Origin of the sequence: Paenibacillus qinlingensis (genome assembly GCF_013204845.1) — a bacterium.
GTDB lineage: Bacteria > Bacillota > Bacilli > Paenibacillales > NBRC-103111 > Paenibacillus_E > Paenibacillus_E qinlingensis.
Map to the genome: position 1 here is coordinate 230,687 of NZ_JABMKY010000004.1, position 115,343 is coordinate 346,029.

Sequence of the window (115,343 nt, forward strand, 5' to 3'; positions counted from 1 at the left end):
TTGAAAATCGGGATTTTAACGGAAATTGGCAATTGAACAGGGAGATTATTGACGATATATTGAGTCCAGAAAAAGATGAAAACGCTAACAAGAATAAACCGAAGGGGGAAGCCGAGGCATGCAGATGACATTTAGGAAATACATGTCGCACAAATATTTTTTCATTATGTTATTGCCAGTGTTACTTTATTATCTTATTTTTCACTATGCTCCTATTTATGGTGTGCTGATTGCTTTCCAGGATTTCAAAATTTTAAAAGGCATAACAGGAAGCAAATGGATAGGCTTTGATAACTTCAAAGACCTATTTACCTCTATGTACTTTCTACCCGTGCTAAGAAACACGCTGATTATTAATTTCTATAAGCTGATTTTTGGTTTTCCCGCCCCCATCATACTCGCACTGATGATTAATGAAGTGAGGTTTACCATTTTCAAAAGAGTCGTTCAAACGGTTAGTTATTTGCCATATTTCCTCTCGTGGGTCGTATTAGCTGGTATTATTATCGAATTTCTATCACCAAGTCGAGGCCCAATCAATGTTGCCTTATCGATGTTGGATTATAAGCCAATTTTCTTTATTGCCAGTGTGGATTGGTTCCGCTCTGTTCTGGTGAGCACTGAAATTTGGAAAACCATTGGATTTAATGCCATCATCTATCTAGCCGCCATGTCGGGAATTAATCCGGAGATGTATGAAGCTGCGGAAGTGGACGGTATTAACCGGATTCAAAAGATATGGTGGATTACACTACCTTCGATTGCACCTGTCGTGGTCATTCTGCTCATCCTTACCTCAGGTCAGATCATTAGCGATGACTTCGATCAAGTGTATAACCTGCTTAACGCCAAGGTCATGAGTGTCGGGGATGTGATCGGAACGTACACCTACAATGAAGGGATCTCCAAGATGAATTACAGCTATGCTGCTGCAGTAGGGTTATTCAAGAATGTGATCGCGTTAGCGGTAGTCTTGTTTACGAATACCTTAGCGAAGCGTTTCAGTGATGAAACGATTTTCTAGAAAGACAATGCACACAGAAAGGAGTCGCCTATGACTCGTACATCATTCCGATTATCAGATGCCATTTTCATGACCATCGTTTATGTGTCACTCATTCTGTTGACCATAATCACTTTACTTCCCTTTATGCAGGTCGTGACGTTATCCATGAGTCCAGCGCAAGTCATCAACAGCTATGGCTTTCATTTTATCCCTACCCAATTCGATTTCTCGGGCTACAAGCAAGTGATGAACAATTCCTTAATCTGGACGGCCTACGGGAACACAATCATGCGGACGATTTTGGCCACCGTGTTGACAGTGAGTTTGACGTTTCTGGGGGCGTATCCCTTATCCAAAAAAACACTGCCACACCGCACCTTCTGGACAGGATTTGTCGTGCTTACGATGTTTTTCTCAGGCGGTTTGATCCCCTCGTATATTCTAGTGAAAAATCTAGGACTCATGAACAGTATGTGGGCCTTAATTTTACCTGGAGCGGTGAGTACGTTTCTGCTGCTCATTGTGAGGAATTTCGTTCATGAGATTCCTGAAGCTCTGGAAGAGTCCGCTAAGATGGATGGCGCTAATGATGTGACGATTTTGATCAAAATCATATTGCCACTCTCGCTTCCTGTGCTCGCCACGGTTTCCTTATACACGGCGGTTTATCATTGGAACGCCTGGTTTGATAGCATGCTCTATATTCAAACGGAGAAGAAGCAAGTCCTCCAGTTAATCCTGAGGAAAATTATTCTTGATGGCGAACTTAGCGCCGCTGGAACAGAGTCAAGTCAGATGGTGGTCAATACGCAGACAATGAAGATGGCTACCTTGGTTGTTTCTATTCTCCCGATTCTTTGTGTGTATCCTTTCGTGCAGAAATATTTTGTGAGAGGGACGTTAATCGGCTCCATTAAAGGGTAGTGTCCGCTTGGTTATATCCCGCAGTTTGCGGGTTTAACGTATAATTACAATAGGGAGGGTTTATATGTCGAAGCAAATGCGTACAAGATTTTCTGTTATTCTGGCTACAACCGTACTGGTTGGCGTCATCGCAGGGTGTTCCAAAGAGACAACAACAGCAGTGGACACCAAACAACCAGAAGCGACAGCGAGTGCATCCAAAGAACCGGTTGTCATGGAATGGCTTGCGTACAACTCATTCTCCGAACCAGATCCGGATTCAAAGGTTGTGCAGATGGTTTCCGAGAAATTTAATGCCAAATTCAAGTTCTGGTTCGTCGATTCACAGAAATGGAATGATAATTTGAATGTGAAGCTGGCGGCCGGAGAAATGCCGGATGTCATGCAGGTTAGAAGCCCTGTGGGTACCTATGTGTCCAATGGTGTGCTTGCTCCGATTCCAGATGAAACCATTCGTAAATTTGCACCGAACTATGCCAAACTAATTGATAAATATAACTTATGGAATACGGTTAAGTACGAGGGTGAAATTTATGGTTTACCGAGTCTGAATGTCAATGGCGACTATCCGACTGTCTTGGTCTGGCGACAAGATTGGCTTACCAAGGTCGGTATTACCAAAACACCTGAAACGATACAAGAATTCGAAGATGCGCTAGTCAAAATTCGTAATAATGATCCTGATGGCAATGGGAAAAAGGATACGTACGGATTTTCAGATTTCGCCCTTCCTGCCATCCTTGGAGCATTTGGCTCTCCTGGTCTCACAGAGGTGAAAAGCGCGGCTGTTCAGAACAAAGAGAATCTGATCTACATGGAGAAAGACGGCAAGATCACCTTCGCTGCGATTCAACCGGAAATGAAGGAAGCGTTAACCCTATTAAGCAAATGGTACAAAATGGATCTGATTGATCCGGAGATGATCACATCGGAGAACACAGGGGGTTACGGCTTTGACTCCCAAGCCTTCTATAACAATCGCATTGGGCTCACAGGGAAAGGGATGTTCTATCACTGGCGAAATGTGATCGATCCTGCCAATCCGGAGGACAAGGGCGGCGGACAATATGTCAATCTTAAAAAGTCGCAGCCTAACGCAGAAATTGTTCTCGGTAAGGCGCCTGTTGGGCCTAAAGGGGCATCAGGAACACCGCAATGGGGTGTCAACTCAACGACACTAGGCATAACTGTAAAAGGAGCAAAGGACCCACGTAAAGTGGAAACGTTCTTGAAAATGATTGAAGCAAGCGCAACGGATATCGAATATTACAAAACTGTTTTCAGAGGCTGGAAAGGGGAAGCATGGAAGGAAGAGAACGGAAGGTTCATCAACTTAAGTGCTTCTGTACCGGCGGCTGAATTTATGAAAAAAGGCGGGCAAGTGTTTAATATTATCAACGTGCCGGAATTCGATAAAAGCATGGATAAATTTAATTATGATTTCGGGGATAAAGTTAAACCCAAAGGCTATTTGAATATGGCCGTTCCTTCGGTTGAATCGCATGTTAAATATGCGACCAATTTAACAAAGCTGACTGTTCAAACTTATTTCAAAATCATTTTAGGCGAAGCAAGCCCAGACATCTTCGATGACTACGTGAAAACGTTTAAAGCGAATGGCGGCGATGCGATTGAGAAAGAAGTGAACGAAGCTTATAAGAAAATGCTAGGTAAATAGAAAAGATTTATGCCACAGGAAGAGGCTGACAGATTAGGCAGCCTCTTCAATCCATAACCATTTCTTGCTATACTGAACTGAAAAACGGATAGAAGAAGTGTGGAGGGGCAATGAAACAAACTCTACTGATTCAGAAGAAGGTTTTCACCCGGTTATATTGGTCTAATATACTTACCGTTATACTGATTACGGTTGTGCCAGTCAGCATTTATTATCAATATTTTGCAAAGGCTTACACGGATGAATTAGAGAAATTTAACCAACAGACGGTTGTTCAGTTTCGGCAATCTATCGATCAACAATTTGTGAAGGAAAGTATCTCTACGTTAAATCGGAGCGCCGTTGATGGTGGACAAGACTCTATTTTGCTGTACCCCATGAGTCATACGATTCGGAATGATTCCTCTTCGATTATCGGCATCGTTTCCCAATTGGATTTTATTCAGAGAGATTTGAATTTTGTAAAATCCATTGATGTCTATTACAAAACGGACAATGTTTTATTTTATGATAGTAAATTTTGCTTTCTGAGTTCAAGTATGTGTGACATCGGCTCAAGGAGAGAGTGGTTGGATTGGTTTCAGCAGAATGATGTGCAAATTTCTTGGATGCCTCCTCGTCCCATACAAGGACAGGGCTCTGAGAGAGTGATTACGCATGTTCGCAGTGTTCCTTATTTTGCTGCCTTCGGGAATCGAAAAGCCATTGTGGCTATTAACATTTATGAGAGTGCGCTCAAAAAATCCTTACAGTCTGTTATGAACGCTTCGGATGGCGTGCTAATTATTATTGATGACCAAGGCAACTTCATAGCGGATAACCAAGAAACGAATGGGATCGAGGATATCCAGAAAGATCATGGTGGTTGGCTTCAGAAAGTGCTGGCTTCGGACCAAAGCAGCATGTTTATCAATCAAATCGCTGGCAAATCCATGATGGTTTCATCGGTTCACTCCGATTATAACAGTTGGCGCTATGTGGCTTTAGCTAATACAGATGTTTTTTACAAAAAGGCGAATGAATTAAGGAATTGGACACTTTCAATCGGTATCTTATTTCTGCTCGGGAGTATTTCATTCACGATTCTGCTTAGTCGCCGCGCGCATAGACCGATACGCAGTGTTTTAAGTGATTTACATCAGAAAGTAGAGAATAATAAGCCAATTATTAGACACAACCTCATTATGAGCCTGCTGCATGACGATCTCCCGATGAATCGTGAAGAGCTTGCAGATATGCTGGATACACAGCCTGGTTGGGAGCAGGTTTTCTGTTTTGTTGTAAAAGTACCTCAGAAGGAAGATTTTGAGAATGAACAGCTGCTCTCTTATCATCTCATTGATTTATTGCAGTTGGAACAGGATCTTGGCTTTCAAATCTGGGCGATTAAAGATTATGGTCGACGTATTATCGGTATAGTGAATTGCACGATGAATGAGAAGCACGCAGCGATAGATTATGTAGAAGAGAAAGTTCAAGCCGTGTATGAAAGTGATTTCGTGATCGCCTATGGCAATGAACATAGCAGAGATGCTCGTCCTGTTTCCGTTTCTTACCGGGAAGCTCTTGAGGCACTTTCCTATACCTTTATACTTCCGGAAGAGAAGATTATATCGTACGCCAAACTGGATATTACTGGTCGAAAGCGTACAGGGAGCTCGGTTGTCATTTTGGATGAAATAGAAGATTGCATTCGCGCATGTGATGGTAAAAAAGCCTATCAGCTGCTTAGCATGATGTCCGAAGATATCAGAAATGACCACTATTCGATCACTTATTGCAAAAACTTGCTATCCGATATCGTAACGACGATTCGTAAAGTTGTGAAGTCGATGGGGTTTAGTTCAACGCAACTATTCGGTTATGACATTCGAGAAAAGCTGGAGGAAGTTCCACATATTCATGAATTTACAGAATGGGCGAATGAATTAATTCAAACGGCTATAGCAACCATTGAAGATAGGAAGATGAGCATCGACCATAATCTTGAAATTAGGGTGAAAAGCTATATCGAAGAGCACTTGTTCGAAGATATAAGCTTGGAGATGGTTGCTGATCACATGAAAGTAAGTGCAAATTACTTAGGGAAGCTTTTTAAGAAAATTACAGGGGTTAAATTTACGGAATATATGACAGAGCGGAAGCTTACGGAAGCCGTTAAATTGTTAAGAGATAAGCAGCTTTCTGTGAATGAGATTGCAGGCAAGTTAGGCTATAGCTCCGCGAACCATTTTATTCGCATTTTTAAGGAGAAATACGGAGAAACACCGAAGCAATATCAGAAGTGGCTGTAAGTACAGGGATAGGTAAGAGCCATGCTCATAAGGAGAGATAAGTATGCCAAATACCGATTATTATCAAGTCGTTTTACAGAGCGGACTCCTTACTCGTATCCTTGATTTGTCAGAGACGGGGGTTGTTACTTCCCGTTTACTTGTAGATAGAACCGAGTGGCTGGACGCAGGGAAAGAGTTTAAGCTATCTCTCCGCTACCGGACATCGGATAAGCCACCAGCGGGGATGCAAGGCAGTGAGGATAGCATCATAGAAACGACAGCTACATTTGGTAAGACAGATGAATTGGCTGTATCCGATACAGGAGAATGGAAAGCGGATGATACGAATTGGAGTGATGCACTCCTTATCGATGGCAGCGCGGAGAGTCAACTATATCCTCGTTCTAAGAAGGTTACAACGGAGATTCAGGAGAATGGCATTGAACGTTGGAACGTGGAATTGACCGATTGGGAGGATCCTACGTTTAGTCAAGTTCGAATCATCCTTCGCTATGAATTGTTTCCACATCATTCCGCCATCCGCAAGAAGTTGATTGTGCACAATGAAAGTGCCAACTGGGTTAAGATAGATGAATTCATGATTGATCATCTACTTTTGGTCAATTGCCATCCTGCAACCGAATATACACCATCTGGCAGAGGTGCACAGTCCAGTATATTGGCTCTTGAGAACACGGACCATACGCAAGGTATCATTCTAGGTAGTGAGATTCCTTCGGCGCTTCGTTATGTAGATGGCACTGGGGCGATGGGCTATAATTCAGACTACTTTGAGTGGGTTCTTGGGCCAGGAGAACAATTTGAAAGCGAAGGAACGTTCTATTATGGATGTGCTGGAGAGACATGGGATACGGGAGCGGGATTGTCCAAGCCAGTTGATCGAGCCATAGAAAGAGAGTTTCAATCCTTCCTGCGGCATGAACTGCACTTGGCACGTGCTCCCATCGAACGAATCGCACCACTTTGGTGTACATGGTCAAATTTCGGGCCCAATATTGACCAGCCCATCATCTTGGAGTTAGCCGATTTGGCAGTCCAAGCAGGATTTCAAACCATGCAAATTGATGATGGTTGGCAGCGTGGGCGTCTAGGTACTGAACCTGACCTGGCGTTGTTTCCTGATTTTAAAGGCATGTGTGCGTCAATAAAGGCTTCTGGTCTAGAGCTGGGACTGTGGGTGTCCACATTCCGGGATGAACAATCGAAGGATTTAAGAGATATTCCTGACGGACTCAGCGTCCCGTGGCTCAAACGATTAGGTGGTTATGGGATGAGCTTTACAAGCCCGTGGCGAGACTATTATGCGGATGATCTTGTGAGTCTTTCCCAAGAATATGGCGTATCGTACTTCAAACAAGACTTCACCAACATTAAATTCGGCGATATCGGACAAGGCCATGAGAGCCGAACGCGGAAGGAATCCTTGCTTCGCGGACTTCGTGGCCTTCTAGCTGCGCAAGATCGCATTCGAGCAGGAAGCCCGGGTATTACGTTAGAAATAACCCATGAAATCTATTGGGGAACACCAGGTGTTCCTTGTGATCTTGCGGCACTTCAACATGCGGATACGTATCACATCCCTCCTAACGATTATTCCGGTGTAGGTCATTGGAAGGAACGCTATCGTGAGGATTGGGATTATGATCCGGAGCAGCTGAGCCAGCAATTGATTGCTGGTTGTTACCAGGCACGCGTTCAGTTGTATGCTCACCGCGGATTACCGCTGCAATGTATAGAATATTATGGTGCAGCAACCGTGAATGTGCGAGGCAGCTTGACTACGCAAATTCAAGATAGACAAATCTGCAGCTGGTTGATGGGAGCGCCGCAGCTATTCGCAGGGGATTTGGCCTCTCTGACTGAGGAGAATCTTAACCATTATAAACAGCGGTTTGACCTGTTAAGAAGGCTGCAAATGGAGTATGATATTTACCGCAACTTCCAGTGGAGCGGAGTTCCGGAGCCGACTGACAAGGATTGGCATTGGTGGGGGAAAATCAATGCCAATGGCGAAGGCGTCGTCGTTGCACTGCGGGGAGATGTGGAATCTGAATCGTGTGCTATTTATATCCCTTGGGTGAACCCTGAGTTCACCTATCAAGTGACACTGTTGTTCACCGACGGTGAAGTAGGAAGATTAACAGGACGTGAATTGCAAGCGGGGGCTTGTGTCTTATCGCTGCCGATCTATGGTCAGGAAATCATTGAACTTAAAATTTGTTAAGGGTTTTGAAAGATATATTTGAATAGATCCCTGTGTAACTCGTCATTGGTAACTTTTGCTGATGGCGGGTTTTTGCGTGTCGGGAATCGGTATGCCGTGCTATACTGATTGTAATGAATTCATATCTTCACAGGAATGGGAGCTATTATTAATGTCACAAAATTCATCTGAAACTGTGCTGCTCGTAGACGGCATGGCCTTATTATTTCGCGGTTATTATGCAACATCATCAAGCGGTTATATCATGAGAACGGATCATGGTGTGCCGATTAACGGTGTCTACGGATTTCTGAAATATTTGCTTGATGCAATCGGCACGTTCAAACCGACTCACGTCGTCTGTTGTTGGGATATGGGAAGCAAGACTTTCCGCACGGAGAAATTTGAAGCTTACAAAGCGAATCGTGGACCTGCTCCCGAAGAGTTAATCCCACAATTTGACCTAGTCAAAGAAGTGACAGCCAGCTTCAGTATTCCGAATGTCGGCGTACCTGGTTATGAAGCAGATGATTGCATCGGCACCTTGGCTCGTTTCTACAGCCCCCACACGAAAGTCCAGATTTTAACCGGGGATCATGATATGCTCCAGCTGGTGGATGAGAATACCGAAGTTATCATTATGAAAAAAGGGCAATCCAACTACATGGTGTACACGCTAGAAACGCTCATGGAGGAGAAAAGCCTAACCCCAGCTCAAATCATTGATCTGAAGGGGTTAACGGGGGATACCGCAGATAATTATCCAGGGGTCAAAGGGATTGGGGAGAAGACGGCAACCAAGTTGCTCAATGAATATGTGAACATTGCCGGTATTCTCGAGAACTTAGCTGCACTTCCAAAGGGTGTGCGTGCGAAGATCGAAGCGGAGCTGGATATGCTGCATCTTTCGCTGGATCTGGCAACGATTCGCTTGGATGCGCCGGTTGCTTGTGCGCTAGAAGATTGCGCGTGGGCGATGGATCGGGAGAAGGTCATTAGCAAATTCGATGAAATTGCGTATAAGGGATTAGCGAGATTAATCGGATAAGTGATCAAGTAAGGGACAGTGCCTGTAATCGGGTACTGTCTTTTTTTCTAGAAAAGCCAAGCCATGCCCCTTATTGAATAAGGTGTGATTTGTGGCATGCTGGTAGCGGGTTAGGTAGGAGTAGATAGAAGTAGATAGAAGTAGTGTGGTCAGTTGAATAGCTAGATTTCAAATTAATGTAAAAAATACAGTTAATTTTGCTGATTATTATTATTTCTAGTGAATAAATGGAAATTATACAGCTAATTTGAGAAGAATTGCTCGTTTGGTGGGTTTTAGCGGAAATTAGCTGTATGAAATCCATCTATTGCTCCGAAATGGCGCTAACCAGCAATAATAACCACATAAAATCCATTTATTTTGTTTGATGCGGTGGAGGAAGGTTTGGCTGTAGAAGTAGAATTTGAAGTAGAAGTAGAAGTAGAAGTAGAAGTAAAAGTAGAAGTAGAAGTAGAAGTAGAAGTAGAAGTAGAAGTAGAAGTAGAAGTAGAAGTAGAATTTGAATTTGAAGTTGAGATAAGGGCCGCTGGAATAAGGTTACTGAGTTCACACGTAGCGTAAACGGAAAATTGAACAAAGAAGACGGTTTTTTTAATTACCGAATGTTAATTTTTAGCAGATAATAGAAATGTAAGCGATTACGGTTTCCGAAATGTACGTACAAAGGGGAGAAAAACCATGAAAAAGGCAGTAGTTACATTCATGTCATTATCCATGATTTTCACAGCAACCGCTTGTTCTTCGGGTACTTCTAGTAACCAAAGTGGAGGAGCTACAACAGCGCCAACAACAACAACGACTCCTAGTGCAACTGTCAGTACAAGTAAGGATCCAGTAAAGCTCCGCATGGCCTGGTGGGGCGGTCAAGCGCGCCACGATTATACGCTGAAAGTTATCGAAATGTATGAGAAAGCACATCCGAATGTGAAAATTGAAGCTGAATATGCGGCTTTCGATGATTATTGGAAGAAACTAGCGCCTCAAGCAGCTGCGAATCAACTGCCAGATATTATACAAATGGACATCTCTTATTTGACACAATACGGTGGAAGAAACCAATTAGCGGATTTGACACCTTTTACGAAGAGTAAAATTCTTAACGTGGACGATGTAAGTCCAAATGCAGTTTCAGGCGGTCAAGTAGGCGGGAAGCTCGTTGCTATGAACTTAGGGGTTAATGCTTTAACCAGCATGATGGACTTCGAGATGTTGAAAAAGGCAGGTATTACGCCTCCTGAGAAGAACTGGACATGGAATGATTTGGATGAGATTACGGCTAAAGCCAAAGCAGCGGGCAAAATCACGGGCGGCTTCCGAGATGATGTATTCTTCCCCTATTACCTGCGTACACTTGGTCAAAAAATGTATAACGCAGAAGGGACTGCCCTTGGTTATACCGACGATAAGCTGTTTGTTGATTATTTCAATCGCTCTCAGAAATATTATGACGCTGGTAGCGTGCTGGCGCTTGATAAAGCTGCGCAAAAGAAAGGCACACCCGAAGATGACGAGTTGACATTGGGTAATTCCATTTCATCCAACGGGTGGTCTAATCAGTTCATTGGTCTAGCTACGGCATCTAAACGTGAGCTTGTCCTGCAGCCAATGCCAGGCCCGGATGCAAACAAAGGGTTATTCTTGAAACCAAGTATGTACTGGTCCATCTCAAGTAGTTCCAAAGCACAAGAAGAAGCCGCTAAATTTATTGATTTCTGGATTAATGATATTGAAGCAAATAAAATCATTAAAGGCGAGCGCGGAGTACCAGTAGCATCCAAAGTAAAAGAAGCTTTGAAACCGCTGTTAAGCCCAAATGAAATAAAAGTTTTTGACTACGTGGCGTGGGCTGAGAAAAACAGCGCGCCGATGGATCCTCCGAACCCAGTCGGTTCCATTGAGATCGAGAAGCTGCTTAAAGATACCGCTGAGAAAATCATGTACAAGAAAATAACGGTTCAAGAAGCGGCAACATCTTTCCGTAAAGAAGCTACTACGATTTTGGACAAAAATAAAAAGTAACTTGAGGTTTTAATAACAGGTACCCAGCGTCTAAACACGTACAAGAAGTGTTTAGACGCTGGGTACCTGTTTAACGTTTTTCATTACCAAAAATTTGAACATCAAGAATACAAAAAGTTGAATTGTAAGAAGCGGGATAGATGTTACAATGTGGTATAATCGATGGAATTTTATTTGGAGCAAAAGGGGAAGTTGGGATGGCATGATCAGATGGCTATTTATTAATCGGAGCATACGTACCAAAATTGTTTGGAGCAGTGTCCTGATTTCCTTGATCCCTATGCTGGTACTCTCCATGATTTTTTATAAATCAAGCACGCAGTCTTTGGAAAATTCGATGTTCCGAAGCTCAGACCAGAATGCGGAGTATTTATCGGGGTATCTAGATCAATATTTTAGCAATATATCTTCTTCTGCTCTGCAAATATATGGTTTTGAACGCATTCTAAATCTCATGGAGCATGGGGCTAATTATAATGATGCCGACATCATATTGCTCAGAGAATCCATTAAAAATTATAATTTGCTCATTCAAAATAAAAATAAAGACATTATTAAGATTATGATTTTTGGCAAAGAAAACAAGTTAGAAGATTCTTGGTCAAGAGCAGCTAGCTACGAGTCTGTCAAAATAGATCAGAGCATTCCTCATTACAAGGAGATGCTCGATTTGCCATTTCAGCAAGCGCTCATGTTTACGTATAAAGACGCAACCTTACAACAGGATTTCTTCGTGTATTCAATTCCAATTTATGATCCATTCTACCGAACGAAGTTCGGTACGCTCATTTTCTATATCCAGAGCAAGGAATTAGGCAAAATGATTGAAGCGAACAATCATTCACCGAATGTCATCGTATTGCAGAATGCCAGCGGCGAGCCCTTTTATCAGACCAATGGCCAATATGCTGAGATCGTACCGAAATACGAAAAACCGGAGTTCAACTCGCAAAATAATCCTAAGGACATCCAGTTTATGAAGAAGAAAGATTTACTTGTCGGTACATCCCACCTCAATTATGGCAATATTGCGCTTTCGATCATATATCCGAACCCTGAACTGGAACAGAACCGCAGGAACATTCTGCTTACGACTGTTGTGGCGTTTATTTTCGTAATGCTGAGTATTTCACTGCTTTCAATTCTCGCGCAGCATTTCATTACCCGACCCATCAAGCTGCTGGGAAAAGCGATGAAAGCTGTTCGCAAAGGCAATTTTCATGTCAGTCTTCAGCAGAATACCAATTATCGCGATGATATCTCGGAGCTAACGAGTAATTTTAACTTCATGACGGATAAAATCCGCGAGCTAATTGAATCCAAATACGAAATGCAGCTACGCAATAAAGAAGCGCAGATTCTTGCATTGCAAATGCAGATTAATCCGCATTTTTTATACAACACGCTTCAGACGATTGGTGGGAAGGCTGTACTGATAGACGAATATGAAATTCACGAAATGTGCCGTGCTTTAGGCGATATGTTCCGTTATAGCTTCTATGAAGGCAATGTTGCATCGACGATAGGTCAAGAGCTTGCGCACGTGAATAACTACTTGTACATCCAACAGCTTCGCTTTGAGGAGACGCTGCAGATTGAGTTCGACGTTGCGGCTGATCTGATGGACTGTGCCATTATTCGATTCGTCATGCAGCCAATTATAGAGAATGTCATTGTACACGCGTTTAGCAAGCGGGAGGAGGAGCAGTCTCTTCGGATTGGCTTGAGCGTGCGGCGGGAAGCGGATTCCGTTGTACTGACGGTCCAAGATAACGGACCTGGTATTGATACCGAAAAGCTGCTTGCGCTGCGGTCATCGTTTGAGAATAAATCGTCTGACGTCTTCTACGGTGTATCGATCGGGCTCAAGAACGTTCATGAACGAATAAGACTGGTTTATGGAGCACCTTTTGGCCTAGACATCGAGAGTGAGATGGGCATCGGGACGACGATTCGTATCCGAATTCCTTACAATCATAATGGAGGTGACAGCTTTGTACAAAGTAATGGTCGTGGATGATGAATCGTTGGGAAGGAAATCTGTTTGTAAAATGATTAGTGAGCTTGTTCTGGATGTGGAGGTTATTGCAGAAGCGCGGCATGGCGAAGAAGCGTTGGAGCTTATTCGGATTAGCAAGCCTCACATTATTGTAACGGATATGAACATGCCAGTCATGAACGGTCAACAGTTTCTCGAAGCTTTGTACACGAACTATGCTGAGATTAAGGTGATCGTCATTAGCGGCTATTCCCAATATGAATATATGAAAGCTGCAGTCACTTATCAGGCTTGCGAATATGTGCTGAAGCCGGTCTCCTTGTCGGATTTGAAGGGGGCTTTAGTGAAGGCCATGGAGGCCAGTCACAACCATTTGACACTGCAGCAGCAAAAGAAATTCACGCAAGACATGTGGCAACTCCGCAGAGAGGTGTTCCTGGGGCATGTGACCAGCCGGCGTATCACGAATGTGGCTGATATTCAGTCCCAAGCGGAAGAACTTTCACTTTCCTGCGTTAGAGGCAGTTTTAGATTAGTAGTCTGTATGTTTCGGAAATTCCATGACATTTCCACAATGAAATTTCATGGCAATGCAGATTTGTTAATGTACAGCATCGAAAATATCTTGCCCGAAGTCCTCACCTCAACCGGTCAGGACGTTGCTCCGTACATCTACAAATCAGACGACAGAATGAGTCTTTGTTTGTATGTACCTGATTCTGCCTACGATGAGTCACAGATCCAAGATTTGCTCACTTCCTTTCATAACGCGATAAATCAGATGCTGCAGCTAGATGTGGTCGCTGGTTTAAGCGGTCTGTTCAGTACGTTGGAGCGTTTGCCGGATGCTTTTGACACAGCCAATGAGCAACTGAGAAACAATGTGCTTCATGCGACCTGTTTCTCGCTGAGCTCTCCAGAACAAGCAACATCATCGACACCTGCTGGGTCGGAGTTGTTAACGGTATTTGAGCTGAAGACCCTGCAGCAAGCGCTTGCAGCAGGGAATGGGGGCGAGTGTCGCGAACTGCTGCGGAATTTTCTGCACAAAGCGGAAAAACGGAGTGGACTGACCATACGTGAGGGGCAGCGGACACTTAAAAAGCTAACAGAGATAGCCGCTGCTGAAATGACAGAAATGGCTCTTGCGTATCCGCAGCTTTTTGATGCTCGATCGGTTACTAGTGTCGTGGATGACAGTCAGTTCAACCACTTTCTGGCACAGTTCACGGATGCTATGGAGGAATATCATGCGAGCAAGGGTACGGCCCCGTCTGTTCATTCCATACACGAGATTGCTGCTTATTTGGATACGTATTATTTTGAAGACATCAGTCTGATCGACATTGCCACACGCTTTCATCTGGATCCAAGTTACCTGAGTAAGCAATTTAAATCCGTGACCTCTGAGAATTTTATCGAGTATGTGACGCGTAAGCGGATGGAAAAATCTTGTGAGCTGCTCCATGCGTCCGAATATAAAATTAACGAAATTTCCGAGCTTGTGGGTTATGAGAATCAACGTTACTTTAGTCAAGTATTCAAAAAGTTCACGGGACAAACGCCTTCGGAATACCGAGAGAAGTATACGGCGAAGACGTAATACCAAAATTTTGAACATCAGAACGACAATTTATTTTATTACGATTCCTTCTTTCTACGGGTAAGATAGGATTCAGAACGAGAGCTCACAGTTCTAAACCGAAAACGAGGAAGAGGGGTAAAGATATGAAAAAGATGGCAAGTGCAGGTGTTTCGGCAACGATGGTGGCCCTTTTATTATCAGCTTGCGGCAGCGACGGCACTGCGACAAGTACGGCAACGCCAGCTGCAAGCAGCGAGAATAAACCTGCTGCTACGGCAACGGCAAAAGTAGAGAAGCCTGTAACAATTTCCTTTATGCATTTCAAAAGTGATGTCACGGACGGTGTAGCCAAAATCGTCGAGCAGTTCGAAAAGCAAAACCCTAACATTAAGGTCGAGGTTCAGCCTGTTAAATATGATGATTACTACACGTTACTCAAAACGAAAATAGCTAGCGGCGACATCGTAGACGTATTTACGTTAAATGCAGGAAGCAATACAAAGCTGCTGCATGACGGCGGGTATCTCGAAGATTTGACGGGGAAAGATTTCATGTCCAACTTCGATCCGAGCATACTGAAAGCGCAAGCGACCGACGGCAAAAACTATATTATGCCAGTTAACGCTACACCGATTGCCGTATTTTATAACAAGAAAATATTCAGTGATCTCGGGCTCCAAGTTCCTAGAACGTACGATGCGATGATTGCTGCAGCCAAAAAAATAAAGGAAGCGGGCAAAACTCCTTTCGCCCTTGGCTGGAAGGACAACTGGACGTTAGCCATGTGGTTGAGCCGAGATCTGCCGAGTAACACGGTCTTGGTCGAGAAACAAGCGGACTTCTTCACCAAAGTGGAAAAGGGCACAGCGAAATTCGCTGACAACCCTGCGTCCAAAACGGTTATCGCACATGCACAAGAGTTGTTTGACCTTGGTAACAAGGATCAGCTTGGTGTCGATTATAACGGTGTTGTTGACCTCTTCTCCAAAGGCGACGTTGGTATGATGTACATGGGTACATGGCCATTAGCGGATATTCAGAAGAAAAATCCGGAATTGTATAAAACAGGCATTGGCTACTTCCCGTATCCGTTCAGCAATGATGAAAGCTTGAATAAGCTTGAATTCAACCCTGATGCCTCTCTTGCCGTGAACAGCAAATCAGCGAATAAAGAAGCAGCGTTGAAATTCCTTTCATTCATGGCCAGCAAAGAAGGCGGAGATGCCTGGGTGAAAAATATTAACTCGCTTAGCTTTGTCAAAGGCGCGTCAACAGACATCGCGCCAGCGGTTAATGATCTTAAGCCGTATTTTGATAAAGGATTAACCTATGATTCTCAATCCTTTATTACCTCGACAATTGATTGGAACTCACAATTTACACAATATGTTCAAAAGGTGTTTTTCAAGAAAGCAACGCCTGAACAAATCATTAAGGATCTCGATGACTGGGTTGCCAAAAACCACAAATAACGAAAGCGTTATAAAGGCATAGGCTTCTGCCTATGCCTTTATTCATGAGAAAGGGAATAACTTATGGGAAATATGAAACGAATGATCCGTGGTGAGTTCTGGTATGTTCTGTTCCTTATTCCGGGTATTCTGTTATTTACGTTAGCAGTTCTCATTCCATTTGTGATAGGCACGCGGTATTCCTTCACAAGTTGGGACGGTGTTTCACGTAAGCTGACGTATATTGGCTGGGAAAATTACGTGCATGCTTTTCAAGACTCGGATGTATGGGCCGCGCTTGGAAATACGTTTAAATATGCATTTATTTTAATGGTACTGGTGAATGTGCTATCTCTTCTACTGGCATTGCTTCTGGATTCTTATTTGAAGTTTAAGAACGTGTTTCGGACGATTTTCTTCCTGCCGAGCATTCTCTCTGTTGTATTATCTGCATTTATTTGGAAATACAATTTCAGCACAGGTTTTCCCAAATTGCTGGCCATATTCGGATTAGATGTGACCAGTCCACTTGGTAATCCGGATCATGCTTTGTTCGGATTGATTCTTGTAGCCCTGTGGCAGGGCGTGGGAGCACCTATGATTATCTATATCGCTGGTTTACAGGGAATTCCGAGCGAGCTTGTAGAGAGTGCGAAAATGGACGGGGCTGGAGTAGGCCGAGCATTCTGGCATGTGACATTACCGCTGCTTGCGCCCTCGATTACGATCAATCTGCTGCTCGTGTTGACGGGTTCACTCAAAGTGTTTGATCTCGTTTGGGTAACCACGCAGGGAGGGCCGGGCTTTGCTACGGAGGTCATTACAACGTTTGTCTATAAAACAGCGTTTAACTCCTTTAAAGCAGGTTATGGCATGGCGTTATCGATGATTTTCTTCGTCATTTTGGTCATCGTCACGATTGTGCAATTATCCATTTTCAGAAGACGGGAAGTGGAAATGTAATGAAAATAACGCGATACAGCACGTTCGCTGCGATTGCAATTCTAGCTATTCTGTTTGTGTTTCCGATGTATGTCGCATTACTGATGTCGCTCAAAACAGCGAAGCAAACCTTCGATTCCTTTTATTCGCTTCCGACAAGCTTGAATTTTGCGAATTACACGCATGCGTGGAGTACATCCAAGTATCCCGCAGCACTGTTAAACAGCTTAGCTGTAACGGCCATCTCCGTTACGCTGATTATCTTCGCTTCAGCACTGGCTGGGTATGCCATAGCGCGTAGAAATAAGCCGTTTTATAGCTTTATCTTTATTTTGTTCCTCTCGGGTATGATGGTCCCTTTTCAAGTCATTATGCTGCCATTGTATCAAATTGGAAAATCATTTCATCTTGTAAATTCACATTGGGGGCTAGCGCTGATCTACGGCGGTTTCGGTGTGCAGATGGGCGTACTGTTTTACACAGGTTTCGTGAAAGGAATTTCGCGTGAAATTGAGGAAGCCGCTAGGATAGATGGCTGTTCGACACCAGGTATTTTTATCCGCGTTGTGATGCCATTGCTCAAACCGGTTACAGCTACGGTTCTCGTACTTAATGTGTTGTACATTTGGAACGATTTCTTACTTCCACTACTCTACCTACAAGATAAAAATTACCGCACGATTCCACTGCAGCAGTACTTTTTCTTTGGTCAATACAGCAGTGACTTAAATCTGGCTTTTGCTTACGCGGTTATGGGAATGATTCCGATTATCATTTTTTTCTTGTTCATGCAGAGATTCATCATTAAAGGGATTGCCGCTGGCGCGATCAAAGGATAGTACAAGGAGGCAATTGAGGTGCCTATAACCTATTTGGAAAAAGAAAACATCTTCGAAATTCGCACCGCTCAATCATCGTATGTGTTTGGGATCAATGAGAAAGGTACGATTCAGCATTTGTATTGGGGAGACCATATTGAGGCTTCGGAGTGCGGATATCTACTGGTGGGCAGGTTACACAGCTCCTTCGACGCGGAAATCGATCGGGAGACGGAGGAGTATGGAGGATGGGGCGGATGCAATTATGCGGAGCCAGCGTTGAAAGTTTCGTTTGCAGACGGTGTACGGGACTTGAGGTTGGGGTATAAAAGTTACCGAATTGTAAGCGAAAATGAAATTGTAATTCGCATGGCAGATGCCTACTATCCGTTATTTGTAGATGTTCATTACAAGGTCTTGCCCGCTTATGATCTCATTGAGCGATATGTGCAAGTGCATAATGGGCTGAACGAGTCCGTTCGCATAGAGCAGATCATGGCGGCTGTTTGGACGGTACAGGCTCTGCCTGATTACCGCATGACGCATGTGACAGGTCGCTGGGCAGGTGAATATCAATTAAGATCGACAGTCTTATCCGAAGGGAAAAAGGTGCTGGAATCACGCAGAGGCTTCACGGGCCCACACGCTAATCCATGGTTCGCCATTGATAATGGACAAGCGGACGAAACATCGGGGCGCGTTTGGTTCGGAGCTCTTGGTTGGAGCGGAAACTGGAAAATCGTTGCCGAGAAAACGACATTCGGGCATGTGCGAATTGTTGGAGGCGTGAACGATTTTGACAGCTCCTTTGTGCTCGCACCGGGGGAAGTATATGCTTCTCCTGTATTTGTCGGCGGATTCACATCTGGTGGATTCGGTCAGATGAGCCGTAATCTGCACCAGTATCAGAATGATTATGTGCTGCCCACAAGTAAGCTGCGCAAAGTGCTGTACAATTCGTGGGAGGCGACGGAATTCGCTGTAACTGTGGAAGGGCAAAAGGAGCTGGCCCAGCAGGCAGCTCGTTTAGGTGTGGAGCGTTTTGTTGTCGACGACGGCTGGTTCGGCGAGCGCCATAGCGACCGAGCGGGCTTAGGCGACTGGTATGTCAATGCAGAGAAATTCCCCAACGGTCTTGAGGAGTTAATCGACCACGTAAAGGGACTAGGCATGGAATTCGGGTTATGGGTCGAGCCGGAGTCTGTCAATCCGGATAGCGACTTGTTCCGAGCACATCCGGAATGGGTGTATCAATTCCCGACACGCGAAGGTACGCAGCTGCGCAATCAATTATTGTTGAACTTGGGGCTGCCAGAAGTAAAACAATTTGTCCTCCATTTCATGACGACCTTACTTACAAAGTATGATATCCGGTTTATCAAATGGGATATGAACCGAACCGTGACAGAGCCAGGCACGATGGCCTCATGTCAGGATGCTGATGGCTCTATGTGGATCAAACATGTCCATCACTTGTATGACATTTGGTCTGAACTCAGGGGACGCTTCCCCCATGTGGAATTTGAGACTTGCGCGGGCGGCGGTGCGAGAATTGATCTAGGCATTCTCCGCTATGCCGATCAAGCATGGATTAGTGATAACACGGATGCCCGCGACCGTTTATCCATTCAGGAGGGGTTCTCCTACGCCTACAGTCCTTCTGTCATGATGTGTTGGGTGACGGAATCACCACATGGCTTTAACGGCAGGAGTCTTCCCCTATCCTATCGATTCCATAGCGCAATGATGGGCGGTTTAGGCATTGGGGCGAACATCAGCAAATGGTCGACGGAAGAATTGGATGAAGCGAAGAGATATGTGGAGCTATATAAGGAGATTAGGCCTGTTATTCTCAATGGTGATTTGTATCGGCTGTCATCATTGCGAGATTCAAATGTAGCGGCTTATCAGTATAACAGTACGGAACGGAATGAGAGCATTGTTTTTACATTCTTGCAATCGCAGCATTTTGGCTCTGAAGTGCGGCATTTGCTTCTACAGGACCTTGTGTCTCATGCCGCCTACGCGGTGACTATAGATGAAGGTGAACCCTTTGTCCGTCATGGCTCAACACTCATGAATCTCGGCCTTGCTGTAAGCTTGCGTGGTGATTATAAAAGTTTAATGATCCGTATTAAACGATTAGATTAGTTAGAAGAGAAGCCCGCATGATGCGGGCTTTTTTATGTTCTGCCTAGCTATGTCAAAACAGCTGACTGCCGATATCGCAGCGGGGTCATTTTTGTCATTTGACGGAACACACGTCCGAATTGCACGAGGGAACCGAAACCGACTTGCTCTGCGATCACGATGACTTTGAGCCTCGTCGTAGCCAGCAGCCTCTGAGCTTCTTGTACACGAACGAGATTCACATATTCAACCAATGAAAATCCTGTGATTTCCTTAAACATCCGGCTCAAATAAGCAGAGCTGATTTCGAATCGTTCTGCAAGCTCCTCAAGTCGCATCGGTTCAGCGAAATGGTCGTTTATAAACCGTACAATCGTGGATATTTTCCGGTGAAGGGGAGATACGTGCTCGGGTGAAGTGACGGGATGTATGCGAACGAAACGTGCCGTGAATAACAACAACTCGATTAAAAAGTGCGTTATGGCAAAAGTTTGCCCCATCGCAGGCTCCTTGGCCTCATGAATTAACTTGCCTAGCATCTCTTCAACAAGTCGCCGAGTAGGCAGATCGAGCCGCAATACAGGCGTATCATGCGTGAAAGCATCCAGTAAGAAAGGTGCTGCTTCTTTCGTGTTTTCCAATAGGCTGTCGCTAAAATTAATGACGACTCTCGCATGACCGAGTTTATCTGAATCGGAAGTGGCATGAAGTTCACGTCGATTGATGAGAACCAAATCTCCTGGAAGAATGAGATAGGAACGATCGCGTATGAAATACATGCGTTCTCCCTCGTATAAATAATAGAGTTCATACATATCATGCATGTGCTGAGTTCTCTCGAAAGGGCCAGTGCGATGAATATGCTGGATGTAGAAAGGGCCTTCATCTTCATTGCCGAAGGTGACGGTACGTGACATAGGCGCTGCTCCTTGTTTGGAAATGAGGTAACTGAAGTATATCATAAATACCAGTAAAAAATATGAATAGTTTTTGCGGAAAATAGGAATAGATGAAGAGAAAACGCTCCTAACTTGCGATAAAATGAAGGTATAGATGGAATCGCAAACGCTTGCACAAATAGGAGGAAATTGAACATGAACGCACTTATAGAAGCAGTACGCGCAGGAAAAGTAAATGAGTTCTCATCCGAAGTTATTAAAGTGTATGCGTCTTCCCTAACGCAAGTGGGAGATACAACATTGCTGATGGTACGCACAACAGAGGGGAAACGACTAATCATCGTGGGTTCTGGCGAATTGTTTGACCAGCTGCAAGGTGAAATCGTAGACGGCGAGAAAGTAGCTCCACTCACACATGAAAATCGCTTGATTATCAATCAATTTTTACCATACACAGCGCCACAAGCGTTCGGAACACAAGTAGCGACAATGGGTTTAGGCGATCGACTTGGTATCGCAAGTCCTGGTCATATCCAAACGATCCGCGGTAAAGATATTCGTCCTGTTTTGGCGCAACAAAGTATTCGTGAGCTTGCGTTGACAGGCCGTACCTATGAGGATGTATTGGATGCAGCGGCTTATGCGGTTCTGCAAGAAGGATACACCGACGGATACGGTGCTGACGGCGACCACTTGAAGAAAGAAGAGGACATCGAGTACGCGTTGCGTCTTGGTTTTACGATGTTGACACTAGATTGCTCCGAGAATATCGACAATACGATTGAATCCTTGAGCGAAGCAGAAATCGCAGCGAAATACGAGCAACTGCCAGCTAGCTTGCGCAGCCGCTATGAAGAGCGCTACCTGCAAACAGCAGCGAATGTACCGGGAGCTACTCTTGCCTATACAGCAGAAGCTTTGAAGAAAGATGTATTAATTTATGATGCAGCCATTAATTTCATGGAAGCGATCTATCGCAAGTATATCGTTACACTTGATCGTGCGGTTGATTTCGAAATTTCCATTGATGAAACAGCGACACCAACTTCCCCTGAGGCACATTACTTGGTAGCCAATGAATTGCGTGATCGTGGTGTTACAATCTTCAGCATGGCGCCACGTTTCTGTGGGGAGTTCCAAAAAGGGATCGACTACATCGGAGATATCGCGCAATTTGAGCGTGAGCTAGCTAGTCATGCAGCGATTGCTGTTCATTTTGAATATAAGCTAAGTATCCATTCCGGCAGTGATAAATTCAGTGTATTCCCATTGATTGGACAATACACGAATGGCCTATTCCACATCAAAACAGCCGGTACAAATTGGCTTGAAGCGGTACGTGTTGTAGCAAAAGTGAATCCTACGCTCTATCGCCGTATGCACCAATATGCCCTTGACCACTTCGTCGAGGCAACAGCGTACTACCACGTAACGACAGATATCAGCGCAATTGCTCCACTTAACGAAGTAACTGATGCGGGGCTGCCAGATTACATGGAAGAAAACAATGCGCGTCAATTGCTGCATATCACGTATGGACTGCTTCTTCAAGCGAAAAATGAAGAAGGAAGCCGCACATTTGCGGACGAATTCTTCCAAACATTGGCTGATCAAGAAGATACCTTCGCAGAAGGATTACGTCATCATATCGGCAGACACTTGGAACTGCTTGGTAAATAACGAAGTGAACAAAAAACGCCACGAACACCCGTCAAAGGGGTGTTCGTGGCGTTTCTCGTTTAGGACAAGCCCTCAGTAGACTCTCCGATTGCATCATCTGCTCCAGGATAGTCCCTTGTAATACCTTCGTGCAGCTCACGATTCTCATAAGCAAAACGGTTGGTAGGGCGTTGATCCTCTCGCCAAGGGGTGCTTTTTCCCAAGGATTCTGACATCATACTTGTGCCGTACGGCCCTTCGGGGAACTCCTCGGGGATCATATCGTTCCGTTGGGATTCTACGGTCTTGAGGTCTGTGTACGCGGCGAGGCGGTCCTCTGAGAGGAAGCCTAATCCTTCTACATGGTTACGCTGTGATGACTTTTTGGGCATGGATAAGCCTCCTTTTCAGGTTATGCTTTTTCCAGTGTCCCCCGCCAATCCCTTAAATATCCGTGAAATGTATGGAACCGATAATTTGGGATAAAAATTCGGTAAGCTCTTGAGCTTGTTCTTCGTTGATCTTAAAGACATGCTCGAGGTAGCCTTCTTCGTTCAAATCGTCCGGCCCAATCACAGCGCTGCGGCCCGATTGCAAATCGATGACCAGCTTCTTGCCATAATAACGGGTAGTGGTCATGATAGCGAGGTCAAAACGGTGTAAAGCATTGCCAACGAAACAGACAAAACGCGTTGTTGTTTCTTCTTGATGATCATATAAAAAGTCATAATCAGACATGAGGGCCCTCCATTCTCTTTCTAGTATGGGTCTATTATAACCGATAAGGGTCTGGTGGCAAAACGGTTCTTGCGCCTAACTGACAAACATGGTATGATTTGGATATTGGAAATGGGAAGCACCTTTTCTGCCTAACGGGCGGAAGAGGTGCTTTTTCGTTTTTCTCACACACATTTCATAAAAACGTCTGGAGGCATGGAAAGAGATGAACATTGTATTTTTGAACACGTTAGAGAAGAATTCGGGGGATGGGCAAGTGATTTCCGCACAGGTTTCTATTGTCGAGGAACAAGGAATTTGGAGCGTGTATTGGAGTGAACCTGACTTGGTTGGTAAGCTTGCGCAAGATGAATGGTTCCAAGGTATTAGCTGGGATGAGATGCTATTTGCGTTCCGGCAGGGCTTACGCGAGAAAATTCGAAGCGGCTTCCGGCCATTAGTTCACACGGAATTAGATCTTACGCAAGGTCTATCAGGTAAAGCGAAAATGACACAAATGCTAACGTATTACTGTGAGGAGAATCCGAATGAAGAGGTGTTTGAATCACTGCGTGCATGGCGCCGTGAGCAGGCTGCTCGGGAGAAGAAGGCACCATATATCCTCGCAACGAACCGTGTCCTACGGATGATTTCCGTGTTCTTGCCGCAATCGAAGGAAGAGCTTCAGCAAATTCCCGGGTTTGGTGAGCAGAAAACGGCGCAGTACGCTGATCAATTGCTGAGCCGGATTGGCGAATGCTCGTCCACGAACGGTTTTCCCTTGGATTGGGTTACCAACTATGTGGATACGGTGAAGTTTGAGGGTTGGCTACTCGCACAGAAGGAGCAGAAGCTGCGTATTGAGCTTGATCGTGAAGTCAGTAAACGCAAGCTGTTAGAAATCGTTGCTGGAGGCGGGAGCTTGGCCGATCTTCAGGCCAATCTGACGATGCCGCGCAGAGAATTACTGTTGTGGGTAGAAGATTTGGATCGTGAGGGCTACGATATGGATCCCCTCGTGGAAGCTGAACTTACTTCCATTCCTGAGGAAGAGCAGATTAAAGCGTGGAATGCGTATGAATCCGAAGGTGATCGCTATTTAAAACCTGTTCTCAAGAGTCTTATCGGAACGGAAGAACTGAAGGGGAAAGAGCTAGACCGTGCCTATGAGTGGCTGCGTCTGCTTCGCTTACGTTTTCGCAGAGAGAAGGAAAGAAATGCGATCCAAGCCGCTAGTTAATGTGCATTGACAAAGACCTGTGGGATATGATTAAATGGTCAATAATCTAATATCCGTCAAAGCGATGACGAACATGGGCGAAGCCCGAAGTAGGAGAAATGCCGCTGCTGCAGAGAGTCGGTGGAAGGTGCAAACCGATGCAAGCATATTGTCCGAATTACAGTTCTGAGTTGGTGGAGGGAACGTGCTCTTCCGAGCATTAGTAGCTTGCACCCGGCAAATAATTTGTCGTTAATTTTCTAAGTGAAAGAGAAGTGGCATGCCAGTAGGGCGTGCAACCAATCTCTTTAATTAGGGTGGTACCGCGAGACAACCTTCTCGTCCCTTTGTGGACGTTGAGGTTGTCTTTTTGTTTTCTTTTTAACCAATTGAATGGAGGGATCGTATGTTGTCATGGGATAAGCTTACTTCAGAACAGCAGCAACAAGTTGAGCATCAATTGCGTATTCTCAAACGCGGGGCAGCGGAAATCGTGCCGGAAGAAGCGCTGAAGATGAAGATTATGAAGGCGGTTGTGACAGGAACACCACTCAAAGTAAAGCTAGGACTAGACCCCTCTGCACCAGATATCCACATCGGACATACGGTCGTCCTGCACAAGCTTCGTCAGTTCCAAGATTTGGGGCATGAGGTGCAGCTTATTATCGGTGATTTCACGGGGCGCATAGGCGATCCGACAGGGAAATCGGAGACACGTAAACAGCTTTCAGAGGAAGATGTGAAGCATAACGCGCAGACGTACCAGACGCAGCTAGCCAAGGTATTGGATCTAAACAAAACATCCTTCTACTATAACTCGACTTGGTTAGGTGAACTGCGCTTTGATGATGTGCTAAGACTAGCTGGTAAAGTGACGGTTGCTCGCATGCTGGAACGAGATGACTTTGCCAAGCGGTATGCGGCGAATCAGCCGATACATGTGCACGAATTTTTCTACCCGCTTATGCAAGGCTACGACTCAGTTTCTTTAGAAAGCGATATTGAGCTGGGGGGAACCGATCAGACTTTTAATATTTTGATGGGGCGTACACTTCAAGGAGCCTATGAGCTCAAAGAAGGTCAGGTAGCGATCTTAATGCCGTTGCTCGAAGGGTTGGATGGCGTTCAGAAGATGAGTAAAAGCCTGCGCAACTACATCGGTATCGATGAGCATCCGAATGACATTTTCGGTAAAACCATGTCCATTCCCGATACCCTCATGCTCAAATATTTCGAGTTAACGACAGCCTTATCGAATGCGGAAATCGAAGAGCTGGAGCAAGGACTTGAAGCGGGTACGCTCCATCCTAGAGATGCTAAGCTACGGCTGGCGAAATTGTATGTGGAGATGTACCATGGTGTGGAAGCGGCCGAGGAGGCGGAGCAGCATTTTATTACTGTTTTTCAGAAACGCGCTTTGCCAGATGACATTGAGGAAGTAGAGCTAGACAGCAGCCATCTGGAAGCAGGAAGCTTGTCCATTATCAAGCTGTTAGTCAGCTTATCCTTGCAAGCATCGAATGGGGAAGCCAGACGGAGTGTGGAGCAAGGAGCTGTGAAACTTAACGAACAGAAGTTGACTGATATTCATGCGCAAATCGCACCGGTAGATGGCGATATCCTGCAAGTCGGTAAGCGGAAATTTGTCAAAATCAAGCTTACGTGAGCAAGATGCAAAAAAGGTGACCTCTCAGCATTTTGCTTGAAGTCACCCTGTATTTAATAACTCGAATGATCGCTTTATAGCCATTCTTTTTTACGGAAGAGGATATACATGGCAATGCCGAGTACACCCATGAAGGCAAGGACAATTTCATCCCCATGATTGGTTAAATGTAAGCCAAGAATATTATCGAAATTCATCCCGAAAACACCGGTGATGAAGGTCAATGGCATGAAGATCGTTGTCAACGCGGTAAACACGCGCATGATATCATTGGCGCGGTTCGCGAGGCTGGATTGATACGCTTCTCGTAAGTTCCCCATCAGATCGCGCAGCGTATCGAATGTATCGACGATTTTGACGGCATTCTCATAAATGTCGCCGAAATACTTCTGGAGCTGATGATCGATCAATCTGAGCTCTTTTTTACCGAGCGTCCCAATGACGTCACGTTGCGGCACGAGTACTTTTTTCAACCATAAAATTTCAGAACGAAGACCGATAATCTCATTCAAATGTGACTTCTTCGTCGCCATCAGAATATCTTCTTCCAGCTTCTCAATCTTGGCTTCAATTCGGTCACCGACCGCCACATAGTTATCGACGACGAGATCGACCAAATGATATAAGAAACGATCGGCACTGTTTACTTCTTCCTCCCAGAGGAAGGGCTTAAGTGCGCGGAGCTCATTAATTTTTTGCCGTGTTACAGTAATGATGACATGTTTGCTAAGAAATAAATTAAGTGCACGTAAGAAAATTTCTTCATCATCGAAACGAATACTATTAATAACAATAAAATAATGGGAATCATAAAATTCAATCTTAGGACGCTGTTCTTCCTCACTTAGACAATCTTCTACGGCCAAATCATGCAAATGGAATAGAGGTTGAAGTAATTCCAAATCCTCGATCCCCGCATCAATCCAGTAAAAGCCTTGGCTAGGCGGTGTCAGTGCAGCAGTAACATCATCAACTAACGTAAAAATACCATTTTGAACCAACCGTGTTTTCATCTGCCCACCCCTTTGAATGGAATCAGCCGGTTAGTACATCTAGAAGAGCAATGCTCTGGATGATGGATTAACCGACTTCATTCCTACACTTTGAAATTGATTATTCGCCTTGCAGGTACTACTCCTCGGTTCTCCGTCCAAGCGTATGCCCTCCTTTTTCGTCCGTGTCGAATACTTGTCTAGTATACCCGTTCATATATCCTGTTTCAAGCCAAAAAGTTTGATGAAATAAGGGGAATTGTCGTTAAGTTAGCTTATGGAGAATAGGCGAAGTCTGTGCCAAAAAAATAAACCGCCAAAACTTACTTGGCGGCATTTAAAATCTTATTTTTGACGTCGGTATACATTTGAATAATCTCAGGTCCACCGCGCTTCATCAGATCATCTTCGCTCTCAGCTCCATAAACGAGGTGAAGCTGTGAGACAGCGATTTGGGCTTGCTCTAGTGTAGGTTTGTCGGTTTCAATTAAGGCGAAATAACGATGTAAGGAGGCGAATGCAGAGAAATTATCCGATGTTTGGGTTGACATAGTAGCCCTCATTTCTTCAAAAATTCTTATTCGATTAGAAACATCTGCTATGAAAAGCTAATCCTTAGTAATAACCTTGCGTACCTAAACTTAAACAGCTTGCCACAATACAAATTGTATCATTTTTAAGGCGGGTTGGCTACATTTACTAATTTCTTACGATCATTGAAATCGTACAAGTTAACCATCTTGACATTCGTTTAATTTATAGTATGATAATGCTAATCGCATACGTTTTATTTTCTTATCAAGAGTAGGTGGAGGGACTAGCCCTATGACACCCGGCAACCGACAAACCTTTGCAAAAAGGGGAGCACGGTGCTAATTCTTGCGGAAACGCTATTTATAGCGAATCTGGGAGATAAGAGAAGGACATTGACTTTGATTTTTCATGGCCTTTCTCTGATTCCAGAGAGGGTCATTTTTGCATTTCTCATAGATTTTCGAAGAACTTAACCTAAATTAAAGAAGAGGAGTGAACAGGATGCCGATCAAGATTCCTGACAACCTGCCTGCCAAAGAAATTTTAAACCAAGAGAACATCTTCACCATGGACGAATCTGTCGCGTATCACCAGGATATACGTCCACTTCGCATTGCCCTGCTTAACTTAATGCCGACCAAAGAAACGACAGAGACGCAGCTGTTGCGCTTGATCGGGAACACGCCGCTGCAAGTGGAGTTCGTGTTGCTACATCCGAAAACGCACACTTCAAAAAATACGTCCCTCGAACATTTAGATATGTTTTACAAAACGTTTGATGATATTAAAGACGATAAGCTTGATGGTATGATTATTACCGGTGCGCCCGTGGAACAAATGGATTTCGAAGATGTGAATTACTGGGAAGAGCTAACGCAGATTCTTGAATGGAGCAAGCGCAATGTGACTTCCACCCTGCATATTTGCTGGGCCGCTCAAGCAGGCTTATACCATCATTTCGGCGTAAGAAAATATGCGCTTGAGAAGAAGACATTTGGTGTATTCCCACATACAGTGAGTGTTCCCAACACGAAGCTGTTGCGCGGCTTTGATGAAGTATTCAACGTACCGCAATCACGTCACACCGATATTAATCGTGAAGATATCGAGCGATGTCCGGATTTAGAAATTTTATCAGAATCCGATGAGTCAGGTGTATATATCGTCGCAACGCGCGATGGCAAGCATATTTTTGTAACAGGACATTCGGAATATGATGCTTGTTCCTTGAAATGGGAGTATGACCGCGATGTAGCCAAAGGGCTGCCGATCGATATCCCGAACAATTATTACCCGAATAACGATCCGAGCAGACTGCCTTACAACACTTGGAGAGCACATGCGAATTTGCTGTTCTCAAACTGGCTGAACTATTATGTATATCAAGAAACACCTTTTGAATTGACAGTCAACATTAATGAAAGCTGGGCAAGTTCGCAATTGTAAAAATAATCGCACCCACATCCTGAGGAGGAATTCCCTTGTTGAAAATCGAAAGTCGTCTCGCTCAAATTGGCTCTATTGAAGAACCTGTTACAGGTGCTGTTAGCTTTCCTATATATCAATCAACTGCGTTTCGCCACCCTAAGCTTGGGCAGAGCACTGGATTTGATTATGCGCGTACCAAAAGTCCAACGCGTAAAGTACTAGAAGACGCTATTGCTCAGCTAGAGTCCGGAGATGCAGGCTTTGCATGTTCCTCAGGCATGGCGGCATTGCAAACGATTTTCGCCTATTTCAGCCAAGGGGATCACTTGATTGTTTCCTTAGATTTATATGGGGGTACGTATCGTTTGCTTGAAAGAATTATGTCCCGTTTTGGTGTAACGGCTACTTATGTAGATACGAATGATTTGGATGCACTCGAAGGGGCGTATCAGTCCAATACGAAGGGTCTTGTTATTGAAACACCAACGAATCCTTTGATGATGATCACGGATCTTGAACTTGTATGTACGTGGGCCCGTAAAAAGGGCATCGTCTCCATCGTTGATAACACGTTGCTTACACCGTATCTACAACGCCCAATTGAGCTTGGGGCCGATATCGTTATCCATAGTGCGACCAAATATCTGGGTGGGCACAATGACGTACTAGCGGGTCTGATTGTTACAAAAGGGAAAGAGCTTACGGAGCAAATGGCTATTCTTCATAACTCCATCGGTGCTGTGCTTGGACCGCAAGACAGCTGGCTTCTGATGAGAGGAATGAAAACACTCGCTCTGCGTATGGAGCGTCATGAACAGAATGCTACAGCGATTGCCAATTTCTTGCTCCAGCACGAGTTGATCTCAAACGTGTACTATCCAGCGCTTGAATCACACCCAGGATATGAGATTCAGAACAAACAATCCAGCGGCAACACAGGGATATTCTCCTTCAAGGTGAAGGATGCGCGCTTAATTGAACCGATTCTTCGTCATATTAAGCTAATTGCCTTCGCAGAAAGCTTAGGCGGGGTCGAATCCTTGATGACCTACCCAGCTGTACAAACACATGCGGATATTCCGCTTGAAATTAGAGAGCAAATTGGTGTCGATGACCGCCTGCTTCGCTTCTCTGTTGGGATCGAGCATATTGATGATCTGATCGCGGATTTGTCCAATGCTCTAGATGCAGCGCAAGCCGAGTTGGAAGGAGCTTCACAATCATGAGCCATTCATCTTCGGACAAAGAAAAACGCAAAGCACATGGCAAATTTGCCACAAGACTGATCCATTTTGGCGCAGAAATTGATGAGGCGACAGGGGCATCCAGCGTGCCTCTGTATCAGGCTTCAACCTTTCATCAGGCTGATTTGGAAGCGAACCAAGAGTATGACTACACACGGTCTGGTAACCCGACGCGTCAAGCATTAGAGGATTACATCGCATTGCTAGAAGGCGGTACGCGTGGATTTGCTTTTGCCTCTGGGATGGCAGCAATCTCCTCTGCGTTGATGTTGTTGTCGCAGGGTGATCATGTCATTTGTACGGAAGACGTGTACGGCGGTACCTACCGTTTGCTGACTACGATTATGAACCGCATGGGCGTGGAATCTACGTTTGTAGATATGACGAACATCGCTGAGGTAAGAGCAGCTCTACGTTCCAATACGAGAGCCGTATTCATTGAGACGCCTTCGAATCCAACGCTTCGCATTACGGACATTGGGGAGATTGCAGCTTTTGCCAAAGAACATGACTTGCTGACGATGCTGGATAATACGTTCATGACACCTTATCATCAACGTCCCATTGAGCTAGGCATTGACATCGTGCTGCATAGTGCAACGAAATTCCTTGGCGGTCACAGTGATGTGTTAGCTGGACTAGCTGTTGTAGCAAATGACAGCCTCGGTCGTCGCATGAAGCAAATTCAAAATGGTATGGGGAACGTGCTCGGCATTCAAGATTCATGGCTGCTCATTCGCGGTATGAAGACGTTGCAAGCCCGTATGGAAATGTCCGAGAAAGGCGCTCGCAGATTAGCACAATGGCTGACTGAGCAGCCGGATATCGACGTGGTTTACTACCCAGGTCTGCCTAACCATCCAGGTAGAGAAATTCATGAGAAGCAATCGCTTGGTTATGGAGCTGTCGTCTCATTTGATGTCGGCTCTGGTGAGAAAGCGAAGAAGTTGCTAAGTAAAGTTAAAATCCCACTCGTAGCGGTGAGCTTGGGTGCTGTAGAGAGTATCTTGTCTTATCCGGCCATGATGTCACATGCTGCTATGCCGAAAGAAGTACGTTTATTGCGCGGCATTACAGATGGTCTCGTGAGATATTCGGTGGGGCTGGAAGATATCGAAGACATCATTGAAGATCTTGAACAAGCTTTACGCGGTTAAGTGCCGTGGTATTCAGAAATTATTCATATTTAGATAGGAATAACGACTGGAAAAAGCAGCCCTGTGCTGCTTTTTTGGCATGAGTATGGTACGATTAATGGATACGAGCCTTCAGAAAGTAAAGGAGTGAGTTGCAATGAAACCGATCGATCGCATTTTAAATAAAGCACAAGCAGGCGGACGAATTGATGTAGAAGAATGTATTACGCTGTTCGAATCCGATCAAATAGAGAAAATTGGTGACACGGCTAATCAGATTATGAAAAAATGGCACCCAGATCCGATCACGACCTTCGTGATTGGGCGGAATATCAATTACACGAACATTTGTGATGTGTATTGTCGATTCTGTGCTTTCTACAGACCACCTGGTTCCAAGGAAGGTTATGTATTGCCGGATGAAACAATCTTCCAAAAGATTCAGGAGACCTTAGATGTGGATGGAACGGAGATTCTTATGCAAGGCGGTACGAATCCGAATCTGCCATTCAGTTATTATACGAATATTTTACGCGAAATTAAGAAGCGTTTCGATATCACGATGCACTCCTTTTCACCTGCTGAAATTATGAAAATGAAAGATGTTTCCGACGGGCTATCGCTTCAGGAAATCGTTCGGCAATTGCATGAAGCGGGACTTGATTCCTTGCCAGGCGGCGGAGCAGAAATCCTGGATGACCGTACGCGTCGCAAGATTTCCAAGCTGAAAGGCTCTTGGCGCGATTGGATGGATGTCATGCAGACGGCGCACAAGCTTGGCATGCACACGACGGGTACGATGGTTATAGGCTTCGGCGAATCCATGGAAGAGCGTGCGCTACATATGCTGCGTATCCGCGATGCGCAAGACGATGTACTGCTGCAGAAGCTGAACACACCAGGCTTCCTGGCATTCATTCCGTGGACGTTCCAACCGGACAACACAAATATGAAGGCGGAGAAAGTTACGCCTGAAGAGTACTTGAAAACATTGGCAATCAGCCGCATTATGCTGGACAACGTGCCGAACTTCCAATCCTCATGGGTCACAATGGGACCAGAGGTTGGTAAGCAGACGCTGAGCTATGGCTGTAACGACTTCGGCAGCACCATGATCGAAGAGAACGTTGTGTCCGCGGCGGGCACCACGCACAAGGTCAACGTGTCCTCGACGCTGGACATCATCCGTCAAGCAGGCAAAATTCCTGCGCAGCGGAACACGAAGTATCAAATTCTACGCGTGTTTGATGACGAGAATGTGAAGATTGATCGTGATTTTGTGATGCAGAACTAAAATGTGCTAGGTATGATCGACAACGCTTATCTACTATGAAATCCACTCGTGGGATTTGTAGGGATAAGCGTTTTTTGTCGTCGGTGTCAACGACATGGAGGGGCGCTTAATCTGGAGTTAGTCGACAAAACCGACTAACTCGAGTGAATTCAAGGTCCTCCACCCCGAGTTAGTCGATCAAACCGACTAACTCGAGTGAACACGAGGTCCTCCACCCCGAGTTAGTCGACAAAACCGACTAACTCGAGTGAACACGAGGTCCTCCACCCTGAGTTAGTCGACAAAACCGACTAACTCGAGTGAACTCAAGGTCCTCCACCCCGAGTTAGTCGATAAAACCGACTAACTCGAGTGAACTCAACACAATGAAATTGCCCAAAATCATCAATGTTTTCACCAATTTCTTCATCATTTTAAGCGAAAATTAATCTATGCTTCAGGTAACCGCGGGTCAATAAGAGTACAATGGGGGGACACCACAAATTCGAGATTGAAGATCGGAGTGATTTTTGTGAAACTGCTAAAAAGCTTTGTACAAGGATTCCTTTTTGCTTTCATCTCTATTGGTGCTCTCCCATTCTTACTGGTTAAGACTCTGCTAGAGCAGTTGTAACACGCCACCTTATTTTTGAGAGGGGCAGCCAAGTGCTGCTCCTTTTTTGCATGCAGCCTTCTTCCGCAAATGGCAAATTGTTCGTTGTATATCTCCCTTGTATCGACCATATACTCTTAAGAGGAGGATGCATAGATGGAAGGAGTGAGCAACATGGAACTGTTTGCAATTGCCCTAATCAATGTCGAGGAATCCTATGTACGTTCGCTGAGCGCGCAGGTGAAGCAAGCGCTGCAGCATTTACATATCGCCCAGAATGGGTTAACGGCTACTTACACTTGGAGTGAAACACGTGCTTTTATTTATGTGGAAGTGGAAGCGGGAAGTGTGATCCACGATCCACATATACATGAAGCTGAAGTACGAGCTTGCCTAGCTGAAGTGTTGGCGAGCCACATTGTAGCGGACAAGGAATCCAGCATTGTACGTAACTTGATAACCAAGGATTTTAAATATGAAAAGCAGTCGGACATCGAGGCCATCGAAGGTTACTGTAAGCAATCCTTGATCCAAGAGAGTGAGCTGGAAGGGTTGCCGCTGATGAATAGCTCCCCAAGTCGGCTTCGTCGAATTCTGCTGCTCAAGGAACAGATTAACGCATTGCTCGAGGAGAATACGCAGATTAGCTTGGATGGTTTCCTGAAATTCCGAATTCAGGAGTATAGGGAAGAACTAAGAGAAATTGCCGAATATGCGATTGATGAGTTTATGATGGACCGCCAGTATCAGGAATTTATTTCGCTTCTCCAATATTTCGTCTATATTCAAGAGGCTAAAATACCTGCAGCGCATCTCATTCACAAAGGTGGCCATGAGTTCGTTATTCTGAATGATCGAATGGAACCCATTGATGCGAATGAGTTTGATTCCAGCTTTCGAATGGAAATGTTGGAAAAGGACATCAATTTCGAGGATATGATCGTGAGCACACTGATCACAGTCTCACCTGCCAATATTTACATTCATACACGGGATCCTGAATTAACGATTATTAAGACGATAGGGCAAATCTTCGAAGATCGTACCTCGGTGTGCAGTTATTGCCGCACGTGCGACCTTTATCTCGGAGAGGCTAAGAAGCAGGATCAACTATCCCCTTGACCTTGCCCCTCTCGCCATTTATAATAGTGATCGAAGGCGTTAGTATCAAAGACAAGAACTTTCTGTATGAACTGCTCAGAGAGAGGAGACCAGGCTGCAATCTCCTTCAGCGAATCGGATTGTTTACCCCTTTGTAGCCGTATTGTGGAATTCGACCTGACTTGCAGGTGCGATACTATACAGTACCGGAATCATTCCCGTTAACGAATGCTGATGAGGATTCGACTTTCCCTTTGGGTTAGAGCGAATCGAACTAGGGTGGAACCACGAGCTGAGCGCACTCGTCCCTTTATGGGATGAAGTGTGCTTTTTTGCGTTCAATTCACTATTCACTTACACAATTAGGAGGCAGGGAAGATGGTTGTACAAGTAAAATTACCAGATGGCGCAGTGAGAGAGTATGCAGTGGGGACGACTATTGAGCAAGTGGCGGAGTCCATTTCATCCGGTCTGAAGAAAAATGCAGTGGGTGGTAAAGTAAACGGGAAATCCGTGGATTTATCTTTCGCTTTGAACCATGATGCGGATGTTGAAATCTTAACGCTGGATAGCGAAGCAGGTCTAGAAATGTACCGTCATAGTACAGCGCATTTGATGGCACAAGCAATCAAGCGAATTTATGGCAATAAAGCAGTTAAGCTCGGAATCGGCCCTGTAATTGAGGACGGCTTCTATTACGATATCGATTTGGAAACACCGCTGAACCCTGAAGATTTGATCAAAATTGAGAAGGAAATGGAGCGCATCTCAAACGAAAATTTGGCGATTACACGCCGTGTTGTTTCCCGTGAGGAAGCGATTCGTATTTTCACCGAGATGGAAGATCCGTTCAAGCTTGAATTGATCCGTGATCTACCGGAAGATTCCGTTCTTACAATTTATGACCAAGGTGAATTCTTTGACCTGTGCCGCGGACCGCATTTGCCGTCAACAGGACGCATTAAAGCGTTCAAATTGTTGAGTGTTGCTGGTGCTTACTGGCGTGGAGATGCAAAAAACAAAATGCTGCAACGTATCTACGGGACTGCGTTCCCTAAGAAAGCGCAACTGGATGAGCATTTGCACTTGCTTGAAGAAGCGAAGAAACGTGACCACCGTAAACTTGGCCGTGAGCTCAAAATGTTCGCATTCTCACGTGAAGTTGGTCAAGGTCTACCGCTTTGGCTGCCAAACGGCGCGAAACTAAGACGCACAATGGAGCGCTATATCGTTGATTTGGAAGAGCGTCTAGGTTACCAACACGTATACACACCTGTGCTTGCTAACGTTGAGTTATACAAAACTTCCGGACACTGGGATCACTACAGTGAAGATATGTTCCCGAAAATGGTCATGGACAATGAAGAGCTTGTCCTTCGTCCGATGAACTGTCCTCACCATATGATGGTTTATAAGAGTGATATGCGCAGCTACCGTGATCTGCCGGTTCGGATCGCTGAGCTGGGCACGATGCACCGCTACGAAATGTCAGGCGCTTTGACTGGTTTACACCGCGTTCGTGCAATGACATTGAATGACGCGCACATCTTCTGCCGTTTGGATCAAATTAAAGAAGAGTTCTCGCGCGTTGTTACACTGATCCGTCAAGTATACGCTGACTTCGGAATTACTGATTATCGTTTCCGTCTTTCCTATCGGGATCCGAAGGATACAGAGAAATACTTCCAGGATGATGAAATGTGGGAAACTTCCCAACGGATGCTTCGCGAGGTTGTTGAAGAGCTTGGTTTGCCTTTCTTCGAAGCAGAAGGTGAAGCGGCATTCTATGGTCCTAAATTAGATGTTCAAATCAAGACAGCGTTGAAGAAGGAAGAAACACTTTCGACTGCGCAAATCGATTTCTTATTGCCTGAACGCTTCCAGCTTGAGTATACAGGGGAAGATGGTCAGAAGCACCGTCCTGTCGTGATTCATAGAGGAATCATCTCTACAATGGAGCGTATGACAGCTTTCTTACTAGAGAATTTCGCTGGCGCGTTGCCAACATGGTTGATGCCAACCCAAGCGAAAGTGATTCCTGTATCACCTGCTTTTGAGGAATTCTCCAATCAGGTGACAGACCGACTTAGAGAAGCTGGTATTCGCGTTGAAGCGGATAATCGGAATGAGAAGTTGGGTTACAAAATCAGAGAAGCACAGCTTGAAAAAATTCCTTTCATGCTCGTTGTCGGTGAAAACGAAGTGAAGAGTGACAGCCTGTCCATCCGTAAACGGGGGCAAGGCGATCTAGGTACACAACCGATTGATCAAGTCATCGCCATGATTCAAGAAGAAATCAAAAACAAACTGTAACTCCCGTTTGCTCCTATAAGAAGCAGAGAAGTGCTAGTCACTTCTCTGCTTTTTTGCGTTCTCGAAATCCTTTTAGATATCAATAAGTGGTTTAAAGATGTGAATAAGTGGTTAAAAGAAGGACATGTTATACAGTGAGTCTGTATGTGGAGGTTTAGTGATGAAAGGAAATGGAAAGCCTACATTAGTAGGGGGAGGCTTAAAACGATGAAAATAACCGATACTTCGAAGCAATCCAAGTGGATTTTGGCATGGATGGTGCTTACCGTTCTGGTCGTGCTTTTCGGAGAAGAGGCTAGTTATCAAGGGAACTATAGGGCGGCAAATACCGATACCCATATACGAGATCAACGGGACAATCAAGCAGGTACGGTCATGTCAGTTGCACGTCCTGTTGCGCAGGAGCATCAACAACAAGCGAGTTACCGCTTCATTCCCAATTTGGAAACAGATTTATCCAAGTACACGGCAGTTGAAGTAACAGCAACCGGGTATTCTGCGGGTAAGGAATCGACAGGAAAGACTCCGGACCATCCTACTTATGGCATCACGTATTCGGGTATTAAGGTCATGCGTGACGATAAGGCGTTATCGACAATTGCAGCAGACACGAGAGTGTTCCCGTTAGGTACCGTACTGTTTATTCCAGGTTACGGTTACGGGGTTGTTGCAGATACAGGAAGTGCGATTAAAGGGAAGAAAATTGATCTGTATTTCAACACGAAGGACCAGGTATATAAAGAATGGGGTAAAAAGACGGTCAAAGTGTTCGTGGTGAAAAAGGGGAATGGCAAAGTCACAGAGGTCATTTGGAAGCAGCTTAAGGATGAAATACTTGCTCCAGCCAAAGCGCTGTAAGGTTCGATTTTGTTAAAAAGAAATTCATAAAAAATCCTGTTTGGGAAAAGATACTCATACAGGAGGTGATTGACATGGCAAAGAACAAGAACAACAAGAAAGCATCGCAAGACGCGGAATTTGCTACTGAAGTAGCGGTACCTAATAAGCAGCAACAAAACAACACACAAAACCAAAATAAATAACAAATAGCTTTGTTGAAAAGACGGAGATCCGAAAGGGTCTCCGTTTTTAATTCTTTTCAAGGCCTCCTATATTCGATATAATGTAACAAAAACTAACATTTTGTTCCTTTTGGGAGGAGTTCCGGTTGCGCATGTGGACGGATTCAAAGCAGAGAGCTTGGTTCTACGGTTTTGTACTTATTGGTATGCTTGTAAATGTATTCGCTTTATTTTCTGCTTCGAAATGGGTTGCCGTAGTTAGTGTCGCTGTTTTTCTCTTAATGGGTTTAAGTGGATTACTGAGTTTAAGAGCATCTGGTAAAGAGCGAGAACAAGGGGCACTCCATCACGAAGAACAATTCCGTACGTTTATTCAAGAATCTCAGGTTGTTGCGGATCGACTAGCAGCGGCAGTAGAAGAAGTCAATCGTTCCATCGGACATCTTCTCCAAATTGCGGATGCTTCTATTCAAGGTGAAGAGGAATTGAAGGGGCGCAGTCAACATGCCGCAGGGCAGCTCCAGGAGGCATTTGCTGCGATTCAACAAGTGGCTGCAGCTGCTGATCAGATCTTAGATTCGTCGTTACATATGCATCGTGAAAGTGAACAAACCAAAGATACCGTAGTGGATGTTTGTCGATCCTTGAATGCAACAGATGAAGTCATGAACGATTTACACGTGAACAATGATACGATGCAGAAAAAAATTCAAGATTTAACCGAGCATACGTCGAAAATTGAAGAGATTAACACGTTTATTACGGAGGTCGTTGCTCAAACGTCATTGCTTGCCTTAAATGCATCTATTGAAGCGGCTAGAGCTGGCGAACATGGTAGAGGCTTTTCTGTGGTAGCGCAAGAGATTAAGAAGTTAGCTGCGCAAAGTCATGAAGCGGTTCAGAAGTCATCTGAGCTTCTTGCTGATATTGAAAGTGGTGTTGCGCAAGTAGTCGCTGCTGTGGCAGAAGAGAAAGCTTCAGTGACACATGGTATTGACGAGATGAAGGTGATGAAAGGCAAGATCGATACGATCTTTTCATTGATCTTGCATGTGAACAGTCTAGTGGCAAGTACGACTAGTTCAACGAAGCACCAATCCTCTCTCGTTACTGGAACGAGAACATCTTTAGGGGAAGTCGTCGATTTGATGAATGAGACGATGGCGAGTGTTGAACATACGCTGGATCAAATGAAGAAGCAGCGGCACGAGGTTTCGAGATTGCAACATATTAATCAGAATTTGGATCGTTCTTCCGCTGAGCTCATCACGGCCATACAAGCTGTTGGCATGAAGAGTAAGCAAGGAAGCATTCATGTCAACATTGAAGAAATGAAGCAATTATTGAATGCTCTTGTTCGTGTACCTGACATCAAATCCCTAATAGAAGATAAGCATGCCTCGCACCTACATGGAATTTTGAAGAAAACAGCAGGGATTGAAGCGATATGGTCGAATCGTGGGGATGGCACCTTCATCTACTCTCAGCCAGAGGCAGGCTTAGTGAATGCTAAGGGGAGAGAGTGGTGGAAGCGTGCAATGGCAGGTGAGCTCTTCATTTCGGACGAGTACGTGTCAGCTATTACAAAAAAACCATGCGTCACATTGTCAAAATCCGTTATAGATGACATGGGAACGCCTATTGGTGTCGTTGGAATTGATCTTGTGTTAAATTAATAGTTCTCAAACCACTCATTTTAGTGTAAAATAAGATTACTGTTATAAATCTTGACACGGAGAGATAGGTGATGGAACATGCTGCAAGCATTACGATCGGATGGTATGCCTTTAAGAACAACTAGGAAAGCTGCGGAGGTACTTCCCTTCTTGGAGGCTTTTATTACGCGGAAAGAGCAGCAAGCTCGGGAAATTGAGCAGGTTGTTGAGCGATATGAAGTGAAGAGAATGAAAGAAGAGCGGGCTTATCAAACCATGTCATCTTTTCGACGCATGTTAACCGGGAAGAAGCCTGATCATCATCTTGCTGTTGAATATATTCATTATGTGAAGAAACCTATGGAGCAAGTAAGAAAGCTCCGTGCCGAAATCGAGCAAGCTAGACAAATTATGAATGATTCTAAACCTGGTGACGATATTATGTTTCCAGAGGAATTTGAAGACATATTCTCATCATAAAATAAAGAAGAGGACACTGCGTGTGCGGTGTCCTCTTCTTCTTATTCATTGGTTATTCTTCAAATGTTGTAAGTCCAAGAATCCTTCTTCTTGGCTGTATGCTGGAACCCCATGTGATCCAACATCTAGGCCAATCAACTCTTCGTCGCGGCTCACACGTAAAGGAACGATAAGCTTTATGAGTTTCAAGAAAACCCAAGTGATGAAGAAGCCCCACGCACAGACAGTGACAAGACCGAGCGCTTGAACGCCCAGGAGGTGGAAGCCTCCGCCGTAGAATAATCCAGCTGTTCCTTCGCGGATCGCGTCCGGCTTCGCACATAAGCCAACAGCGAGGGTGCCGATGCTGCCGCTGATCCCATGTACAGGGAAAGCGCCAACGGGGTCATCGATCTGTCTAGCTTCCAGCATCTCCGTTGCGTAGACCATAGCAATTCCGCAGATTGCGCCAATGCAGATCGCTGCTGCATCACTAACGAATGCGCAGCCTGCTGTTATTCCGACGAGTCCGGCGAGTGCGCCATTAATCACCATGGGCGGATCCGCTTTGCGATAACGCATCATGGTAAATAGGATGCAGGCCGCACAACCGGCTGCGGCGGATAGCATTGTGGTGACTGCGATGTGCCCAATCGAAGTGTTGGTAGCGCTTAACGTACTCCCAGAGTTAAATCCAAACCAACCGAACCACAAGATAAATGCGCCTACAGAGGCAAGCGGTAAATTAGAGGGGGGGACAATGTTAGCTTTACCATCGGCAGAGAATTTACCAATTCGCGGACCGATAATCATAGCTGCGGCGAGTGCGGAGAAACCGCCAAGACCGTGGATGACAGCGGATCCAGCGAAATCAACCATGCCAAGCTTGCCGAGCCAACCGCCAACACTCCAAACCCAATGGCCAGCAATGGGATAGATTAATCCGGTCATGGCTATCGTATAAAGAATATAAGCGCGGAAATTGATGCGTTCTGCTACTGCTCCGGATACAATTGATATTACGGCGATAACAAAAGCACATTGGAATAACCAATAGGTATCATGTGAGATTGTCAACGCGATGTGGGATAAATCTCCGCCCATGAAAAAACCTGATGAACCTATGAAGCCCCCGATGTCTTTACCATACATAAGTGCAAAACCAAAAAAGTAAAAAATAAGCGCACCGAATGAGATATCGACAAATACTTTCATGATAATACTTACGGCATTCTTTTGTCTGACAAACCCTGCTTCTAGTAAGGCAAATCCGCCTTCCATTAATAAAATCATGGCAGCAGTTAATACGACCCAGATTGTGTCTAGGCCAGAAGTAAGTTGTTGGATAGGATCCATTCCTGTAATCTCTCCTTATAATACTTGCGTTCTCAGCCCAATTATACGGTTCTGATGATAACGATGTCAACGGAATACGTAAGAATACATAACATCTATAGTGAATTGTTCGTCTTATACGACAGCCATGTTAGGTTTTCTTGTGTAGGCTTTCGAAATATCGGTCTAGAGGCGGAGATCGCCTTCAATCTAACGTCTCTTTTCATTCCACCTTGTATCTTATAAACTAGAGTTATCTTAACAACGCTTTACACAAATGGAGGAAGAACGTATGAATCCGCATATGTTTCAAAGAATGATTTGGGGGCTTGTACTCGTATCCGCGGGCACACTCTTTTTACTAAATCAATTAGGAATTATTCAAATTGATATCGGCTATTTAGTATCAACGTATTGGCCTGCAATTCTGATTTTCTATGGGCTGATTGGCTTTGTCTCACAGCGAAAGTATCATTGGGGTGGATCCCTAGGCAGTTTGATGATGTGCGGCGTAGGAACTATATTTCTTTTGAAAAATCTAAATGTAACCGACCTTTCTATTGGAGAAATGTTTAAATTTCTTGCACCGGTTGCTTTAATACTTTTTGGTTTAAATGTGATTTTCAAACCGGGTAAGAAAGAGTCGCCTGAGTGGCCATCTATTAAGAAGGCGAAAGATGAAGAAAGACAAGCTCGACGAGAAGCGAATCGAGCACGACATGCCCAGCATAAGAAGCAATGGGAGTCCGGGAGTTGGAACATATCTGGCGATTTCTCTGCAAATGCCAAAGAACACATAGATCCTGCTTCAGTGAGTACTAGGAAACATGGCCTTACTGACGAAGAGAAGGAAGTATTGAAGGATATCCACGGCACGTATCCAAAGGACGAGGACCATGTTGAATGGAAGGAATCCAAACAGCAACAGCAACATAAATATGATGGCTTCGTTCGTAATTTTGATTCAGGCAATGTTCTACACCGTCATGGTTTTATTGGCGATGTTCACCTTGGGCAAGAGGCTTGGGAATTAAAGCCTGTTCAGATCTCGCACTTTATTGGCGATTCTGTTATCGATCTTACTCGTGCGTCCATTCCACGTGGTGAGACAACCATTCATGTTACGGCTTTCATTGGGGATGTGAAGATTTTCATCCCGAATGATATGGACGTTGAGGTTCGTGTCATGGCAAGCTCCTTCATTGGAGATATGAAAGTTCTTGATCGACGTGAAAGTGGCTTTCTGCGCAATATTAGAACGCAAACCTCTCATTATGAAGAGGCGGAACATAAAATTGTCGTGACTACAAGTATGTTTATAGGCGACATTACCATTAAAAAGATAGGTTAAGGATGGAGTATGTACAAATTGCGAATGTTCAATATGAAGTGGCAGCTGCTGAATTACTTTCTAATCTCGAGTGTAATAACGGTTTCAGGTATTTATATCGTACTTGAATATTATGAGAAGGAACTGAGTTCTTGGGAGTTCCGTTTGTGGTTCGCTTTCGCGATTCTTGTTGTGAGCTTATCCGTAGGTTTCATTGCAACTAGAAGATGGCAGCGCAAGGTAGATGAGCTTCATGTTGCGATGCTGGAATTGTCGAAAGGGAATTTCTCTGTTCGAATCGATATGGAGCCAGTAGAGCCCTTCCTATACTTATATGATGCTTTTAACAGCATGGCAACTTCGATTGAAGAACGCGTCCAACTGATGCAAAAGTTAGGGGAAGCCGAAGCAATACGAGATCAGGAGCTGACAGAGAGCGCTGTGATGGAAGAAAGACGCAGACTGGCGAGAGATCTCCATGATACAGTGAGCCAAGAGCTATTCGCGATCCATATGTCGGCTTCTTCTCTTCCCAAAATATTAGAAAGAAATCCAACGGCTGCACCAGCGCTAATGAATCAGCTCATTGAGATGTCCCATCATGCTCAGAAGCAGATGCGAGGCCTCATTTCACAACTAAGACCGATCGAATTAAAGGATATGAGCTTACAAGAAGCCTTGGAGAAATGGTTTCCGGAATATTGCCGGACCCATGAACTTCAGGGTCAACTTGATGTTTCGCTGCCTGAAATGATTTCGGAGGCGATAGAACATCAGTTTTTTCTTATAATCCAAGAAGGGCTTGCGAATGTCATTAAACATGCCTCGGCCAAACAAGTTCGATTGGCGATCTATGAAAGAGAGCATCAATATGTGCTGCAATTGCAGGATGATGGTCAAGGTTTTGAACGAAGAGACATTCCTTCTGCTTCCCACGGCCTGTCAACTATGAGAGAACGAGCACAAAAGCTAGGCGGAGAAGTGGAGATTGATAGCAAATTAGGCTCAGGAACTCGTGTGCGCGTTCGTATTCCGCGATTTTCAGGGCATTCAGGGGGAAAACAAGAATGAATCCGAACATTAAAGTAATGATTGTGGACGATCACGACATGGTACGAGTGGGACTGCGTACTTACATTTCATTGGAGCCTGGTTTAGAAGTAGTGGGGGAAGCGTCGAATGGGCAATCTGCCTTTGATCAGTTGAAGGAAGAAAGCCTAACATCACTGCCAGATGTCATTCTAATGGATTTAACGATGCCGGTATTGGATGGGATTGGTGCGACGAAGCTAATTTGTGAGAAGTTTCCACAGATAAAGGTTATTATGCTGACCTCTTTTCTGGAGGAAGCCAAGGTACTGGAAGCTGTTGAATCCGGAGCTATTAGTTATATGTTGAAGACTGTTTCTTCCGATCAGTTGATTCACGCGATTCAGAGTGCACACCGCGGTATGCCTGTCATGAATGCTGAAGTGTCGCAAGCTTTGACTAGAGGCATTAGACAGCGGAGTGAATTACCGGAACAGGAAGGCTTAACAGCTCGGGAACGTGAAGTACTTCTTTTGATTGCCGAAGGGAAAAGCAACAAGGATATTTCCGAGGAGCTTTTTATTAGTATCAAAACAGTGAAAACACACGTAAGCAACTTGTTGATGAAGTGTGAGCTTGATGATCGGACGCAATTAGCGATTTTCGCTCATCGCAAAGGATGGGTTTAACAGAACGAACAAATTGAGAGACTATCGCACATAAAAACGTCGATTTGGCACATTCTATGCGTAAGTAAAATAATATGAGCGCTTAAGGAGTGTAGAGTCGCTATGAAACCACTAACTTCCTCACTGGAGCAGGTACAGGAAACATTTGATAAGGTGCGTGCCCAGCTAGAACAATTTAATTTTAACTTGGGTGGCGGTTGGGATTATGACCATGGCTACTTTGATCGATCGCTGGATGAGGCGAATAAAGTTTGGCTGCGAATTCCCGTTCAAGTCATCACGGGCAGAATTGAAGGCGATGTGGAAGCGACGGATGCGGTCGTTGAGGTAGGTACTCCTTTTGTTCTGAAACATGTATATAATGAAGGATTAGATTCTGAAGCTGACATGGAAACAGCAGGCGCATTGGTGGATCAGTTCCAAGCACCACTGGATTCTGATGCTAGTATTGAGGAGAAATGGGTGAAAGAAGCCGCAAACGTATTAAAGACAGTTGAAAGTGCATGGATTCATTAATAAATGTCCTATTTTTACCTCCATTTTATTGTTTTTTAATATTCGTTTAAGGTTGTGAGTGCATGATAGACACATAGAGAACAACATGATCCTTCAAAGAGAACATGCACTTATAACTTTAATTATGGAGGTAAGACCCATGGATGAAAATAAAAAAGACTACAGTGACTTTTTTAAGCCGCAGAATAACGATAACAACGAGGATACTGCACGTGAGCAGTCTCGAGCGAATGAGGGGCAAGAGCCTAACAAAGAAAGACCTTCCTACTATTACTCCTATGGGCCTTACAAATCTGCTTTTAATGAAGAAAATGAAGGTCAATCCTTAACAACTTCTTCTACAAGCTCGGAAGGTACTTCAAATGTAGAAGTAACACCGCCTAAGACGCTGCGTCCCTTCAGCTTTGGTTCGGAGAATGCACCTCAAGGTCCAGCGGCGTGGGATCCTAATGCGAAGAAGCGTTCTTCGGTAAAAAGCATTTTTGCAGCATTCATGGCAGGAGCGCTCGTTGTAGGTGCGTTAATGTTTACAGCGGATAAAACGAACATGTTTTCAGGTAATCAACCACTAGCTTCTGGTTCAAGTTCAGCGACAACCGTAGCTAATAGCTCCAATAGCAATGGCGGTGAAGTAAAGAATGCTGCTCTTGATGTGGTTCGCCCAGGTAATATTGCTGCGATCGCTCAAAATGCAGGACCAGCCATTGTAAAAGTTGAATCACTCGTGAAGCCGAAGGCATCGAGTCGCAGCAATGGTGGAAACTCACTGTTCGATGATCCATTCTTCCGTCAGTTCTTTGGCGATAATGGTGGTGGTCAAACGACACCTAAGAGTGGTCAGAATGACGCAGGAAGCGGACAATTGCAACCAGCGGGTATGGGAACTGGCTTTATTTTCGAAAAAACAGGCTATATCTTAACGAATGAGCATGTAGTTGACGGCGCGGATGAAATTCAAATTACCGTAGAAGGCTATGATAAGCCTTTTAAAGCGAAATTGTTGGGTAACAGCTACGATTTGGATTTAGCCGTACTAAAAATTGAAGGAACGAAAGATTTCCCTATCCTTCCTCTTGGTAAAGCTGATGACGTAAACGTAGGTGATTGGGTTGTTGCAATCGGTAACCCTTACGGGTTCGACCACACAGTAACCGTAGGTGTACTTAGTGCCAAAGAACGTCCAATTAGTATCCCTGATGAGAAAGGGACGCGTGAGTATAAACATTTACTACAAACAGATGCTTCCATTAACCCTGGTAACTCAGGTGGTCCTCTCTTGAACCTTAACGGTGAAGTTATTGGGATCAATACAGCAGTAAGCTCACAAGCGCAAGGGATTGGTTTTGCAATTCCAACAAGCACGATTTCTTCTGTACTAGACAATTTGAAAAACAATGTAACTATTCCCAAAGAACCCGTTCCTTACCTCGGTGTTGGTCTGCAGGATATCGGTCAAGATTGGGTTAATGAATTGAAGCTTTCTAATACAGATGGCGCTTTGGTTGGTAGCGTTCAACGTAAGAGCCCAGCATTCACAGCAGGCTTGCGTCAATATGATGTGATCGTTGATTTGAATGGCACGAAAATCAAAAACTCTCAAGAGTTGATTACGAAGGTTCAAGGAACGAAGGTTGGCGATAAAGTAACGCTAGGCATTATTCGTGATGGTAAGCGTACGGAAGTCCCAGTTACGGTAGGAGATAAAAATACACTTGCTGAGACACCAGCTCAGTAAGCTCCAAGCATTTAATTGAAGGAAGTAGAGTCCGCGGCCTCAAGCTTGCAGGCTCTGCTTCTTTTTGCTAGGCGGTAATTTTGCTACAATAGAGGGTAGAATGGGGGCGGACCAATGAGAGAGAATATTATGGTTATTGATGATGATGAGAAAATCACATCCATGCTGAGACGTGGCCTGGCTTTTGAAGGCTATTTGGTTACGACAGCAGCTAATGGTTTAGAGGGTCTTAAGCAAATGTTGGTGACAGAACCGCAGCTTATTATTTTGGACGTCATGATGCCTCACATCGATGGATGGGAAGTCGTTCGTCGGATTCGTGAAAGTGGCAGCGAAGTGCCGATCCTCATGCTAACTGCGAAAGATGATATTAGCGATCGTGTCAAGGGTCTGGATTTGGGCGCAGATGATTATTTGGTCAAGCCATTTGCTTTGGAAGAATTGCTTGCGAGAGTGCGAGTATTACTTCGTCGGAGAACGGAAAGACCTGAACAGATGAACAATCGGCTCAGCTTTGAAGATGCGATTCTGGATTTAGATACCCGTGAGGTTTTCCGCGCAGAGAAGCTGATTGAATTAACAACGAAAGAGTTCGATTTATTGCATTTATTCATGCAGAATCCGAAGCGAGTTCTGTCGCGAGATATCATTATGGAGAAGATTTGGGGCTACGATTATAGCGGTGAGTCTAACGTCTTAGAGGTGTACATAGCTTTGTTGCGCCAGAAAACAGAAGAATTCGGCCACAAACGTTTGATTCAAACGGTCCGAGGAGCAGGCTATGTATTGAGAGGGGAAAATTAAGATGTCGCTTCGCCTGCGGCTTACGCTATGGTATTCAGGCATATTGGCCATCACGATGCTGCTTTTTGGCATTGTTCTCTATTTCTTCTTGAACTATTTCCTTTATGATCAAATTCGTCAAGATGTGAAAAGGGAGGCCGTCAATAGCTCCACTCGTATTCAAAAAAGTATCGCTCTTTCTCAGAAAGGGCTGGTTGTTGATCTCGAATTAGAAAGCAGAGATATTTATTCCACCAATACGTTTTTACAATTATATAATATCGCGCTAAAGAGTTATAACCGATCAGCAAATTTACTATATTATGATCAGACGCTGCCTATTAGCCAATCGACAATTGATAAACTGCAACGCCAAGTAGATAAAATGGAAGATGAGATTGGTTATTTTGAGAAGACGAAAATTGTAAATCAGGATTTTCTGATCTACCATCTAGGCATAACCGATAATAAATCCAAGCTCATTGGCATTCTGCAATCAGCTGTGCCGATCGGAAGCTATGAGAGAACGGCCGTCACGCTGCGCTATACGCTTATCATTTGGGCAATCTTAACGGTTATCGTCGCTGCTTCCTTAGGCTGGTTCCTGGCTCGTAAGGCGTTGAAACCTATTGAGCGAGTGATAGATGCCGCGAATCAAATCGAAAGCGGAGATGATCTAGAGAAGCGCATCCACTATGATGGACCTCTAGATGAAATAGGCCGGTTGACGAATACGATTAATGGTATGCTATCGCGTATTCAAATTACGTACGTGGAATTAGACGAAGCCTATCGTGCACAGCGACGATTCGTATCGGATGCATCGCATGAGCTTCGGACACCCCTAACAACGATTCGTGGGAACGTGGATCTGCTTGAGAAAATGTGGAAGCAAACGTCGGGAACCAAAGAACTAGCTACGCCAGACCAGGTTCAAATGTCCTTGGAAGCTATGCACGATATTGCTGGGGAAGCACAACGGATGAGCAGGTTAGTCAATGATTTGCTCGCGCTTGCGAGAGCTGATGCTGGTGTTCTAATGGAGAAACATCCGATTGAGTTCAAGCCGCTAGTTCACGAAGTCGTAAGAAGGGCGCAACTGCTCGAGCATACGGCTGAATGGCAAGTAGGGGATCTTGATGCGCTCGAAGATGCTATGGTTCAAGGAAACCGTGATTACCTGCAGCAATTGTTGTTCATCTTCATTGAAAATGCGTTCAAGTATACACCTACGGGCACTGTCGCCATTGAGGCGATACGCAGAAACAGTTTTATTGGCATACGAATCTCGGATACCGGCATAGGGATGGATAAAGAGGATATTCCACATATTTTCGATCGCTTCTATCGCGCGGATTTATCTAGAGGGGTTACGACGGGTACGGGGCTTGGTTTATCGATTGCCAAATGGATCATTGATGAGCATGACGGATCAGTGGAAGTCACCACTCGGAAGGACGAAGGAAGTACCTTTTTAATCTGGCTGCCGGCAAACTTCCCACATGCCATATAATCAGATATAATTAGAAGAAATACAATGGTTTAGGTAGGTGGAACAGATGGAAGTTGTTCGAATATCCCCCAGAGGTTACTGTTATGGGGTTGTTGATGCCATGGCTCTCGCCATGCAAACCGCTAAAAATTTAAATCTTCCCAGACCTATATATATCTTAGGCATGATTGTTCATAATGCGCATGTCACTGATTTCTTCAAAGAGGAAGGAGTCATTACGCTTGATGGCGAGAATCGCCTTGAGATTTTGCAGCAAGTAGAGACAGGGACTGTTATTTTCACAGCGCATGGGGTATCTCCTGAGGTAAGACGCTTGGCGCGTGATAAAGGACTTACTGTTGTGGATGCAACATGTCCGGATGTAACGAAGACACATGATTTGATTCGTGAAAAAGTAGCAGACGGTTATGACATTATTTATATCGGGAAAAAGGGTCATCCAGAGCCAGAAGGTGCGATTGGCGTAGCACCAGATCATGTTCACTTGATTGAGAAGCTGGAAGAGGCTGAACACCTCAATTTGACGTCGAATCGAGTTATCATTACGAATCAAACCACGATGAGCCAGTGGGATATTAAACATATTATGAATCGGCTGTTAACACTTTTCCCAAAAGCTGAAATTCATAATGAAATTTGCTTAGCAACGCAAGTTCGTCAAGAAGCTGTCGCGGAGCAAGCAAAGGAAGTTGACCTGGTTATTGTCGTTGGAGATCCGAAAAGCAACAATTCGAACCGTCTGGCTCAGGTTTCACAAGAGATCGCTGGCGTCATGGCATACCGAATTTCAGACGTTTCTGAATTGAATAGAGAATGGTTGGCGAATGTTCGTAAAGTAGGTGTAACATCAGGGGCTTCCACGCCCACACCGATCACCAAAGAGGTCATTACCTATTTGGAAAATTACGATGCGAAAGATGAAACCAGTTGGGAAATTAAACGTACTATTAATATGAAGAAACTAATTCCCCCTGTTAAATCAAAAGCAGCAAGTACCGTGTAATTCCTGCTTATTCCACTCGACGGGATTGAAACTAGCATGCAAAGTTCTCAGAAGGTGAAAATGATGAAAGCTCGCTACGATTGGAAAAGTACTAAACGTTGGTTCAAATTCAAATATTTACTTCTTTTACGTGCCAAGGGCGGTCCTTCCATGGTGGCAAGAGGCTTTTCGATTGGTTTATTCGTTGAGATGTTTACATTACCGACTGCAGGATTTGCGTTTGTTCTTATTTTTCCATTGGTTTATCTACTAAGAGCGAACCTGCCTGCGGCTTTAATTGGCTTTGTGTTCGGTAAAGTCATCTATATACCTTTTTCCATTCTCAATAAGCAAGTCGGGGAATATTTAGTGCCCAAGCATTTTAAGATCTATCTGATCCACCATTTACCGCATCTCCTCTCTAATATTATTCGTAGCGGTTTGGATTTAATTGTCGGTGGGATGGTCGTTGGTCTTTTTCTTGGTCTTATTGCTTATTTCCCGGTCGTGCTCCTGCTCAGGTACCACACGAATCGCCGTAAAGAAAAACGTAGAATACGTAAAGATCAGTTAGCTCCTGGGGAATCAAAAGAATAGGTAATAAATTAGCGCTTGACGAATTCTCGTCAAGCGTTGTATATTTACTTTAGCGGTTAAAAGCATAAAAGCGTAGAAGCGAACAAGCGTTGAAGCGTGTCAGCAAAATAATAAGCAATTATCCCATAATAAATAATTAGGAGCGTGGATCACATGATCGCAATTACATCAAACAAAACTTCGGATGAGCGTATTCAGGAAATCGTGCAATTTATCGAAAAGCAAGGGGTTCAGGCGCATGTTTCCAAAGGAGAGGATCGTACGGTAATTGGGATCATTGGTCAAGCGGATCCGAAATTAGCAGAACAGCTTCGCCAAATGTCAGGTGTTGAGCAAGTCGTGAAAATTTCGAAATCCTACAAGCTGGCTAGTCGTGATTTCCATCCAGCCGATACGGTTATTTCTATTAAAGGTGTGGAAATCGGTGGTGAACAACTTGTCGTCATGGGTGGACCGTGCGCAGTAGAAACACCAGAGCAGATCGATGAGATTGCTCGCTTAGTGAAAGCAGCTGGCGGACAGGTGCTCCGCGGCGGTGCGTTTAAACCAAGAACAGGTCCATACAGCTTCCAAGGTGTTGGTGTGGAAGGGCTGATCATGATGGCTGAGGCCGGCAAGAAACATGGCCTACTTACTATTACAGAAGTCATGACACCGGAGTACGTTGATGTATGTGCGGAATACGCGGACATTCTGCAAGTAGGTACGCGTAATATGCAAAACTTTGATCTCCTTCGCAAGTTAGGAACGATTCAAACACCAGTCTTGCTCAAACGTGGATTCAGTTCTACGTATGATGAATTCTTGAATGCTGCTGAGTACATTCTCGCTGGCGGCAATCCGAACGTTATGCTTTGTGAACGCGGAATCCGTACATTCGAGACCTACACACGAAATACGTTAGATTTATCAGCAATCCCAGTACTTAAATCGTTGAGTCACTTGCCGGTTATCTCAGATCCAAGTCATGGAACAGGACGCAGAGAATTGGTAGTTCCAATGACGAAGGCATCTGTAGCAGCTGGAGCGGATGGATTAATTATCGAGATGCATACAGATCCGGACAATTCAATGACAGGAGACGGTGTACAATCGTTGTTCCCAGATCAATTTGCCCATCTGTTATCTGACCTGGAGAAGCTTGCTCCATTACTTGGTAAGAAATTTGATACGAAGAAAGAGCCTATTTTGGCGTAATATATGGTTTTCGTTGGAAAGGTTTCTCCAGAAATGGGGAAACCTTTTTCCTGTTTTTGGATTTATGGCAATTGTGGGAAAATAGTGTAAGAATAGCTTACACTCCTTTAAAAAATACCTGACATAAGTATTGACTGTGTTAGAGGAATCGCTATATAATATGTGAAAGAAAACAAGCAAAAGTTGAACATTAATCATGCAAAGTACGTTGAATGTACGGAAATGGGAGGGTTTTTTAAATGTCAGTTCAAAACGTGTTGAACCTTATCAAGGAAAAAAATATTGAGTGGGTAGATTTTCGTTTCGTTGGTCTTTCCGGTAAAGCGCAACATATCTCTTTACCATCTACAGAAGTAGATGAAGAAACTTTCGTAAATGGCGTAGCTTTTGACGGTTCATCTATCCCAGGATTCCGTGGTATTGAACAATCTGACATGGTAATGATGCCAGATACGGAAACTGCTTATGTGGATCCTTTCACAGCACACCCAACACTAGTAATTATGAGCAACATCCATACACCTGAAGGCGACCGTTATGACCGTGATCCACGTAGCATCGCTCAAAAGGCTGAAGAATATTTGCAAACAACTGGCGTAGGTACTACTGCATACTTCGCTCCTGAATCCGAATTCTTCATCTTTGATGATGTTCGTTTCGAGAACGGTATGAACAAATCCTACTTCGAAGTTGATTCCGAAGAAGCTGGTTGGAACACGGGTCGTAAAGAAGAAGGCGGTAACCTTGCTTATAAAGTTCCAGTTAAAGGCGGTTACGTTCCTGTAGCTCCAATCGATTCCCAACAAGATATCCGTTCCGAAATGTGTAATAAGCTTGCTGACGCAGGTCTTCGCATTGAGCGTCATCACCATGAAGTGGCAACAGCTGGTCAAGCTGAAATCAACTTCCGTTTTGACACATTGACTAAAACGGCTGACAACCTTCTTAAATACAAGTATATCGTTGCTAACACAGCGAGAGAATATGGTAAAGTAGCTACATTCATGCCGAAACCGCTATTTGGCGACAACGGTAGCGGAATGCACGTTCATATGTCCATTTTCAACGAAGGTAACCCTTTGTTCTACGAAAAAGGTTCATATGCTAACTTGTCCGAAATGGCTATTAACTACATTGGTGGAATCCTGTATCACGCTCCAGCGTTGATCGCGATCACGAACCCAAGTACAAACTCCTTCAAACGTCTAGTTCCTGGTTACGAAGCTCCGGTAAACCTTGTATTCTCCAAAGGTAACCGTTCCGCTGCAGTTCGTATTCCAATCGCAGCTGTGACACCTAAAGGTTGTCGTATTGAGTTCCGTACACCTGACAGCACAGCTAACCCATACCTTGCTTTCGCAGCAATGTTGATGGCTGGTCTTGACGGTATCAAAAAGAAAATCGATCCACGTGCTCTTGGATACGGTCCTTTCGATACAAACATCTATGAAATGTCTGATAGCGAGAAAGCTGAAATCCGCAGCGTTCCTGGTACATTAGACGAAGCTTTGGATGCACTTGCTGCTGATTCCGACTTCTTGCTTGAAGGCGGCGTATTCACACAAGATTTCATCGATAACTACATCGACTTGAAACGCGGCGAAGCGAAACAAGTTGCAATCCGTATTCACCCACACGAGTACAACCTTTACTTCGATTGCTAATCTTTAGCACTCATACGATATGAACATAGAAACTGCCCCTTCATAGGACGCTATGGAGGAGCAGTTTTCTTTTGCATTTTTTCGATACTAATTATTGTTTTATAATAATTATAATTAATTATATACAAATTGGTAATCTCAGGTATAATTATCGTTAAATAATTAGTTAAGGAAGGAAGAATTAACGATGAAAATTACGATTGTTGCAGGAAGCAATCATGGAGCCGCTACGAGTACACGACTTGCCACATATATTCAGTATTTGGCAACACAAGATCAACATGAAGTAACGCTGATAGATCTGTTTCAGACGCCTCTACCTTTCTATACACCTGAAGATGAAGGCGACGATCACCAAGCACTAGGAGCGTTTAAACAGGCCATGTTATCCGCCGATGCCATTGTCTTGGCTACACCTGAGTATCATAGTGGAATGTCCGGTGTGTTAAAAAATGCGCTGGACCATGTTGGCCAGGATCATTTCCATAACAAAGCGGTATTGTCCGTCAGCTCCTCAGGTGGAGCAGTTGCTGTCAGCTCGCTGACTCAGATGCAGACGACAGTCCGCAATCTCCATGGAATTAACACACCTGAATGGATTTCAATTGGTGGCGATCAACGCAAGAGCTTCCGCGGTGACGTCCTCTTTGAAAACATTCATCCGGACGTCGATAAGCGAGTTCGACGGGTTGTTGGATCCTTCCTACAGCTTGCTGAGCAGCTCGCGGGATCAGCGAAATAGGAACGATTCAGTTCCAAGTGAATACGAATTCAGGCAACCAAGTCACTAGACTTGGTTGTTTGTGTTTCTACATACTTTTGACACATCTATATGGTACAGTATGGTAAAAAAATGAACGGTGGGAGATTCATGGGAGTCCAGTGGACCAGCAAAGAAGTTGTTCATCTATTACTGCGTGCGGGATTTGGTGTGGCGAAGGAAGATGTTACAGCTTGCTTGGCGCTAGGACGGGAAGAAACGGTTCGATGTTTAGTAAAAGGCGAATCGTTGATTGACAAGTCTCCGAAGCTAGCCTCCTTTGACCAGTTTCATGCGGATGGGAAGAATGCCTTGGATCCGCTGGTACTAGTAAATCAACAGATGTATTGGCTCTATCGGATGGTGAACTCGCCTGCGCCGCTCATCGAGAAGATGACATTGTTTTGGCATGGACATTTCGCGACGGCGAATTATAAGGTGAGGGATGCGTCGCTCATGGTGAAGCAAAATGAACTGTTCCGTCAATATGCCTTGGGGAATTTCAAAGAGCTTCTCACTGCAATTGGCCAAGACCCTGCCATGATGATTTGGCTGGATGTAAATCAGAATAAGAAAGGCAAGCCGAATGAGAATTATGCCCGTGAGGTGATGGAGCTATTCACACTTGGCATCGGTCACTACACCGAAATGGATGTGAAGGAAGCTGCACGCGCTTTTACGGGCTGGACGTACAATAAAAATGATCATAAGGTGAACTACAATGCCAAACAGCACGATAACGAATCTAAGACACTGCTAGGGGAAAGCGGCAAGCTAGATGCAGACGATGTGATTGATATCTTATTTCATCAAAAAGTATTACCAACGTTTCTAGCAACGAAGTTGTTGAACTTTTTTGCCACAGAGACACCTTCGGATCGTTGGATTCAGTCCCTAGCAGAATTAATCACACAGAAGAACACTGTGGGGGAAGTGCTTCAGGTATTATTCCTCTCCGATGAATTCTATGCGGATAGCAATCGGAGGGCACTTATAAAAACGCCAGCAGATTATGTGGCGGGTATCCTGAAATGTTGCAAGCTCTCCGTCGCCAAAGGGCATGCACAAGCGATGAGAAAGATGGGTCAGGAACTATTCGTCCCTCCCGATGTTGCAGGCTGGAGAGGGGGCGCCTCTTGGCTCACAACGAACTGTTTGTTGGCGAGATATCAGTTCGCTGAGGGTGTCGCGAAACAAATGAATGGACAACAGTTAAACTCGTCCGCGTTCCAACCCACTCAAGTGGAGTCACCTATCGAATGGGCGAAGCTTTTTGCAGAGCTTATGGGCATCTCGGGCTTATCCGAGCAAACGCAAGCGAGTTTACATGCCTATGCAGAGGATACTATTGTACACATAACCGAGGGCAAGAAAAAAATAACAGGTTTACGCGGTCTCTTGCAACTCGTTCTAATTAGTCCTGAAGCTCAAATGAAATAGGGGGAAAGCTGATGAAATTAACGAGAAGAGATTTTCTGATCAAAGGTACGGCGTTATTCGCAACCCTTGGGCTTGGTGGTGCACTTTTCATAGAAACGGGTAAATCTCTATGGGCTGGTAGCTCTGAATCTACTGTGGAGGACCCGGTGTTGGTTGTTGTGCAGTTAAGTGGTGGCAATGACGGGATCAATACATTGATTCCTTATGGGCAGGGCATTTATTATGATTCTAGGCCTACGCTTGCTTATGAACAGAAAGACATACTTGCGCTCGATGCTCACGTTGGCTTACATCCAAGTCTGACAGGATTGGCGGCGTTGTATAAGTTAGGTAAAATGGCTATCATACAAGGTGTTGGATATCCGGAGCCTAATCATTCTCACTTTCGCTCTATGGAAATTTGGCAAACCGCAGAACCGGCCAAAATGAGCCGCAGCGGTTGGTTGGCAAGGTATGCGGAAGCTTCCTTACAGAAGAATCCGAATCCGCTCAAAGTGATTCAAATTGGCGGTTCAGGCAGCAAAGCCTTCGCATCTGATCAATCAAGCTTTCCGGTGATTCAATCGCTGGAGTCTTATCATGTATTTGATCCTAAGACAGCGTTGATGGACAAGAATAGAATAACCAAAGCGTTCTTGGATATGTATGGGGCATCAAGTCCGTTGGAGCAGCTGCGTGTTGCATCAGTTAGAGGGTCAGAAGCCTATAAGAGCGTTGAAGCGATCCAATCGCTCGCTGCCACGTATACGAAGAAAATTGAATATCCCAATACGAATTTTGCTAGGGACTTACAGCTTGTAACGAAGCTGCTGGCAGGAAAGTCGGGGACCCGACTTTTTAATGTTGAAGTAGGTGGATTCGACGATCATGCGGATGAGAAGCTGCAGCATGCTCAAATGCTGACCCAGGTCGATGAAGGTCTGACTGCTTTCTATCAGGATTTGCAAGCACAGGGGCTGCAGGATCGTGTTGCTATCATGGTGTTCTCCGAGTTTGGACGTCGTGTTAAAGAGAACGGTAGCGGCGGTACAGACCACGGAACAGCGGCGCCGATGTTCGTTATTGGCGGTAAGGTGAAGGGTGGGTTATATGGCGCCTATCCAAGCTTGAGTAACTTAGACAACGGTGATTTAAAGTATGAAGTGGATTTCCGTTCTATATATAGTACGTTAATTGACTCGTGGTTACATGGGGATACAGCAACTGTGTTAGGTAAAACGTACGAGAATTTAAAGTTCATTTAATGAATAGGAGGTGCACGGTTGGAACTAACGGCAATTTCAGATCATATTGCGGAGGGGTTGCAAATTCTTTTCGTTGGCTATAATCCGAGTATTCGATCAGGGGAAACCGGGCATCATTATGCGAATCCAAGCAATCGATTTTATCGCATCTTGCTACAGGCGGGAATAACTCCCCGACTCTACAAGCCGCAAGAAGATGGGGATCTGCTTGACATCGGATATGGCTTCACGAATATCGTAGCTCGCCCTTCATTGACGGCAGCGGAAATTACGGCAGACGAGTATCGTGAGGGCAGACGTATTCTGAGGGCGAAAATTGAGACCTACCGGCCGAAGGTAGTTTGCTTCGTGGGGAAGGGTGTCTATGAGCAGTATAGCGGCCGAAGAGGCATCTCTTGGGGGAGTCAACCACAGCCAATGGTAGAAGGCGTTATTGATTATGTGTGTCCGTCTTCTAGCGGACTTGTGCGAATGAAGCTGGAAGATATGGTAGCGATTTATCGAGGAATTCTGACAAGTCTCGTATAGCCTGTTTGAGGTTTTACTTGATGCTTGCACAGAATATTGCTATCATAGCCATAATACAAAACGCAAAGGTGTGGTCACTCATGGGAAACAGGGCCTATAACTTTAACGCAGGGCCTGCGGCTTTACCTCTCGAAGTACTTCAGAGAGCACAAGAAGAGTTTGTTGATTTTAAAGGCATTGGCATGTCCATCATGGAAATTTCTCACCGTAGTTCGGAATATGAGCAAGTGCACAATGAAACACAAGCGTTGCTGAAGCGTATTTTTGGTATTCCGGATGGGTACCAAATTCTCTTTTTGACTGGTGGAGCAAGCTCACAGTTCTCCATGATCCCTATGAATTTCTTGAAGGCTGGCAAAGTTGGCAGCTATGTGCTGACAGGCGCTTGGGCCGAGAAGGCTGTGCAAGAAGCAGCACTATTCGGAGAAGTATCTCTTGCAGCTAGCTCGAAAGAACAGAAATTCATGAAAATTCCTGCATTGAGTGACATTAATCTAGATCCGAATTCAGCTTACCTGCATATCACGTCTAATGAGACGATTGAAGGTGCACAATTCCAGAGCTTCCCGGAAACAGGCAACATTCCTCTGATCGGTGACATGTCCAGTGATATCTTGAGCCGCCCAGTCGATGTTTCGAAGTTCAGCATGATCTATGCGGGAGCACAGAAGAACCTTGGACCATCTGGTGTGACAGTTGCGATAATTAAAGATGATTTACTAACGGATCTGCCAAAAACGATCCCAACCATGATGCGTTATGAAACGCATAGCAAAAACAATTCCTTGTACAATACGCCACCAGCTTATTCTATTTATATGGTGAATCTCGTATTGAAATGGATTGAAGAGCAAGGCGGATTAACGGTTATTGAGAAGAATAATGTAGAAAAATCGGGTCTTATTTATAACGCAATTGATAGCAGCAATGGCTTCTACCGTGGACCTGTAGATCTAGGAAGCCGTTCTGCAATGAATATTACGTTCCGCTTGCAAGATGAAGAGCTGGAGAAGAAGTTCATTAAAGAGACCGAGCAGCAAGGATTCGTTGGCTTGAAAGGTCATCGCAGTGTCGGTGGTTTACGTGCTTCCACGTATAATGCTGTACCTTACGTATCCTGTAAAGCACTCGCTGATTTTATGACGGATTTCCAACAACGCAATAGTTAGAAAATGAATGGAGCTATTCATGGCACCCTCGTGTGCGCGTGAATAGCTTTTTTTGTTCTGAGGCATATAGTTTCGATTGAAGGGTTTGGAAGCCTGTAGAGGGTCTCTGAGTAGGTTTAAAAGCGTTAATTGGAAGGTGAGATTGGACTAGATCTAGTAGAGGATATATGTCCTAGTCATTTCGACATATCCGAAAAAATCAAGTGAAAATCGAAAATATTTTTTCTAAACCCATCGAGCCACGCCCCGTCTAGGATTGCGTGTTTTGGAATTGTAAATAGGTCGTATTGCTCGTTGACAAACACAATATATTGATATAAATTTGAATCTATCAACTAGATGTCGTAATAAAAAGCGCATTGCGAGATTGCTAGCAGAAGGCTCAAATCGAGCCGGAAATAGAGCAAAACCGCAGGTTTCAAGCTTTTTTGACCGACTACGGAGTCGTAAAGCAATTGCAGATTCTGTCGATTAATGGGTAGATGAACTCGCGAATGACAGACGATAGAATTAGTATCTTTACTACATATAGGTTACCCTCAAGTGATGGCACAAGATAGAGAATTGACAATGATAGGAGACGGAAGCTATGTTGATTGCTTACGATTCGAAGACTGGAAATGTTCGCCGTTTTATTGCGAAGCTCCAGATGCCCGCGGTTCAAATAGAGGAAGCGATGACAATGGACGAGCCTTTCGTACTTGTGACGTATACAACTGGCTTTGGACAAATTCCTCCCAAGGTAGCTTCTTTCCTAGAATGTAATTCCTCTCGTCTTCAAGGCGTTGCAGCAAGCGGTAATCGCAACTGGGGAGACGGCTTCGCCAAAAGCGCAGATACGATCTCAGCACTTTATGATGTTCCCGTATTAACCAAATTCGAATTATCTGGCACCAAAAATGATGTAGAACGATTTGTTCAGGGGGTACAAGCAATTGCGGCACATTGAACTTAATAATGAATTAATGCAACGCGGTACGGATGGTTTTTTTCAATTAGAGAAGGATAAAGAAGCTGTTAAGGTTTTCATACAAGAAGTCCACAGCCGAAGCCTCACATTCCCCGATACCTCTTCGAAGGTTCGTTATATGATCGACAATAACTTCTATGAGAACGTTTATGACAACTACACCGAAGATGAAGTTAACAGCGTGTATCAAGTGGCACATGACAATCAATTCGAGTTCGCATCGTATATGGCAGCTTCGAAATTTTATACAGATTACGCTTTGCGCAGTGATGATAAGACGTTATACCTCGAGCATTTCCCTGATCGCGTAGCGATCGTAGCCCTGTACTTGGGTCGCGGAAACGCAGAGACAGCACGAGTGTTAGCCCTATCCATGATGGAGCAGCGCTTGCAGCCAGCGACACCTACGTTCTTGAACGCAGGCAAGAGTCGTCGTGGCGAATTAGTATCGTGCTTCTTATTAGAAATGGATGATTCCTTGAATTCCATTAACTATGTACTGGCAACATGTATGCAACTGTCCAAAATTGGCGGCGGTGTAGCCGTGAACTTATCGAAGCTTCGTGGACGCGGTGAAACGATCAAAGGTGTTGAAGGGGCAGCGAAAGGAATTATTCCTGTTCTTAAGCTGATGGAGGATGCGTTCTCTTATGCGGATCAAATGGGTCAACGCAAGGGCTCAGGCGCGGCGTATTACAACATTTTCGGCTGGGACGTTATGGAGTTTCTAGATAGTAAGAAAATTAACGCGGATGAGAAATCCCGTTTGAAAACTCTTTCGATTGGACTTATTGTACCGAATAAATTTTATAAGCTGGCTGAGGAGAATAAGCCTCTACATATTTTCGCTCCTTACACCGTTCTGCAAGCCTATGGCAAGCATATGGATGATCTGGATATGGATGAAATGTATGATGAACTTCTAGCGAACCCTAAAGTTAAGAAGAAAGCAATCATGAATGCACGTGATATGCTGACCAAAATTGCGACAACTCAACTGGAATCCGGTTATCCATATATGATGAATCGTACGAATGCGAATAAGGATCATGCCCTGAAGGGGATTGGGACGATCAAGATGTCCAATCTGTGTACAGAGATTTTCCAATTGCAAGAAACGTCCGAAATCAATGATTACGGTCAAGAAGACACCATTCTTCGCGATATCAGCTGTAACCTGGCTTCAATGAATATTGCTAACGTGATGGATCGTAAAAAGCTGCGCGAAACCGTGCACGAAGGCATGATCGCCCTTACTTCAGTGAGTGATATGACGACGATCCATAATGCGCCAGGCGTTGCCAAAGCGAACCGTGAGCTGCATTCTGTCGGTCTTGGCGTGATGAACTTACACGGCTATTTGTCCAAGAACAAAATTGCGTACGAGAGTGCCGAAGCGAGAGATTTCGCTCGCACCTTCTTCGCAGCGATGAATTTCTATTCCATTGAAAAAAGTATGGAGATTGCCAAAGAATCCGGCCAAACTTTCGAGGGCTTTGAGCTATCGGAATATGCGAATGGGAACTATTTTACCCGTTATATAGAAACAGATTACCGTCCGCTCTCGGATAAAGTGAAAGCATTATTCGAAGGCATGCCGATTCCGTCGCCTAGCGATTGGAAAGCCTTGCAAGCTAACGTTCAGAAGCACGGGCTTTACCATGCGTACCGTTTGGCTATAGCGCCAACGCAAAGCATCTCGTATATCCAAAATTCAACTTCCAGCGTTATGCCGATTGTTGAACCGATTGAGACGCGTACATATGCGAACTCGACAACATATTATCCAATGCCATTCATGGCGCGTGACAATTTCTTCTACTATAAATCCGCTTATCAAATGGATCAATTTAAGATTCTTGACCTCATCTCGGAGATTCAAACGCATGTGGATCAAGGGATCTCGACCATTTTACACGTAAACAGTGATGTTTCAACAAGACAACTTGCTAGATTATACCTGTATGCGGCACACAAAGGACTTAAATCGCTCTACTACACAAGAACCAACCAGCTATCCGTTGAGGAATGTGTAAGCTGCTCAGTATAAGTAGGAAGGGGACTACCATTGATGACAAGTGCACCAACGATCAATAAACCTATCGTCAAAAAAGCGGTGAATTGGAACCGGCCTGATGATGATTTTACAATTACATTCTGGAATCAAAATATTATGCAATTCTGGACAGATGAAGAAATTCCGTTGTCTGATGATAAAATGTCTTGGATTACACTTAGCAACGTTGAGCGTGAGCTATATATGAAGGTGCTTGGCGGTCTGACATTGCTGGATACGATGCAAGGCGGCGTCGGGATGCCGAAGATTCTTGAGCATGTGGATGGGTTGCAGCGCAAAGCTGTGCTTAGCTTCATGGGAATGATGGAGCAGATTCACGCGAAGTCTTACAGTTCGATTTTCACTACGCTGTCTACGACAGAAGAAATCAACGAGCTGTTCCAATGGGTGGAGCGCAATCCGCACTTGCAGTTTAAAGCAAATAAGATTTCACATTACTATGAAAATATTAATACGACCAAAGAGCTGTATCTAGCGATGGCATCATCTGTTCTGCTAGAAAGCTATTTGTTCTATAGCGGTTTCTACTATCCGTTGTACTTGGCTGGCCAAGGTAAAATGACGAGCAGCGGCGAGATCATTGACTTGATCTTGCGCGATGAGAGCATCCACGGGTTGTACATCGGCGTGCTGGCACAAGAGGTCTACGCGGAACTTAGCCCAGCTGAGCAAGATGAGGCATACGCGACATTGTGTGCGCTGTTGAAAGAACTTCATGCGAATGAAGAAGGTTACACGGATAGTCTGTATGGACCGCTGGGTCTTGCGGATGACGTGAAAGCATTCCTTCGCTACAACGCGAATAAGGCGTTTATGAACTTGGGTGTTGACCCGATGTTCCCTGAAGAGGATATTAACCCGATTGTATTGAACGGACTGAGTACGAAGACGAAGCAGCATGACTTTTTCTCCAAAAAAGGCAATGGTTACGTGCGCACAATTCACGTTGAGGCTCTAACGGACGATGATTTCGTATTTTAAGAAGCAAGGCATATAGATGAAGGACAAGCCACCTGGGATGACTGGGTGGTTTTTGTTTGTTCGAGGGTATGGTGCATGATGGGTGAGGTGCTGCTGGTTGGTGAGAAGCGTGTGATGGTTGTTGGAATAGAAGTAAGAGTAAGTGCAGGATTAGAAGTAGGAATAGAGAGTAGATAAATGTTTGCAGAGTAAGATTGGTTGGTCGGAGTTTTGTAAATATCGTGCGATCAGGCGAATAAATGGATTTTCTCCAGTTAATTTTTGGATATTTCCGCCCGAAGACAGAATAGATGGAAAACCTCAAGTTAATTTTAAACATTTTCCCTGACCTGAACAAAAGAGGCAGTTTTAACTACATATTTTACAGTTAAATCGAATTTCCGAGGGAATTTCACTCAAATAACTGTATATTTTCCAGCTAATACAAGTGTGCAGCCAGCTAGCCCCTCCAAATCTCCGCAACCCACCGCAAACCCACCGCAAAACCACCGCAAAACCACCGCGATCCTCCCGAAGCCACTGCAACTCACCGCAAAGCCACCGCGATCCTCCCCAAAGCCACCGCTTAGTACGAATAGAGAGTAAATGTTTGCAGAGTTAGTTAGATAGTTAGTTGGTATGTTTGTATGTTTTTTGTTGGTATGTTTGTTGTATCTAGTTCGGTTTGTTTTATCTAGCTCCTCCTCTAGCTCACCCTCCAGTTCAGTCTCAAGGCTGATTTACTGCGTAACAATGTTATGTTACATTGAAATGGCGAAGGAGGGATGTACGTTGGACGAAGATTTGATATCTAAAAAAGAGCTGCTCGAGCTAACAGGGATATCTTATGGTCAATTATACCGCTGGAAGCGCAAAAATTTAGTTCCTGAGGAATGGTTTATACGGAAATCTGCGTTTACAGGACAGGAAACGTTTTTTCCGAAGGGGCAAATGCTAGCGCGTATCGATAAAATTGTTAATATGAAAGACGATTTATCACTGGATGAATTAGCGGATGTGTTCTCTATCGTTCCTAGTGATATGAAAATAGACAAACTAGAACTTAGCAAACGCAACATTGTTTCATTGAAAACCATAGACTATGCATCGCCATTTTTGGGAGCGACCGCGGTATACAGCTTTGAAGAAACGTTGTTTCTATTCCTCTTAGAGGATTGCTTACAATCCGGCGAGATGAGCCTTGATGAAGGGAAATACTTGCTTCTGACGATGAAAGAGCAATATGCCAAGTTCGAAGGCAAGCCTTGTGATCTGATTTATATACGTAAGATGGGCTTAACCTTATTTCTACTCGTTACGACAGGCAGTGAATTATTCTTCGAGCAAGGCGTGAAAGTTGTGTTCCGCATGCAGGTGGCAAAGAAGATTGAAGAACTGAAGCTGAAAATAACAACAACGTGAGGAGGTGACACCTATGCATACAGCAGAATTGAAGCGTAAATTGATGATATCCGGAATAGGATCTTCTAATGGTGGGAGCTTCCGGACGGTTAAAATAGACGGCATAGGGCGTTTGGAGGGGGACGTTATATGCTCCGATTTTACGCTAAATGGGCGTGCAGAAGTGAATGGCAGTATTATTTCTGAAACGGCTGAATTGCATGGAACGCTAACGATTCAGGGAAATCTGAAGGCCAAGCGTACCCGAATTCATGGCAAAGTCAAGATTGAGGGCAATTATGCGGGCGAGAGCCTTGAAATTAATGGTGCTTCAATAATAACAGGCAACTGTGAGGCGGAAAAGTTTAATGCCAATGGTAAGCTGCAGGTGGGCGCACTAAATGCAGATACGATTCTTGTTACCTTGCATGGGCATTGTAAAATTTCAGAGATCGGCGGAGAACGAATCCAAATACGCAAGCAGCGGGGCATTGGTTTAGCAAGTTGGTTGAAGATTCTCCCCTTGGGCATCGGCAATCATTTGACGGTTCAAACCATTGAAGGCGACCATATTTACTTGGAATATACAACGGCAGATGTAGTAAGAGGAGCGGATATTACAATCGGACCTGGTTGCGAGATCGGACTCATCGAATATACGGCAAAGCTTGAGCAAGATAAGCAATCTAAGGTGAAACGCAGTGAAAAAGTGTAGCAAAGAGAGGAGGGTTTGAGGTACAATGGGATTAGATACAAACAAACGTTCGCAAATTAGTAATTTGAAAATTACGGGCAGCTCTACCGCGGCAGGGGGCCAGTATGATCGAGTGAAAATTGTTGGAGAAGGCATCATTGAAGGCGATACGAAATGCCGGTTTCTGAAATGTATCGGAACATTAGAGATGGAAGGTAATTTGCAGGCAGGCGAAGCCGGTATTGTGGGCACTTTTTCATTGACGGGAAATGTTCGAAGCGATACAATGAAAAATTCGGGGACGGTGAGTATCAGTGGTGATGCAGCAATTGGCACACTTACTGGTTCAGGGACGATTGAAGTGAAAGGCCAAATGCAAGGCACCAAGGTTGCACTTAAAGGGCATATCGCTGCAGGAGGGGATTGCGAAGTCGATGTGTTTAATCTAAAGGGAATGTTTGATATTGGGGGGCTACTGAACGCAGGAGAGGTCGACATCAGGCTCTTCCAAGATTCAACGGCGAAAGAGATTGGCGGAGAGAAAATTAGAATTCGCAAAGCGAGTTTGCTTCATCCGTTTAGCCTGTTCTTCAGACCCTCACCGCATGCCAAGGTTACGGTAGCGGTTATAGAAGGGGATGATATCTACGTGGAGCACACGAGAGCCAAGGTTGTTCGCGGCAATCAAGTTGTTATCGGTCCTGGTTGTGAAATTGATTTAGTAGAATACAAGGTACACTTAGAGAAGAAGAAGGGTGCCATTGTGAAAGAATCACGCAAGTTGTAATATGTCTGTATGTTCAGCGTGTAAGGCGAAAACAAATCGTAAAGGAATGTGTACGAATGACGAGTTCAAATAATAAAGTAGGCTTCGTCTTAGCAGGTCTACTCTTAGCCATGTTAATGGCGTCAATGGATAATACAATTGTTGCCACAGCGATGGGAACCATTGTAGGAGATCTTGGCGGACTAGATAAGTTCGTTTGGGTAACATCTGCCTATATGGTCGCTGAAATGGCGGGTATGCCGATTTTCGGGAAACTGTCCGATATGTTCGGGCGCAAACGATTTTTCATTTTTGGATTAATAGTCTTCTTAGCCGCCTCCATCTTGTGTGGTACGGCAGAAAGCATTGTGCAGCTTAGTATTTATCGAGCACTGCAAGGTATTGGTGGCGGAGCGCTGATTCCAATTGCATTCACAATCATGTTTGATACGGTACCTGTTGAACAACGCGGGAAGTTAGGCGGTTTGTTCGGTGCGGTATTCGGTTTGTCCAGTATTTTTGGACCGTTGCTAGGTGCCTATATAACGGATTATATTAACTGGCATTGGGTCTTCTATGTCAATATTCCTCTTGGTATTTTGGCTCTGATTTTTATTGCGATCTACTACAAAGAATCACCGATTCATACGAAGCAGAAGATCGACTGGTGGGGGGCCGTTACATTGGTTGGCGCCGTTGTCAGCATGATGTTTGCCCTTGAGCTTGGCGGAAATAAATATGCATGGGATTCCAGCTTAATTATCGGACTGTTTGCAGCATTCACTGTGCTAACGATTTGCTTTATCATCATTGAAAGAAAAGTAATCGAACCGATTATATCATTCCCAATGTTTAAGAACCGTTTGTTTACGACGAGTAACGCGCTTGGCTTATTAAGCGGGATGGGCTTTATCACAGCATCTGTGTATATTCCGATTTATATTCAAGGTGTACTTGGCGGAACAGCGACCAATTCAGGGCTCGTACTCTTGCCGATGATGGTAGGCTCTGTATTCTCAGCGGTGGGTGGCGGTTTCTTAATGAATAAGATGCCATACCGGAACATTATGATGGTCTTTGTAGTCATTCTTGCAGCAGGTATGTTCATGTTGACACGGCTTGAACCGGATACAAGCCGCTTGTATGTGACAATGTGCATGATCGTCGTTGGTGTTGGGATCGGTGCGAGCTTCTCTGTACTTTCCAATGCCGCGATTCATCACTTTGATCCGTCGCAGCGTGGTTCTGTGAATGCAACAGTCTCTTTCGTTCGTTCCTTAGGTATGACTTTAGGGATTACGCTATTCGGAATCATTCAACGGAATGATTTCACAGCGCAACTCAAGGAGATTTTTGCTGGAAGCGGGCAAGGGAACATGGCTGACAATCCAGCGTTTAGTGACCCTAGAGTATTGCTGGCACCTGAAATGCGTGCTCAAATCCCTACACCTGTACTTGATAAAATTACAGCAGGGTTATCATCCTCGATTTCCTATACATTCATGTGGGCGCTGATTCCAACAGCTTTGGCTGTCGTAGCGGCAGTTCTCATGAGTAAAGAGCGCTTGACCGAATCATTGGAACATAAGCAGGCGGAGCAAGCTGCAGCTGAACTGAAAGGTCAATAGAAAGAAGCCTCATCCAAGTAGGATTGCTACGTGGATGAGGCTTTTTTGCGTGCTATAAATCTGCTGTTTTAGAGGGAAGGGATCCTAGGTGCGCTATTTGTTTCGAAACGAGCGAATTAATTGAATAAGGGGAACGTGGGTATCTTATTTCTCCGAAAAACGCCAGAAACCGCCGAAATCAAATAAATAGCACACCTATGTTCCTCTCGACGATGAAACCCACGAAAATCTTACTAATAGCGCACCTACGTTCCTCTCACTCTGTCGTCGGCTACCATCTAACTTAAGCGTAAGACTCTTTAATAACAGGCTCAGTTAATTTATATCCGACGTTGCGGATGGTCATGATATATTCAGGGTGACGTGCATTTTGCTCTATTTTGTCACGGAGATGAGAGATATGGACGTCAACAATACGCGTATCCCCAAGGAAGTGATAGTCCCACACGCCGTGAAGCAGTTGTTGTCGGCTTAACACTTTCCCACGATGCTTGCAGAGGAAAAGAAGCAGTTCAAATTCTTTCGGTGTCAGCTCGATCGGTGTACCATTCATCGTCACCTCGCGTTGCTCGGCTTTGACGGAGATTTGGCCAATGGCAATCGGTGCTTCTTCCGTCGTAGAAGGCAAGGTCTGGATGCGGCGATGAATCGCTTGAATACGGGAGACGAGCTCGAGCGGTGAGAAGGGCTTCGTCATGTAATCGTCCGCACCATTGTCTAGACCGGCTATTTTATCCGTAAGATCTTGCATGGCCGTCAACATAATAATCGGTACGAGGTTATTCTGGCTTCTCAGCTTGCGGCATACCTGTAAGCCGTCCATTTTGGGCAGCATGAGATCAAGGACAATAAGGTCGGGGCGGAACGATTGAATTGCACTAAAGACTGCTTCGCCGTCGAATACGCAATGTACTTCGAAACCGGCAAGCTTCAGGTTGAATTCAATGAGCATGGAGATGGAAGGTTCGTCATCAACAATTAATATCTTTTTTTTCATTGTTAGCAAGGCTCCTTTTAATGAAGGATAACTCTAGTATGACGTACCACTATCATCGCGATATTAAGATAAAGTTAACCCAGTGTTAAATTGCAATCGGGCACAAGTTATAATAGGATAGATAATGAGGTGAATGAATAAAGATGGCTTTTCATATTGTATTAGTAGAACCCGAAATTCCTGCGAACACAGGCAATATTTCTCGCACATGTGCGGCAACAGGTGCTCATCTTCATTTGGTGAGACCCCTAGGCTTTGACACCGATGATAAGACACTGAAGCGCGCTGGCTTAGATTATTGGCATTCCGTGAAGATTCATTACCACGATTCTTTCGATGAAGTTATGGCAGCGTACGAAGGTCATAGATTCTTCTTTGCGTCAACGAAAGCAAGCAAACGTTATTCGGATTTTGCCTTCCAAGATGGCGATTTCTTCGTGTTTGGTAAAGAGACCAAAGGGCTGCCTGAGGAGCTGCTACGTCAACATCCGGATACCTTAATCCGGTTGCCAATGTCCGACGCAGTAAGATCTTTAAATCTTTCCAACTCTGCGGCTATTATTTTATATGAAGGATTACGCCAAACAGGGTTTATAGGTCTTGAGTAGGGAGACTCATGACCTATATTTTTGTCGCTCAACCGACATTTCTGACAATAAAAGAAAGTTTTTAGGGCTTTAGCAGAAGGAATTTCATGATTCACGGCGAATAGTATCCGTAGACTCGATATGGAAATGTTGGTCGATGTGAAATTGCCGGAAGTGTAGAAAACGTCTGGGAAAAGAGAGGTGAAGTCCTATGATGAAGCCAGCTGGAGTCGTACGTAAAGTCGATCAATTGGGACGAATCGTGTTACCTAAATCGTTAAGAAAGCGATACCAAATGAACGAGGGAGATCCTGTAGAAATTCTTGTACAGGGTGACCATATCATTCTCGAGAGATATCGTCCGAAATGTGTGTTCTGCGGTAGTATGGAAAGTGTCAGTGAATTCAAAGAACGTTATATTTGCGGCGTTTGCGTAACTGAAATGAACCTGCTTAAGGCGAGAGCCTAGTAGTTAAAAAAAAGAAAAGCATCGCGCTCTCCAACTGGAGAAAGCGATGCTTTTTTTCTTGGCTTAAAGGCCTTTTGTTTTGTCCTCGTTATAGGAAGCCGTCATCATAGCAACGATGAATAATAGGAAAACGGAATTAACGAGCCAAAATGTTGTGGATAAACCGAACATTGCTGCACCTCCTAAAAGTTTTCGGTAGAAATCTGACTTCGTAAGCATCCCCGATAGGGTTAAAGAACATTTGTGCAAAATATGAGCATTTTTATTTGTTTCACATAATAAGTCGGCTATATTTCTCCACAAACACACTCGTCCTTTTAGGACGGCGTAGCCGTTTATTTTGCATAGTTAAGGCTTATTATACCCAACCATCCCCAAAAAAGAAACGAATATTGTGTGAATAATTTGGGTCATTTGAAAAATAAGAAGTTCGTAGCAAGCGGTCGGAGTCTGCCATCCGAGGGGCGATTGATTACACTGCCACCCCAGACAAGCGTAGTCGAGCCACCGCCATCCAAGTTATAAGCATCTACGACGCCTAGTTGCTGCATTTTATCCTGCAGTTCAGCAAGTGTAGCGCCTGAATTACCGCTCTCATCGTAACCATCTGTGACCAGGAATAAGAGCTGGTCATGCTTATAGTTGGCCATCACGGTTCGAGCTGCTCGAGCTGGTGAGCTTTGCCATTGATACGGAATGGACGTCTTGCTGCCATTTTTCATCAGCACAGGGACGAACGTTGATCCCATCAACGGGTTCAGCTTATCGAGCTCCGATTGCGAGCTGAACTTGCCGCCGATCAACTTGCGATCTTTGTTCAAGCCGATGAAGGCTGTGTCATTGTTGGTAGGGAAGAAGCCGTTGACATATTTCCCATTCATCACTGTCGTGTCGAGGGGATAGCGTTTGCCACGGTTATCGTCCGCGAAGCCGCCAGCGTTAATGCCAACAACGGCGCCGTAGCGTGAAGCTGCGGCCAACGTCGTTTCACTGGAGCCAAGTTTATCATTCCCCAATACGAGCTTGATCGCTTTATCGCTTTTGAGGTTCACTTTAAGAGCATAACCTGAATAATGTTTTTCATTCAAAGCGAACAACTGAATATCGATATTGCCAGAAGTAGCCTGACGGATCGGACTGCCAAGCTTAGCAGTAATACGGGCATCATAGATAAGTCCGGGTTTGGCGATTTGGGAGGCTGCGCTTTGGAGCATTGCAGTAACTTCTGCCGTGCTCTTCTCGTACAGCTGGAAATACTGCTGAATAACGGTTTTCGTTTGGACTGCGTCACTGTTCGCCTGGGTCAACAAGCTGTTGAGAGCGGTCGTCTCTTGCGCAAGATTGATCGGTGTTGATTCAACCGGCGACTTCACGGGAATGGAAATATGAAGGGAGACGAATAACAGCCAAATCAGCATACCTAAAAAAGGAGCGCAAGCTAGCAACAGAACACGATTGATTTGCTGAATCGAACTCGCTGTCATTATTTCAACACATCCAGATTTTTGGTCAGCTCATCCAATTTCTTCTTGACGTCTGCGAGCTGTGTATACAGTTGATTACTATTATCGGTCTTGCTGTTAGCGCTATCTTTGGTGAAAGCCAGTAATTCATTCAATGAATCTACCTTGGCCTGCAAAGTCTTCATATCGGTGGACACACTATCCTTCAATTGAGAGACTTGCTTCTGATAATCTTGTTGAATGACTTGTAATTGCTGCTGGGTTTGCTGTGCGATATCGGTTGATATTTGTTGCCTCAGATGTTCTGTGTACATCATCGTAGCTGTTACTCCGACTGCGATCAGCATGACCCAACCCACGAATAGGAAGACATACGTTTTCTTCTTGACCCTGGTTGCTTTCGACGTGCGGGGAAAAGAATTCGCCGTTGCGCTCTCAATGGGCATACTCATGAAAATCACCTCTTACTCCTAGTATAGCATATTCCATTATTTTCTCGGAACTTTAGATAGAATTCGCTGTTTTTCGATATTCATTGGGGGTCATACCCGACATTTTTTTGAAAACTTTGCTGAAATACTTCTCATCCTGATAACCAACCATCTCAGCAACCTGGGAAATCCGAAGATTCGGATTGCAGAGCAGCACCTTGGCCTTGCTCATCCGGATTTGTCCTAAGTAATCCGAGAGATTGACAGTAAACTCCTGTTTGAACTTGCGGGAGATGTACTCGCGGCTCAGATAGAAGCGGCTGGCAATATCCGCAAGCGAAATATCCTCATGATAATACTTTTCTAGAAAGTTAGCGATTTCGAAAATCACATTGTTATCTTTGTGTTGACTCTCCAGATGAAGCTTGGAGACTTGAATGAGGCTGCGTGTCAGTTCTTGCTGCCAGAGGGAAAGAGACAGAATACCTTTCTCGTCAAGCGTAATGATTGAGGCAGCGTTATCCTCAAGAAGTAGCGGCTGTATGTCTTCTTCACGGCTATCCGGTATTAATTGCTGGATCCAGCGGCGCATCATCACCCGATATTCTCCCCACCAATGCTCAAGCTGAGCAGGCGTAATGACATCACAGCTCTTAATAGCGTCAATCCAGATCTGAACAATATCTTGGATCTGCTCAACATTTCCACTGCGCAGAGCTAGATGAATTTGCTCCTCAAATTGGTGAAAAGTCAACGTTTGCTGAGATCCCTTGCTTGGGAGCCAGTTCGTATGAATCCATGTTTCTTTGGTTGTCAGATTACGCTGACGCAGGGCGTCTCGCGCCTCCTGATAGGATAGCTTCAATTGACTAGGGAAATTGTGGCTGCTTCCAATCCCGAAATCTACACGAGCATGCAAGGCAGTGCGAATACCGTCATTAATCGATGCCAACAGTTCTTCTGCCAGGGATGGAGCCGACCATAAGAAGAGTACAATTTCGTTCGAATTATGCAAATGCCGAAAGGCGTAGCCGCGCTTATGCGGAACAAGAAATTCATTGCATATATTAATCAGCGAGAAGAGGAGCAGATCGATATTTTGACTGAATTTATTTTTAATACTAGCTTCCATCGTATCTAAGGACAGGATAGCAACACGGCAGGTTGCCACACTTCTGGCTAAATGAAGCTCACGCTCCAACTGGTCAGCTACCGGATCATAGGTACCAGGCTCGGCAATTAATGCGGAAAGCAGCTTATCCCAGTAAATAGGTTTAAATTGGTTTACCTCGATATTCAACTCGCGATTGGCATGCCTCTGCTCCTCATCCTTGAGCCAAGTTTGAATGGCTTTGTCCAATGCTTCGTTCAATTGATCCGGATCAATCGGCTTCAAAATATAATCCGTTCCGCCATACTTCACCGTGTGCCGTAGTAAAGAGAAGTCGTCGTGACCGCTGATGACGATGGTCTTGGCATCAGGTGCATGGCGATGCAGCCATTCCAGCAGCTTGACGCCGTTCATGATAGGCATCATCATGTCGGTCATAATAATCTCGGGATGTTCACTGCTAACCAAAGCAGTCGCAGCTTCTCCGTCGGATGCTTCTAGTATGGTATCAATCCCGTATTGCTTCCAATTCACAAGTAATCGAATGGCATCGCGCACGTGTTTCTCATCATCGACGAGTAGTACTTTCATATCAGGTAACTCCTTTTTTCATCGGAATATGGATAACAATCTGCACGCCTTGGGGATGGACGTGGTCAATCTCCAAAGTGGCATCATCATTGAAATAGAGCTGGATGCGCGTCAGGACGTTGCGTAAACCGATACAGGAATCATCTGCCACGGAGGGGGCTTTCAGCCGACTACGGACTTCAAGGATTCGTTGTTCGGACATCCCGATACCATTATCTGCCACGGTGAGCTTCAAGAAATCTCCTTCAGGTGTAGTCAGTGTCTCCGATTCGATGTGCAACAGACCGACGTCTTGCGAATGGCTAGGTTTAAAACCGTGCTTGAAATAATTTTCGACAAGCGGTTGAAGAATCATTTTAGGAATAGAAAGGGTCCGAGTTTCTTCTTCAATCGCATACACAATATCAAATTGGTGTTCAAAACGCTGCTTCTGCAGCTCCAAATACGCTTTGATATGATCAATTTCTTTGCGAAGAGGAACGACGGATTCGTTCGTGTTCATGCTGTAATGCATCATTTTAGCTAACGAGTTAATAAGTGTGTAAATCTTAGGCGCTTCATGCTGAAGAGCCAACGTTCCGATGGATTGCAAGGCATTATTCAAAAAATGCGGATTAATTTGCGCCTGGAGGGCCATAAGCTGATTCGATTTATTCGCTAGTTCTAACCGGTATTCACGCATAACCATTTGATTCAAATCCTGCATAAGCCCATGGAAGCGATTCGCCAGTATCCCCATCTCATCGGTCCTGGTCAACTCAATATCGCTTTGATGATCACCAAGTCCAGCTTGTCCCGTTTGAATGCGTGTAATGTAACGGATTAATTGCTTAATAGGAGCTGTAAAACGAATGCTTATATAGACTGTGCCAGCCATGACAATCAACATCGAAAAAGAAAGGATGAGGGCGTTAATGAAAGTCAATTGGCGAGCGTTCTTGGTGAGCTGTTCATACGGAAGACGCTTTACAATCGTCCAGTTCAGATAGTCTGTACGCATTTTCTCATACATATTAATCCTCGCAAAAGCACCTTTTGACCATTCATAACTGCCTTTGTCCAGGGTACTATGAACGGCTTCATCACCCCAATTACCGTCTAATTGCAGTCCCCATTTGCTTGGATCTGGACCGAATACGATACGTCCCGTTTCATCTAATATGTAGAGTTCCTCTTGATCATGGGTGAATAAGCCTTGCGAAATATCAGAAACGAGGTCCAAATTCAGATCAATAATAAGCTCACCAATAGATTGATTATTAGGCGAGTACATGATGTTACGGTGCATAGAAATAACGGGTGATGGGTTAGAATATGCAGAGAGTGACATGCCATACAAGTTGTTCTGATGCTTTATTTCGAAATACACAAGCTTGCCCGCAGGGAAGGGCTGCAGTCCCTCATATTTACCAGCCATGCTGACTTGAATGTCATTGTGGGTAAGAAAAGAACTGTTGCTAACGGAGGCATACAGGTAAATTTGTTTGATTTCTTTAACCGAATGTGACATGACCTGTAGACCGCTTTTGATCACTTTATCGCTCTGATAGTTGATCTCGCGCTGCGTTTGAATGATCTCATAAAATTGGCCGAGCTCAGCAATATTCCTGCCTGTATAAATGGTGGAGGAAGCTTGAACCACCCCATCCAGATAGTTCACGAGATTCGTTTTTCCTTGCGAGAGCAGGGCGGAATTGTTGGTCAGCGTATCTTCTGTCACCTTCTGTTTGGTGAAAAAATAGGAGACGCCAAGCGAGGTAAGGAAGGGCACGAGAGTGGCAATCAGCAGAAATAAGATCAGTTTATTGCGGATACTATGTCGAATCACACTTCATCAGCTCGGTTTCTATAATGGGATTTTCCCCTACATTGTAGCAGGAGAGGTCAACAAATTCCACCTAATGGGTCACGATCGTCTGTGTTTTGGGGTACTGAGGCACACTATACTTGGAGTATAGTAGCAGAATGGTAAGGGGGACTTCCCAGTGAAAACAAAAAGAATGCTTTCCGGATGGCTTCAGCAATGGGTATTTATCGGACCTGCGTTAGTCTTTTTTGGCATCGTGGTCTTGATTCCATTTCTGATGAGCATCTATTACTCATTTACCGAATGGAATGGCGTAACAACCAAAGTAACCTTTAATGGACTGGAGAATTTTAAACAAATCCTATTTCATGATAAGGATTATCGCAATGCCTTTAACTTTACTTCTCGATTGACCGTGACCAACGTGATTCTGACGAATCTTGTAGGCTTCTTATTGGCGTTATTGCTCACGCAATCGCTAAAAACGAGGAATGTATTACGTACAATCTTTTTTATGCCTAACGTGATCGGTGGTTTATTGCTTGGTTTTATCTGGCAGTTTATCTTTGTAAAAGGGTTTGCAACCCTAGGAGATCTTACGCATATCGGTTTCTTCGAACTGCCTTGGTTAGGTGATTCCCCGACAGCCTTCTGGGCGATTGTTATCGTCAGTGTGTGGCAGGGCGCAGGTTATCTGATGATCATTTACATTGCTGCGTTATCAAATGTACCTAAGGATATGCTCGAAGCAGCGTATATTGATGGTGCATCCCGCTTGCAAGTATTGCGAAGCATTATCGTGCCACTCATTATGCCAGCAGTAACCGTGTGTTTGTTCTTAACGATCTCGTGGTCATTCAAAATTTTCGACTTGAACTTCTCCTTAACCAAAGGCGGACCCTTCAATTCCACAGAGTCGGTTTCCATCAATATTTATCAAGAAGCTTTCCGTAACAATCGGTATGGTTTAGGTACGGCTAAAGCGCTCGTATTCTTCATCGTCGTTGCCATCATTTCAACCATCCAAGTGATGTACACCAAGCGCAAGGAGGTTGAGGTCTAATGGCTTCCGTCAAAAAATATACAGGCCGATTATTTGCTCTTGAAGTTCTTGGCATTCTAATTGCCTTACTGTTCTTGATCCCGTTCTACTTCGTCATTGCGAATTCCTTAAAAACATTTCCTGAATTAGCCGCAAATACGGCGAAACTGCCAAGCTCTCTCTATCTAGATAACTACACCAAAGTGTGGAGCATTATGAAGTTTCCAAAAGCGTTCTTCAACTCCCTATTCATTACCGTTTTGGCTAATGTAGGGCTCGTGATCATATCTTCTATGGCAGCGTATCGCATGGTGAGAAAGGCAAGTAAGTTTAATAATCTTGTTTTCTTAGCTTTCGTTGCTGCTATGGTGATTCCATTCCAGTCGATCATGATTCCGCTTGTTCGTGTAGCAAGCCAAGTAGGGTTTATGGATAGCAAGCTAGGATTGGTGGCGTGTTATTATGGATTTGGCGTTTCCTTAAATGTGTTCTTGTATCATGGTTTCATTAAATCCATTCCACTGGAAATTGAGGAATCAGCCAAAGTAGATGGCAGTTCAGCATACGGTGTGTTTTGGAAAATTGTTTTTCCACTACTTAAGCCAATGTCGATTACCATTATCATTTTGAACAGTTTATGGATATGGAATGACTATTTGCTTCCGTCTCTCGTACTGGGCAATCCTGAGCTACGGACCATTCCGCTTGCCACTTTCTCCTTCTTTGGACAATATACGAAACAATGGGATCTAGCTCTTGCTGGGTTGACACTAAGTGTATTGCCGATCGTCATTTTCTTCTTGTTCTTACAAAAGCACATCGTAGAAGGGATTACGGCAGGGTCAGTAAAAGGATGACAGAATTGCAAATATGTTCAAGATATTCCACCTTTATGTTCAATATACTCGGTGTTAAGCCTGGATGTAAGTGTTTACAATGAATCATGTAAGGAAGCAAGGCAAGAACAAGTAAGCGAGTTCAATTAAAGGAACAAGATAAAGGGAGGCAATACCTACATGAAAAAATTAACAATGGTTTCAGTGGCGGCAGTATTATCTTTATCCGTACTAGCAGCTGGTTGCGGGAAAAAAGACGAGACAGCAAGTCCAGCTCCAACTACGGGTGCATCAACAGCGACAACAACGCCTGCTGCTAGCGGCAAGCCAGTTACTATTAAAATCTTCCAATTCAAAGTTGAGATCGCAGATCAGCTTGGCAAAATGGTGCAAGAATATCAGAAGCTAAATCCGAATGTGAAAATTCAAGTTGACACAGTCGGCGGTGGAGCTGACTATGGTGCGGCGCTTCTTGCGAAGTTTAACGCAGGTGACAAACCGGATATCTTCAACAACGGTGGTTTCACAGACCTAGATAAATGGATCGATAACTTGGAAGATCTATCCGATCAACCATGGGTAAAAGATCTTGTAGACGTTGCGAAAGAGCCAATGACCAAGGGTGGTAAACTGTACGGTCAACCACTGAACCTTGAAGGTTATGGCTTCCAATACAATAAAGATCTTTTTGCCAAAGCCGGCATCACAGAGCTTCCAAAAACGTTCTCTCAATTAGAAGCTGCAGCTAAAAAATTGAAAGACGCGGGCATCACTCCTTTTGAAACAGGCTATGCGGAGTGGTGGGTACTTGGTAACCATTTCGTGAACCTTCCATTTGCTTATCAGAAGGATCCAAATGCGTTCATCGATGGCTTGAACAAAGGTACAGCGAAGATTACAGGTAACGAAGTGTTCAACCAATGGGCAAAATTATTCGACCTGCAATTGCAATATGGCAACAAAAACCCTCTGCAAACCGACTACAATACACAAGTAACGGATTTCGCAACGGGTAAAGCGGCTATGACGCAACAAGGTAACTGGACACAAGTTCAAATTACGAAAACAAACCCTGACATCAAAATTGGCTTCTTGCCAATGCCGATCAGCGATGATGCAACAGCGAACGACAAATTGTTCGTTGGTGTACCGAATAACTGGGTAGTCAACAAAAACTCAGCAGTTAAAGATGAAGCTAAGAAATTCCTGAACTGGATGGTTAGCTCCGATATCGGTAAGAAATATATCACAGATGAATTCAAGTTTATCCCTGCTTTCAAATCCATTCCTGCTGACGAGAAAGTACTTGGCCCATTAGCAGCAGATATTATTGCATACAGCAAAGCTGGCAAAACATTGAGCTGGAACTGGTTCAAATTCCCAGGTGGAGAAGCATCCAGTAAGAAATTCGGCGATATCATGCAAGGTTATGTTGCTAAGAAGTATACGAAGGATCAAATGTTGGAAGAATTCCAGAAAACATGGGATAGCCTTAAGAAGTAACCCGAATCTAGACGTACGTCAAGCCTCAGCGCCAATGCTGGGGCTTTTTGCTGTTTAACAGATGTTGCAATGGCTGTTACAATGAAGATGACTGGAGGTTTACCATGAATCTTACTATTAGAGCTTGGTTGCAGAGCAGAGGGAATACGCTTCCACATGAAAAAAGATTGTCACGCGAAGCGGTCATTTCGTTACTTATTCATTCCATTTTTCAATTCGGTGCTTCCATGTCAGGGGTGTTTCTCAATTTATATTTGTGGCGGTTAACGCATAGTGTTGTCGTGAATGGAACCTACAGCATGATCGTGTACATCTTAACACCGATTGGGTTCGCCATTGGCGGGTATATGATTAAGAAGAAAGATCGTATGGTCGCTTACCGGCTAGGTATTGTACTGATCGGTCTCTTCTATTTAAGTGTGAGTATTGCTGGGGAGCGGTTGGTCGATTATTATGTGCTTTTTGCCATATTTAATGGATTAGCTGGCGCTTTCTACTGGGTGGGTTATTTAACCTTGATGTATGATGTATCGACGGAGCAGAATCGGATTCGCTATCTCGCTTTCAATATGATGTTCTTCACAGCTGCTACGCTTGCAGGGCCAGCACTTGCTGGTTTCATCATTCGTTTGAGGGAAGGGTTAAGCGGATACACCATCGTCTTCTCCATTGCTTTCTTCATGTTTCTGTTGGCCGCGTTAATTTCTTTGAAAATTAAGGCGTCGAGCGGGCATCATCGTGTGTATTACTTGAAATATACAGGGCTCATTATGAAGAAAAAGCAAGAGTGGTCGAATGCGCTGCTTGGCTTCTTCGGCATGGGCTTGCTGCAGGGTACGATGTTGTTTCTACCGAACATTCTCCTATTCAAAGTACTGCCGCGGGAAGATTTGGTCGGCTATCTAGGTGTCCTCTATTCGAGTCTAAGTATCGTCATGGGGATCTTTATTTCGAAGTACGCGAACGCGGGCAGGGCAAGGATGTATCTGACCATATCGACAGTGGGATACCTAGTGGGCGTCTCATGTATTATAGGAAGTTTAAATGTGTGGTCTGTGGTTGGTTTCATGATTCTGTACTCCATTTTTGCACCGCTTCAAGGGAATACCATGACGGGGTTCTATTATAGCCTCATTGCGAGACTTCCTCTTAAGGGGGAATTAAAGGTAGAAAGCGTGGTCGTTCGGGAATTTTTCTTAAATGTGGGGCGGGTTATTTCCATTCTCGTGCTCATTACCTTTGGGAGTGATTTGGATGGCGGACTTATTCCATGGATTCTGCTGATAGCTGCTTTGACGCAGTTCGGCTTAATTTGGTCGATTAAGAATCGGTAAGGGAAGAGGGTAGAGGGGAGAGTTCCTTAAGCCCGGTAATCAGCACCGAGAAGATGGAAAGAAGATAGGAAATGAGGAGCGTAAGCTTATATATTTAGAGTTTTGTGGTCGCAACCACAGAGTATCTTGGCCAAGTGAATAACTGATTTTCTGCAGCTAATTCAAGCGATACTATCGTATTTTGTACAATAACTGGATTTTCTCCCGTTAGTTCAAACCAATTTCGTGAAACGGGACATTTTGAGTAAAATTAGATGTAGGAAATCCAGTTAAATCCGCAAAAGTTACTTAGTCTGAAATGCAAAAAATCCTACGTAGGCAGTTGCTAATGTCCTTTTCCCATTCAAATGGCTGGTATTAGGTGTAATAACAACATGCAGAGCAAAGTTAGAAGTAGATGTATTTCTTAAACAACCTCTAGAAGGATGATTGCCCCAAAATTCGGTTATCCTAGATGGTAGTGAATTGGAGAAGAGGGGAATTATGCACATGGAGAAAGTAGATATTCTGATTGTCGGAGGAGGCATTGCAGGGCTTCAAGCGGCGATTCAATTGGGCAGATATGAGCATAAAGTACTTGTGGTTGATGCAGGCTACGGCCGTTCTACTCTGTGCAAGAGCTATCATAATATTTTAGGTTGGCCAGATGGGGTATCGGGGGAAGAGCTGCGAAGTGTAGGCAGGCTGCAAGCTGAGCGATTAGGGGTAGCTTTTGTCCAAGATGAAATTGTCCAGGCTGTCGCCAAGGGAAGAATCGGTGATGGCTTCGAACTATGGGGAAAAAGTGGCCGAGGCTATGAAGCGAGGACGCTTCTGCTGGCAACAGGTTTAATGGATCGGATGCCTGAACTCCCGAACTTGAAGGAGTGCTTGGGGTTAACGGTATACGTGTGCCCCGATTGCGACGGATATGAGATCAAGGATCGAAATACGCTTGTCATGGGCTCTGGTGATGCAGGGGCAGCCATGGCGATTAAGCTCCGTCATCGAACCGAACAAATGACATATGTGAATCACCAGCATCGTGCTGTGAAAAGTGAGTATCTGATGGAAATGAAGAACAAAGGTATTACCTATTTGACGGAAGATCTTGCGGAAGTTGTTGTCGATTCACCGGGGCAGTTCAAGGGAGTGGTGCTTCGAGACGGCAGTCGCCTTTATGCGGATCGAGGTTTTATTGCCTTCGGCGGGAACGAAGTGAAATCGGATTTGGCACGTCAGCTTGGTGCAGAACGGATGGAGAATCGGCATGTGATGACCGATCCTCGCAGCAAAATGACGAGTGTTCCTTTCGTCTGGGCGGCTGGTGATGTCGGCGTTCATGCGGAGCAAGTGACGATAGCGATGGGTGAAGGCTCACAGGCGGCCATTTGGATCAACAAGGCGTTGCTAAGAATGAACGAAGAGGCGAATGTTCATCGAGTTGTGATTCGGTCTTAAAGACTAAAGGATGGTTATCGTTGGGAAAGCAGTTACTACATGCGCATACTCGACTAAGGCTTTTTCGCCGCCGGGGGTAAGATGATAGATGCCTCGGCTTTGTCGGACGAACCAACGATAGTAGTTTTGCTGCAGAAGTGAGCTCACGTTCATATTGCTAGTCATTTCACGCAGCTTGCGTGGACTGAGGGGTCCGTGCTGCTGCATCAGATAGGCGCAATGTAAGGACTTCTCACGGTACGCGGTCATTAGCTTCTGCTGAGAACTGCCGCCAACATTATAGTCACCACTGCGCTCATGGAACTCCGTCATTAACTTGCCGGAAGCCCTCTTGTTGGGGCGTAATGTATAGGGAGTAGGCTCACAGACGAGATCGACTGTGGGCTGTTTGCGTTTGTAGAATTGGACAGTCAAAACGCCAAGCCCCAGCATGCGACAAAGTCGACGAATATCCTCCCATTGTAAGCGGTGGGGGGCTTTTCCTTTGTTAGGCAGCTCGAAGGCGACATACACGTCTTGCGTGAGCTTCAATCGTTCAATGCCTTGAACGAGAAGGGGGATATTAAAGCCTTTTTTTAATTCAACAATAACAGGGGGCTCTTCGCCTCGGATTGCGACTAAATCACAGTGTTTAACTTCGCCACGGACGGTATAGCCACGCTGCTCGAAGAAATTTTTAATTGGTGCATACAGCTCCGTTTCGGTCTGGATCGGCATGAGGGTCTCTTTCTCCTCTTTTCGCAGAAAAAGTCTGATAGAATGGCTTTTATTATAGCATAGGTTGCGCTAGAATAGGTGGGAGAATAACTTGTACGTACAGGTTAGGAGATGAGAGATATGAGTGAGTTGTTAAATGAATGGTTAGGTAAAAGGTTTGCGTGCGCCTGCGGGCAAAAGCATGAGATTCCAATTCGCCGTATTGCCATAGAACGAGACGCTTTAGCTAATGTTGTGGATTATGTAAGGGAAGCAGGCTATGAGGAAGTGACGCTTGTCGCGGATGCGAATACGTATGCTGTAGCTGGTGACAAGCTGCGTGCTCTGCTAGAAGAAGGTCAAGTAAGAGTTGGCATAAGTGTGATTCGCGAGAACGGTATGGGGGAAGTGGCTGCTGATGAAGAAGCTATTGTCCAGTTGATGTTAGACACATCATTGACGTCAAAGGTGTTGATCGCTGTGGGATCAGGCACGCTCCATGACATTGTGCGTTTCGTGAGTCATCGTACGAGTCGGCCATTTCTTTCTGTACCGACAGCCCCTTCCGTTGACGGGTTTGCGTCTGTGGGGGCGCCACTCATCGTTCGCGGCTTCAAACAGACGATTCCCTGCTCAGCGCCAGAGGCGATCTTCGCCGATTTGGGGATACTCGCTGCGGCGCCACAGGCAATGATTGCTGCAGGCGTGGGCGATATGCTCGGCAAGCACACCTCGCTGGCGGACTGGGCACTCGGCCGCGTGCTGTTGGATGAGCACTACTGCGAGCTGAGTGCTCGCTTGACGCTGGAGGCGGTGGAGCTGACTACCGCGCATCTGGAAGAGATTGCGCAGCGCAGCGAGCTGGGCATGCGTCGATTAATGGAAGGCCTGATCCTATCCGGCCTTTCCATGCTCTTGGTCGGCCACTCCAGGCCGGCCTCCGGGGCTGAGCACCATCTCTCCCATTATTGGGAGATGGTGCTCCTGCAGCAGCGCCGCCGGGCGCTGCTGCACGGCGCCAAGGTCGGCGTCGCGACCGTGCTCATGGCGCAGCGCTATCAGGCGCTGCTTGCGCTAACGGCCGACGAGGCCGCTGCGCGCCTAGCGGCAGGGCAGGCCCCGAGTGCGCAGACGGATGCGGAACGCATCCGGGCGGCCTACGGGGCCATGGCCGAAGCCATCATCGCCGAGAATACGTCGGCGATGGGCGTTGATGCGCGTGCGCTGCAAGCGCGCATCGCTGCTACTTGGGGCGATGTGCTCAGCATCGCCCGGGCGGTTCCGCCGCCAGAGCAGCTTGCTGCGTGGCTCGCGGCGGTGCAAGGGCCGGTAGCGCCGGACCAGCTTGGCGTGGAGCCGGCGCTGGTGGAGGCGTCGCTGCAGGATGCGCTGTTCGTGCGCAACCGGTTTACGATTTTACGCTTACAGCGGCTGCTGTAAGCACAGAGTCAATGGGTTGAGGAGATGCATGACAAGGTTGAAGGGAACCTAGATGCGCTAATTCATCGGAATCGATCGAAAAAGACTCCAAGGGGGAACGTAGGTACTCTATTTGTTCGATTTTTATTTAATTGGCATTATATTAACAAAATAGTGCACTGTAGTTCCCTTACGCTGTTCATTTCCTATATTTTGCTGCAATAGCGCATCCACGTTCCCTTCGATCGTACCGATATTGCATCTTTCATCTAAACGTCAGTCCTCAAGTGAGGGCTGGCGTTTTTCAGTTTGTTACGTGAAAAGTGTAAAAAATCACAACCCCACTTAATTTTTGCCATCCTCTAAAATGGATTTGTTTTCTATACTGGTAGCTAATACTAGGTGGTTCTACATGATGGAGGAGGCGCAACATGAAATTTGCTCAGGAGAAAGTCAGCGATATTCAAATCGCTTATATTGGCGGCGGCTCGATGTATTGGGCTAAAAATCTAATTGCCGATTTGGCACTGGATGGTCAATTGTCGGGCACGATTCGCTTGTATGATCTGGACTATGGAAAAGCCAAAAATAATGAAAAACTGGGTAACTCGGTTTCTGATTATCCAGAGACGAAATCCAAATGGACATACAAAGCGTATCCATCTCTCCAAGAGGCTCTGCATGGATGCGATTTTGTGTTTATCTCGATACTTCCAGGCACTTTCGAGGAAATGGCGTCTGATGTTCATGCACCAGAGAAGTACGGCATTTATCAAGCAGTTGGTGATACGACAGGACCGGGAGGGTTACTTAGAGCACTACGTACCATTCCGATGTATGTGGAAATTGCCCAAGCGATCGAGCGATATTCACCAGATGCATGGGTGTTTAATTACACCAACCCGATGACACTCTGTACAAGAACACTTTACGAAGTATTTCCTAAAATTAAAGCGATTGGCTGCTGCCACGAGATTTTCGGTGTGCAAGGGCTGTTGATTCGCATGCTTCGCGATATGGAAGGAATTGAAGGTGTACATCGCGATCAAGTGAAAGTGAATGTGCTGGGGATTAATCATTTTACTTGGATTGATCAAGCGACGTATCACAATATAGATTTGCTTCCGATGTATCGCAAGTTTGTTGATACCTATTATGAATCCGGATTTGAACACAACAAAGATGCTTGGGTTACAAACACATATACGGCGGCCAACCGTGTGAAGTTTGATTTGTTTCGGCGGTATGGTGTCATTGCAGCAGCAGGTGACCGTCATTTGGCGGAATTCATGCCTCCTTGGTATTTGAAAGATCCGGAGACAGTTCGATCATGGAAGTTCGGCTTAACGACGGTCCAGAGTCGTGTCGAGAAGCATGCGGCAACCGAGCTTTTTTACGGAAAGCTGCTAAGTGGCGAGGAGAAGTTGCCGCTCAAGACATCTGGTGAAGAAGAAGTTAGACAGTTAAAGGGTCTAATCGGACTTGAGCAATTTGTAACGAATATTAACGTTCCTAACGTTGGTCAAATGAAGGGTATTCCGCTGGGAGCAGTCGTTGAAACGAATGCGGTGTTCTCTGCGAACAGCTTGCGTCCGGTTTATGCAGGAGAGCTTCCGATGGAAGTTAATAATCTGGTCTTGCAGCACGCGATGAATCAAGAGCTTATTCTGAAAGCTGCTCTTCAAAAGGACAAGGACTTGGCATTCAAAGCGTTTATCAACGACCCGCTAGTGACGATTGATATTCACGATGCGGAAGTATTATTCGATCAGATGCTGCACAATACAAAAGCTTACTTATCTGGATGGAACATCTAGTGGCAGGTCGGCGATGAGTGCAGATGCAGCGATATCCAGCGAATCCGCCTCAATAAATCCGCAGGATGATAAAGCTGTTCGCCGGATGATTTTCAAATTAGCTGGTCCATCTTTGACGGAAATGCTGCTCATGAATGCAACCCAAATGGTGATGATGATTCTAGTCGGACATCTCGGGGCTGTTGCCGTGGCGGCAGTTGGCTTAACAAGCCAACCCTATTCCTTATTGACCGTACTATTTGCAGCGCTGAATTCGGGTACAACCGTGATCGTTGCTCGTTCCACTGGAGCGGGGAAGATGGGAGACGCGAATTTAGCTGCGGGGCAATCGCTTATGCTAGGTACTATCCTATCTGTCCTTATTGTTTCGATTGGCGTCACCTTTGCGGAGAGTCTGCTACAGTTGATGGGCGCTAGTGATGAGGTCGTTCAGGTAGGACTAACCTATGCGAAAATCATGTTTTTCTCAATCGGTTTTTCCTCAATTTCATCTGCTTTATCTGCTATTCTGCGAGGCTCGGGCGACACCCGAACACCGATGATAATTAATGTGCTCGCAGGTTGCATGAATGTGACCCTCGGCTTCTTGCTGATTTATGGTCATCTGGATTTCCCGCAAATGGGCATTACGGGTGCGGCAATTGCTACGTTGGTGGTTCAGTTCGGAGCGATGATTTGCTTTGTCGTTGTCATGTTCAGCGGGAGGTTTACAGTTCGTATCGGATGGTCAGAGATCAGCCGTTTGGACCGAGATATGATCAGCCGAATGTTGAGGATTGGCATACCAAGTAGTCTAGAGCAGTTAATCATGCGATTAGGGATTATGACGTTTGTGAAAATTTGTGCGGGATTGGGGACTGTTGCCATCGCGGCTTCGCAAATTGTAACGAGCATCATTGGCATCTCGTTTATGCCAGGTGCTGCATTTGCGATAGCAGCTTCAACGTTAGTGGGTCAAACCCTAGGTGTAAGCAAACCCGATCTTGCCGAACGATATGTGTGGCAGGTCCGAAAGTACGGCATGATGGTGGCCGGCTTTATGGGGGCGCTTTTTATTTTGCTCGCACCGCATATCCTTAGGCTGTATACAAATGACGAGACGATTATTCGTGAAGGGGCCTGGGCTCTTCGAATCGTAGGTTTTATTCAAGTATCACAAATATCGCAATTTGTTCTTGGAGGCGCGTTGCGAGGGGCGGGCGATACCCGTTATCCGTTATATTCGACATTCATTGGCGTGTGGGGAATTAGGGTGGTACTGAGCTACTTGTTCGTGTATGTCTTCCATTGGGGCATGATCGGATTATGGACTGCGGTGGCAAGTGATCAATTTCTTAGATCTAATCTCATTTATTTAAGGTTTAAACGCGGGGCATGGAAGCATCTCAAGATTTAATACGCACAAAGGGGACGCGTCAAAATGGGGATTGTGTACGATTCGAATTCGCAAACCTTCCATCTTCAAGGGAAGTCATCGAGTTATATCATGCAGCTGATCAACTCCACCTATGTAGCCCATGTTCATTGGGGGCGCCAAGTGAGGGGAAGCAATCTGGGAGGATTGCTCGCTAGAAGGCGACGCTGCTCTTTCTCTCCATCCACAGATCCGGAAGATCTGACACTGTCTTTGGACACATTGCCGCAGGAATATCCGGGATATGGAGGAAGTGATTTTCGAGTTCCGGCCTATCAGGTTCAAATGGAAGACGGCACGACGGTCAGTGAACTCGTTTATGAGTCTCATCGGATTTACGCGGGAAAAGCTCCATTGGAGGGACTTCCTTCGACTTATACGGAAGAAGAGAATGAAGCAGAGAGTATCGATATTGTATTGAGTGATAAGTTGATCGGATTAAAGGCTATTCTCACGTATACCGTTTTTCGTGATGTAGATGCGATTACTCGGTCTGTTCGGTTCATAAATGAGAGTAATCAGTCCATCAAACTGCTGCGAGCATTGAGTTTCGGTATCGATATGTCTCACAGCGATTTCGATATGCTGCATTTATCTGGTACGTGGGCGCGCGAGCGTCATATCGAAAAACGCCCCCTTGCCACAGGCGGATCTGTGATGGAGAGCCGTCGTGGGGCAAGCAGCCATTCGCTTAACCCATTCATGGCGCTGCTTTCGAAGCAAGCAGATGAAGATCACGGGGATGTCTACGGATTCAGCCTTGTTTACAGCGGGAACTTTGTTGCTCAAGCCGAAGTGGACCCTTACGGAACGACCCGTGTCGTGATGGGGATCAATGCGTTTGATTTCTCTTGGCTCTTGGAACCTGGGCAAACCTTCCAAACGCCAGAGGCAGTTCTCGTTTATTCGGCGGAGGGCCTCGGCGGGATGTCGCGCACTTATCATAAGCTGTATCGCACACGTCTATGTCGTGGACAATTCCGAGATCGTCATAGACCGATTCTCATCAACAACTGGGAAGCAACCTATTTCAATTTCAACGCGGATAAAATTGAAGAGCTAGCTCGAGTGGGCAAGGATCTAGGCTTAGAACTACTCGTGCTGGATGATGGTTGGTTCGGCAAGCGTGACAATGATAAAAGCTCACTCGGCGATTGGTTCGTTGATCGCAGCAAGCTCCCACAAGGTATGCCGGATTTGGCAAGCCGTGTGAAACAACAAGGGCTAGAGTTTGGCCTATGGTTTGAGCCTGAGATGGTATCCCCAGACAGTGACTTGTATCGGGCTCATCCCGATTGGTGTCTTCATGTACCCGGCCGGCGGAGGACTGAAGCTCGACAGCAGCTGATCCTAGACTATTCGCGTCAAGATGTCAGAGATTATATCGTGAAGGTCATCACTGATATTCTTGCGAGCAGTCCTATCACGTATGTGAAGTGGGATATGAACCGCAATATGACGGAAATCGGATCGGCCCAGCTCCCGCCAGCGCGCCAGAGGGAAACGGCACACCGTTATATGCTTGGACTTTACGAAGTGATGGAGCGGATAACCTCAGCATTCCCGAATGTTTTGTTCGAAAGTTGTTCCGGCGGTGGGGGACGGTTCGATCCAGGGTTGCTCTACTATATGCCACAGACATGGACGAGCGATAATACGGACGCCGTTGAACGGCTGAAAATTCAGTATGGAACGAGTCTCGTGTATCCAATCAGCACGATGGGTGCACATGTTTCCGCTGTCCCTAATCATCAAGTACATCGGACGACGCCGCTTGATATGCGCGGGCATGTGGCGATGTCGGGGAACTTTGGCTACGAGCTTGATTTGACGGCATTCACGGAAGCAGACAAGGAAGCTGTGAAGGGGCAAGTCGCGTTGTATAAACAATTACGACCGCTGATCCAATTCGGTGAATTTTATCGACTGATCAGCCCTTTTGAACAAACTAGTGCGGCATGGATGTTCGTTTCCGAGGATAAGAAGGAAGCTTTGGTTGCTTTTTTTCAAGTGCTGTCAGAGCCGAATGCACCTCTCAGGAAAATGCGATTGAAAGGCCTTGCGCCGGAGAGGAATTATTTACTGTATGATGCGGGAAATCAGGATGAGTGTGTGGAAATATTTGGGGGAGACGAACTCATGCATGTAGGACTTAATTTACCGATCTGGAAGGGCGATTTCCGAAGTCGCCTTTACCGCATACAAATGGAGGAATAACAAGATGAAAAAGCTGCGTTTCAGCGATTTGCAGGATAAGAAGAACGGTCATATTTTGCAGGATGTATTACCAGGTGCTTATTTATCGTCAGGCGGTCTGTCTTTCTCGAAACGCGGCGATCGCAGCCATACGAATGATGGACCTGAAGGAAGAGACTATCATGTTCACAGTGATTGTGAAGCATTCCTGATTTTGCAAGGAACAGGAACGATGGAATTGAACGGGGAGTTTATTCCGGTAACTACCGGAGATATCGTGATTGTTGAGCCTGGAGAGGATCATCATCTCATTTCCAGCGAGGACGACCCAATTGTCACTGTGTGGTGCCATGCAGGTGCGAGTCGGCATAAGAATCAACTGCAGGAGGATGTCGTGTGAACAAAATCATAAATACGGATACCCATTCTTTCAATTTATCTAGCGAGGATCATGGGTTTGCCGTCACGTTGCAAACAACAAAGCTGCAGGATGGCGTCAATCTTATCACACTGCGACTGGAATCAGAGGAGGCGGCAACGCCTCCCGTCTTCACCCTTCGTTGGTCACATCCTGCTTGTGACATTCAAGGCAGCTGGCATCCCGCTCAGGACCGGAATAAGAGCTTTAAGGCCGATTGGATGCGCACATTGCGTTCCAATGCTGCTGCGTCGGCACCTGTTTATGCCTTGTTTAATAGCCTAGGTCGCAACAGATTGACTTTTGCTTATTCGGATGCCCTTAACACGGTGCACTATTCGGGTGGCATCAGTGAGGAAACGGCTGATTTTCATTGCTGCGTCCAAATGTTTACAGAGACGACGGCACCATTTCAATCGTATGAAGCGAAGCTTCTCGTAGATACGAGAGATGTCCCTTATTATGAAAGTCTCGATGGTGTCCAAGCATGGTGGAGCGAGATGCCAGAATATCAACCGGCATACGTGCCTGAGGCCGCCAAGGAGCCAATGTACTCCACTTGGTATAGCATGCATCAGAATGTTACAGACGCGCATATTGAAGAACAGTGCCGTATCGCTAAGAAATTGGGAATGGAAGCCGTCATTGTGGATGATGGCTGGCAGACGGCTGATAACCGCAGAGGATATGCCTATTGCGGGGATTGGGAGACGTATGATGGCAAATTCCCTGATATGAAGCGGCATGTGGATGCGGTGCATGCGTTAGGTATGAAATTTATCCTCTGGTACTCGGTACCTTTTATAGGAAAATATAGTCAGGCATGGAATCGATTCCATACTAAAATCCTTCGATTTAATGAAGGACACGGAGCAGCTGTGTTGGATCCAAGATATCCGGATGTTCGGGAATATATCATCAATACGTATGAGAAAGCGGTTAAGGAATGGGGCTTAGACGGCTTCAAACTAGATTTCATTGATACGTTTTATTCGCCTGAGCTGCAAATACCATCCACAGTGGATGGGAAGGATTATGAGTCTATACCTGCTGCGGTTGACCGTCTGCTGACGGACTCAATCGGTCGATTGAGAGAATTGAACCCTGCGATTATGATCGAGTTTCGGCAAATGTATATTGGTCCTGCGATGCGCAAATACGGCAACATGTTCCGTGCTTCCGATTGTCCGAACGACAGCATCCAGAATCGCGTGCGAACGCTGGATCTGAGGCTGATCTGTGGAAATACTGCAGCCCATGCCGATATGATCATGTGGCATCCGGAAGAGCCCGTGGAAAGCGCTGCTTTGCAGTTAATAAACTGTTTGTTCTCGGTGCCGCAGGTATCTGTTCTTTTGGATAAACTGCCTTCCGATCATTTGAAAATGCTGACCTACTGGCTCGCCTTCTGGAAAGAGAATCGCACATTGTTGCTGGACGGTCCAATTGAGCCGATGAATCCGGAATTGTTATATCCATTAGTCCGTGCGGTTCAAGAGGATCGCGGGATTATCGTCACCTATCAGGAGCAGATTGTGACTATTGATGCAGCAGCACCGGTGTCTCAATGGATCGTCGTAAACGGCAGAAGGCAGGACGGCCTTTATATAGAGGTTACGGGTGAGATTGGGATTGCGAACGTGTCAATTCGAAATTGCTGTGGAGACATGACAGAGGAGTCGTCTGTCGAATTGACAGCAGGTATGCATAAGCTTGCGATTCCGGCGTCAGGGCTTGCAACCATTTCCATTAAATAAGATTAGGAACACGGTAGTGTTTAATTTAGGGGGTCAACAACGCGATGAACTATGCAGCAAATGAAGGAAGATATATAGACATGCCGTACAACAGAAGCGGGAAGAGCGGATTAAAGCTGCCGCCGATTTCGTTTGGTTTGTGGCACAATTTTGGTGGCGTCGATCATTTCGAGAACAGCAGAGCATTAGCACGTCATGCCTTTGATCTGGGGATTACGCATTTCGATCTTGCGAATAATTATGGTCCACCGACGGGCTCAGCCGAAGAAGTGTTTGGGCAGATTTTGAAAAAGGATTTACTGCCGTATCGTGATGAGCTGATCATTGCTACAAAAGCTGGCTACCGCATGTGGGACGGCCCATACGGAGAGCGTGGCTCCCGCAAAAGCATGCTCGCCAGCCTTGATCAGAGCCTGAAACGACTAGGTATGGATTATGTGGATATTTATTATTCGCACCGTTTTGATGCGGAGACACCTTTGGAAGAAACGATGAGCGCTTTGGATCAGGCTGTACGCCAGGGGAAAGCGCTGTATGTCGGCGTGTCTAATTATAACGCGGAGCAGACGGAGCAAGCTGCGGCTATTTTGAAAGGCCTGGGAACTCCGTTTATCATCCATCAAGTACACTACTCGATGTTCGAAAGACGGTTGGAGCAGGGTCTGCAAGATATTTTGGCTAGAGAAGGTGTGGGATCGATCGCTTACAGTCCTCTTGCTAGGGGACTTCTGACAGATCGTTATTTGGAGCACATTCCAGCAGACTCACGTGCTGCAGGTGGCAGTGTGTTCCTTAGACCTGAAGATATTACGGAGGAAAAGATCGCAAAGTCACGTCTACTGAATGTGCTAGCCCAGGAGCGAGGGCAAAGTCTGGCCCAGATGGCTTTAGCATGGGTTCTTCGCAAGGGACTTGTGACTTCGGCTTTAATTGGCGCAAGTAAAGTGAGCCAGTTGGATGATAATGTGGCTGCTTTGAAGCAGCCTCATTTCACGCAAGAAGAATTAGATCTGATCGATAGCATACTAAGTAAATAAGCTAAGAGCACCGGGTGGACAGGGGATGTCCATTCGGTGTTTTTTTATTTTCAAACTCTATTGAAAGTATAGGAGAGGAGTTAGTCGATAAAATCGACTAACTCGCGGACATGAGGGGCAATGGGAGCGGAGTACAAGGTCAGAGGCGGTTTATCTTCTTTTTCAACGATCATAAAAAATCACAACCCTGTGGAAGTTATCCCATGTAACAGATGGGGCAATCCATGTACCATCAGGGTACACGGCATGTAGAAGGAGGAAGAGAAATGAATAAGCAGATGAAGCAGGGGAAGGAAGAGTTTGAGGCGCAGATTATGCAGCTGCCCGTTGTAGATACGCACACCCACCTAGTGGGGGATCGACTCTGTGCGAGCGACTTCTGGGAGATTGCCCACTATTTCTGGTTGTTTCGTGAACTGCAGGCTGCTGGTTACCCAGCGAATGCCATGGAGTTACCTGAGGACGAGCGGATCGCTGCTTTCTTGGAAGCTTACCATGGATCAAGAAATACGATGATGAATATGGCAATGACGCACATTTTTCGAGATTTGTACGGGATTGTCATTCGTGACGCCGCCTCAGTAAGGGAGGCTGACGCCGCCGTTAAACAGAGTGCTGGGCGTGCAACGTGGGCGCAAGAAGTGGCAGACCGATTGAACGTTAGCCGATTCGTCGTGAATATACCCGAACACGCAGAATTCCAAGGCATGCGTGAGAACGCCATTCTGATCCCACGAATTGATGGGAAGATAGGCGGGTGGGTCAAAGAAGTTGAGCTATCGCCTAACCCTGCTGGAGCATTTGCGCAAGTGCGTGAGAAACTGGCTCAGCTACTGGACACTTATAAAGATGCGGGTTACGCAGGCGTTATGACCACGTTACCGAGCTACGAAGCCAGCGCGAACCGCAAGGTTGTGGTCGGGCAAGGTAGCACCAAGGATGAGATCTTAATGATGTTGCTGCACGAATTAGGAGTCGCAGCTGAGCAACGGGGTCTTCTCATACAGCTGTTTCTTGGCGTGGAACGTTCTTGGTGTGGAACAGCTACGCCGGTTAATGACCCCGCTCGTATCCTAAAGCTTTCTGCATTGTTTGAAGCATATGCCTGCACCTTCGAGCTTGTGGTGGCCTCCGAACTTAACAATTTAGATATTGTGCAAGCGGCATGGAACTTTCCGAATGTTCATGTAGGTGGACATTGGTGGTTTAACTTCCGAGCGAGTACCTATCGCGATAGTATGCAGTACCGATTAGAGGCGCTTCCTGCCATCAAAAGCTCGCTCATTGTCTCCGATGCCAGATGTATGGAGTGGAGCTACGGCAAGATTGTGCTTGTCAAACGAATTGTAAGTGATTTCCTATGGGGACAGATCGAGGCAGGTTGGATTAATCACGATACAGCTATCTATGTGGCAGAGAATTGGCTGTACCACAGTGCAGCGAAGCGCTATGGGGTTGCGCCTTGATCGTGTTGTTAGTGTTCACAGCAGTCCCAGTGGTGTAATCGTAAAAAAACACAGTGCCCTATAAGTTTCACCATGTCTACCTTGGAACAACCCTAGTAAGATGAAGAAGTCAAATCGATGCAGCAAGCAAGAAGGGGAGGAAATCATGGCCAGCAAAATACAGCCATCCGATCATGCAATGTATAATTTCTCATCACAGAGTCAGAAATGGGCTTTTATACGAAAACATTGGCCAATTTATGTGATCTCATTACCGGGAATTATTTATTTCTTACTATTTAAATATATCCCATTATTCGGTTCCGTCATCGCGTTTCAAAACTACAACATTTTCAAGGGGATTAAAGGAAGCGACTGGGTAGGATTAGAACATTTCCAACGCATGTTCGCCTACACCGATTTCCTTCAAATTTTAAAAAATACGATATTAATCGGCATTTATGATATGTGTTTCGCTTTTCCGATTCCAATTGTCTTGGCTCTACTTATTAATGAAGTACGCATCATGGCTTATAAACGGATTGTACAAACCGTGGTTTATATGCCGCATTTCCTGTCGTGGGTCATCGTCGGTGGGATTGTTGTTGGGGTATTGTCTCCCTCCACGGGAATCGTCAATCATTTACTCTCTTTGTTTGGCGTCGAGCCGATTTATTTCTTAGGGGAAAATAGCTACATTCGAACCATTCTCATTAGTTCAGGGGTTTGGAAGGATAGCGGTTGGGGGACGATCATCTATTTGGCGGCGATTGCAGGCATTAATCCTGATCTGTACGAAGCTGCACAAATCGATGGAGCCAGTCGTATCCGTCAAGTATTTTCCATAACCATCCCAAGCATCTTACCAACCATCGTTATTTTATTTTTACTTCAAATTGGTAATTTCCTCGACTTCGGTTTCGAACGCGTCTTCGTATTTCTTAATCCGCTTAACAATGAGAATGGGGAGATTATTGATACGTTCGTGTACCGGGCAGGTCTTGTTGATAGGCAATACAGCTACACGACAGCTATTGGGTTGTTCAAGTCGGTCGTGGGTCTTATGTTGATTATGATCAGTAATATGTTTAGTAAAAAAATGACGGGCGAAGGCTTGTACTGATACGGAAGGAGACCGGAGGTGAATCGCTATGATTATGACAAGAGGCCATAAAATTTTTAATATATTCAACCTTGTATTGTTAGGTGCACTTGGCTTGAGCATGGTGCTGCCCCTTATTCACATTATTGCCCAGTCCTTAAGCAACAACACGGCCATTAATGCAGGGGATGTATCGTTTTGGCCTGTTGGCTTCACTTTAGGCAGCTATAAACTTATTTTGCAGGATCCGACGATTTGGATAGGGTTTCGGAATAGTGTCATTATTACGGTATTTGGTACGTTCATTAATTTGTTTATGACTACTACGCTTGCTTATCCTCTATCCAGACCTGAATATTTGTATCGTAAATCGATTCTGTTGCTGGTGTTGTTTACTTTAATTTTCAGCGCACCGTTAATTCCCAACTATTTATTGATCAAGCAATTAGGGATGTTGAATACCCTGTGGGCTTTAATGCTACCCATGGCGATTAGTGCTTTTAATTTGTTCGTGATGCGGTCGTTCTTCCTGAACCTCCCATCGGAGCTGCTGGATTCAGCGCGAATCGACGGTTGCGGCGAATTCCGTATACTTTGGAATATTGTTTTGCCGCTATCTAAGCCTGCGATGGCTACGATGGGCATTATGTATGCAGTCGGTCACTGGAACCGTTATGCCGAGGCCGTCTTCTATATTGACCATCGACAATGGATTCCGCTGCAAGTGCGGCTGAGGGAAATAGTATTTACCGATCAGATGGGGCAATCGGACGTATCTTCGGAACTCCTGCAACTCCTTTCACCAGAAGGTATAAAGATGGCGGTTATTGTTGTGGCTACGATTCCCATTCTGTGTGTCTATCCGTTCCTGCAGAAGCACTTTATCCAAGGAATGATGGTCGGTTCGGTTAAATCATAACAGGTATTCTTTTAGCTATAAAATAGTGACATCGGCCGCCCCATACGCGTAATTGGGGTGGTTTTTTTTGACTTAGCAGAAGACAGCTCATATCGTAAATAAATCAACCCCAATCGTAAATTTTTCCATCTATGGAAATAAGAATGTGATTTACAATCAGTCAAGTAGGGGAAGGAAGGAGATGAAGTTAACATTCGTTATGGAAGCGATTGCAATTGGGACGAAAACCCCTTCTTTCAAGTAGGTGCAACTGACTCTAAGGAGGCTTTAGAATGTTCAGTAAGAGGTTAAAGCAACAAGTACTTAAACGGGCAGTAAGCATAGTGCTTTCATTGGCACTTGTTCTTACGTTGATTAACATGAAGCCAATAGAAACGGTTTATGCAGCTCCGGAAGACAACTTGGGCATTTTGGACATACGCGTGAACAAGCCAGTAAGCGCAGAAGTTAATCTGAATCATGCAACTATTGATGTATCCTTGCCCTACGGCGCCCTATATCAAATGCTGAATGTCACAACCAACGGTGCAAACGCCGTTCTCTATCGAAGTGACGAAACAACGGTGATCCCTTTCGCTGCCAGCGGCATCAACCAAGGTGATGCGAAAATGGACCAATTTTCAGCAAGCGGAACCACGACGTATTATTTGGTAGTAAGTGATACCCAGAATAGCTCCAATAGCAAAAAATATACGATAACGGTTAAAGTAGATACGGCTGTGCCAGCTTTAACAGGTCCAATGGGGCCAAATGATAAATATTCGCCGCTTAACATTCAGGGGGGGGAATCTGCTTGGGATGTGATCGGATCCTCCAAAATTGGCAATGGCAGCGGTACAGGTTCCATTGAGGGACCTACGAGCCCTTCTTCCTACAGCGGGAAACCTTGGACGGAGTCTGTGTATGATCGTTCAGGGGACTATCCAGCTGCTTCGACTGTGAATGAATCCTGGTTGGGTGACAATATGTATTTGCAAACAATCGGGCGAAATGATTTGAATGCGCTTACGAAATATGGCATTGCAGGTGTGCCAGGTACTTCCAAGCTCAACTCGGACATTTTGCGCTTTCATGAATTTAAACCTTTTGTTACACCAGAAGGTGTAAGTCGAGACGACGGTGATCGTGGGGCTGTGGGCAGTGATCGGCAGCGTTTGGAGATTAAGACGAATACAAGCGCAGCCAACAGCGATGCGAATAGCGTAGGCGGCGATATTATGACCCACCACTGGAGACTCATGCTCCCGTCGGAAACGTTAAGGTTTCAACAAGATGTTGGCGATAAAAAAGCAGGCGATTTTATTGATCCCCACCGGTTCTGGCACATCTTCCAACTGAAAGAAGTAGTCGGCAACGCAGCGGGCCAACCTGTGACTACACTAACCTTGGTTTCCAGCGAAGGCAAAGGGCAGCTTGAATTCAGGAACAATCCCGATGGCAGCTATGCCGATCGCATTAAGCCATTGTTCACGATTCCTTTTGAAGAGGTCGCAGATCGCTGGCTTGATTTTGAAGTAACGATTTTAACAGCAGATAAAGGTTACTTATACGGAAAACTTGTCGATCTGGAATCAGGTGAAGTGTTGTTCCAAGGCGGGATGACAGCCGAAACATCTAGACGACCTGAAGTGAGCAATCCAACGACGGGCAGACTTGAACGAACGGATTTACCCGTTGAAGCGGGTCAACAAAACCGTTCCAAATGGGGATTGTACCGGGGGTTGTATAACGGCCCAGCTGATGCGGCTTATGCCGATGAATGGCAAGCAGCAACGATGTATCTGTCTGACGTACATGTCATCAAAAGGGATAAAGACAGCTATATTTTCCCGGATGGCTGGAATCCCAATGTGCAACCGAAGGATGTTGTTGCATGGGCAAGACCAGCAGCCATTTCAGCTTCCCAAGGGACGGCATTTGGCAGTTTACCATTACCATCCAAGCTGGATGTCACCTTGAGTACGGGGAAAACAGAGCAGGTGAATGTAACCTGGAGCTCGGCTGGCTATAACCCTGATCATACGGGGATTAATAAGATTATTGGTGAATTTAGCGGTCCAGGAATTACGAACTCGATGCATATTCAGCCCAATATTGAAGTGAATCTTTCCAGTTATAAGAACTGGGCGGTGGCTCCTGGGGCTACGATAAAGGTTGTGTCTAGCAGCAGCAACAGCAAGGGCAACTTTATTGATGATAATGCTACGACGGCTTGGCAGGCGAACAGCTCGCTAACCAAAACAGATGGATATCAGTACTGGGCAGCCGTACAACTGGAAAAGAAAATAGATGTAAGTAACGTTCAAATTGAATGGACGAGTAATAGTAAGTTTTTGAAAAACTATCAGGTATATTACACCAATGATGCAACAGCTTTCAATGAACTCAAAGAAGGGAATGCCCTATCGGCGACTTCAGAAGCAACGCGGAAACCGCTTGAGACGGCAAATGGTGCCCTATGGCAACCAATTCCTGGCGTGGGGAAAAGTACACAACTAGAAAATAACGAAAAAGCCAATCATACATTAGCCGTGCCGATTGCGGCGCAATATATATTGCTTGTCTCCGATGTCACATTGGATAACAGTGCTGGGGGAATCAAAGCAAATGTATTCAATATTTTCGGTGAACCTTCGGCAACGGATGTTCCAGTCACTCCGACAGGCTCTGTTAACCTGCTAGATCCATCCCGTTTTACACCACAAGCAGGTGTTAATTTCAAGGTAAGCTCGGAGGCCAATGATCATCCGGGTGTAGATGCTTTGAAATCAAGCGGCAGCGGATATTGGCGTAATGCCAACCCTAGTGTGTATAAGGGAGATTATTCACCGTCCTCACTCGCGTTAAGCCTTGACTTAGGCGCGCCAAAAACAATTGATAAATTGTACCTTGAAATACCAAACACCATTGCTAACCTTCAAAGCAATGCAACCAGATTTGAGGTCTATTACACGAATGATCCTGCATCATGGGCGAGTGCACCTACGGCTGCTGATGGGGTCCATATGTATGACTGGAAAGCAAACGGCTGGAAGCTAGCTGGCGGTACGGAGACCGAAGGTTTATGGTCTTACGTGACGTATAACGGTCAACAATGGGGCTATGATACGAAGACGTTTTTGTATCCGTTTACAGCTCGTTATGTCATGATAAACACCGTGCTAGTCGGGCCAAGCGATAAGCGTGCGAATGATACCAATTCCATGATGGGTTTATCTGCGTTGACGATTTACGGTAAAGATGCCGTAGTGAATGCAACTGTGTTAGTGCCGGCAAAGGATACTTACAGTACATGGGATCAGGTTACACCTATATCGACAACGATTAACCTAGGTGGGAAAGTGCTTACGAGTATTACGAAGGGTGACAATACGCTTCTACTAAATACGGATTACTCGTTATCCGGTAATAAGGTTACCTTTACCCATTCATACCTTGCTAAATTACCACTTGGCACGAATGAATTTACGTTTCACTTCAACAGCGGTGCCCCTTCGCTATTTGCGTTGGATGTCATAGCCCGAGGTTATGGCGCTAATGACAAGACAATCAAGATGAACGCAATCGAAGGCGTATCTCCTTACAATGTGTTAGGCGGGGCCATGGGAACCGACGAACCTGTCGAAGGTGTTACGAAAAGAATAAGAGATGCTTATCACGCATTCTACGGTAATCAACCTCGAGCGACAGCCGCTGATGATCATATCACGAGTGTTTGGGACAGCACATTACAAAAAAATGTGTTCAAAATCTTTGAATACGGCAGAGGTCTGAATAATGAGTTCTTGGATAAGACGCGAGATGGCGAGTACGGCCACAAAGGTGTATTTGATCCGAATGTCGGCTATGTTGTTGACGGCGCAGCTACAACGGATCGGCAACGAGTTGAAATTCGACCAAGTGAAGATTCAAATAACGATTTTGTAGCGTACGAAGGCGATTTGGTTTCCTATGAGTGGATGTGGAATATTCCAGACGGCATCCAGTGGAACCAGTCAAACTTCAGGCATATCTTCCAGTTGAAGGCTACGAATCGCCAAGCCCCTGATACTTTACCAGGCGGCAACAATGGCGGTGAGAACGGCGCCTATATTCTTGCGATGTCCATTTCTGGAACGACGAACCGAGATCTAGTTGTTAATCATAACCGTTATGATGGCGATAAGACGTTGATGCGAATTCCATTAAAAGAAATTGATGGGCACTGGATTAAAGTTGAGCTCAAAGCTCACATTTCGGACAGTGGCTGGCTGACCATTAAGATTACGGATCAAGTGACGGGCAAGGTATATACCTTTGACAGTCCCGATGTCTATCAAGTGTTCGGTAATCAAGGTACAGGTGATGGTGTGAAAGACTTATGGCGAAGACCGGAAAGAGCAGGTGGTTTTGAGACCGAGTATCCGGCTGCGTTTGATCAATATCTACGTCCAAAATGGGGGATATACCGCAGCTCTGCTAACGGTACTAACTCTGCCTATGACGCTGAGCTCGGGCTATCCGACATTACCATAAGTAAGGTGGCAACAGGGTTATCATCTGTCAATCTGGCGCTTAATAAGAAAGCCTACAATGTTGGAACGACAGTTGGTGCTAACCAGATACAGCTACAATCTGCTACGGCAAATGGATACGGAAATGCCAATAAATTGACCAATGGTGTATTGCAGGATCCGATCAAATGGGCGGTAACGAATATTACCAATATGGATCAAATCGGCAATTATTCGTGGCTGGGTACTGACGGTGAGCGTAAAGGCAGCTTTGTCATCGATCTTGGCCAGGCTATGGATTTTAGCCAAATTAGATTGTTTGCCAAATCTACAAGGTTAAAAGGCGCAACGGTGTCTGTATCAACTGATTATGGAGATCATTCATCGGCAGTTGATTTTAACAACATGGCCTTTCAACAAGTGGAGAAACAGACAGCCTTAGGGTATACGTATGAGACTGGCAATAAGGATGGCGGTACGGATTCAACAGATAGTTCGCACCCCATTAACCTAGGTAAGACTTACCATGCGAGATACATCAAAGTAACAGTAGAGAACGCTTCTGGTGGCAATGCAGGCACAGATCTTACTGGACCTCCACGCCTGACACAGGTACAAGTGTTTAATGCGCCGCTTCCTCCGCAGCATGTGAAGATTGAACCTAGCGGATCAAGCTCGGGTAATCTGCTGAAGTGGGACGCTAATGTATTAAGTGAAGGTTACACGGTGTACAATGAGACAACGGTATTGGCTGAGATCCCAGCAGGCATAACAAGCTACCTGTTGCCGAGCAACCTGACTGATTTCTCAAAAGTGAGTGTAAGAGCCAAAGGAACCGACCCGTATTCACGCAAGTTTATGATTTCGGCTCCGACCTTTCTTAACATAGCAACGGAGATCGTCGGTATTGCACCGATTAGCGTCACAACGAGCGTTGGCGTAGCCCCAGTGTTACCGACAGTAGTCACAGCGGTGTACAGTGACAACACGACAGGACAGCGATCGGTAGTTTGGGATCCTATTGCTCCTTCCCAATATGCTGCTGCAGGGAGTTTTAGCGTGCAAGGAACCGTAACCGGTGTAACTTATAAAGCTTTGGCCAATATTACAGTTACAGCTGTGGATATTCCTCTACCTGTAATTGTTAGTTATTCGCCAATCAACATAACGACAACAGCTGGAACAGCACCTGTATTACCAACGGTAGTTGCAGCGGTTTACAGCGACAATACAACTAAGCAGTTGGGGGTCGTATGGAGCAACATTGTGGCTTCGCAATACGCCTCGGCGGGTACTTTTAAAGTACTGGGAACAGTTGCAGGAACTTCTTTGAAGGCAGAAGCAACGATCACCGTTACAGCACGTACGACAGATTCGGGGTCAGGTACAGGATCTGGAACGGGTACTGGCACAGGTACAGGTACAGGAACTGGTTCTACTTCAGGAACAACGGGGATCGTCGATCTGAACAAAGATGCCAAAGTAACGAAAGAAACTACGGCGGATGGACAGACGGTCACCAAAGTCACCGTAGATGCGGATAAGTTGGAGAAAGCAGCATCAGCGATTCCCGTTGTTGTGATCGAAGTGAAGGACAGTACATCCATTGTAAAAGTGGAACTGTCTGGCCAAGCGATCCTGAACGCAATCAATAAGCAAGCTGGTGCGGTGATTCAGATTAAAGCGAATGGTGCGATATATGAGCTGCCAGTCCAATTGTTCAAAGATATAGCTAAGGATTCTACAATAAGCGTTGTGATTTCTAAAGTTTCCGGCAAAGTCGGAGACGATGTCAATGCAGCGGTGAATAAACGGAACGCAAAGCAAGTGGTTGCGAACCCGATCGATTTTACAATCATGGTGAATGGGAAAGAATTGAGTGATTTTGGCGGCGTGTATGTGAACCGCACCCTCAGCTTGGGTACATGGACAGGTGACCCTGGCAAGGTAACGGCGGTGTGGATCGATGCGAACAATGGGATCCATTTCGTACCAGCGTTAATTATGACGAAAAATGGGACAGCTGAAGCTACAATTCGCTCGCCGCACAACAGCATGTACACAGTTATTCAATCCAATCAAGCGTTTGCAGATTTAGCTGGACATTGGGCCAAAGCGGACGTTGAGCTATTGGCGAATAAATGGATTGTTAACGGAATAACGGATCAGAAGTTCGCACCAGAAGCGCAAGTGACGCGTGCTGAGTTTGCAGCGATGGTAGTTCGATCGCTTGGACTCTCCGAGAAGAAAGCAGATGCATTCCGTGATGTGCAGCCGAGCGACTGGTTCGCAGGAGCTGTTAGTACGGCCCATCAAGTTGGCTTGATCAACGGCTATGAGGATGGTACCTTTAGACCTAACGCAATCATCACTCGCGAACAAATGGTGGCAATGATGATGCGTGCGATGAAAGTTGGCGGTAAGGAAATTCAAGCCAGCACCGCTGTTTTAGATCGCTTCACCGACCGTTCGACGATCAGCGAATGGTCGAAGCCAGCCGTTGCACAGGCGCTGACAGCTGGCCTCATTCAAGGCGTGTCGAACAATGCTTTCGCACCGACGGAGCCTGCAACACGCGCACAAGCTGCAACAATGATGAAGCGTATGCTGCAATCCCTACAATTTATTAACTGATGGAGGCCCAGACCGCCATGCTGTTCGGCGGTCTTTCTTCCATCTAGGGTTGCACCAGATGGTAACCTTCTTCATGTGGTGACTTCCCTAGCTAATTCTTAGCTGTCGGCTAGTCATCTAAATGGATTTACTCCATCTATTCGTGGCAAATTTCCCGAATCTTAGGGAGTAGATGTATTTTATACATTTAATTTTCATGTAGGTGCTCGATATTCCGAAATGCAGATAAATTAGCTGTATATTTTCCATTTATTCGCGAAAACACAGCGAAATACTGAGTATTACCTGTATTTTTTCCATCTAAACACGGAGAGCCTACTTCGTTTGACTCAAACGAGATCGTGATGGCACTTTGGAATCGAAATTCAGGTCTTTCTTCAATCGTATAAAATCACATAGCGTCTTAAATTTATACATTCAGAAATCGCATTGTAATCGTTATGATAATCACAGATCGATGGAATCGCTTACAGTAAATGAAGAAAGAAGGGGTTTTCAATGAAAAAAACAATCAGCCTAAGTTTAGCCGTCATGATGGCAGCTGCCGCATTAACCGCGTGTTCTTCAGACGGAAAAGTTGCGGGTACGGCTTCACCACAGCCATCCGGTAACGTAAAGGCAGCGCCGGTCAAATTCTCATTGCTTTTTCCGACGACGGTCAGCACGGGCTATCACACCCGAATTCCTGATTTAAACAAGGACAAGTGGGTCTTGAAGCTGGAGGAATTAACGAATACGGATCTGGATGTTCGAGTTGTAGAGGATGCCAAATTCGGAGTTATGTTCGCAAGTAACGATATTCCCGATGTTGTCGGCAGTATCGGTGGTCCGGGCAGTAAGTCGATGTCTGGTTCGGTTGAGAACGGAGTGTTCATGCCGCTGGATGATCTGTTGAAGCAGTATGGACCTAATTTAATGAAAAATGTACCCAAAGCAGCGTGGGAGAGTGTTTCGTACAATGGCAAGATTTATGGCATTCCCGAATATTTGAGCAATCCTTCTCGCCGTGCCACGTACATTCGGACAGATTTGTTAGCTAAAACAGGGCTTCAGGCTCCGAAAACAGTAGAGGAGTTTCTGAATGTTCTACGGGCGTTCAAGAAGCTGGGCGTCGAGAGTCCTTATCAAATGAGGGAAAACTTCAAGTATGCTGACGTTCTTCTAGGAGCTTACGATGTATTGCCGTATAAGGATCAGTTTGAACTCGTGGACGGTCAAGTTGTTCCGAAGTTCTTCGATTCAGAGAATGTACAGAGAGCCCTTACTGCTTATAAAACGATGTATGATGAAGGCTTAATTCCGAAGGAATTCGCTACCATTTCAGCTACGGATTACAATAAGAGCTTAGATTCGGGTAAAGCTGGGATCTGGTCGCAGAATGCTTCCGGTTTACCTGGTTCCAAAACCAAGCTAAGAGCACTCAACCCGGACTTCAAAGCGGATATCATTCCTTCTCCGAAGGGGCAAGAGGGCAAAGGCGGTTATTTCCTTTACTCACCTGTCGTAAGAACGTTCTATATCAATAAAAATGTGAAGCAAGACACAGCTGCCGGCATCATCAAAATGTTTGATTGGATGATGACTTCCAAAGATGCTGAAACATTCTTTACCTTCGGGATTGAAGGCGATACCTATACGAAAGACAGCAGTGGAGCGATTAACTATAAATTCCCTGTAACCAAGGAAGATATTGATGAAGAAGGGTTCCGCAGTGGAACGCTTTGGGCGGTACATGACTCTACCTACAATAAACCAAGAATGCAGTTAAATGATGATGGTAAAACGACTTTGAAAGCTTTTGACGAAGTTCTTTCGAAGGAAGGTTTACCTGGGATCGGATTCTATCCAGATTTGAGCAGCTTTGCAAAATTCCCGGATCTTGCAGCTCCGCAACCTGACGTAGGTCCGAAAATCATCGTCGATCATATGATCAAAATGATTTATGGCAAAGAGCCCATCTCCGACTGGCCGAAGGTCATCGAAGAGTATAAAGCCAAAGGCGGAACTGAAATCATTAAAGAAGCAACAGATCGTTGGAACAAGAAGCAAGGCGCGATTATGATTGACATGAAATAAAGAAGCTTCTCAAAAGGCATCCCTCCCGCAGCGTAATTGGTGGAGGGATGTCTTTTCTGTCATGAAATCGTAAAAAAACACATGTGGTCGTAAGTTTGTACGTTTTTCTCCAGTGGATAATCTCCTATAATGAAGGCAACTAAAATTCCATGTAATCTTAAGGGGGTAATTGAATAGATGAAAGCGATATTGGTTGGTTTGGGTTCAGCCGGGTTCAGTTGGTATAAACGGTTAAGAGATCAAGGATTATTAGCTGCCGTTGTTGAGGTTGATATCACGATGAAAGAGAAGATGGGGGACGATCCGTTCCCCTTCTACACCTCATTAGAAGAAGCTTTGCAGAATGAACAGGCTGATTTTCTGGTCAATGTAACGTCACCTATGAGGCACACAGTAGTGAACCATGCGGCATTTGACCGTAAGTTGGCGGTCTTGTGCGAGAAACCGATTTCCTTTGACTATGAGGAATCCATCGAGATCGTAACACGAGCTACGGAGGAAAAGCTCCCATTTATGATTGCCGAGAATTACCGCAGGATGCCTTGTATTCGTAAAACGAAACAGCTTTTGGACGAAGGTGTCATTGGCCGTATTTCGTCTATAGAAATACAGTTCTACAGATACCACCATGTGGAGCGGAGATATACCGTGAGTATTCTAGATGACATAGGGGTGCATCACTTAGATATGATCCGCTATTTCACTGGCAGAGAAGGAAAGTCGGTTCAATCGAAGCTGTACAATCCAATTGGCGCTTGGCAAGAAGAAGGCGCGCTTATCAATGCGTATGCTTTCATTGAAATGGAAGGTGGCATCACAGCGGTTTACAACGCATCCATCTCAGCTAGGGGAACGGAGACGCCTTGGAGCGGCAACTGGCGAATCGAAGGAACGGAAGGCGCTATCGAAATCGTCGATAAACAAATTCGGCTCATTCGGGACGGCAAAGTTGAAGTTGTTGATGACATAAGTGGTGTCGACGAAACCGATACACTGGCTGAATTTCTGGCATCACTTATTGAAGGACGCGAAGCGGAAACAAGCGGCAGGGATTATTTGAAAACCCAAGCACTTGTTCATTATACGAAGCTGGCTAATGCGTCCGGCAGAACAATGTCCATTGAGGTTCCAACTCTATAGAGGAATGGGGAAATTAGCATGCAGACAACGAATTGGCAACAATCAGCACCAGGCGTATGGCGCGTTACGATAGGCGATCCGCAGGGCATGACACCACTCTCCTTAATGGGTGTTTTACCGAAATCAGAGGCACTAGAGCAGCTGCCGCAGGTGAATCCTCCCTTTTCAAGGGAAAGTATCGAAATCGAGGATTTAGGTGACTATCATATTCTATCTATACCCCTTAATCGTACAGAAAAGCTTTATGGGACAGGCCTGCAATTATTACGGATGAATCAACGCGGAAGAAATCGTTATTTGCGGGTAAATAGCGATCCCAAGCAAGATACAGGGGAGACCCATGCGCCTGTGCCTTTCTACATTAGCGATCTCGGGTATGGGGTATTAGTGGATACTTCACGAATCGTGACCATGTACTGTGGCTCAACCATGAGACAAGGGGAAACGTTAAGCGAGGATATTCGTGACCGCAACACGGATAAGGGGTGGAAAGCAACACTAGCGGCATCACGAGTGGAGATCAAACTACCTAGAGAAGGTGCCGATGTTTATCTGTTTGGTGGACCGACGCTTGCAGATGTAGTGGCTAGATATAATTTGTTTTGCGGTGGAGGTACATTGCCTCCGAAGTGGGGACTTGGCTTCTGGCATCGTGTTCCGACGCTGTATACGGATGAGCAGGTGCTAGAAGAAGCAGAGCAGTTCCGTCAGCACGATATGCCTTGTGATGTGATCGGACTCGAACCGGGTTGGCACAGCCATAGCTATCCTGTCAGTTATGAATGGGAAAAGAGCCGGTTCCCGGAACCGGAACAATTCGTGAAGGCGCTCAACCTTAAGGGCTTACGCGTGAACCTGTGGGAGCATCCTTTTGTATCTCCAAAGAGTGAGTTGTATGAGGAATTGAAGTTGCTATCGGGAAGCCATTCCGTATGGGGAGGCCTTGCTCCTGATTACTCCTTGCCTGAAGCTGTGACACTATATAAGAAACAGCATGAAGAGCAGCATGTTAATATCGGGGTATCCGGTTACAAACTGGATGAATGTGATGGCAGTGATTTGACCAACAATTCTTGGATGTTTCCAGCACATGCTCAGTTCCCATCCGGTCTAGATGGTGAGCAGATGAGACAAATGTATGGGTTAATGTTCCAAAAGATGACAACGGAGATATACCGCAGCCAAAATCGGCGAACGTACGGACTTGTTAGAGCCTCGAATACCGCGGCTTCTTCCATGCCGTATGTTTTGTATTCGGATCTTTATGATCACAAGCAATTCATTCGCGGCGTATGTAATGCCTCTTTCAGCGGGTTGCTGTGGACGCCGGAAGTACGAAGAGCTAGGAATGCCGAAGACTGGGTCAGACGGATGCAAACAGTCATCTTCTCGCCACTCGCGATGCTCAATGCTTGGGGAGATGGCACGAAACCGTGGTCCTTCCCAGAGGTTGAGGAAACAGTTCGCCACTATATCAAGCTGCGGATGAGACTGCTGCCTTACTTGTATACGGCTTTCGCAGCATATCGAGAGAAGGGGATTCCTCCCTTTCGTGCTATGCCATTCGTGATGTCACCAGCGGAAATTGCTACAGCCGAAGCCCTTGAAGCACAAGCTGCCGAGCAAACCTTGAACACGACAGATGGCGCTTATGGCAAGAAGAAAGTGAGAGAATGGGATGACCAGTACATGGTCGGCGATGCCCTGTTAGTTGCCCCGCTTGTCGAAGGAGAATCTGAGCGAGAAGTCCTGCTCCCTGAGGGAATCTGGTACGGTTTAGAGACTGGCGAGCGTTATGAAGGTGGAAGTATTATTCGTATTCAATGCGGCCTAGAACGCATACCTGTATTTGTTCGAAATGGTGCTGTCATTCCAATGATGCCTGCGCTGTCGCATGTTCCACCCATTGGGACACAAGTCCCTCTTGAGATTGTTCATTTCGGTGATGTGCCAGGTGAAGGGAATCTCTATGACGATGACGGGGAAACGTTCGACTATGAAGCGGGTGTATGCGGCTTGTGGACGGCAAAAGTTACTCGTGATGCAGATGGCACCTACAAAGGGCAACTTTTAGGGTCTACTGAGAAGCCGCAAGCCTATAGTGCTGTCACGTGGCGCTTCGCACAAATTCGTTTGTAATACCCTCCGTTGAAGAAGCTGTACCAGTGAGTTATCATAACAGGATATTGAATCTGAGACATAAGAAGGAGGTCTGGACATGCATGTATTGATTGTTGACGATGAGCCGGTCATTCGCAGAGGAATTGTAAAGATGGCGGAAATGTACCAACCCGCTTTCTCGAGAATTCAGACAGCCGAGAATGGCGTGGATGCGTTGGAACGCATTCGTGCTTGTGAGCCTGATCTTGTGTTGATGGATGTTCGTATGCCGAAAATGGATGGATTGGAACTCTGCCGAATCATTCATGAGGAGTTCCCTCAGATCAAGACGGTTGTGATATCCGGTTACAGTGACTTTGAATATGCACAAAAAAGTATGAACTATGGTGTTCGTCATTATCTGTTGAAACCAGTCACCACAGCGGATGTGCACGATATGTTGAATCAGTTAATTAAAGAGCCTTCGCGCGGCTATATGCCGCCTTCTCGTTATATTGCGTGGATCGACCAGATGGAGGAACATATATGGGCTTTGCAAATGGAGGAACTGGACAGTCTAATCATCCGTTGGCGTGAATATTGTATGTCGGTGAATCTTTCGTTGGCTGGAATGAAGGAACTGCTGGAGGATTGTAATGTACTGCTAATTAAACGCTTCCAAGCTCGTAACTACTCTCCCTCACTGATGCAATCGCACATGCAGGCAGAGAGTATGAAGGAAGTTTTAGATATATTTAGTAAAGGTTTGATTCAAATGGCGAAGGGGCTGCAAGCTGTTCGAAGTGGAAGTTTTAAAGATCCGATGGAAGAGGCCAAAAGCTATATTGACAGCAGATTATCAGAGGATATCACGTTGGATCAAGTTGCGGCCATGGTCGGATTAACACCGACATATTTCAGCTCACTTTTTAAAAAAGTTACCCAAGAGACCTTTGTTCAGTACCGCATTAACAAAAGAATGATGAAGGCGAAGGAAATGTTGGCCGTTCCTTACGTCCGAATCGTGGATGTCGCTGCAGATGTTGGGTACGACGATTACCCTCATTTCACCAAAACCTTCAAAAAAATTGTCGGCGTATCTCCTTCTGAATATCGTGCAGGGCTTGGTATCAAATGAAAATTAGAGGACTAACGAAGAAGATATTCGTTTATTTTTTGATCGTTATCATTCTCTCTCTGAGCAGTGTAGGCTTCTTCTCCTACATGACTTCTTCCGGTGAGTTAGCGGAAATGGTGGAGAACCAAATGAACCAAATCGTCGGAAATGCGGTTCATCACACGGATTTGTATTTGAAGGATTATGAGCGGTCGATTGTCTCCCTTTTGACAAACAGACAGGTTATGGAGTTTGTAGATTTGAAGGCAGACCGGGAGGAATATGACTATTATATTGCTCGGAAAACGATTCGCGAACTGAGTGTCGATCCGTTATTCATCCGTAATCCAAAGTTGTCATCCGTGTATGTGCTTAGCGATAAACTGAATGCCATCTATTACTATAATGGTGTAGGTGAGCAATCCTTCAACGCTGAGGATAAGCGGAAGCAGCGCGAATATTTTCTCGCCAATACAGCGGCTGACGGTAAATTAAGTATTTTGAACCATACGATCATTGAAGGTCAAGAGAATCAAATGCTTACGCTTGTTCGCCGTTTTCGAGGGTTCACCTCGCCTGAATTGAGTGGCATACTCGCCATTGAGATGCGATCGGCTGATCTGTCTGCCCTATGGAAAGGGATTGATTTGGGAAAATACGGGTACCTATTCATCATTGATAATAAAGGCCGTTATATCTATCATCCAGATGGGGATAAAGTCGGAACCGATGTCCCAAATGCATTTGTAGAAAAGATGGAAAAGGCAGGTACTGCTTCCTTCATTGACAGCAGTGAGGGAGATGAACGCATGTATGTGAGTCGGAGGTCCGATTATTCGGATTGGCAGCTTGTCGTATCCATGCCGCTGCGTGAACTGCGTAAACCATTGACTAACATTCGTTCGACAACCTTGATTGTCGGTTTATTTACATTGGTGTTGGCGATTGGACTTGCTTACAGATTCGGCAGGTCAATTACGAAGCCGATTCAAGTGTTGAAAAGTGGGATGAGAGAAACGGAGAAAGGGAACTGGGCGACGATTCCGTTACCTCCTCATAAGGATGAGATTGTTGAACTGATGGTGCGCTACAATTTGATGGTTAAGCGGCTATCCGAAGCCGTTGACCGTGTAGTACAGGTTGAAATCAGCAACTCTGAGATTCGCATGGAGCGTCAGCGAGCGGAGTTCCAATCCCTGCAGCTGCAGATCAATCCTCATTTTATGTATAACACACTCGAGACTATTGTTTGCTATGCCACGATTCAAGAATCAGAAGAGATATCGGAGATTGTAAAGGCGTTGGCCTATATGCTGCGCTACTCCGTTCAAACCAATCTTGAGGAAATTACCGTGGCTAACGAATTGAAGCATGTTTTGTATTATATTGTTGTTCTGAAGCACAGAATTGGCCGCGAATTCGAGATTGATGTGGCGATTAAGCCGGAGTATTTGCTTCATGTTATGGTTCGTTTGACCCTCCAGCCTTTAGTCGAAAATGTGTTTCAGCATGCCTTTCCTGACGGCTTGGAAGATTATCACTTCGTTCGCATTGACGGAGGTGTTGTTGACGGGATTTTCTGGATCAGCGTTGAGGATAATGGCTCAGGCATGACGGAGGCGAAGTTAACGCAGCTCCAAGAGAAATTGAGCGCCAACCGATTGGCAGATACGGAAACGGATGAAGCGGGTAAAAAAGGCGGCATTGGCGTGCTGAACGTTCATCGCCGTATTCAAATGGTCTATGGGGAGAGCTATGGCCTGAGGATTGAAAGTGTAGCTGAGCAGGGGACGAAAATGATTATGGTGATGCCAGCATCGCCTACACGGCGTGATAAGCCAAATGTTGGATAGGGGGCGTATTCTTGTACAATCGTGAAAAACTGTGGTACCTGGAACCTGCTAAGTTGTGGGTGGAGGCGCTTCCGATCGGGAACGGTCGGTTAGGTGGGATGATCTTCGGTCACGTACAGGAGGAGCGAATTCAGCTTAATGAAGATTCCATCTGGTACGGAGGTCCTAAGGATGGACTGAACCCTGATGGAGCGCAGTATTTGGAACAAATTAGGGGAATGTTGTTTGGCGGGAAGATAGAGGAGGCCACGCGATTAACGCGCATGGCCCTTTTTTCCACGCCTAAATACTATAATCCGTATCAGCCTTTGGGCGATCTGAGGCTTTATTTTCATGGTCAAAAGGGTGAAGTTGAAGGGTATCGCCGAGAATTGGATATCAAAAATGCCGTTGCTCGTACTAGCTATAAGGTGGGCGGAGTTACCTACCATCGAACGATGTATGCCAGCTATCCCGATCAAGTCATCGTCATGCGATTGACATGTGATCAGCCTGGACAGCTGAATTTCTCAGCGAATCTCAACCGCCGCCCCTACGAGGGGGAAACGGGTAGGTTATCGGCTGACAGCATCTGGATGAGCGGCGAATGCGGGAAGCACGGTGTCGAATATGCCTGTGTGTTGAATGCGAGAACCGAGGATGGTTCTGTGTCCGTTATTGGCGATTTCCTGTCTGTGGAAGGGGCAAGTTCTGTGACGCTTCTGCTTGCCGCAGCAAGCACATTTCGCGAGTCGGATCCACTAGCTGCATGCCAACAGCATATTACGGCCGCAGACCAGTTTCAAACGGATGTCTTAGAGAGCCGGCATATCCACGATTATCAAGCCTTGTACAATCGGGTGAGTCTGCAACTGACGGAGCTTGATCCGTTAGATAACTTGGCAACCCATGAGCGATTAAAGCTGCTGCAAGAATCACATTCGAATGTGGACGTTGGTTTGATGGAGCTTTACTTTCACTACGGTCGGTATTTGCTCATCGCCAGCTCCCGCCCTGGATGTTTGCCGGCAAATCTGCAGGGCATATGGAATGACAGCTTTACGCCACCTTGGGAGTCGAAATACACAATAAATATCAATACGCAAATGAACTATTGGCCAGCTGAGGTATGCGGATTGTCCGAGTGTCATGAACCTTTGTTTGATCATATTGAACGCATGCAAGTGAGCGGTCGACAAACCGCAAGGGAGCTGTATGGATGCTCCGGTTTTGTCGCTCATCACAACACGAATATATGGGGAGAAACACGACCAGAGGGCTTGTTTCCGACTTGTGTCATTTGGCCAATGGGAGCAGCATGGTTGAGCTTGCATCTGTGGGAGCAATTTCTGTTTACGGCAGATCAGGACTTCTTACGGGGGAGAGCCTATCCGATCTTGAAGGAAGCCGCGGCTTTTTTCGTGGATTATTTGGTGGAAGCACCGAATGGGCAGCTTGTAACAGGCCCATCTGTCTCACCCGAAAACGTCTACTTATTGGCGGATGGAACTAGAGGGGCATTGACCATGGGACCGGCTATGGATTCTCAGATCATCTACGCGTTGTTCACGGCATGTATCCAGAGCAGTGATCTGCTGCACGTGGATGCTGAGCTACGGGGACAGCTCGCAGCGCTGCTGGAGCGGCTGCCTAAGCCTCAGATCGGCAGGCATGGTCAGATCATGGAATGGTTGGAGGACTATGAGGAGGAGGATCCAGGCCATCGTCATATTTCTCAGTTGTTTGCCCTGCATCCTGGAACGCAAATAAGCCCGCACCGCACGCCGGAATTGGCTGCTGCCGCTGCTGCGACCCTTCAGCGCAGATTAGCAAACGGAGGCGGGCATACGGGCTGGAGCAGTGCGTGGATCGTCAATATGTACGCGAGGCTAGAGGACGGCGAACAGTCGTATGCGCATTTGAGTCACATGCTGCGGAAATCAACGTATCCCAACCTGTTCGATGCGCATCCTCCTTTCCAGATTGACGGCAATTTTGGGGCTGCTGCTGGTATCGTTGAGATGCTCCTGCAGTCACATGCGGGTGAGTTATCTTTGCTGCCGGCTCTACCATCTGCGTGGCAACAGGGGGCTGTGAGCGGCTTGAGAGGGCGCAATGGATATGTGATTGATCTCACATGGTCCGATGGCAAATTATCGAATGCGGTTATCCATGCTGGGGTCTCAGGCCAATGCCGAGTCCGTACACGCGAAGCCATTCTGGTGCGCTGTGGAGGAGAAGACATCCTGGTGGACAGCGCGTGTGAGGTTACCGAATTTAGAGTTGAAGAGGGCTGCAAGTATGAGATTTTCAGAAAATAGGGAACCCTGACTCGGATTCCTAGTCATTTCCATTTTCATAAAACGTTAGAGAGAAATCCGTGACAATTTAAAATTTCGGGCAAGTTATCCTTCATGGGTGCATAGGATTGTAGTACACAATTCACCATCACGAGCTGACCTATTGCTAGTAGAAGGCAGCAGTGAAAGGAGGTACCCATGGACATATTCAAAAGAATTTCAGAGCATCGTACGGAGAAGGATTCATTGAGCTGGACCGGTACGTTCGCGGAGTACATAGAATTGCTTCGCAGTAATCCTGGACTCGCGAGAACTGCGCATTCAAGGGTCTACGACATGATTGCTTCGCAAGGGATCAACGATCAAGTTGGCCACAAATCTTACAAATTTTTCAACCAAGAGATCTTTGGCCTGGATCGTGCCGTTGAGAAGCTAGTGGAAGAATATTTCCATTCCGCAGCCCGTCGATTGGATGTTCGTAAACGTATTTTGTTGCTAATGGGTCCTGTAAGCGGTGGGAAATCCACAATTGTGACCATGCTGAAACGCGGATTAGAGCAGTTTGCCAAAACGGATTTAGGGGCAGTCTATGCGATCAAAGGGTGTCCGATGCACGAAGAGCCGCTTCATTTGATTCCAATGGAGTTGCGACCAGAGATTGAGCGCGAGTTGAATGTGAAAATCGAAGGCAGCTTATGCCCATCGTGCCAAATGCGTTTGAAAACGGAGTACAACGGTTGCATTGAAGATGTGCATGTGGAGCGTGTTTTTGTCTCTGAAGAAGGTCGGGTAGGGATTGGTACATTCAGTCCTTCAGACCCCAAATCGCAGGATATCGCAGACTTAACGGGAAGCATTGACTTTTCAACGATTACGGAGTTTGGTTCAGAGTCGGACCCTCGGGCATATCGCTTCGATGGTGAGTTGAACAAGGCGAACAGGGGTATCATGGAGTTCCAGGAAATGCTGAAATGTGATGAGAAATTCCTCTGGAATCTACTCTCACTGACGCAAGAGGGGAATTTCAAAGCAGGTCGTTTCGCCCTGATCAGTGCAGATGAGTTGATCATTGCGCATACCAATGAAACGGAGTATAAGTCTTTTATCGCGAATAAGAAAAATGAGGCCCTACAGTCTCGTATGATTGTAATGCCGATCCCTTATAATTTGCGTGTATCAGATGAAGAGAAAATTTACTACAAGCTTATCGGACAGAGCGATATGTCACACATCCATATTGCACCGCACGCGCTTCGTGTGGCCGCGATCTTCTCGATTCTCACGCGTTTGAAGGAAACGAAGAAGCAAGGTATGGATTTGATCAAGAAAATGCGTATGTACGACGGTGAAGTTGTCGAGGGTTACAAAGAGGCAGATCTGAAGGAAATGCAAAATGAATATCAAGAAGAAGGCATGAGCGGAATTGATCCGCGTTATGTTATTAACCGTATCTCAAGTGCCTTGATCCGCCAGGATCTTCAATGCATTAACGCTTTAGACGTGCTGCGAGCTCTGAAAGACGGTCTGGATCAGCATCCGTCGATTACCAAGGATGAGCGGGAGCGCTTCTTGAACTTCATCTCGGTTGCCCGTAAGGAATACGATGATATTGCTAAGAAAGAAGTTCAGAAAGCGTTCGTCTACTCCTTCGAGGAGTCGGCTAGAACTATTTTCGACAACTACTTGGATAATATTGAGGCTTATTGCAATTGGGGTAAAATTAAGGATCCGTTGACGGGAGAGGAGATGGATCCAGATGAGCGCCTCATGCGTTCCATTGAAGAGCAGATTGGTATTTCGGAAAATGCGAAAAAAGCATTCCGCGAAGAAATTTTAATCCGTATCTCCTCATACTCACGCAAGGGCAGAAGGTTCGACTATAGCAGTCACGAGCGGCTGCGTGAGGCAATTGAGAAGAAACTATTCGCTGATCTGAAGGACATCGTGAAGATTACGACCTCCACGAAAACACCAGACGAGAAGCAGCTGAAGAAAATTAATGATGTGACGAAGCAGCTCATCGACGAGCATGGGTATTGCCCGGTTTGTGCCAATGAATTACTGCGGTATGTAGGAAGCTTATTGAATAGATAGGCATATGTGCTGAAGCCAAAGACCTGAGTGGGTGACGACCCCTTAGGTCTTTTTTTACATATAAGAAAGTATAAGTTTGAGGCTAGCCCCTTTCGAATCTGTCTAAGTATCTTTTATGTCATTGATAGAAACTAGAGTGTTAGTGTCACGTTTCTACAGTAAACGATAAAATTATCTAGATGATACTCATAGTCCATAGACTCAATTTGAAAATGTTGATTATCATATAAATATAATATATTGAAAGATGCGCTTCTATGATGTGAAACAAATCTACATAGATATATTGAATACAACATTGGTTTCATCCAAAATCACAAAAAAAATAGCAAGTGAAGGGAGCAATCTTCTCATTAGCGGTGGGAACTAGGTTAGTAATTGGGTCAAAGCTTATGTTCATGCAAGTGAATGACGGACAGTTTTCTCCTAAAGCACAGGTTACACGCCAAGAGATTGCCTTGTTAACCAATAACTTTGTTCATAGTGAACGATTTGAACAGTATAAAGAATCCATTGGTATTTTATTAGAAACAGGTAAAAAGGTCTCTAATAGTGACTCAACATTTTAATAGTAGCAACTTTTTGTAGATACCGTCATCGCACACATTGTTACCGCGATGACGGCTTTACTATATGGATAGAGGTATATTATGGAGATTTTCCTTACATGTTGTATTATTAGCCGCAAT

At 45.3% G+C, this 115,343-nt stretch carries 88 protein-coding genes, 1 riboswitch and 1 other annotated feature (1 of these 90 cut by a window edge); of the genes, 76 read left to right on the plus strand and 12 right to left on the minus strand.

The annotated features are described in order from the left end of the window. Positions 1 to 118: 118 nt before the first annotated feature. The 14 genes from HQN88_RS10685 to HQN88_RS10750 all read left to right on the plus strand — a co-directional run bounded on the left by HQN88_RS10685 (position 119) and on the right by HQN88_RS10750 (position 20,121). Positions 119 to 1,024 carry an ABC transporter permease gene (locus tag HQN88_RS10685; RefSeq protein WP_173110868.1) on the plus strand — a complete coding sequence of 302 codons (906 nt, stop codon included), beginning with the start codon at positions 119 to 121 and terminating at the stop codon, positions 1,022 to 1,024. 30 nt (positions 1,025 to 1,054) lie between these two features. Next, complete coding sequence (locus tag HQN88_RS10690; protein ID WP_173110870.1) at positions 1,055 to 1,930, plus strand: carbohydrate ABC transporter permease; 876 nt, start codon at positions 1,055 to 1,057, stop codon at positions 1,928 to 1,930. Positions 1,931 to 1,994: 64 nt separating this feature from the next. After that, complete coding sequence (locus HQN88_RS10695; RefSeq protein WP_173110872.1) at positions 1,995 to 3,608, plus strand: type 2 periplasmic-binding domain-containing protein; 1,614 nt, start codon at positions 1,995 to 1,997, stop codon at positions 3,606 to 3,608. Positions 3,609 to 3,718: 110 nt separating this feature from the next. Further along, positions 3,719 to 5,902: an AraC family transcriptional regulator gene (locus HQN88_RS10700; protein WP_173110874.1), complete on the plus strand. Its 2,184-nt coding sequence runs from the start codon at positions 3,719 to 3,721 to the stop codon at positions 5,900 to 5,902. 43 nt (positions 5,903 to 5,945) lie between these two features. Next, positions 5,946 to 8,129: an alpha-galactosidase gene (locus tag HQN88_RS10705; protein ID WP_173110876.1), complete on the plus strand. Its 2,184-nt coding sequence runs from the start codon at positions 5,946 to 5,948 to the stop codon at positions 8,127 to 8,129. 151 nt (positions 8,130 to 8,280) lie between these two features. Then, complete coding sequence (locus HQN88_RS10710) at positions 8,281 to 9,156, plus strand: 5'-3' exonuclease (protein ID WP_173110879.1); 876 nt, start codon at positions 8,281 to 8,283, stop codon at positions 9,154 to 9,156. Positions 9,157 to 9,540: 384 nt separating this feature from the next. Next, positions 9,541 to 9,717, plus strand: a complete 177-nt coding sequence (locus tag HQN88_RS10715; protein ID WP_173110881.1) for a hypothetical protein — start codon at positions 9,541 to 9,543, stop codon at positions 9,715 to 9,717. Positions 9,718 to 9,834: 117 nt separating this feature from the next. Next, positions 9,835 to 11,175 carry an ABC transporter substrate-binding protein gene (locus HQN88_RS10720; RefSeq protein WP_173110883.1) on the plus strand — a complete coding sequence of 447 codons (1,341 nt, stop codon included), beginning with the start codon at positions 9,835 to 9,837 and terminating at the stop codon, positions 11,173 to 11,175. Between the two features lie 202 nt (positions 11,176 to 11,377). Next, positions 11,378 to 13,195, plus strand: coding sequence for a sensor histidine kinase (locus HQN88_RS10725; protein WP_173110885.1), 1,818 nt, complete (start codon positions 11,378 to 11,380; stop codon positions 13,193 to 13,195). Next, complete coding sequence (locus tag HQN88_RS10730; protein ID WP_173110887.1) at positions 13,170 to 14,777, plus strand: response regulator transcription factor; 1,608 nt, start codon at positions 13,170 to 13,172, stop codon at positions 14,775 to 14,777. Before HQN88_RS10725 ends, HQN88_RS10730 begins: the two co-directional genes overlap by 26 nt. Before the next feature lie 125 nt (positions 14,778 to 14,902). Continuing rightward, a complete protein-coding gene (locus tag HQN88_RS10735; RefSeq protein ID WP_173110889.1) occupies positions 14,903 to 16,231 on the plus strand; it encodes an ABC transporter substrate-binding protein in 1,329 nt (442 codons plus the stop codon). Between the two features lie 63 nt (positions 16,232 to 16,294). After that, complete coding sequence (locus HQN88_RS10740; RefSeq protein ID WP_173110891.1) at positions 16,295 to 17,173, plus strand: carbohydrate ABC transporter permease; 879 nt, start codon at positions 16,295 to 16,297, stop codon at positions 17,171 to 17,173. Next, a complete protein-coding gene (locus HQN88_RS10745) occupies positions 17,173 to 17,991 on the plus strand; it encodes a carbohydrate ABC transporter permease (protein WP_173110893.1) in 819 nt (272 codons plus the stop codon). Before HQN88_RS10740 ends, HQN88_RS10745 begins: the two co-directional genes overlap by 1 nt. Before the next feature lie 18 nt (positions 17,992 to 18,009). Beyond that, entirely contained in the window at positions 18,010 to 20,121 is a 2,112-nt protein-coding gene (locus HQN88_RS10750) for an alpha-galactosidase (RefSeq protein ID WP_173110895.1), read from the plus strand. A 47-nt stretch (positions 20,122 to 20,168) separates the two neighbouring features. Here HQN88_RS10750 and HQN88_RS10755 read toward each other — a convergent pair whose 3' ends face one another. Continuing rightward, complete coding sequence (locus tag HQN88_RS10755; protein ID WP_173110897.1) at positions 20,169 to 21,017, minus strand: AraC family transcriptional regulator; 849 nt, start codon at positions 21,015 to 21,017, stop codon at positions 20,169 to 20,171. Positions 21,018 to 21,194: 177 nt separating this feature from the next. Here HQN88_RS10755 and HQN88_RS10760 point away from each other — a divergent pair, with 177 nt between their 5' ends. Then, a complete protein-coding gene (locus HQN88_RS10760; RefSeq protein ID WP_173110899.1) occupies positions 21,195 to 22,679 on the plus strand; it encodes a tagaturonate epimerase family protein in 1,485 nt (494 codons plus the stop codon). Between the two features lie 59 nt (positions 22,680 to 22,738). Here the strand turns inward: HQN88_RS10760 and HQN88_RS10765 are convergent, their stop codons facing one another. Further along, the gene (locus HQN88_RS10765) at positions 22,739 to 23,050 is read right to left on the minus strand and encodes a hypothetical protein (RefSeq protein ID WP_173110901.1); all 312 of its coding nucleotides are present in this window, start codon (positions 23,048 to 23,050) and stop codon (positions 22,739 to 22,741) included. 52 nt (positions 23,051 to 23,102) lie between these two features. Further along, entirely contained in the window at positions 23,103 to 23,396 is a 294-nt protein-coding gene (locus HQN88_RS10770) for a DUF3055 domain-containing protein (protein WP_056609472.1), read from the minus strand. Between the two features lie 205 nt (positions 23,397 to 23,601). Here HQN88_RS10770 and HQN88_RS10775 point away from each other — a divergent pair, with 205 nt between their 5' ends. Beyond that, entirely contained in the window at positions 23,602 to 24,615 is a 1,014-nt protein-coding gene (locus HQN88_RS10775; protein ID WP_173110903.1) for an HRDC domain-containing protein, read from the plus strand. Between the two features lie 65 nt (positions 24,616 to 24,680). Further along, positions 24,681 to 24,944: a binding site (T-box leader), on the plus strand. Positions 24,945 to 25,003: 59 nt separating this feature from the next. Further along, entirely contained in the window at positions 25,004 to 26,260 is a 1,257-nt protein-coding gene (tyrS, locus tag HQN88_RS10780; RefSeq protein WP_173111589.1) for a tyrosine--tRNA ligase, read from the plus strand. Between the two features lie 74 nt (positions 26,261 to 26,334). On the opposite strand, the gene corA is transcribed toward tyrS, so the two are convergent. Both corA and HQN88_RS10790 read right to left on the minus strand, forming a co-directional pair. Further along, a complete protein-coding gene (corA, locus tag HQN88_RS10785; protein WP_173110906.1) occupies positions 26,335 to 27,273 on the minus strand; it encodes a magnesium/cobalt transporter CorA in 939 nt (312 codons plus the stop codon). Between the two features lie 302 nt (positions 27,274 to 27,575). Continuing rightward, entirely contained in the window at positions 27,576 to 27,803 is a 228-nt protein-coding gene (locus HQN88_RS10790) for a hypothetical protein (protein WP_173110908.1), read from the minus strand. A gap of 241 nt (positions 27,804 to 28,044) precedes the next feature. Continuing rightward, positions 28,045 to 28,171: riboswitch (SAM riboswitch) on the plus strand. Positions 28,172 to 28,287: 116 nt separating this feature from the next. Here HQN88_RS10790 and metA point away from each other — a divergent pair. The 9 genes from metA (at position 28,288) to HQN88_RS10835 (ending at position 40,051) form a co-directional block, all read left to right on the plus strand. Continuing rightward, a complete protein-coding gene (gene metA, locus HQN88_RS10795; protein ID WP_173110910.1) occupies positions 28,288 to 29,232 on the plus strand; it encodes a homoserine O-acetyltransferase MetA in 945 nt (314 codons plus the stop codon). A gap of 38 nt (positions 29,233 to 29,270) precedes the next feature. Continuing rightward, positions 29,271 to 30,440: an aminotransferase class I/II-fold pyridoxal phosphate-dependent enzyme gene (locus HQN88_RS10800; RefSeq protein ID WP_274318758.1), complete on the plus strand. Its 1,170-nt coding sequence runs from the start codon at positions 29,271 to 29,273 to the stop codon at positions 30,438 to 30,440. Then, on the plus strand, positions 30,437 to 31,615 hold the full coding sequence (locus HQN88_RS10805) for a trans-sulfuration enzyme family protein (protein WP_056609485.1): 1,179 nt from the start codon (positions 30,437 to 30,439) through the stop codon (positions 31,613 to 31,615). Before HQN88_RS10800 ends, HQN88_RS10805 begins: the two co-directional genes overlap by 4 nt. 136 nt (positions 31,616 to 31,751) lie before the next feature. After that, positions 31,752 to 32,888 (plus strand): cyclic dehypoxanthinyl futalosine synthase, encoded by a 1,137-nt coding sequence (gene mqnC, locus HQN88_RS10810; RefSeq protein ID WP_173110914.1) that lies wholly within the window; start codon positions 31,752 to 31,754, stop codon positions 32,886 to 32,888. Positions 32,889 to 33,636: 748 nt separating this feature from the next. After that, on the plus strand, positions 33,637 to 34,602 hold the full coding sequence (locus tag HQN88_RS10815; protein WP_173110916.1) for a putative sporulation protein YtxC: 966 nt from the start codon (positions 33,637 to 33,639) through the stop codon (positions 34,600 to 34,602). Between the two features lie 357 nt (positions 34,603 to 34,959). Then, positions 34,960 to 36,894: a threonine--tRNA ligase gene (gene thrS / locus HQN88_RS10820; protein WP_173110918.1), complete on the plus strand. Its 1,935-nt coding sequence runs from the start codon at positions 34,960 to 34,962 to the stop codon at positions 36,892 to 36,894. Between the two features lie 375 nt (positions 36,895 to 37,269). Further along, positions 37,270 to 37,752, plus strand: coding sequence for a 3D domain-containing protein (locus tag HQN88_RS10825; RefSeq protein ID WP_420794136.1), 483 nt, complete (start codon positions 37,270 to 37,272; stop codon positions 37,750 to 37,752). 316 nt (positions 37,753 to 38,068) lie between these two features. Continuing rightward, on the plus strand, positions 38,069 to 39,592 hold the full coding sequence (locus tag HQN88_RS10830; RefSeq protein ID WP_173110920.1) for a methyl-accepting chemotaxis protein: 1,524 nt from the start codon (positions 38,069 to 38,071) through the stop codon (positions 39,590 to 39,592). A gap of 78 nt (positions 39,593 to 39,670) precedes the next feature. Continuing rightward, complete coding sequence (locus HQN88_RS10835; protein ID WP_246320161.1) at positions 39,671 to 40,051, plus strand: hypothetical protein; 381 nt, start codon at positions 39,671 to 39,673, stop codon at positions 40,049 to 40,051. A gap of 45 nt (positions 40,052 to 40,096) precedes the next feature. Here HQN88_RS10835 and HQN88_RS10840 read toward each other — a convergent pair whose 3' ends face one another. After that, entirely contained in the window at positions 40,097 to 41,386 is a 1,290-nt protein-coding gene (locus HQN88_RS10840; protein ID WP_173110922.1) for an ammonium transporter, read from the minus strand. Positions 41,387 to 41,657: 271 nt separating this feature from the next. On the opposite strand from HQN88_RS10840, the gene liaF reads away from it, so the two are divergent. The 23 genes from liaF (at position 41,658) to HQN88_RS10955 (ending at position 67,037) form a co-directional block, all read left to right on the plus strand. Beyond that, positions 41,658 to 42,716 carry a cell wall-active antibiotics response protein LiaF gene (gene liaF, locus HQN88_RS10845; RefSeq protein WP_246320162.1) on the plus strand — a complete coding sequence of 353 codons (1,059 nt, stop codon included), beginning with the start codon at positions 41,658 to 41,660 and terminating at the stop codon, positions 42,714 to 42,716. Positions 42,717 to 42,725: 9 nt separating this feature from the next. Further along, the gene (locus tag HQN88_RS10850) at positions 42,726 to 43,766 is read left to right on the plus strand and encodes a HAMP domain-containing sensor histidine kinase (RefSeq protein WP_173110924.1); all 1,041 of its coding nucleotides are present in this window, start codon (positions 42,726 to 42,728) and stop codon (positions 43,764 to 43,766) included. Then, positions 43,763 to 44,413, plus strand: a complete 651-nt coding sequence (locus HQN88_RS10855) for a response regulator transcription factor (protein ID WP_173110926.1) — start codon at positions 43,763 to 43,765, stop codon at positions 44,411 to 44,413. Before HQN88_RS10850 ends, HQN88_RS10855 begins: the two co-directional genes overlap by 4 nt. Positions 44,414 to 44,515: 102 nt before the next feature. Beyond that, positions 44,516 to 44,929, plus strand: coding sequence for a YugN family protein (locus tag HQN88_RS10860; RefSeq protein ID WP_173110928.1), 414 nt, complete (start codon positions 44,516 to 44,518; stop codon positions 44,927 to 44,929). Positions 44,930 to 45,068: 139 nt separating this feature from the next. After that, positions 45,069 to 46,664 carry a S1C family serine protease gene (locus HQN88_RS10865; protein ID WP_173110930.1) on the plus strand — a complete coding sequence of 532 codons (1,596 nt, stop codon included), beginning with the start codon at positions 45,069 to 45,071 and terminating at the stop codon, positions 46,662 to 46,664. 114 nt (positions 46,665 to 46,778) lie between these two features. Beyond that, positions 46,779 to 47,468 (plus strand): response regulator transcription factor, encoded by a 690-nt coding sequence (locus HQN88_RS10870; RefSeq protein ID WP_173110932.1) that lies wholly within the window; start codon positions 46,779 to 46,781, stop codon positions 47,466 to 47,468. A 1-nt stretch (position 47,469) separates the two neighbouring features. Beyond that, positions 47,470 to 48,960 (plus strand): sensor histidine kinase, encoded by a 1,491-nt coding sequence (locus HQN88_RS10875; protein WP_173110935.1) that lies wholly within the window; start codon positions 47,470 to 47,472, stop codon positions 48,958 to 48,960. Positions 48,961 to 49,006: 46 nt separating this feature from the next. Then, entirely contained in the window at positions 49,007 to 49,963 is a 957-nt protein-coding gene (locus HQN88_RS10880) for a 4-hydroxy-3-methylbut-2-enyl diphosphate reductase (protein WP_173110938.1), read from the plus strand. Between the two features lie 36 nt (positions 49,964 to 49,999). Beyond that, the gene (locus HQN88_RS10885; RefSeq protein ID WP_173110939.1) at positions 50,000 to 50,539 is read left to right on the plus strand and encodes a DUF2062 domain-containing protein; all 540 of its coding nucleotides are present in this window, start codon (positions 50,000 to 50,002) and stop codon (positions 50,537 to 50,539) included. A gap of 153 nt (positions 50,540 to 50,692) precedes the next feature. Further along, entirely contained in the window at positions 50,693 to 51,736 is a 1,044-nt protein-coding gene (gene aroF / locus HQN88_RS10890) for a 3-deoxy-7-phosphoheptulonate synthase (protein WP_173110941.1), read from the plus strand. Positions 51,737 to 51,975: 239 nt separating this feature from the next. Continuing rightward, positions 51,976 to 53,400, plus strand: a complete 1,425-nt coding sequence (gene glnA / locus HQN88_RS10895; protein WP_057315401.1) for a type I glutamate--ammonia ligase — start codon at positions 51,976 to 51,978, stop codon at positions 53,398 to 53,400. Positions 53,401 to 53,587: 187 nt separating this feature from the next. Beyond that, positions 53,588 to 54,142: an NADPH-dependent FMN reductase gene (locus HQN88_RS10900; RefSeq protein WP_173110943.1), complete on the plus strand. Its 555-nt coding sequence runs from the start codon at positions 53,588 to 53,590 to the stop codon at positions 54,140 to 54,142. A gap of 129 nt (positions 54,143 to 54,271) precedes the next feature. Further along, positions 54,272 to 55,600, plus strand: coding sequence for a DUF1800 domain-containing protein (locus HQN88_RS10905; RefSeq protein WP_173110945.1), 1,329 nt, complete (start codon positions 54,272 to 54,274; stop codon positions 55,598 to 55,600). A gap of 11 nt (positions 55,601 to 55,611) precedes the next feature. Then, entirely contained in the window at positions 55,612 to 56,844 is a 1,233-nt protein-coding gene (locus tag HQN88_RS10910) for a DUF1501 domain-containing protein (protein WP_173110947.1), read from the plus strand. Positions 56,845 to 56,862: 18 nt separating this feature from the next. Then, entirely contained in the window at positions 56,863 to 57,372 is a 510-nt protein-coding gene (gene mug, locus HQN88_RS10915) for a G/U mismatch-specific DNA glycosylase (RefSeq protein WP_173110949.1), read from the plus strand. Between the two features lie 80 nt (positions 57,373 to 57,452). After that, positions 57,453 to 58,541, plus strand: a complete 1,089-nt coding sequence (gene serC / locus HQN88_RS10920; protein ID WP_173110951.1) for a 3-phosphoserine/phosphohydroxythreonine transaminase — start codon at positions 57,453 to 57,455, stop codon at positions 58,539 to 58,541. Between the two features lie 589 nt (positions 58,542 to 59,130). Then, positions 59,131 to 59,490: a class Ib ribonucleoside-diphosphate reductase assembly flavoprotein NrdI gene (gene nrdI / locus HQN88_RS10925; protein ID WP_173110953.1), complete on the plus strand. Its 360-nt coding sequence runs from the start codon at positions 59,131 to 59,133 to the stop codon at positions 59,488 to 59,490. Then, positions 59,477 to 61,561, plus strand: a complete 2,085-nt coding sequence (gene nrdE / locus HQN88_RS10930) for a class 1b ribonucleoside-diphosphate reductase subunit alpha (protein WP_173110955.1) — start codon at positions 59,477 to 59,479, stop codon at positions 61,559 to 61,561. The genes nrdI and nrdE overlap by 14 nt, the downstream gene beginning before the upstream one ends. Positions 61,562 to 61,582: 21 nt before the next feature. Beyond that, a complete protein-coding gene (nrdF, locus tag HQN88_RS10935) occupies positions 61,583 to 62,569 on the plus strand; it encodes a class 1b ribonucleoside-diphosphate reductase subunit beta (RefSeq protein ID WP_173110957.1) in 987 nt (328 codons plus the stop codon). Between the two features lie 771 nt (positions 62,570 to 63,340). Next, the gene (locus HQN88_RS10940) at positions 63,341 to 63,970 is read left to right on the plus strand and encodes a YhbD family protein (protein ID WP_173110959.1); all 630 of its coding nucleotides are present in this window, start codon (positions 63,341 to 63,343) and stop codon (positions 63,968 to 63,970) included. Between the two features lie 13 nt (positions 63,971 to 63,983). Beyond that, positions 63,984 to 64,664 (plus strand): polymer-forming cytoskeletal protein, encoded by a 681-nt coding sequence (locus HQN88_RS10945; protein ID WP_173110961.1) that lies wholly within the window; start codon positions 63,984 to 63,986, stop codon positions 64,662 to 64,664. Between the two features lie 25 nt (positions 64,665 to 64,689). Continuing rightward, positions 64,690 to 65,430, plus strand: coding sequence for a hypothetical protein (locus tag HQN88_RS10950; protein ID WP_173110963.1), 741 nt, complete (start codon positions 64,690 to 64,692; stop codon positions 65,428 to 65,430). A gap of 56 nt (positions 65,431 to 65,486) precedes the next feature. Continuing rightward, on the plus strand, positions 65,487 to 67,037 hold the full coding sequence (locus tag HQN88_RS10955; protein WP_173110965.1) for an MDR family MFS transporter: 1,551 nt from the start codon (positions 65,487 to 65,489) through the stop codon (positions 67,035 to 67,037). Between the two features lie 283 nt (positions 67,038 to 67,320). On the opposite strand, the gene HQN88_RS10960 is transcribed toward HQN88_RS10955, so the two are convergent. Next, entirely contained in the window at positions 67,321 to 68,034 is a 714-nt protein-coding gene (locus HQN88_RS10960) for a response regulator transcription factor (protein ID WP_173110967.1), read from the minus strand. Between the two features lie 143 nt (positions 68,035 to 68,177). On the opposite strand from HQN88_RS10960, the gene trmL reads away from it, so the two are divergent. Together trmL and HQN88_RS10970 are read left to right on the plus strand one after the other, a co-directional pair. Next, entirely contained in the window at positions 68,178 to 68,642 is a 465-nt protein-coding gene (gene trmL / locus HQN88_RS10965; protein WP_056624670.1) for a tRNA (uridine(34)/cytosine(34)/5-carboxymethylaminomethyluridine(34)-2'-O)-methyltransferase TrmL, read from the plus strand. 193 nt (positions 68,643 to 68,835) lie between these two features. Then, positions 68,836 to 69,090: an AbrB/MazE/SpoVT family DNA-binding domain-containing protein gene (locus HQN88_RS10970; protein ID WP_056624765.1), complete on the plus strand. Its 255-nt coding sequence runs from the start codon at positions 68,836 to 68,838 to the stop codon at positions 69,088 to 69,090. A 410-nt stretch (positions 69,091 to 69,500) separates the two neighbouring features. Here HQN88_RS10970 and HQN88_RS10975 read toward each other — a convergent pair whose 3' ends face one another. The 4 genes from HQN88_RS10975 to HQN88_RS38345 are packed head-to-tail and all read right to left on the minus strand — an operon-like array spanning position 69,501 to position 74,514. Then, entirely contained in the window at positions 69,501 to 70,574 is a 1,074-nt protein-coding gene (locus tag HQN88_RS10975) for a phosphodiester glycosidase family protein (protein WP_173110969.1), read from the minus strand. Beyond that, positions 70,574 to 71,005, minus strand: coding sequence for a hypothetical protein (locus HQN88_RS10980; RefSeq protein WP_173110971.1), 432 nt, complete (start codon positions 71,003 to 71,005; stop codon positions 70,574 to 70,576). Before HQN88_RS10980 ends, HQN88_RS10975 begins: the two co-directional genes overlap by 1 nt. Before the next feature lie 52 nt (positions 71,006 to 71,057). Next, on the minus strand, positions 71,058 to 72,686 hold the full coding sequence (locus HQN88_RS10985; RefSeq protein ID WP_173110973.1) for a response regulator: 1,629 nt from the start codon (positions 72,684 to 72,686) through the stop codon (positions 71,058 to 71,060). 1 nt (position 72,687) lies between these two features. Then, positions 72,688 to 74,514: a cache domain-containing sensor histidine kinase gene (locus HQN88_RS38345; RefSeq protein ID WP_173110975.1), complete on the minus strand. Its 1,827-nt coding sequence runs from the start codon at positions 74,512 to 74,514 to the stop codon at positions 72,688 to 72,690. A 172-nt stretch (positions 74,515 to 74,686) separates the two neighbouring features. Between HQN88_RS38345 and HQN88_RS10995 the strand changes: the two genes are divergently transcribed. The 5 genes from HQN88_RS10995 (at position 74,687) to HQN88_RS11015 (ending at position 80,648) form a co-directional block, all read left to right on the plus strand. Further along, the gene (locus HQN88_RS10995; protein WP_171630098.1) at positions 74,687 to 75,556 is read left to right on the plus strand and encodes a carbohydrate ABC transporter permease; all 870 of its coding nucleotides are present in this window, start codon (positions 74,687 to 74,689) and stop codon (positions 75,554 to 75,556) included. Then, positions 75,556 to 76,392, plus strand: a complete 837-nt coding sequence (locus HQN88_RS11000) for a carbohydrate ABC transporter permease (RefSeq protein ID WP_173110977.1) — start codon at positions 75,556 to 75,558, stop codon at positions 76,390 to 76,392. Before HQN88_RS10995 ends, HQN88_RS11000 begins: the two co-directional genes overlap by 1 nt. Before the next feature lie 159 nt (positions 76,393 to 76,551). Further along, complete coding sequence (locus HQN88_RS11005; protein ID WP_173110979.1) at positions 76,552 to 77,874, plus strand: ABC transporter substrate-binding protein; 1,323 nt, start codon at positions 76,552 to 76,554, stop codon at positions 77,872 to 77,874. A 104-nt stretch (positions 77,875 to 77,978) separates the two neighbouring features. After that, entirely contained in the window at positions 77,979 to 79,208 is a 1,230-nt protein-coding gene (locus HQN88_RS11010; protein ID WP_173110981.1) for an MFS transporter, read from the plus strand. A 489-nt stretch (positions 79,209 to 79,697) separates the two neighbouring features. Further along, a complete protein-coding gene (locus HQN88_RS11015) occupies positions 79,698 to 80,648 on the plus strand; it encodes an NAD(P)/FAD-dependent oxidoreductase (protein WP_420794132.1) in 951 nt (316 codons plus the stop codon). A 3-nt stretch (positions 80,649 to 80,651) separates the two neighbouring features. Here the strand turns inward: HQN88_RS11015 and HQN88_RS11020 are convergent, their stop codons facing one another. Continuing rightward, positions 80,652 to 81,365: a DUF2161 domain-containing phosphodiesterase gene (locus HQN88_RS11020; protein ID WP_173110985.1), complete on the minus strand. Its 714-nt coding sequence runs from the start codon at positions 81,363 to 81,365 to the stop codon at positions 80,652 to 80,654. A gap of 120 nt (positions 81,366 to 81,485) precedes the next feature. Here HQN88_RS11020 and HQN88_RS11025 point away from each other — a divergent pair, with 120 nt between their 5' ends. The 20 genes from HQN88_RS11025 to HQN88_RS11120 all read left to right on the plus strand — a co-directional run. Continuing rightward, a complete protein-coding gene (locus HQN88_RS11025) occupies positions 81,486 to 82,784 on the plus strand; it encodes a sn-glycerol-1-phosphate dehydrogenase (protein WP_246320163.1) in 1,299 nt (432 codons plus the stop codon). Between the two features lie 410 nt (positions 82,785 to 83,194). After that, the gene (locus tag HQN88_RS11030) at positions 83,195 to 84,580 is read left to right on the plus strand and encodes a family 4 glycosyl hydrolase (RefSeq protein ID WP_173110988.1); all 1,386 of its coding nucleotides are present in this window, start codon (positions 83,195 to 83,197) and stop codon (positions 84,578 to 84,580) included. 13 nt (positions 84,581 to 84,593) lie between these two features. After that, entirely contained in the window at positions 84,594 to 85,976 is a 1,383-nt protein-coding gene (locus tag HQN88_RS11035) for an MATE family efflux transporter (RefSeq protein ID WP_173110990.1), read from the plus strand. A 24-nt stretch (positions 85,977 to 86,000) separates the two neighbouring features. After that, positions 86,001 to 88,211 carry an alpha-galactosidase gene (locus HQN88_RS11040; protein WP_173110992.1) on the plus strand — a complete coding sequence of 737 codons (2,211 nt, stop codon included), beginning with the start codon at positions 86,001 to 86,003 and terminating at the stop codon, positions 88,209 to 88,211. A 4-nt stretch (positions 88,212 to 88,215) separates the two neighbouring features. Further along, positions 88,216 to 88,590, plus strand: coding sequence for a cupin domain-containing protein (locus HQN88_RS11045; RefSeq protein WP_173110994.1), 375 nt, complete (start codon positions 88,216 to 88,218; stop codon positions 88,588 to 88,590). Further along, the gene (locus HQN88_RS11050; protein ID WP_173110996.1) at positions 88,587 to 90,365 is read left to right on the plus strand and encodes a glycoside hydrolase family 36 protein; all 1,779 of its coding nucleotides are present in this window, start codon (positions 88,587 to 88,589) and stop codon (positions 90,363 to 90,365) included. The genes HQN88_RS11045 and HQN88_RS11050 overlap by 4 nt, the downstream gene beginning before the upstream one ends. Before the next feature lie 44 nt (positions 90,366 to 90,409). After that, positions 90,410 to 91,402, plus strand: a complete 993-nt coding sequence (locus HQN88_RS11055) for an aldo/keto reductase (protein ID WP_173110998.1) — start codon at positions 90,410 to 90,412, stop codon at positions 91,400 to 91,402. A 266-nt stretch (positions 91,403 to 91,668) separates the two neighbouring features. Beyond that, on the plus strand, positions 91,669 to 92,868 hold the full coding sequence (locus HQN88_RS11060; protein WP_173111001.1) for a glucuronate isomerase: 1,200 nt from the start codon (positions 91,669 to 91,671) through the stop codon (positions 92,866 to 92,868). A gap of 178 nt (positions 92,869 to 93,046) precedes the next feature. Next, positions 93,047 to 93,970 (plus strand): ABC transporter permease, encoded by a 924-nt coding sequence (locus HQN88_RS11065; protein WP_420794137.1) that lies wholly within the window; start codon positions 93,047 to 93,049, stop codon positions 93,968 to 93,970. Between the two features lie 28 nt (positions 93,971 to 93,998). Further along, the gene (locus HQN88_RS11070; protein ID WP_173111007.1) at positions 93,999 to 94,868 is read left to right on the plus strand and encodes a carbohydrate ABC transporter permease; all 870 of its coding nucleotides are present in this window, start codon (positions 93,999 to 94,001) and stop codon (positions 94,866 to 94,868) included. Between the two features lie 272 nt (positions 94,869 to 95,140). Continuing rightward, positions 95,141 to 101,995, plus strand: coding sequence for an S-layer homology domain-containing protein (locus tag HQN88_RS11075; RefSeq protein WP_173111009.1), 6,855 nt, complete (start codon positions 95,141 to 95,143; stop codon positions 101,993 to 101,995). A 498-nt stretch (positions 101,996 to 102,493) separates the two neighbouring features. Then, positions 102,494 to 104,071 (plus strand): extracellular solute-binding protein, encoded by a 1,578-nt coding sequence (locus HQN88_RS11080; RefSeq protein ID WP_173111012.1) that lies wholly within the window; start codon positions 102,494 to 102,496, stop codon positions 104,069 to 104,071. Between the two features lie 177 nt (positions 104,072 to 104,248). Continuing rightward, positions 104,249 to 105,211, plus strand: coding sequence for a Gfo/Idh/MocA family protein (locus HQN88_RS11085; protein ID WP_173111015.1), 963 nt, complete (start codon positions 104,249 to 104,251; stop codon positions 105,209 to 105,211). An 18-nt stretch (positions 105,212 to 105,229) separates the two neighbouring features. Continuing rightward, a complete protein-coding gene (locus tag HQN88_RS11090) occupies positions 105,230 to 107,350 on the plus strand; it encodes a glycoside hydrolase family 31 protein (RefSeq protein WP_173111018.1) in 2,121 nt (706 codons plus the stop codon). A gap of 79 nt (positions 107,351 to 107,429) precedes the next feature. Beyond that, positions 107,430 to 108,449 carry a response regulator transcription factor gene (locus tag HQN88_RS11095; protein WP_173111021.1) on the plus strand — a complete coding sequence of 340 codons (1,020 nt, stop codon included), beginning with the start codon at positions 107,430 to 107,432 and terminating at the stop codon, positions 108,447 to 108,449. After that, entirely contained in the window at positions 108,446 to 110,281 is a 1,836-nt protein-coding gene (locus tag HQN88_RS11100) for a cache domain-containing sensor histidine kinase (RefSeq protein WP_173111024.1), read from the plus strand. The genes HQN88_RS11095 and HQN88_RS11100 overlap by 4 nt, the downstream gene beginning before the upstream one ends. An 11-nt stretch (positions 110,282 to 110,292) precedes the next feature. Next, positions 110,293 to 112,581 carry a glycoside hydrolase family 95 protein gene (locus tag HQN88_RS11105; RefSeq protein ID WP_216855688.1) on the plus strand — a complete coding sequence of 763 codons (2,289 nt, stop codon included), beginning with the start codon at positions 110,293 to 110,295 and terminating at the stop codon, positions 112,579 to 112,581. Positions 112,582 to 112,758: 177 nt separating this feature from the next. Then, positions 112,759 to 114,654 (plus strand): PrkA family serine protein kinase, encoded by a 1,896-nt coding sequence (locus HQN88_RS11110; protein ID WP_056624593.1) that lies wholly within the window; start codon positions 112,759 to 112,761, stop codon positions 114,652 to 114,654. A gap of 392 nt (positions 114,655 to 115,046) precedes the next feature. Further along, entirely contained in the window at positions 115,047 to 115,223 is a 177-nt protein-coding gene (locus HQN88_RS11115) for a hypothetical protein (RefSeq protein WP_173111027.1), read from the plus strand. A gap of 81 nt (positions 115,224 to 115,304) precedes the next feature. Then, a protein-coding gene (locus tag HQN88_RS11120) for a glycosyltransferase (protein WP_173111030.1) crosses the window boundary here: on the plus strand, positions 115,305 to 115,343 show its beginning. The gene runs 2,898 nt beyond the window's last position; only the first 39 of its 2,937 coding nucleotides appear in the window; its start codon is at positions 115,305 to 115,307; its stop codon lies off the right edge, out of view.

What these genes read in the sequence shown, in the direction of transcription:
- HQN88_RS10685 (WP_173110868.1), top strand. Translation starts at nt 119, where the DNA reads ATGCAGATGACATTTAGGAAATACATGTCGCACAAATATTTTTTCATT.
- HQN88_RS10690 (WP_173110870.1), top strand. Translation starts at nt 1,055, where the DNA reads ATGACTCGTACATCATTCCGATTATCAGATGCCATTTTCATGACCATC.
- HQN88_RS10695 (WP_173110872.1), top strand. Translation starts at nt 1,995, where the DNA reads ATGTCGAAGCAAATGCGTACAAGATTTTCTGTTATTCTGGCTACAACC.
- HQN88_RS10700 (WP_173110874.1), top strand. Translation starts at nt 3,719, where the DNA reads ATGAAACAAACTCTACTGATTCAGAAGAAGGTTTTCACCCGGTTATAT.
- HQN88_RS10705 (WP_173110876.1), top strand. Translation starts at nt 5,946, where the DNA reads ATGCCAAATACCGATTATTATCAAGTCGTTTTACAGAGCGGACTCCTT.
- HQN88_RS10710 (WP_173110879.1), top strand. Translation starts at nt 8,281, where the DNA reads ATGTCACAAAATTCATCTGAAACTGTGCTGCTCGTAGACGGCATGGCC.
- HQN88_RS10720 (WP_173110883.1), top strand. Translation starts at nt 9,835, where the DNA reads ATGAAAAAGGCAGTAGTTACATTCATGTCATTATCCATGATTTTCACA.
- HQN88_RS10725 (WP_173110885.1), top strand. Translation starts at nt 11,378, where the DNA reads ATGATCAGATGGCTATTTATTAATCGGAGCATACGTACCAAAATTGTT.
- HQN88_RS10735 (WP_173110889.1), top strand. Translation starts at nt 14,903, where the DNA reads ATGAAAAAGATGGCAAGTGCAGGTGTTTCGGCAACGATGGTGGCCCTT.
- HQN88_RS10740 (WP_173110891.1), top strand. Translation starts at nt 16,295, where the DNA reads ATGGGAAATATGAAACGAATGATCCGTGGTGAGTTCTGGTATGTTCTG.
- HQN88_RS10745 (WP_173110893.1), top strand. Translation starts at nt 17,173, where the DNA reads ATGAAAATAACGCGATACAGCACGTTCGCTGCGATTGCAATTCTAGCT.
- HQN88_RS10755 (WP_173110897.1), bottom strand. Translation starts at nt 21,017, where the DNA reads ATGTCACGTACCGTCACCTTCGGCAATGAAGATGAAGGCCCTTTCTAC.
- HQN88_RS10760 (WP_173110899.1), top strand. Translation starts at nt 21,195, where the DNA reads ATGAACGCACTTATAGAAGCAGTACGCGCAGGAAAAGTAAATGAGTTC.
- HQN88_RS10765 (WP_173110901.1), bottom strand. Translation starts at nt 23,050, where the DNA reads ATGCCCAAAAAGTCATCACAGCGTAACCATGTAGAAGGATTAGGCTTC.
- HQN88_RS10770 (WP_056609472.1), bottom strand. Translation starts at nt 23,396, where the DNA reads ATGTCTGATTATGACTTTTTATATGATCATCAAGAAGAAACAACAACG.
- HQN88_RS10775 (WP_173110903.1), top strand. Translation starts at nt 23,602, where the DNA reads ATGAACATTGTATTTTTGAACACGTTAGAGAAGAATTCGGGGGATGGG.
- corA (WP_173110906.1), bottom strand. Translation starts at nt 27,273, where the DNA reads ATGAAAACACGGTTGGTTCAAAATGGTATTTTTACGTTAGTTGATGAT.
- HQN88_RS10790 (WP_173110908.1), bottom strand. Translation starts at nt 27,803, where the DNA reads ATGTCAACCCAAACATCGGATAATTTCTCTGCATTCGCCTCCTTACAT.
- metA (WP_173110910.1), top strand. Translation starts at nt 28,288, where the DNA reads ATGCCGATCAAGATTCCTGACAACCTGCCTGCCAAAGAAATTTTAAAC.
- HQN88_RS10805 (WP_056609485.1), top strand. Translation starts at nt 30,437, where the DNA reads ATGAGCCATTCATCTTCGGACAAAGAAAAACGCAAAGCACATGGCAAA.
- mqnC (WP_173110914.1), top strand. Translation starts at nt 31,752, where the DNA reads ATGAAACCGATCGATCGCATTTTAAATAAAGCACAAGCAGGCGGACGA.
- HQN88_RS10815 (WP_173110916.1), top strand. Translation starts at nt 33,637, where the DNA reads ATGGAAGGAGTGAGCAACATGGAACTGTTTGCAATTGCCCTAATCAAT.
- thrS (WP_173110918.1), top strand. Translation starts at nt 34,960, where the DNA reads ATGGTTGTACAAGTAAAATTACCAGATGGCGCAGTGAGAGAGTATGCA.
- HQN88_RS10825 (WP_420794136.1), top strand. Translation starts at nt 37,270, where the DNA reads ATGTCAGTTGCACGTCCTGTTGCGCAGGAGCATCAACAACAAGCGAGT.
- HQN88_RS10830 (WP_173110920.1), top strand. Translation starts at nt 38,069, where the DNA reads ATGTGGACGGATTCAAAGCAGAGAGCTTGGTTCTACGGTTTTGTACTT.
- HQN88_RS10835 (WP_246320161.1), top strand. Translation starts at nt 39,671, where the DNA reads ATGCTGCAAGCATTACGATCGGATGGTATGCCTTTAAGAACAACTAGG.
- HQN88_RS10840 (WP_173110922.1), bottom strand. Translation starts at nt 41,386, where the DNA reads ATGGATCCTATCCAACAACTTACTTCTGGCCTAGACACAATCTGGGTC.
- liaF (WP_246320162.1), top strand. Translation starts at nt 41,658, where the DNA reads ATGAATCCGCATATGTTTCAAAGAATGATTTGGGGGCTTGTACTCGTA.
- HQN88_RS10850 (WP_173110924.1), top strand. Translation starts at nt 42,726, where the DNA reads ATGTACAAATTGCGAATGTTCAATATGAAGTGGCAGCTGCTGAATTAC.
- HQN88_RS10855 (WP_173110926.1), top strand. Translation starts at nt 43,763, where the DNA reads ATGAATCCGAACATTAAAGTAATGATTGTGGACGATCACGACATGGTA.
- HQN88_RS10860 (WP_173110928.1), top strand. Translation starts at nt 44,516, where the DNA reads ATGAAACCACTAACTTCCTCACTGGAGCAGGTACAGGAAACATTTGAT.
- HQN88_RS10865 (WP_173110930.1), top strand. Translation starts at nt 45,069, where the DNA reads ATGGATGAAAATAAAAAAGACTACAGTGACTTTTTTAAGCCGCAGAAT.
- HQN88_RS10870 (WP_173110932.1), top strand. Translation starts at nt 46,779, where the DNA reads ATGAGAGAGAATATTATGGTTATTGATGATGATGAGAAAATCACATCC.
- HQN88_RS10875 (WP_173110935.1), top strand. Translation starts at nt 47,470, where the DNA reads ATGTCGCTTCGCCTGCGGCTTACGCTATGGTATTCAGGCATATTGGCC.
- HQN88_RS10880 (WP_173110938.1), top strand. Translation starts at nt 49,007, where the DNA reads ATGGAAGTTGTTCGAATATCCCCCAGAGGTTACTGTTATGGGGTTGTT.
- HQN88_RS10885 (WP_173110939.1), top strand. Translation starts at nt 50,000, where the DNA reads ATGCAAAGTTCTCAGAAGGTGAAAATGATGAAAGCTCGCTACGATTGG.
- aroF (WP_173110941.1), top strand. Translation starts at nt 50,693, where the DNA reads ATGATCGCAATTACATCAAACAAAACTTCGGATGAGCGTATTCAGGAA.
- glnA (WP_057315401.1), top strand. Translation starts at nt 51,976, where the DNA reads ATGTCAGTTCAAAACGTGTTGAACCTTATCAAGGAAAAAAATATTGAG.
- HQN88_RS10900 (WP_173110943.1), top strand. Translation starts at nt 53,588, where the DNA reads ATGAAAATTACGATTGTTGCAGGAAGCAATCATGGAGCCGCTACGAGT.
- HQN88_RS10905 (WP_173110945.1), top strand. Translation starts at nt 54,272, where the DNA reads ATGGGAGTCCAGTGGACCAGCAAAGAAGTTGTTCATCTATTACTGCGT.
- HQN88_RS10910 (WP_173110947.1), top strand. Translation starts at nt 55,612, where the DNA reads ATGAAATTAACGAGAAGAGATTTTCTGATCAAAGGTACGGCGTTATTC.
- serC (WP_173110951.1), top strand. Translation starts at nt 57,453, where the DNA reads ATGGGAAACAGGGCCTATAACTTTAACGCAGGGCCTGCGGCTTTACCT.
- nrdI (WP_173110953.1), top strand. Translation starts at nt 59,131, where the DNA reads ATGTTGATTGCTTACGATTCGAAGACTGGAAATGTTCGCCGTTTTATT.
- nrdF (WP_173110957.1), top strand. Translation starts at nt 61,583, where the DNA reads ATGACAAGTGCACCAACGATCAATAAACCTATCGTCAAAAAAGCGGTG.
- HQN88_RS10945 (WP_173110961.1), top strand. Translation starts at nt 63,984, where the DNA reads ATGCATACAGCAGAATTGAAGCGTAAATTGATGATATCCGGAATAGGA.
- HQN88_RS10950 (WP_173110963.1), top strand. Translation starts at nt 64,690, where the DNA reads ATGGGATTAGATACAAACAAACGTTCGCAAATTAGTAATTTGAAAATT.
- HQN88_RS10955 (WP_173110965.1), top strand. Translation starts at nt 65,487, where the DNA reads ATGACGAGTTCAAATAATAAAGTAGGCTTCGTCTTAGCAGGTCTACTC.
- HQN88_RS10960 (WP_173110967.1), bottom strand. Translation starts at nt 68,034, where the DNA reads ATGAAAAAAAAGATATTAATTGTTGATGACGAACCTTCCATCTCCATG.
- trmL (WP_056624670.1), top strand. Translation starts at nt 68,178, where the DNA reads ATGGCTTTTCATATTGTATTAGTAGAACCCGAAATTCCTGCGAACACA.
- HQN88_RS10970 (WP_056624765.1), top strand. Translation starts at nt 68,836, where the DNA reads ATGAAGCCAGCTGGAGTCGTACGTAAAGTCGATCAATTGGGACGAATC.
- HQN88_RS10975 (WP_173110969.1), bottom strand. Translation starts at nt 70,574, where the DNA reads ATGACAGCGAGTTCGATTCAGCAAATCAATCGTGTTCTGTTGCTAGCT.
- HQN88_RS10980 (WP_173110971.1), bottom strand. Translation starts at nt 71,005, where the DNA reads ATGAGTATGCCCATTGAGAGCGCAACGGCGAATTCTTTTCCCCGCACG.
- HQN88_RS10985 (WP_173110973.1), bottom strand. Translation starts at nt 72,686, where the DNA reads ATGAAAGTACTACTCGTCGATGATGAGAAACACGTGCGCGATGCCATT.
- HQN88_RS10995 (WP_171630098.1), top strand. Translation starts at nt 74,687, where the DNA reads ATGCTTTCCGGATGGCTTCAGCAATGGGTATTTATCGGACCTGCGTTA.
- HQN88_RS11000 (WP_173110977.1), top strand. Translation starts at nt 75,556, where the DNA reads ATGGCTTCCGTCAAAAAATATACAGGCCGATTATTTGCTCTTGAAGTT.
- HQN88_RS11005 (WP_173110979.1), top strand. Translation starts at nt 76,552, where the DNA reads ATGAAAAAATTAACAATGGTTTCAGTGGCGGCAGTATTATCTTTATCC.
- HQN88_RS11010 (WP_173110981.1), top strand. Translation starts at nt 77,979, where the DNA reads ATGAATCTTACTATTAGAGCTTGGTTGCAGAGCAGAGGGAATACGCTT.
- HQN88_RS11015 (WP_420794132.1), top strand. Translation starts at nt 79,698, where the DNA reads ATGGAGAAAGTAGATATTCTGATTGTCGGAGGAGGCATTGCAGGGCTT.
- HQN88_RS11020 (WP_173110985.1), bottom strand. Translation starts at nt 81,365, where the DNA reads ATGCCGATCCAGACCGAAACGGAGCTGTATGCACCAATTAAAAATTTC.
- HQN88_RS11025 (WP_246320163.1), top strand. Translation starts at nt 81,486, where the DNA reads ATGAGTGAGTTGTTAAATGAATGGTTAGGTAAAAGGTTTGCGTGCGCC.
- HQN88_RS11030 (WP_173110988.1), top strand. Translation starts at nt 83,195, where the DNA reads ATGAAATTTGCTCAGGAGAAAGTCAGCGATATTCAAATCGCTTATATT.
- HQN88_RS11035 (WP_173110990.1), top strand. Translation starts at nt 84,594, where the DNA reads ATGAGTGCAGATGCAGCGATATCCAGCGAATCCGCCTCAATAAATCCG.
- HQN88_RS11040 (WP_173110992.1), top strand. Translation starts at nt 86,001, where the DNA reads ATGGGGATTGTGTACGATTCGAATTCGCAAACCTTCCATCTTCAAGGG.
- HQN88_RS11045 (WP_173110994.1), top strand. Translation starts at nt 88,216, where the DNA reads ATGAAAAAGCTGCGTTTCAGCGATTTGCAGGATAAGAAGAACGGTCAT.
- HQN88_RS11055 (WP_173110998.1), top strand. Translation starts at nt 90,410, where the DNA reads ATGAACTATGCAGCAAATGAAGGAAGATATATAGACATGCCGTACAAC.
- HQN88_RS11060 (WP_173111001.1), top strand. Translation starts at nt 91,669, where the DNA reads ATGAATAAGCAGATGAAGCAGGGGAAGGAAGAGTTTGAGGCGCAGATT.
- HQN88_RS11065 (WP_420794137.1), top strand. Translation starts at nt 93,047, where the DNA reads ATGTATAATTTCTCATCACAGAGTCAGAAATGGGCTTTTATACGAAAA.
- HQN88_RS11070 (WP_173111007.1), top strand. Translation starts at nt 93,999, where the DNA reads ATGATTATGACAAGAGGCCATAAAATTTTTAATATATTCAACCTTGTA.
- HQN88_RS11075 (WP_173111009.1), top strand. Translation starts at nt 95,141, where the DNA reads ATGTTCAGTAAGAGGTTAAAGCAACAAGTACTTAAACGGGCAGTAAGC.
- HQN88_RS11080 (WP_173111012.1), top strand. Translation starts at nt 102,494, where the DNA reads ATGAAAAAAACAATCAGCCTAAGTTTAGCCGTCATGATGGCAGCTGCC.
- HQN88_RS11085 (WP_173111015.1), top strand. Translation starts at nt 104,249, where the DNA reads ATGAAAGCGATATTGGTTGGTTTGGGTTCAGCCGGGTTCAGTTGGTAT.
- HQN88_RS11090 (WP_173111018.1), top strand. Translation starts at nt 105,230, where the DNA reads ATGCAGACAACGAATTGGCAACAATCAGCACCAGGCGTATGGCGCGTT.
- HQN88_RS11095 (WP_173111021.1), top strand. Translation starts at nt 107,430, where the DNA reads ATGCATGTATTGATTGTTGACGATGAGCCGGTCATTCGCAGAGGAATT.
- HQN88_RS11100 (WP_173111024.1), top strand. Translation starts at nt 108,446, where the DNA reads ATGAAAATTAGAGGACTAACGAAGAAGATATTCGTTTATTTTTTGATC.
- HQN88_RS11110 (WP_056624593.1), top strand. Translation starts at nt 112,759, where the DNA reads ATGGACATATTCAAAAGAATTTCAGAGCATCGTACGGAGAAGGATTCA.
- HQN88_RS11115 (WP_173111027.1), top strand. Translation starts at nt 115,047, where the DNA reads ATGTTCATGCAAGTGAATGACGGACAGTTTTCTCCTAAAGCACAGGTT.